The 115,343-nt window shown below is 71.6% G+C and carries 98 protein-coding genes and 1 pseudogene (2 of these 99 only partly in view); 37 read left to right on the top strand and 62 right to left on the bottom strand.

Annotated features, from left to right (window positions below; all coding sequences use genetic code 11):
* Together ACFC79_RS02030 and ACFC79_RS02025 are read right to left on the bottom strand one after the other, a co-directional pair.
* Window positions 1–245 carry the 5' portion of a TerD family protein gene (locus tag ACFC79_RS02030; protein WP_376233915.1) on the bottom strand. It extends 1,441 nt beyond the left edge of the window, so 245 of the gene's 1,686 nt are visible here — the first part of the coding sequence; the start codon lies at window positions 243–245; its stop codon lies beyond the left edge, outside the window.
* 175 nt (window positions 246–420) lie between these two features.
* Window positions 421–1,002: a M48 family metallopeptidase gene (locus ACFC79_RS02025; RefSeq protein ID WP_376233912.1), complete on the bottom strand. Its 582-nt coding sequence runs from the start codon at window positions 1,000–1,002 to the stop codon at window positions 421–423.
* Between the two features lie 355 nt (window positions 1,003–1,357).
* Between ACFC79_RS02025 and ACFC79_RS02020 the strand changes: the two genes are divergently transcribed.
* Window positions 1,358–2,503 (top strand): ThiF family adenylyltransferase, encoded by a 1,146-nt coding sequence (locus tag ACFC79_RS02020; protein WP_376233910.1) that lies wholly within the window; start codon window positions 1,358–1,360, stop codon window positions 2,501–2,503.
* Window positions 2,504–2,544: 41 nt separating this feature from the next.
* A complete protein-coding gene (locus ACFC79_RS02015; RefSeq protein ID WP_376233907.1) occupies window positions 2,545–4,029 on the top strand; it encodes an ABC1 kinase family protein in 1,485 nt (494 codons plus the stop codon).
* 265 nt (window positions 4,030–4,294) lie between these two features.
* Here ACFC79_RS02015 and ACFC79_RS02010 read toward each other — a convergent pair whose 3' ends face one another.
* The 4 genes from ACFC79_RS02010 to ACFC79_RS01995 form a co-directional block, all read right to left on the bottom strand.
* Window positions 4,295–4,618, bottom strand: coding sequence for a hypothetical protein (locus ACFC79_RS02010; protein ID WP_376233904.1), 324 nt, complete (start codon window positions 4,616–4,618; stop codon window positions 4,295–4,297).
* A 32-nt stretch (window positions 4,619–4,650) separates the two neighbouring features.
* On the bottom strand, window positions 4,651–5,019 hold the full coding sequence (locus tag ACFC79_RS02005; RefSeq protein WP_376233901.1) for a WhiB family transcriptional regulator: 369 nt from the start codon (window positions 5,017–5,019) through the stop codon (window positions 4,651–4,653).
* A gap of 172 nt (window positions 5,020–5,191) precedes the next feature.
* Window positions 5,192–5,527: a hypothetical protein gene (locus ACFC79_RS02000; RefSeq protein ID WP_376233899.1), complete on the bottom strand. Its 336-nt coding sequence runs from the start codon at window positions 5,525–5,527 to the stop codon at window positions 5,192–5,194.
* A gap of 164 nt (window positions 5,528–5,691) precedes the next feature.
* The gene (locus ACFC79_RS01995; RefSeq protein WP_376233896.1) at window positions 5,692–7,890 is read right to left on the bottom strand and encodes an ATP-dependent DNA helicase UvrD2; all 2,199 of its coding nucleotides are present in this window, start codon (window positions 7,888–7,890) and stop codon (window positions 5,692–5,694) included.
* Between the two features lie 325 nt (window positions 7,891–8,215).
* Here ACFC79_RS01995 and ACFC79_RS01990 point away from each other — a divergent pair, with 325 nt between their 5' ends.
* Window positions 8,216–8,470, top strand: a complete 255-nt coding sequence (locus ACFC79_RS01990) for a mycoredoxin (protein ID WP_073781832.1) — start codon at window positions 8,216–8,218, stop codon at window positions 8,468–8,470.
* A gap of 138 nt (window positions 8,471–8,608) precedes the next feature.
* Here ACFC79_RS01990 and nudC read toward each other — a convergent pair whose 3' ends face one another.
* The 5 genes from nudC to ACFC79_RS01965 all read right to left on the bottom strand — a co-directional run bounded on the left by nudC (window position 8,609) and on the right by ACFC79_RS01965 (window position 19,439).
* Window positions 8,609–9,556, bottom strand: a complete 948-nt coding sequence (gene nudC, locus ACFC79_RS01985; RefSeq protein WP_376233893.1) for an NAD(+) diphosphatase — start codon at window positions 9,554–9,556, stop codon at window positions 8,609–8,611.
* Between the two features lie 43 nt (window positions 9,557–9,599).
* Window positions 9,600–10,994 (bottom strand): dipeptidase, encoded by a 1,395-nt coding sequence (locus ACFC79_RS01980; protein WP_376233890.1) that lies wholly within the window; start codon window positions 10,992–10,994, stop codon window positions 9,600–9,602.
* A 10-nt stretch (window positions 10,995–11,004) separates the two neighbouring features.
* Entirely contained in the window at window positions 11,005–14,838 is a 3,834-nt protein-coding gene (locus ACFC79_RS01975; protein WP_376233887.1) for a UvrD-helicase domain-containing protein, read from the bottom strand.
* A gap of 90 nt (window positions 14,839–14,928) precedes the next feature.
* Window positions 14,929–18,366, bottom strand: coding sequence for an ATP-dependent helicase (locus ACFC79_RS01970; RefSeq protein ID WP_376233884.1), 3,438 nt, complete (start codon window positions 18,364–18,366; stop codon window positions 14,929–14,931).
* 524 nt (window positions 18,367–18,890) lie between these two features.
* Window positions 18,891–19,439, bottom strand: a complete 549-nt coding sequence (locus ACFC79_RS01965; RefSeq protein ID WP_376233881.1) for an MGMT family protein — start codon at window positions 19,437–19,439, stop codon at window positions 18,891–18,893.
* A gap of 221 nt (window positions 19,440–19,660) precedes the next feature.
* On the opposite strand from ACFC79_RS01965, the gene ACFC79_RS01960 reads away from it, so the two are divergent.
* The 3 genes from ACFC79_RS01960 (at window position 19,661) to ACFC79_RS01950 (ending at window position 26,288) form a co-directional block, all read left to right on the top strand.
* Window positions 19,661–22,513, top strand: a complete 2,853-nt coding sequence (locus ACFC79_RS01960; protein WP_376233878.1) for a lysylphosphatidylglycerol synthase domain-containing protein — start codon at window positions 19,661–19,663, stop codon at window positions 22,511–22,513.
* A gap of 334 nt (window positions 22,514–22,847) precedes the next feature.
* Window positions 22,848–24,455 (top strand): alpha/beta hydrolase, encoded by a 1,608-nt coding sequence (locus ACFC79_RS01955; protein ID WP_376233875.1) that lies wholly within the window; start codon window positions 22,848–22,850, stop codon window positions 24,453–24,455.
* 246 nt (window positions 24,456–24,701) lie between these two features.
* Window positions 24,702–26,288, top strand: coding sequence for an alpha/beta hydrolase (locus tag ACFC79_RS01950; RefSeq protein ID WP_376233872.1), 1,587 nt, complete (start codon window positions 24,702–24,704; stop codon window positions 26,286–26,288).
* A gap of 138 nt (window positions 26,289–26,426) precedes the next feature.
* On the opposite strand, the gene moeZ is transcribed toward ACFC79_RS01950, so the two are convergent.
* The 12 genes from moeZ to ACFC79_RS01890 all read right to left on the bottom strand — a co-directional run bounded on the left by moeZ (window position 26,427) and on the right by ACFC79_RS01890 (window position 41,607).
* The gene (gene moeZ, locus ACFC79_RS01945) at window positions 26,427–27,605 is read right to left on the bottom strand and encodes an adenylyltransferase/sulfurtransferase MoeZ (RefSeq protein ID WP_376233869.1); all 1,179 of its coding nucleotides are present in this window, start codon (window positions 27,603–27,605) and stop codon (window positions 26,427–26,429) included.
* An 85-nt stretch (window positions 27,606–27,690) separates the two neighbouring features.
* Window positions 27,691–28,587, bottom strand: coding sequence for a spherulation-specific family 4 protein (locus ACFC79_RS01940; protein ID WP_376233866.1), 897 nt, complete (start codon window positions 28,585–28,587; stop codon window positions 27,691–27,693).
* A complete protein-coding gene (locus tag ACFC79_RS01935; RefSeq protein WP_376233863.1) occupies window positions 28,575–29,540 on the bottom strand; it encodes an NAD-dependent epimerase/dehydratase family protein in 966 nt (321 codons plus the stop codon). Before ACFC79_RS01935 ends, ACFC79_RS01940 begins: the two co-directional genes overlap by 13 nt.
* Before the next feature lie 196 nt (window positions 29,541–29,736).
* Window positions 29,737–31,203 carry a hypothetical protein gene (locus ACFC79_RS01930; protein ID WP_376233860.1) on the bottom strand — a complete coding sequence of 489 codons (1,467 nt, stop codon included), beginning with the start codon at window positions 31,201–31,203 and terminating at the stop codon, window positions 29,737–29,739.
* A gap of 79 nt (window positions 31,204–31,282) precedes the next feature.
* Window positions 31,283–33,202: a glycosyltransferase gene (locus tag ACFC79_RS01925; RefSeq protein ID WP_376233857.1), complete on the bottom strand. Its 1,920-nt coding sequence runs from the start codon at window positions 33,200–33,202 to the stop codon at window positions 31,283–31,285.
* A 189-nt stretch (window positions 33,203–33,391) separates the two neighbouring features.
* On the bottom strand, window positions 33,392–35,035 hold the full coding sequence (locus ACFC79_RS01920; protein WP_376233854.1) for a dipeptide ABC transporter ATP-binding protein: 1,644 nt from the start codon (window positions 35,033–35,035) through the stop codon (window positions 33,392–33,394).
* Entirely contained in the window at window positions 35,032–36,021 is a 990-nt protein-coding gene (locus ACFC79_RS01915; RefSeq protein WP_376233851.1) for an ABC transporter permease, read from the bottom strand. Before ACFC79_RS01915 ends, ACFC79_RS01920 begins: the two co-directional genes overlap by 4 nt.
* Window positions 36,018–37,001: an ABC transporter permease gene (locus ACFC79_RS01910; protein ID WP_376233849.1), complete on the bottom strand. Its 984-nt coding sequence runs from the start codon at window positions 36,999–37,001 to the stop codon at window positions 36,018–36,020. Before ACFC79_RS01910 ends, ACFC79_RS01915 begins: the two co-directional genes overlap by 4 nt.
* A gap of 2 nt (window positions 37,002–37,003) precedes the next feature.
* Complete coding sequence (locus ACFC79_RS01905; RefSeq protein WP_376233846.1) at window positions 37,004–38,728, bottom strand: ABC transporter substrate-binding protein; 1,725 nt, start codon at window positions 38,726–38,728, stop codon at window positions 37,004–37,006.
* Window positions 38,729–39,041: 313 nt separating this feature from the next.
* Window positions 39,042–39,137, bottom strand: a complete 96-nt coding sequence (locus ACFC79_RS01900; RefSeq protein WP_376233843.1) for an Ms4533A family Cys-rich leader peptide — start codon at window positions 39,135–39,137, stop codon at window positions 39,042–39,044.
* Window positions 39,138–39,304: 167 nt separating this feature from the next.
* Window positions 39,305–40,636: a DUF3152 domain-containing protein gene (locus tag ACFC79_RS01895; RefSeq protein WP_376233840.1), complete on the bottom strand. Its 1,332-nt coding sequence runs from the start codon at window positions 40,634–40,636 to the stop codon at window positions 39,305–39,307.
* A gap of 8 nt (window positions 40,637–40,644) precedes the next feature.
* Window positions 40,645–41,607 (bottom strand): alpha/beta fold hydrolase, encoded by a 963-nt coding sequence (locus tag ACFC79_RS01890; protein ID WP_376233837.1) that lies wholly within the window; start codon window positions 41,605–41,607, stop codon window positions 40,645–40,647.
* Between the two features lie 109 nt (window positions 41,608–41,716).
* Between ACFC79_RS01890 and ACFC79_RS01885 the strand changes: the two genes are divergently transcribed.
* The 4 genes from ACFC79_RS01885 (at window position 41,717) to ACFC79_RS01870 (ending at window position 43,626) form a co-directional block, all read left to right on the top strand.
* Window positions 41,717–41,932 (top strand): hypothetical protein, encoded by a 216-nt coding sequence (locus ACFC79_RS01885; protein WP_376233834.1) that lies wholly within the window; start codon window positions 41,717–41,719, stop codon window positions 41,930–41,932.
* Between the two features lie 168 nt (window positions 41,933–42,100).
* Window positions 42,101–42,742 (top strand): TetR/AcrR family transcriptional regulator, encoded by a 642-nt coding sequence (locus ACFC79_RS01880; RefSeq protein ID WP_376233831.1) that lies wholly within the window; start codon window positions 42,101–42,103, stop codon window positions 42,740–42,742.
* Window positions 42,743–42,884: 142 nt separating this feature from the next.
* Window positions 42,885–43,112 (top strand): DUF3107 domain-containing protein, encoded by a 228-nt coding sequence (locus ACFC79_RS01875; RefSeq protein WP_218105578.1) that lies wholly within the window; start codon window positions 42,885–42,887, stop codon window positions 43,110–43,112.
* Between the two features lie 241 nt (window positions 43,113–43,353).
* Window positions 43,354–43,626, top strand: a complete 273-nt coding sequence (locus tag ACFC79_RS01870; RefSeq protein WP_376233828.1) for a hypothetical protein — start codon at window positions 43,354–43,356, stop codon at window positions 43,624–43,626.
* Between the two features lie 155 nt (window positions 43,627–43,781).
* Here the strand turns inward: ACFC79_RS01870 and ACFC79_RS01865 are convergent, their stop codons facing one another.
* Window positions 43,782–44,516, bottom strand: coding sequence for a ferritin-like fold-containing protein (locus tag ACFC79_RS01865; RefSeq protein WP_376233825.1), 735 nt, complete (start codon window positions 44,514–44,516; stop codon window positions 43,782–43,784).
* A 497-nt stretch (window positions 44,517–45,013) separates the two neighbouring features.
* Here ACFC79_RS01865 and ACFC79_RS01860 point away from each other — a divergent pair, with 497 nt between their 5' ends.
* Together ACFC79_RS01860 and ACFC79_RS01855 are read left to right on the top strand one after the other, a co-directional pair.
* A complete protein-coding gene (locus ACFC79_RS01860) occupies window positions 45,014–46,810 on the top strand; it encodes a DEAD/DEAH box helicase (RefSeq protein ID WP_376234879.1) in 1,797 nt (598 codons plus the stop codon).
* 277 nt (window positions 46,811–47,087) lie between these two features.
* Window positions 47,088–47,954: an alpha/beta fold hydrolase gene (locus tag ACFC79_RS01855; protein ID WP_376233822.1), complete on the top strand. Its 867-nt coding sequence runs from the start codon at window positions 47,088–47,090 to the stop codon at window positions 47,952–47,954.
* 61 nt (window positions 47,955–48,015) lie between these two features.
* On the opposite strand, the gene ACFC79_RS01850 is transcribed toward ACFC79_RS01855, so the two are convergent.
* Window positions 48,016–48,903, bottom strand: coding sequence for an NYN domain-containing protein (locus ACFC79_RS01850; protein WP_376233819.1), 888 nt, complete (start codon window positions 48,901–48,903; stop codon window positions 48,016–48,018).
* 244 nt (window positions 48,904–49,147) lie between these two features.
* On the opposite strand from ACFC79_RS01850, the gene ACFC79_RS01845 reads away from it, so the two are divergent.
* Window positions 49,148–49,300 carry a hypothetical protein gene (locus ACFC79_RS01845; protein ID WP_376233816.1) on the top strand — a complete coding sequence of 51 codons (153 nt, stop codon included), beginning with the start codon at window positions 49,148–49,150 and terminating at the stop codon, window positions 49,298–49,300.
* 76 nt (window positions 49,301–49,376) lie between these two features.
* Here the strand turns inward: ACFC79_RS01845 and ACFC79_RS01840 are convergent, their stop codons facing one another.
* The 3 genes from ACFC79_RS01840 to ACFC79_RS01830 form a co-directional block, all read right to left on the bottom strand.
* Complete coding sequence (locus ACFC79_RS01840) at window positions 49,377–49,982, bottom strand: MarC family protein (RefSeq protein WP_376233813.1); 606 nt, start codon at window positions 49,980–49,982, stop codon at window positions 49,377–49,379.
* Window positions 49,983–50,166: 184 nt separating this feature from the next.
* Window positions 50,167–51,033: a PHP domain-containing protein gene (locus ACFC79_RS01835; RefSeq protein ID WP_376233810.1), complete on the bottom strand. Its 867-nt coding sequence runs from the start codon at window positions 51,031–51,033 to the stop codon at window positions 50,167–50,169.
* A gap of 155 nt (window positions 51,034–51,188) precedes the next feature.
* A complete protein-coding gene (locus ACFC79_RS01830) occupies window positions 51,189–51,827 on the bottom strand; it encodes a DUF6758 family protein (protein ID WP_376233807.1) in 639 nt (212 codons plus the stop codon).
* A 157-nt stretch (window positions 51,828–51,984) separates the two neighbouring features.
* On the opposite strand from ACFC79_RS01830, the gene ACFC79_RS01825 reads away from it, so the two are divergent.
* On the top strand, window positions 51,985–53,217 hold the full coding sequence (locus tag ACFC79_RS01825) for an MFS transporter (RefSeq protein ID WP_376233804.1): 1,233 nt from the start codon (window positions 51,985–51,987) through the stop codon (window positions 53,215–53,217).
* Window positions 53,218–53,329: 112 nt separating this feature from the next.
* Here the strand turns inward: ACFC79_RS01825 and ACFC79_RS01820 are convergent, their stop codons facing one another.
* Window positions 53,330–53,947 carry a suppressor of fused domain protein gene (locus ACFC79_RS01820; RefSeq protein WP_376233801.1) on the bottom strand — a complete coding sequence of 206 codons (618 nt, stop codon included), beginning with the start codon at window positions 53,945–53,947 and terminating at the stop codon, window positions 53,330–53,332.
* Window positions 53,948–54,358: 411 nt separating this feature from the next.
* Between ACFC79_RS01820 and ACFC79_RS01815 the strand changes: the two genes are divergently transcribed.
* Complete coding sequence (locus ACFC79_RS01815) at window positions 54,359–55,474, top strand: magnesium and cobalt transport protein CorA (protein ID WP_376233798.1); 1,116 nt, start codon at window positions 54,359–54,361, stop codon at window positions 55,472–55,474.
* Between the two features lie 45 nt (window positions 55,475–55,519).
* A complete protein-coding gene (locus tag ACFC79_RS01810) occupies window positions 55,520–56,041 on the top strand; it encodes a hypothetical protein (protein ID WP_376233795.1) in 522 nt (173 codons plus the stop codon).
* A 209-nt stretch (window positions 56,042–56,250) separates the two neighbouring features.
* On the opposite strand, the gene ACFC79_RS01805 is transcribed toward ACFC79_RS01810, so the two are convergent.
* Window positions 56,251–57,015, bottom strand: a complete 765-nt coding sequence (locus ACFC79_RS01805; RefSeq protein WP_376233792.1) for a hypothetical protein — start codon at window positions 57,013–57,015, stop codon at window positions 56,251–56,253.
* Between the two features lie 310 nt (window positions 57,016–57,325).
* On the opposite strand from ACFC79_RS01805, the gene ACFC79_RS01800 reads away from it, so the two are divergent.
* The 3 genes from ACFC79_RS01800 to ACFC79_RS01790 all read left to right on the top strand — a co-directional run bounded on the left by ACFC79_RS01800 (window position 57,326) and on the right by ACFC79_RS01790 (window position 60,376).
* Window positions 57,326–58,600 (top strand): magnesium transporter MgtE N-terminal domain-containing protein, encoded by a 1,275-nt coding sequence (locus ACFC79_RS01800; protein ID WP_376233789.1) that lies wholly within the window; start codon window positions 57,326–57,328, stop codon window positions 58,598–58,600.
* Complete coding sequence (locus tag ACFC79_RS01795; RefSeq protein WP_376233786.1) at window positions 58,590–59,147, top strand: DUF1003 domain-containing protein; 558 nt, start codon at window positions 58,590–58,592, stop codon at window positions 59,145–59,147. Before ACFC79_RS01800 ends, ACFC79_RS01795 begins: the two co-directional genes overlap by 11 nt.
* Window positions 59,148–59,242: 95 nt before the next feature.
* Window positions 59,243–60,376, top strand: a complete 1,134-nt coding sequence (locus ACFC79_RS01790) for an Mrp/NBP35 family ATP-binding protein (RefSeq protein WP_376233783.1) — start codon at window positions 59,243–59,245, stop codon at window positions 60,374–60,376.
* Between the two features lie 67 nt (window positions 60,377–60,443).
* On the opposite strand, the gene ACFC79_RS01785 is transcribed toward ACFC79_RS01790, so the two are convergent.
* The 5 genes from ACFC79_RS01785 to sigE all read right to left on the bottom strand — a co-directional run bounded on the left by ACFC79_RS01785 (window position 60,444) and on the right by sigE (window position 65,544).
* Window positions 60,444–61,106, bottom strand: a complete 663-nt coding sequence (locus ACFC79_RS01785) for a hypothetical protein (protein WP_376233780.1) — start codon at window positions 61,104–61,106, stop codon at window positions 60,444–60,446.
* A 118-nt stretch (window positions 61,107–61,224) separates the two neighbouring features.
* The gene (locus ACFC79_RS01780; protein ID WP_376233777.1) at window positions 61,225–61,710 is read right to left on the bottom strand and encodes a sec-independent translocase; all 486 of its coding nucleotides are present in this window, start codon (window positions 61,708–61,710) and stop codon (window positions 61,225–61,227) included.
* 98 nt (window positions 61,711–61,808) lie between these two features.
* The gene (locus tag ACFC79_RS01775) at window positions 61,809–63,629 is read right to left on the bottom strand and encodes a trypsin-like peptidase domain-containing protein (protein WP_376233774.1); all 1,821 of its coding nucleotides are present in this window, start codon (window positions 63,627–63,629) and stop codon (window positions 61,809–61,811) included.
* A gap of 110 nt (window positions 63,630–63,739) precedes the next feature.
* Window positions 63,740–64,783: a zf-HC2 domain-containing protein gene (locus ACFC79_RS01770; RefSeq protein WP_376233771.1), complete on the bottom strand. Its 1,044-nt coding sequence runs from the start codon at window positions 64,781–64,783 to the stop codon at window positions 63,740–63,742.
* Window positions 64,780–65,544 (bottom strand): RNA polymerase sigma factor SigE, encoded by a 765-nt coding sequence (gene sigE / locus ACFC79_RS01765; protein WP_376233768.1) that lies wholly within the window; start codon window positions 65,542–65,544, stop codon window positions 64,780–64,782. The genes ACFC79_RS01770 and sigE overlap by 4 nt, the downstream gene beginning before the upstream one ends.
* A 178-nt stretch (window positions 65,545–65,722) precedes the next feature.
* On the opposite strand from sigE, the gene ACFC79_RS01760 reads away from it, so the two are divergent.
* Window positions 65,723–66,388, top strand: coding sequence for an O-methyltransferase (locus tag ACFC79_RS01760; RefSeq protein WP_376233765.1), 666 nt, complete (start codon window positions 65,723–65,725; stop codon window positions 66,386–66,388).
* Window positions 66,389–66,648: 260 nt separating this feature from the next.
* Here the strand turns inward: ACFC79_RS01760 and ACFC79_RS01755 are convergent, their stop codons facing one another.
* Window positions 66,649–66,816, bottom strand: coding sequence for a DUF3117 domain-containing protein (locus tag ACFC79_RS01755; protein ID WP_003966491.1), 168 nt, complete (start codon window positions 66,814–66,816; stop codon window positions 66,649–66,651).
* Between the two features lie 325 nt (window positions 66,817–67,141).
* On the opposite strand from ACFC79_RS01755, the gene ACFC79_RS01750 reads away from it, so the two are divergent.
* Window positions 67,142–67,954, top strand: coding sequence for an enoyl-CoA hydratase/isomerase family protein (locus tag ACFC79_RS01750; RefSeq protein ID WP_376233762.1), 813 nt, complete (start codon window positions 67,142–67,144; stop codon window positions 67,952–67,954).
* Window positions 67,955–68,036: 82 nt separating this feature from the next.
* On the opposite strand, the gene ACFC79_RS01745 is transcribed toward ACFC79_RS01750, so the two are convergent.
* On the bottom strand, window positions 68,037–68,624 hold the full coding sequence (locus ACFC79_RS01745; RefSeq protein WP_376233759.1) for a DNA-3-methyladenine glycosylase I: 588 nt from the start codon (window positions 68,622–68,624) through the stop codon (window positions 68,037–68,039).
* Between the two features lie 182 nt (window positions 68,625–68,806).
* Window positions 68,807–69,184 (bottom strand): annotated as a pseudogene (locus ACFC79_RS01740) (hypothetical protein); the annotation flags it as partial.
* A 144-nt stretch (window positions 69,185–69,328) separates the two neighbouring features.
* Between ACFC79_RS01740 and folP the strand changes: the two are divergent.
* Window positions 69,329–70,201: a dihydropteroate synthase gene (gene folP, locus ACFC79_RS01735; protein WP_376233756.1), complete on the top strand. Its 873-nt coding sequence runs from the start codon at window positions 69,329–69,331 to the stop codon at window positions 70,199–70,201.
* A gap of 103 nt (window positions 70,202–70,304) precedes the next feature.
* Here the strand turns inward: folP and ACFC79_RS01730 are convergent, their stop codons facing one another.
* Together ACFC79_RS01730 and dapE are read right to left on the bottom strand one after the other, a co-directional pair.
* Window positions 70,305–71,054, bottom strand: a complete 750-nt coding sequence (locus ACFC79_RS01730) for a TIGR00730 family Rossman fold protein (protein WP_376233754.1) — start codon at window positions 71,052–71,054, stop codon at window positions 70,305–70,307.
* Window positions 71,055–71,154: 100 nt separating this feature from the next.
* A complete protein-coding gene (dapE, locus tag ACFC79_RS01725; protein ID WP_376233751.1) occupies window positions 71,155–72,234 on the bottom strand; it encodes a succinyl-diaminopimelate desuccinylase in 1,080 nt (359 codons plus the stop codon).
* A 148-nt stretch (window positions 72,235–72,382) separates the two neighbouring features.
* On the opposite strand from dapE, the gene ACFC79_RS01720 reads away from it, so the two are divergent.
* Together ACFC79_RS01720 and ACFC79_RS01715 are read left to right on the top strand one after the other, a co-directional pair.
* The gene (locus tag ACFC79_RS01720; RefSeq protein WP_376233749.1) at window positions 72,383–73,330 is read left to right on the top strand and encodes a hypothetical protein; all 948 of its coding nucleotides are present in this window, start codon (window positions 72,383–72,385) and stop codon (window positions 73,328–73,330) included.
* 284 nt (window positions 73,331–73,614) lie between these two features.
* Window positions 73,615–74,004: an ATP-binding protein gene (locus ACFC79_RS01715; protein WP_376233748.1), complete on the top strand. Its 390-nt coding sequence runs from the start codon at window positions 73,615–73,617 to the stop codon at window positions 74,002–74,004.
* A gap of 91 nt (window positions 74,005–74,095) precedes the next feature.
* Here the strand turns inward: ACFC79_RS01715 and dapC are convergent, their stop codons facing one another.
* Window positions 74,096–75,196: a succinyldiaminopimelate transaminase gene (dapC, locus tag ACFC79_RS01710; RefSeq protein ID WP_376233745.1), complete on the bottom strand. Its 1,101-nt coding sequence runs from the start codon at window positions 75,194–75,196 to the stop codon at window positions 74,096–74,098.
* 226 nt (window positions 75,197–75,422) lie between these two features.
* A complete protein-coding gene (gene fdxA / locus ACFC79_RS01705; RefSeq protein ID WP_018956287.1) occupies window positions 75,423–75,743 on the bottom strand; it encodes a ferredoxin in 321 nt (106 codons plus the stop codon).
* A gap of 117 nt (window positions 75,744–75,860) precedes the next feature.
* On the opposite strand from fdxA, the gene ACFC79_RS01700 reads away from it, so the two are divergent.
* From ACFC79_RS01700 to ACFC79_RS01670, 7 genes are all read left to right on the top strand, one after another.
* Window positions 75,861–76,961 (top strand): GNAT family N-acetyltransferase, encoded by a 1,101-nt coding sequence (locus tag ACFC79_RS01700; protein ID WP_376233742.1) that lies wholly within the window; start codon window positions 75,861–75,863, stop codon window positions 76,959–76,961.
* Between the two features lie 19 nt (window positions 76,962–76,980).
* Window positions 76,981–77,856 (top strand): transglutaminase-like domain-containing protein, encoded by an 876-nt coding sequence (locus tag ACFC79_RS01695; RefSeq protein WP_376233740.1) that lies wholly within the window; start codon window positions 76,981–76,983, stop codon window positions 77,854–77,856.
* Between the two features lie 586 nt (window positions 77,857–78,442).
* A complete protein-coding gene (locus ACFC79_RS01690; RefSeq protein ID WP_376233737.1) occupies window positions 78,443–79,246 on the top strand; it encodes a hypothetical protein in 804 nt (267 codons plus the stop codon).
* 258 nt (window positions 79,247–79,504) lie between these two features.
* Window positions 79,505–80,233: a class F sortase gene (locus ACFC79_RS01685; protein WP_376233735.1), complete on the top strand. Its 729-nt coding sequence runs from the start codon at window positions 79,505–79,507 to the stop codon at window positions 80,231–80,233.
* Window positions 80,234–80,685: 452 nt separating this feature from the next.
* Window positions 80,686–81,030 (top strand): hypothetical protein, encoded by a 345-nt coding sequence (locus ACFC79_RS01680; protein ID WP_376233732.1) that lies wholly within the window; start codon window positions 80,686–80,688, stop codon window positions 81,028–81,030.
* A 120-nt stretch (window positions 81,031–81,150) separates the two neighbouring features.
* Complete coding sequence (locus ACFC79_RS01675) at window positions 81,151–81,846, top strand: ABC transporter ATP-binding protein (RefSeq protein ID WP_376233730.1); 696 nt, start codon at window positions 81,151–81,153, stop codon at window positions 81,844–81,846.
* Window positions 81,843–84,059: a permease gene (locus ACFC79_RS01670; RefSeq protein WP_376233727.1), complete on the top strand. Its 2,217-nt coding sequence runs from the start codon at window positions 81,843–81,845 to the stop codon at window positions 84,057–84,059. Before ACFC79_RS01675 ends, ACFC79_RS01670 begins: the two co-directional genes overlap by 4 nt.
* Before the next feature lie 184 nt (window positions 84,060–84,243).
* On the opposite strand, the gene ACFC79_RS01665 is transcribed toward ACFC79_RS01670, so the two are convergent.
* The 8 genes from ACFC79_RS01665 to ACFC79_RS01630 form a co-directional block, all read right to left on the bottom strand.
* Window positions 84,244–84,855, bottom strand: a complete 612-nt coding sequence (locus tag ACFC79_RS01665; protein WP_376233725.1) for a response regulator transcription factor — start codon at window positions 84,853–84,855, stop codon at window positions 84,244–84,246.
* A 160-nt stretch (window positions 84,856–85,015) separates the two neighbouring features.
* Window positions 85,016–86,209: a sensor histidine kinase gene (locus ACFC79_RS01660; protein WP_376233723.1), complete on the bottom strand. Its 1,194-nt coding sequence runs from the start codon at window positions 86,207–86,209 to the stop codon at window positions 85,016–85,018.
* A complete protein-coding gene (locus ACFC79_RS01655; RefSeq protein WP_376233721.1) occupies window positions 86,206–86,961 on the bottom strand; it encodes an ABC transporter permease in 756 nt (251 codons plus the stop codon). Before ACFC79_RS01655 ends, ACFC79_RS01660 begins: the two co-directional genes overlap by 4 nt.
* Window positions 86,955–87,893 (bottom strand): ABC transporter ATP-binding protein, encoded by a 939-nt coding sequence (locus tag ACFC79_RS01650; RefSeq protein WP_376233718.1) that lies wholly within the window; start codon window positions 87,891–87,893, stop codon window positions 86,955–86,957. The genes ACFC79_RS01655 and ACFC79_RS01650 overlap by 7 nt, the downstream gene beginning before the upstream one ends.
* A gap of 380 nt (window positions 87,894–88,273) precedes the next feature.
* Complete coding sequence (locus ACFC79_RS01645) at window positions 88,274–90,343, bottom strand: hypothetical protein (RefSeq protein ID WP_376233715.1); 2,070 nt, start codon at window positions 90,341–90,343, stop codon at window positions 88,274–88,276.
* A 174-nt stretch (window positions 90,344–90,517) separates the two neighbouring features.
* Complete coding sequence (locus ACFC79_RS01640; RefSeq protein ID WP_376233713.1) at window positions 90,518–90,961, bottom strand: DUF6113 family protein; 444 nt, start codon at window positions 90,959–90,961, stop codon at window positions 90,518–90,520.
* Complete coding sequence (gene mshB, locus ACFC79_RS01635; protein WP_376233711.1) at window positions 90,958–91,857, bottom strand: N-acetyl-1-D-myo-inositol-2-amino-2-deoxy-alpha-D-glucopyranoside deacetylase; 900 nt, start codon at window positions 91,855–91,857, stop codon at window positions 90,958–90,960. Before mshB ends, ACFC79_RS01640 begins: the two co-directional genes overlap by 4 nt.
* A 142-nt stretch (window positions 91,858–91,999) precedes the next feature.
* A complete protein-coding gene (locus ACFC79_RS01630) occupies window positions 92,000–92,194 on the bottom strand; it encodes a hypothetical protein (protein ID WP_376233709.1) in 195 nt (64 codons plus the stop codon).
* A 165-nt stretch (window positions 92,195–92,359) separates the two neighbouring features.
* Between ACFC79_RS01630 and ACFC79_RS01625 the strand changes: the two genes are divergently transcribed.
* Window positions 92,360–94,492 (top strand): prolyl oligopeptidase family serine peptidase, encoded by a 2,133-nt coding sequence (locus ACFC79_RS01625; protein ID WP_376233707.1) that lies wholly within the window; start codon window positions 92,360–92,362, stop codon window positions 94,490–94,492.
* A gap of 121 nt (window positions 94,493–94,613) precedes the next feature.
* Here ACFC79_RS01625 and ACFC79_RS01620 read toward each other — a convergent pair whose 3' ends face one another.
* The 6 genes from ACFC79_RS01620 to ACFC79_RS01595 all read right to left on the bottom strand — a co-directional run bounded on the left by ACFC79_RS01620 (window position 94,614) and on the right by ACFC79_RS01595 (window position 101,847).
* Window positions 94,614–95,699, bottom strand: coding sequence for a hypothetical protein (locus ACFC79_RS01620; RefSeq protein ID WP_376233704.1), 1,086 nt, complete (start codon window positions 95,697–95,699; stop codon window positions 94,614–94,616).
* A gap of 195 nt (window positions 95,700–95,894) precedes the next feature.
* Entirely contained in the window at window positions 95,895–97,187 is a 1,293-nt protein-coding gene (locus tag ACFC79_RS01615; protein WP_376233702.1) for an ABC transporter ATP-binding protein, read from the bottom strand.
* Complete coding sequence (locus tag ACFC79_RS01610; RefSeq protein ID WP_376233699.1) at window positions 97,177–98,154, bottom strand: ABC transporter ATP-binding protein; 978 nt, start codon at window positions 98,152–98,154, stop codon at window positions 97,177–97,179. Before ACFC79_RS01610 ends, ACFC79_RS01615 begins: the two co-directional genes overlap by 11 nt.
* A gap of 13 nt (window positions 98,155–98,167) precedes the next feature.
* Window positions 98,168–99,142 carry an ABC transporter permease gene (locus ACFC79_RS01605; RefSeq protein WP_376233697.1) on the bottom strand — a complete coding sequence of 325 codons (975 nt, stop codon included), beginning with the start codon at window positions 99,140–99,142 and terminating at the stop codon, window positions 98,168–98,170.
* A complete protein-coding gene (locus ACFC79_RS01600) occupies window positions 99,135–100,058 on the bottom strand; it encodes an ABC transporter permease (RefSeq protein WP_376233694.1) in 924 nt (307 codons plus the stop codon). The genes ACFC79_RS01605 and ACFC79_RS01600 overlap by 8 nt, the downstream gene beginning before the upstream one ends.
* Before the next feature lie 166 nt (window positions 100,059–100,224).
* Window positions 100,225–101,847, bottom strand: coding sequence for an ABC transporter substrate-binding protein (locus tag ACFC79_RS01595; protein WP_376233692.1), 1,623 nt, complete (start codon window positions 101,845–101,847; stop codon window positions 100,225–100,227).
* Window positions 101,848–102,424: 577 nt separating this feature from the next.
* On the opposite strand from ACFC79_RS01595, the gene ACFC79_RS01590 reads away from it, so the two are divergent.
* The 5 genes from ACFC79_RS01590 (at window position 102,425) to ACFC79_RS01570 (ending at window position 108,539) form a co-directional block, all read left to right on the top strand.
* Window positions 102,425–103,453 carry an ABC transporter permease gene (locus ACFC79_RS01590; RefSeq protein WP_376233690.1) on the top strand — a complete coding sequence of 343 codons (1,029 nt, stop codon included), beginning with the start codon at window positions 102,425–102,427 and terminating at the stop codon, window positions 103,451–103,453.
* Window positions 103,454–103,528: 75 nt separating this feature from the next.
* Window positions 103,529–105,316: an ABC transporter substrate-binding protein gene (locus ACFC79_RS01585; protein WP_376233687.1), complete on the top strand. Its 1,788-nt coding sequence runs from the start codon at window positions 103,529–103,531 to the stop codon at window positions 105,314–105,316.
* Window positions 105,317–105,409: 93 nt separating this feature from the next.
* Window positions 105,410–106,390, top strand: a complete 981-nt coding sequence (locus ACFC79_RS01580) for an ABC transporter permease (RefSeq protein ID WP_376233686.1) — start codon at window positions 105,410–105,412, stop codon at window positions 106,388–106,390.
* Between the two features lie 71 nt (window positions 106,391–106,461).
* A complete protein-coding gene (locus ACFC79_RS01575) occupies window positions 106,462–107,427 on the top strand; it encodes an ABC transporter ATP-binding protein (protein WP_376234877.1) in 966 nt (321 codons plus the stop codon).
* A 26-nt stretch (window positions 107,428–107,453) separates the two neighbouring features.
* Complete coding sequence (locus ACFC79_RS01570; RefSeq protein WP_376233683.1) at window positions 107,454–108,539, top strand: ABC transporter ATP-binding protein; 1,086 nt, start codon at window positions 107,454–107,456, stop codon at window positions 108,537–108,539.
* Window positions 108,540–108,701: 162 nt separating this feature from the next.
* Here ACFC79_RS01570 and ACFC79_RS01565 read toward each other — a convergent pair whose 3' ends face one another.
* The 6 genes from ACFC79_RS01565 to ACFC79_RS01540 all read right to left on the bottom strand — a co-directional run.
* A complete protein-coding gene (locus tag ACFC79_RS01565; protein WP_376233682.1) occupies window positions 108,702–109,865 on the bottom strand; it encodes an ABC transporter ATP-binding protein in 1,164 nt (387 codons plus the stop codon).
* On the bottom strand, window positions 109,858–110,907 hold the full coding sequence (locus tag ACFC79_RS01560) for an ABC transporter ATP-binding protein (protein WP_376233679.1): 1,050 nt from the start codon (window positions 110,905–110,907) through the stop codon (window positions 109,858–109,860). Before ACFC79_RS01560 ends, ACFC79_RS01565 begins: the two co-directional genes overlap by 8 nt.
* A gap of 17 nt (window positions 110,908–110,924) precedes the next feature.
* Window positions 110,925–111,848 (bottom strand): ABC transporter permease, encoded by a 924-nt coding sequence (locus ACFC79_RS01555; RefSeq protein WP_376233676.1) that lies wholly within the window; start codon window positions 111,846–111,848, stop codon window positions 110,925–110,927.
* Window positions 111,849–111,879: 31 nt separating this feature from the next.
* Window positions 111,880–112,803: an ABC transporter permease gene (locus ACFC79_RS01550; RefSeq protein WP_376233674.1), complete on the bottom strand. Its 924-nt coding sequence runs from the start codon at window positions 112,801–112,803 to the stop codon at window positions 111,880–111,882.
* A gap of 165 nt (window positions 112,804–112,968) precedes the next feature.
* Entirely contained in the window at window positions 112,969–114,618 is a 1,650-nt protein-coding gene (locus ACFC79_RS01545; RefSeq protein WP_376233672.1) for an ABC transporter substrate-binding protein, read from the bottom strand.
* 501 nt (window positions 114,619–115,119) lie between these two features.
* Window positions 115,120–115,343: the final stretch of a hypothetical protein gene (locus ACFC79_RS01540; RefSeq protein WP_376233671.1), read on the bottom strand. The gene runs 373 nt beyond the window's last position; 224 of the gene's 597 nt are visible here — the last part of the coding sequence; its start codon lies beyond the right edge, outside the window; its stop codon occupies window positions 115,120–115,122.

Here is a 115,343-nt window from a genome sequence, read left to right as displayed (position 1 = left end):
ACGCGGAACGACTCGGTGTCACCGGCCTGGGCACCAAGAAGCTGAATGGACTCCTCGGGCGATTTGGGCTGATTGAAGAAGACGAAATACCGGTCGTCGGAGAGCTGTTCGTCGGCATCGAGACCGAAGCAGCTGATGTCGAAGGTCAGCCCCGGACCACCGATCTGCACCCCTACGTACAGGTCCGTCCCCGGTGTGAGATCGCCGATCCTGGCCTTGTGGCCGCGTTGGAATTCCCTGGCCATGCGTAACGACCGTCCCCCATCCCGAATGTGAATGCGTCGCGTCAGGCTAACCGCAATCTCCGACATTGGGCCAAGCCGGTACACATCCGGTACAGAATCACCGATCGCCGCTCACCACAGGCAACGGACGGGTCCCGACCAGCACTCAACGCGGGCGGCGGGCAGGTCCCGACGGTCACTCACCGCGGGCGGCGGGCAGGTGCGGCAGCCGATCCGCCGCCACCACGCCCTCCAGGTAACCGCGGGCCCGCTCGGTACGGGAATACGACTCCAGCAACTGCCAGAACCGCGGTCCGTGACCGGGGACGAGCAAGTGGGCCAGCTCGTGCAGCAGCACATAGTCGACGACGTACTCGGGCATGCCCTGCAACCGGTGCGAGAGCCGGATGCTCCCCTCCGCAGGGGTGCAGGAACCCCACCGGGTGTTCTGGTTGGTCACCCATCGCACCGACACGGGCCTGGCCCGACCGCCGAGGAACTGGGCGGACAGCCGTTGCGCCCGCTCGGCGAGTTCGCTGTCGCCGAGAACGTGTCTGTTCTCCTGGGCCGCGAGCTTGTCGAGCATCACGTTCACCCAGCGCTGCTCCTCGGCCTTCGACATCCGGGCCGGGATGAGCACGATCGTGCGATCCCCCTCCCGGTACGCGGAAACCGTTCTGCTGCGGCGGTTGCTCCTGCGGACCTCGACGGCGCTCGTCGCCGACGCGCGGGGCGGACGATCCGTCGCGGTGCGCCGACCGGTTCGGGCGCTGCGCACAGGGGTCTCCCCGGCGATTTCGGGTGGCGGGTCGACGGGCACGCCCCGACGTTACCCGGTAGCCGTGGGAGAAGTCCCGCCTCCGAACGGTTCGCGCTTGATCCACTTCGCGACGTGCGCCCATTTGAACGACTAATACACCGCACCTGTGGATAACTTTCCGCAAGATTTGGCGCTCTCCCGCATTCTGGCAAAACGCCTCACGGGGATCCGGGACGTCACCGACGAACGCGACCACTGCCAGCACCGCGTTCGCCCGAAACAGCCTCCAATGCCCGGGGCAGGAGATCACCGAACAGAGACCACCATCAGAGATCGCCTCACAGAGCTCAAGGAACACAGACCGGGGGAAATCGTGTATCCAATGTTGAAACCCGCACTGCGCCGCGCCTGGCGTGGCCGAGGCACCGTGCAGTTCGGGGTGACTTCCGCCCACGCGGTCATGCTCGGGCCGGTGGACATCGCCACGGGCAGTTTCCTGGAGTTGCTCGACGGCACGCGTGGCCTGTCGTTGCTGCGCGAGGAAGCGCGGGCTCTCGACCTGTCCAACCATCAAGTGGACACCTTGATCCGACGGTTGACCGACGCCGGTCTCGTCGACGACGTGCGGTCCATCGGAGCGGAGGCCGATGCGCTGCACAACCGTCCCCATGCCCTGGAGAGACATCGTCCTGATCTGGCATCGCTTTCGGTCGTCCATCCCGAGCCGGGCGGCAGTATGCGCCGGTTGGCCGCCCGTCGGGCGATGCGGGTCCAGGTGCGAGGGGCGGGCCGGGTGGGCGCCGCGATCGCGGCCGTGCTGTCCGGGTCCGGGGTGGGTCACGTGGAGGTGCTGGACGGCGGGCACACCGAGCCCTGGGACGTCTCGCCCGCCGGGCTGCCGCCGACAGCGGTCGGCGAGCGCAGGGACACCGCGGCACGGCAGTTGGTGCGCAGGTCCGCGGCGGGGGCGGCGCCCAGGGCGGCGGAGACGTCCGGCTCCTCGGAGAGCGGGGCTCCGGGGCTCTCGCTGATCGTGGTGGCCCCTCGTGACGGCCTCACCGTGCACGCCCCGGACCCGCGGTCGGCGGAGCCATGGATCACCTCCGGCACTCCTCATCTCTATGCCGGAGTGGTGGAGGCCACGGGGGTCGTAGGGCCTCTGGTGCTGCCCGGGGGGACTGCCTGTGCGGGGTGTCTGGCGCTCAACCGCGAGGAGGGGGACGAGGAGTGGACCAGGCTGCTGTCCCAGTGGCGGTCCGGTCGGCGGAACGCCGTGCAGGCCTGCGACCTGGGGTTGGCGACGGCAGTGGCCGGACTCGCGGCGGCACATGCTCTGTCCTTCCTGGACGGTGACCTGCCCGCCAGTACGGGTACCCGCTGGGAGACCGCGCTGCCGCTGTTGGACTGGCGCTCCGAACGGATCACGGCGCATCAAGACTGCTACTGCGGGGCTTCTGGGCACACTGTCAGGGAGCGCGCCTCCGGAGCCGACACGGCACACGACACAATGGCCGGGTAGCCGCCGCGCGCGGTACGCCAGTCTGGGATTTGGAGGGGCTCATGTCTGATCTACCCCGGAAAGCGGTCACGCGTACCGCCAAATTGGCCGCCCTGCCCTTGGGCTTCGCCGGCCGCGCCACCTGGGGGCTGGGCAAGCGGATCGGCGGGAAGCCCGCGGAACTGGTCGCCCGGGAGGTTCAGCAACGCACAGCCGATCAGCTCTTCAAGGTTCTGGGGGAATTGAAGGGCGGGGCGATGAAGCTGGGCCAGGCCCTGTCCGTCTTCGAATCGGCGCTGCCCGACGAGATCGCGGGACCGTACCGGGCCGCACTCACCAAACTGCAGGATGCCGCGCCGCCCATGCCCAGCAGCACGGTGCACGACGTGCTGGCCCAGCGACTCGGTGAGGACTGGCGGGAGTTGTTCCGCGAATTCGAGGACAAGCCGTCGGCCGCCGCGTCGATCGGCCAAGTGCACCGAGCGGTGTGGCACGACGGGCGGGACGTCGCCGTGAAGGTGCAGTACCCGGGCGCCGGAGAGGCATTGCTCTCGGATCTGACCCAGCTCAGCAGGTTCGCCAGGCTTCTCGGCCCGCTGATTCCCGGCATGGACATCAAGCCGCTCATCACGGAGCTGCGAGATCGGGTCTCGGAGGAGTTGGACTACGAGCAGGAGGCGCGATCGCAGCAGGATCACGCCGAGGAGTTCGCGGCCGATCCGGATGTCGTGATCCCGGGCGTGGTACATCAGTCCGACCAGGTTCTGGTGACGGAGTGGATGGACGGTGTCCCCCTGGCCGACGTGATCGCGCACGGCACCACCGAGCAGCGTGATCGTGCCGGTCAGCTGCTGGCTCGGTTCCTCTTCTCGGGGCCGGCGCGGACGGGGCTGTTGCACGCGGACCCGCATCCGGGCAACTTCCGGCTGCTGCCGCCGCCCGGAACGGCCGACGAGGCAGACGAGGCAGACGAGGAGGGGAACGGTACGGCCGGTCAGTGGCGGCTCGGAGTGCTGGACTTCGGAACGGTGGACCGGCTGCCGGGCGGTCTGCCGCAGACGATCGGGGACTCCTTGCGGCTGGCGCTTGCCGACGATGCGCGGTCGGTGTACGAGCACCTGTGCGAGGAGGGGTTCGTCAAGGATTCGATCGATCTCGACCCGGACGCGGTGCTCGACTATCTCCTGCCGATCATCGAACCCGCACAGGTGGAGGAATTCACCTTCACCCGCGGCTGGATGCGCAATCAGGCAGCACGGCTCGCAGACCCCCGCTCCCCCGCCCATCAGCTGGGCAAGCAACTGAATCTGCCGCCTTCCTATCTGCTGATACATCGGGTGACCCTGAGCACGATCGGGGTGCTGTGCCAGCTGGGGGCGACGGTGCGACTGCGCGACGAGCTCGAATCCTGGTTGCCGGGTTTCCTGGCGGAGTACGAGGAGGATTCCCGTATCCAGGAGACGCCGGCGAAGGAGAAGGAGTTGACGGAGGAGAAGGAGTTGACGGGCGAGGAGGAGCCGATGGGCGAGCCCGTCGTCGGGGGATAGCCGGCAGTCGTGTCCGGGCACGAGGTTCTCCCCGGTCCGTTCGCGGCGCTGGGCCCTCTCCCGGCCGCCGCCCATGGCGCTGGGCGCTGCCCGCCGAGCCGATTTCGGGCTGGGCGAGCGCGGGTGGGGCATGGTGGGGCGGCGTCGAACGACCGCGGGGCCGGTCCGTTCGGACCGGCCCCGCGGAAGGGGTACTGAACTGGCTGTGAGTGTCGCCGACGGGCGGAGCGGGTGCCCGTCGGCGGGAGTGTGCACGGGGGAAGTGCTAGTGCATGACCGCCATGGCCAGCGCACGGCGGGCACGCATCGATACGCGCTCTGCCCTGCGCTGCATCCGGCGCGCATTGACCAGGCGCACGGCCCGGCGTTGCGTGTCGGCCTCCCTCAGGCGGTCGTGCATATGAGCACGCGCCAGGGCTTCTGGGATGAGTTGCATCTCGCGGGTCCTGTTCTGGCGCGAATCGTTCGCACCGATGATCGTGACGTTCGGTGTTGCGGAGCCGACGGGCTCGTGGGTGGGGACGGACATTGGTGCCTGATTTCGGGGATCGTGGGTGTGGGGACGGTCGATGGTGCCGATGCGCTTCATGGGTTTGAGGGCCGTGCCCCCGAGTCCGGCGGTCACGCCGCGACCGGGTTCTTGCGCGGGCGGCCCCGAGGCCGCTTGCGGGCGACGACAACGCCCTGGATGAAGAGCTCACCGCCCCAGACGCCCCACGGCTCGCGACGCTCCTTGGCGCCCGCGAGGCATGCCTCGACGAGCGGGCAGGTGCGGCAGAGGGACTTGGCGTACTCGACGTCGGCCGGCGACTCGGCGAAGAAGACCTCCGGGTCGTAGGAGCGGCAGGGAACGGGTACGCCGAGGTTCTCGATGGCGTCGTCGAGCGCGGTGAGCGCAGTGAGGGGGGTCAAGGCGGGGTCCTCCGTGAGGCCGGGCGGCGGGATCGTGTCGGAAGGCGGTACGGACGGGGCGTGCGCTTCGAGTTGCACGGTGGGTGGTGTCCTCGTCTGGTCGTTCCGGCCTGTTGGCCGGGGGCGGCTGGTACCGGATGCTGCTTGTCCCGAGGCCCCTTCGCGGTGTCCTGCCCGTTTGGGCAAAACAAAAGGGCCGCGGATCCCGAGTGGGGTTCCGCGGCCCTGAAGGCGCCGACCTGATGCTGAATCAGGCTGGATCACTCCAGGGTTCAGGCCCACGGAAGGCCCACATCGTGTGGTGGTGCGTCGTCTGCTTCTTGGCGCCGGCTTCCACTCCTGCACCGACGGCGGCAAAGGCATAGGCCTGGGCCTGTCCCTTCACTACTGCTGCTGCCGGTGCCTGAGCCGGTCGCTCATTGCGCTCCCGCACGGGGAAGCTCGCCGGGGACAGCGGGCTGACGACAGAAATGCCGGACAGACCGGTGCCACGGAGCGAGGACTCGGAGGAGCACGCGAGGCCGAGCGAGCAGGCGGAGACGACCGAGAGATCGGTCATTTTCTTGGTCTCGATGATGCTGATCACTTCAATCGCCTCCTCTCGGCGTCTCGGGGGACCGGCGGGCCGGTCCTGCGTATTCGGATAAGTACAGCACAGAACCCGGGCTTCGGAGAAGCCGCTGTTCCTGTGGTTAAGAACCTATGGTGATGACTGGGGCGGGCGCAAACTATTTTTCCGACGAGTTTTTCTCACGCCTCGTCGGCACCGCCTCCGCCCTCTTCCTCCCCCGCCCCACCTGCACAAATGGCGAGAACCGCGGTCCCGAACCGGTCCAGCTTCCGCGCGCCGACGCCAGAGATCACCGCGAGCTCACCCGCGCTGCCCGGTACCGCCTCGGCGATCGCCATCAGCGTCCGGTCCGTGAACACGCAGTAGGCGGGCTGGCCGATCTCCTGGGCGCGGACCGCCCGCCAGTCGCGCAACCGCTCGTAGAGCCCCTCGTCCATGTCGGACGGGCAGTCGTCGCAGCGCATCAACTTCATTTCACCCGGGTCGGTGAGGGTCTTGCCGCAGACCCGGCATCGCGCCGGCCCGCGGCGGCCGCGCCTGGTGACCGCGGCGGGGCGCCGTTCGGCACCGTCTCCCCGGACGCTGACCGAGCCGCGAGCGCCGTGCGCCGCCGTTCCCGGACGCAGTCCGGTCAGGAACCGGCTCGGCCGCCGTCCGGCGCGTCCGCCCGGAGACCGGGAGAGCGACCACGACAGCGAGAGATGGACGCGCGCCCGGGTGATGCCGACGTACAGCAGTCGGCGCTCCTCCTCGATCTGCTCGTCGGTCTTGGCGTAGGTGATGGGCATCATGCCTTCGGTCAGCCCGACCAGGAACACCGCGTCCCACTCCAGGCCCTTCGCCGAGTGCAGCGAGGCGAGCGTGACGCCCTGGACCGTGGGGGCGTGCTGGGCGGCGGCCCGTTCGTCGAGCTCCGCCACCAGGTCGGCGAGTGTCGCCCCCGGCCTGGCCAGCTCGAAGTCCTCGGCGAGCCGGGCGAGCGCGGCGAGGGACTCCCAGCGGTCGCGCACCGCTCCGGAGCCCGCGGGGGGCTCCGGGGTCCAGCCCTTGGTGGAGAGCACCGCACGCACCTGTGCGGGGAGCCCCTCCGCGTCGTCGAGCAGGGAATCGTTGCCCCCGGCGCGGGCCGCACCGCGCAGGGCCACACCCGCCTCACGCACCTCCGCCCGTTCGAAGAAACGCTCCGCGCCGCGCAGCTGGTAGGGCACGCCCGCGTCGGCCAGGGCCTGTTCGTAGACCTCGGACTGCGAGTTGACCCGGTAGAGCACGGCGATCTCGCCCGCCGGAACACCCGCGGCGATCAGTTCGCGGAGGCGGCGGGCGGTGCCCTCCGCCTCCGCGGGTTCGTCCGCGTACTCGGTGTGGACGGGCTCGGGGCCCGGATCGCGCTGCGAGACCAGTTCGAGGCGGTGCTCGGCGGCGCGACCGCGGGCCTGGCCGAGCAGTCCGTTGGCCAGGTGGACGACCTGAGGGGTGGAGCGGTAGTCCCGGACCAGCTTGACCACGGTCGCGCCGGGGTGACGGGTACGGAAGTTCAGCAGGTGGTCGGGGGTGGCCCCGGTGAAGGAGTAGATCGTCTGGCCGGCGTCGCCGACGACGCACAGGTTGTCCCGCTCGCCGAGCCAGAGGTCGAGCAGTCGCTGCTGGAGCGGGCTCACGTCCTGGTACTCGTCGACCACGAAGTGCTGGTACTGGCGGCGGACGTGGTCGGCGATGTCGTGGCGGTCCTGGAGGATGGCGACGGTCAGCAGCAGCACGTCCTCGAAGTCGATCACCGAGCGGTCGCGCTTCAGCTGCTCGTACGTGGCGTAGATCTGGGAGATCTCGGCAGGGTCGCGCGGGGCGTCCCGATGGGTCTTGGCGACCACGGCCGGGTAGTCGGCGGGCACCGTCTGGGTGACCTTGGACCACTCGATCTCGCTGGTGACGTCGCGCAGCTCGTTGCGGTCCAGCCGGATGCGGCAGCGGGCCGCGGCCTCCGCGACCAGCTGGACCTTGCGTTCCAACAGCCTCGGCAGCTCGCCGCCGACCGCCTTCGGCCAGAAGTACTGGAGCTGGCGCAGGGCGGCGGAGTGGAACGTGCGCGCCTGGACCCCGCCGGCGCCGAGCTGGCGCAGCCGTCCGCGCATCTCGCCCGCGGCCCGGTTGGTGAAGGTGACGGCGAGCACGCTCGTCGGCTGGAGTATCCCGGCACGCACTCCGTAGGCGATGCGATGGGTGATCGCACGCGTCTTGCCCGTACCGGCTCCGGCCAGCACACACACCGGGCCGTGCAGGGCCGTGGCGACCGCACGCTGCTCGGGGTCGAGCCCGTCGAGCACCGCGTCGGCCGACTCGGGGACCTGCGGGAAGAGGGAGGAATGCGTTGCTGCTGTCACCCCGCCATGCTGCCAGGTCGCCCGGGGCCGGTGCAGAGGTTGTCCACAGGGGTGCCCTGTCCGTCGTATTAATGCGCGCCGCCCACGACGGCGCGACCGCGGGACGGCCCGGTGGCACGGGACGGGGACGGGACGAGGGCGGGGCGGGGGCGGGGGCGGGGCGGGGAATGGTGCTCGGCTCGCGTACGTTGCCTATCCGTGCGGCGACGCACCTTTCCGTGCGGCGACGCACCTTCCGGGTTCTGCGTGTGGCACACGTGACGGACGCGAGAGGGACGGGACCGACCGGACCGATGAGACGAACGAAGCAGAGGAGAGGGAAGAAATGCCGGGCACTGTGACGATGTACAGCACCACCTGGTGCGGCTACTGCCGTCGGCTCAAGAGCCAGATGGACCGCGAGGGCATCGCGTACAACGAGATCAACATCGAGCAGGACCCGGAGTCCGCGGCGTTCGTCGAGAAGGCCAACGGGGGCAACCAGACCGTTCCCACGGTCCTGGTGGTCGGCTCCACGGGTGTCGAGGCCGTCATGACGAACCCGTCCCTGGCCCAGGTGAAGCAGGCGCTGGCCGCCTGATCCGCCGCTCCCGCGGTCTCGGCGCGACGGATCGCCCCTCGCCTGCACCGGTGAGGGGCGGTTCCTCGTCCGCCGACGACTCCGGCGGCGGTTGGCGGGGCTGCCGGACCGTGCCGGGCGCGGTCCGGCGCACGGTGGTCAGCCGATGCTGCCCGGCTTCGGGAGCGGCTTGCCGTACCAGAGCTCGATCAGACGGGCCGCGATCGAGATGCCGTACGGGGGCATGACCTCGCCCGATTCGAAGGCCGCGGTAAGTTCCTCGCGGGAGAACCAGCGGGCCTCCTCGATCTCCTCGCCGTCGACGTTGATCTCGGAGGAGGCCGCCCGCGCCATGAAGCCGAGCATCAGGCTGGACGGGAACGGCCAGGGCTGGCTGGCGACGTACTCGACCTCGTCGATCGTGACGCCCGCCTCCTCGAAGACCTCGCGGGCCACGGACTGCTCGATGGACTCCCCCGGCTCGACGAAGCCCGCGAGCGTCGAGAAGCGGCCCTCGGGCCAGTGCACCTGGCGCCCCAGCAGGGCGCGGTCCTGGTCGTCCGTCACCAGCATGATGACCGCGGGGTCGGTACGCGGGTAGTGCTCGGCGCCGCACGCCGGGCAGCGCCGGATGTGGCCGGCGGCCGCGATGACGGTGCGCTCCCCGCAGCGCGAGCAGAAGCGGTGCAGACGCTGCCAGTTCTCCAGGGCCACCGCGTGCACCAGCAGACCCGCGTCGCGGGGGCCGAGCAGCAATCCGGCCTCGCGCAGCCCGGCCGGGCGGGCCGGCTGGTCCATGCGGCCGGGCAGGGAATCCTTCTGCAGCGCGAAGTAGCGGACGCCGTCCGCGTCGGTGCCCAGGAAGTAGCGGTGGGTTTCGGTGACCGGGGCCTCGAAGGCCGGTGTCATGACGATCTCCGTGCCGCCGTCGGCCGTGTCGTCGATCAGCACCTGTCCGCCGGAGACGACGAACACACGCGTGGTCGGGTGGCTCCACGCGGCGGCCAGCCATGCCTCGTCGAGGCGGTGGTGTGCCGCGCGATCGATGCCGCTGGGCGCCGTGAGACCGATGGGCCGGTCCGTGATGACGTTGTCGAAGGTGCTCACAGGTGCTTCCTACTCCCCCGGATGGTTCGGGTGTTCTGAGGATTCAGCGGAGTGCGGCGGCCAGCTCGCCCCAGAGGTGGGCGGTCGTCTCCACGCCCTTGAACAGCAGGTCCAGTTCGACCTTCTCGTCGGGGGCGTGCCAGCCGTCGGAGGGTACGGAGATGCCCAGGAAGAGAACGGGGGCGCCGAGCACGTCCTGCAGGTCGGCGGCGGGCCCCGAGCCTCCCTCGCGGGTGAAGAGGATCTTCTTGCCGAAGGCGCGACCCATGGCCCGGGCGACGGCCCGGAGCGCGGGGTGGTCCAGTGGGGTGAGGCAGGGGCGGGTGGCCGGCGAGAAGGTGATCCGGTGTCGGATTCCGGCCGGGACCTGCTCCTCGGCCCAGGCCCGGACGGTCTGCTGAATGTGGTCGGGGTCCTGGCCGGCGACCAGCCGGAAGCTGATCTTCACCAGCGCGGAGGACGGGATGATCGTCTTGCTTCCGGCGCCCTGGTAGCCGCCGCCGATGCCGTTGACCTCGGCGGTGGGGCGGGCCCAGACGCGTTCCAGCGTGGAGTAGCCGGTCTCGCCGGACGCGGCCCGGGACTTGGCGGTGCGCAGCCAGGTCGCCTCGTCGAAGGGCAGCTCGGCGAAGAGGGCGCGCTCGGCATCGGTGAGTTCGGTCACGCCGTCGTAGAACCCGGGGATCGCGATCCGGCCGTCCGCGTCGTGCAGCGCGGCGACGAGCCGGGCGACGGCGGTCGCGGGGTTGGGGACCGCGCCGCCGAAGGACCCGGAGTGGATGTCCTGCTCGGGGCCGTGCAGCTCGATCTCGCACTCGGCGAGGCCGCGCATGCCGGTGCAGACCGTGGGGGTCGTCTCGCTCCACATGCCGGTGTCGGAGACGATCACGGCGTCGGCGGCGAGCCGGTCGGCTCGCTCCTCGACCAGCGCGCGGAAGTGCGGCGAACCGGATTCCTCCTCGCCCTCGATCAGCAGCTTGAGGTTGACGGCGGGGGCGGTGCGGCCGGTGAGGGCGAGGTGGGCCCGGACGCCGAGGGTGTGGAAGAAGACCTGCCCCTTGTCGTCGGCGGCGCCCCGTCCGTACAGGCGGCCGTCCCGGATCACGGGCTCGAAGGGTTCGGTGTCCCAGCCGTCCTCGCGGGCGGCGGGCTGCACGTCGTGGTGTCCGTAGACGAGGACGGTCGGAGCGTCCGGCTCGCCGGACGGCCATTCGGCGAACACCGCGGGGGCACCCGGGGTGTCCCAGATCTCGGTGACCGGGAAGCCGGTCCTCCCGAGCTCGGCGGACAGCCACTCGGCACTGCGCCGTACGTCCCCGGCGTGCTCCGGCTGGGCGGACACGGACGGGATGCGCAGCCAGGCGGCGAGGTCGTCGAGGAAGGCTGTGCGGTGCTGCTCGATGTACGTACGGACGGCGCTGTCCGGGGTGTCGCTCATGCCGTCGAGCCTATCGGCCCGCGGGAGGTGGCTCGTCCAGCAGGATCCGCTCCAGCTCCGCCCGGCCCGGGAGGCGGGTGGGGCGGACGGTCTCCCCGCTGCGCACGTACAGGAACGTGGCGGTGACGGCGGTGAGCGGCAGGCCGTGCAGTTCTGCCCAGGCCAGGCGGTAGACCGCGAGCTGGAGCGGGTCGGCGGTGTGCGTGCGGGCGGTCTTCCAGTCGACGATCTCGTAGCCGTCCTCGGTGCGGTACACCGCGTCGATACGGCCTCGGATCACCCGGCCGGCGAGGGTGATCTGGAACGGCGTCTCCACCCGGTACGGGGTACGGCGGGCGTACGGGGTGCGCTCGAACGCCTCCTTGAGCGCGGCGAGGTCCCGCTCGTCGGCGATCTCGGCGTCGCTCGCGTCGCCGCCGGGCAGCTCGTCCGGGCCGAGCATGGGCAGCGGGATCTCCTCGAAGCGGGACTCCACCCAGGCGTGGAAGCGGGTGCCCCGGCGGGCGGCGGGCTGCGGCGGTTGCGGCATCGGACGGGCCAGCTCCCGGGCGAAACCGTCGGGGTCGTCGGCGAGCTTCAGCAGTTGGGTGGCGGAGAGCGCCGGAGGGACGAGGACGTCGCGCACGGTGGCGCGGGCGCGGCGCAGTTCACCGGTGAGGGCGTCGAGGTCACGGTCCCAGGAGGCGAGGGTGCGGGCGTCCTCGGGGGTCAACGGGGCAAGGCCGTGTCGCCCGGCGTGCTCCGACGTCCGGGCCGCCGGAACGTGAGGCGCCGCCGGGTGGGGGGCGGAAGGGGGCCGGGGCCCGGGGGGGTGCGGGGCCGGGGTTGCTGCGGACCGGGGCCGGGTCGGTGGCGCCTCCCGGCCGATGGTGGACTTCTCGGCCTCGCGGTCGCCCCGCTCGCCGGCCCCGTCCTCGAACAGGTCCTCGTGCCGGTGCTCGATCAGGCTCTCGCGCCGGTTCTCGGCCCGGTCCCGGTTCTCGGCCCGGTCCTCGTGCTCGGTCCGGTCCTCGGCATCGTCGGGGTACGCGTCGTCGGGGAAGGGGTCCTGGTCGGCGCACTCGGCGCCCTCGGGGAACAGGTCGTCGTACGCGGTGTCGTCGTACGCGGTGTCGTCGTACGCGGTGTCGTCGTACGCGGTGTCGTCGGGGCCGTCGTGCGGGCCGGGGCTGTCGTACGGCTCCGGGGGGACGGGCGGTGCCTCGTACGCGTCCGGCACGCCTCCCGCCGCGGCCAGGGCCTCCAGATGCGCCATCACCGTGTCCGCGGCGGCCCTGCGGCGGGTCAGCGCGGTGTCGTCGAGGGGAAGCGGCCACGCCTGGTCGGCCTGCCGCTCCGCGAGCGCCGGGTTCTCCTCGTCCTCGGCCGGTTCGGCAGCCCATGCCTCGATCTCGCCGTGTCCGGCGGCGCAGTGCTCGTACAACGCGTGCAGGAAGGCGGACGGGCCGCGCGGCCTCTTCTGCGTCGGGCCCCACCAGTGGCCGGAGCCGAGCAGCAGACTGCGCGGTCTGGTGAAGGTGACGTATCCCAGGCGCAGTTCCTCGGTGTGCTGGTGCTCCTTCATCGCCTCCTTGAACGCCTTGAGTCCCTTGGCGTCCCAGGAGTCGGGGTCGGGGAGGGTGACCGCGTCCCCGCGCAGGGCGTGCGGGAGGACCTGCGGCTGGGACGTCCAGGCATCGCGGGACTGGGTACTGGGGAACTGGCCGGTGATCAGGCCAGGTACCGCGACGACGTCCCATTCCAGGCCCTTCGACTTGTGGGCGGTGAGGACCTTGACGGTGTTCTCGCCGCCGGGGAGGGCGTTGTCCAGGCCCTTCTCGTACTGAACGGCGGTGCGCAGGAAGCCCAGGAAGGCGAGGAGGGTGGCCTCGCCGTCGACACCGGCGAAGCGGGCCGCCACATCGAGGAAGTTGGCGAGGGTCTCGCGGCGGCGCGCCGCCAGCGCGTGGGGTGACGCGGAGAGCTCGACCTCCAGGCCGGTGGTGGCGAGGACGCGGTGCAGCACGTCCATCAGGGGGTCGGCCAACGAGCGGCGCAGGTCGCGCAACTCGGCCGCCAGACGGGCGAAGCGGACGCGGGCCTCGGTGGAGAACGGCAGTCCGTCGTCCGCTCCACCGCCCGATTCGAGGAAGGTGTCCAGCGCGTCGGCGAGCGAGACCACCTCGGCCGGGTCGGTGCCTTCGACTGCCTCGGCCAGACGCCGGTCGGGGTCCTGGCCGTCCTCGTCGGCGTGGGTCGCACGGTGCACGAGGAGGCGGGCGCGGCGGCCGAGGAGGGCCAGGTCCCGGGGGCCGATCCGCCAGCGGGGGCCGGTGAGCAGCCGGACCAGGGAGGCGTTGGCCCCGGGGTCCTGGAGCACCGAGCAGACCGCGACCAGGTCGGCGACCTCGGGCAGGTGCAGCAGCCCGGACAGGCCGACGACCTCGACGGGGATGTCGCGGGCCACCAGCGCGGCCTGGATCTCCGGGAAGTCACCCGCGGTGCGGCACAGGACGGCGATCTCGCGGGGTTCCTTGTCGGTCCGCAGCACCAGGTGGGCGATCGAGTCGGCGAGCCAGTCGATCTCCTCGGCATGGGTGCGGAGCAGGGCGCATCGGACGGTGCCGTCCCGCTCGGCGCCCGGGGCGGGACGCAGGGCCTCGACGCCCTCGTGCATGGCCCGCAGGGGCGCGGCGAGACCGTTGGCGAGGTGGAGGAGCCGGCCGCCGCTGCGCCGGTTCTCGCTGAGCGAGTATCGGGTGGCGGGGGTGCCGTCGGCGTGCGGGAAGTGGAGCGGGAAGTCGTCGAGGTTGGCCACGGAGGCTCCGCGCCAGCCGTAGATCGCCTGGCACGGGTCGCCGACGGCGGTGACCGCGTGTCCGGTCGGCGCCGCCGCCCGCGCCTCCGATTCCAGGCCCTGCCCGGTCGTCGCCCCGTCGTCCGGTCCGTTCGGATCCTGTCCCCGCCCGGTCGGCGCCCCGGCGTCGTCGGGGCCGCGGCCGAAGAGGGCGGACAGCAGGAGGCGCTGGGCGACCGAGGTGTCCTGGTACTCGTCGAGCAGCACGACCCGGAATTCGTCGCGCAGGATCGCGCCGACCTCCGGCCGGGTGAGCGCCAGCTCGGCGGAGAGGGCGATCTGGTCGCCGAAGTCGAGGAGGTCGCGGTTCCTCTTGGCCTCGCGGTAGCGCCGGGTCAGGTCCAGCAGTTCGCGTCGGGCTCCGGAAGTCTCGGGGATCTTGCGCAGTTCGGCGTTGCTGAGCCGGGCCGATTCGAGCGTGCGGAGCAGGTCGGTGTCGTACTCCGCAAGCGCCTCAGGGCGTACGAGGTGCTCGGCCAGCTCCGCGTCGAGAGCCAGAAGATCGCTGACCAATGTGGGAAACGACCTGGTCAGGGCCGGGTACGGGCCGGGTGCCTCGCGCAGCACACGAGCGGCGAGCTGGTAGCGGGTGGCGTCGGCGAGGAGCCGGGTGGTGGGTTCCAGGCCGATGCGCAGCCCGTGTTCGGTGAGGAGCCGGCCGGCAAACGCGTGGTACGTCGAGATGCTGGGCTCGCCCGGCGGATTGTCCTGGTCGATGGCGTCCGGGTCGGTGACCCCGGCCGCGATCAGGGCCTTGCGGACGCGCTCCGCGAGTTCACCCGCCGCCTTGTTGGTGAAGGTGAGTCCGAGGACCTGCTCGGGGGCCACCTGTCCCGTCCCCACCAGCCACACCACGCGCGCCGCCATCACCGTGGTCTTTCCCGACCCGGCTCCGGCGACGATCACCTGCGGAGCGGGCGGGGCCGTGATGCAGGCCATCTGCTCCGGGGTGAACGGGATCCCGAGGAGTTCCTTCAGCTGCTCGGGATCGGTGATTCGTGAGGACACCCGATCGAGGCTAACCGCCCGGACCGACAGGGGCGCGGTTGCCGGGGTCCGCACCTCGGCCGTAACCGGAGGTCGCTCCGGCCTCGGAGGTCACTCCAGGATGTGGCGGCCCTCCGGCCGGGCGCTGCACGAGGCGTGGAAGGCGCAGTGCGTGCAGTGCCCGCCCGTGGTGGGGGTGAAGCGTTCGTCCAGGACGCGGCCGGCGGCCGTGGCCAGCAGGTCGGACACCCACGCGCCGGAGAGCGGTTCCTGTGCCTGCACCTTGGGAAGGGCGTCACCGCCCTCCTTCTTGGGGGCGGGCTGGCGCAGCTGGACGAGTTCGGCGCCACCGGGCTCGGGGCGCCGTCCGTCGAAGACCTCGTCGACCGCTCCTTCGCGCACGGCCAGCTGGTACACGGCGAGCTGGGCGTGGTGGGCGACCTCGTCCCTGGTGGGGGACTGCTTGCCGGTCTTGAAGTCGACGACGTATGCCCGGCCCCCGGCGTCCTGCTCGACCCGGTCCATGGATCCCCGGATGCGGACCCGGTACTCCCCCGCCTCCAACGTCACGTCGAATTCGTGCTCGGTCGCGGTGGCCGCGCGGCCGGTGCGGTCCATGACGTGCCAGCGCAGGAAGCGTTCGAGAGCGATCCGTGCCTGTTCCTTCTCCTGCCGGGACTTCCAGGGGGCGTCGAAGGCGAGTCCGTCCCAGACCGAGTCCAACCGCTCCATCAGGACGGCGAGGTCGGCAGGGGTGCGGCCGGAGGCCACCTCGTCGGCGAGTACGTGGACGACGTTGCCGAAGCCCTGCGCGGCGGTCGCCGGGGCGTCCGCCTTGACCTCGCGGCCGAGGAACCACTGGAGCGCGCAGGTGTTGGCGAGCTGGTCCAGGGCACTTCCCGAGAGGACCACGGGCCGGTCCCGGTCGCGGAGCGGGACGGCGGAACGGGTCGGTTCGTGCAGGCCCCACCAGCGGTGCGGATGGGCCGACGGCACGAGCGGCTGGCCCTCGTCGTCGGTGAGCGCGGCGAGGCGGGCGAGGCGGTGGGCGGCCTCCTCGCGCAGGGCGTCGGAGGCGTCGGGGTCGACGGTGGTGGCACGGAGCTCGGCGACGAGGGCCGCAACGGCGAGCGGGCGGCGCGGGCGGCCGGTGACGTCGTGCGGTTCGACGCCGAGTTCGGTGAGGAAGCGGGACGGCTGGTCGCCGTCGTCGGCGGGTGCCTTGACCGCGGTGACGACCAGACGCTCGCGGGCACGGGTCGCCGCGACGTAGAAGAGGCGGCGCTCCTCGGCGAGCAGCGCGCCGGGGCTGAGGGGTTCGGCGAGTCCGTCGCGGCCGATCCGGTCCGCCTCCAGCAGCGAACCGCGACGGCGCAGGTCCGGCCAGAGCCCCTCCTGCACACCCGCGACGACGACGAGGCGCCACTCCAGTCCCTTCGACCGGTGCGCGGTCATCAGCCGTACGGCGTCGGGGCGCAGCGCGCGCCGGGAGAGGGTGTCGGCGGCGATGTCCTGGGCGTCGACCTCCTCCAGGAAGTTGAGCGCGCCGCGCCCGCCGGTGCGTTCCTCGGCGCGGGCCGCGGTGTCGAAGAGGGCGCAGACGGCGTCGAGGTCGCGGTCGGCGTTGCGACCGGCCGCTCCCCCGCGCAGCGCGGCACGCTCCAGCCGTCCCGGCCAGGAGGTGCCGGCCCACAGCTCCCACAGGGCCTCCTCCGCGGTGCCGCCCCCTTCGAGGAGCTCGCGCGCCTTGCGCAGCAGCGCGCCGAGACGCTGGGCGCCGCGGGCGTACGCCGGATCGTGCGTGACGAGCCGCTCCGGCTCGGCGAGTGCGCGGGCCAGCAGGTCGCCGGAGGGGGGAGGTACGCGATTCCCCGCAGCCCGCTCCTCGTCGCGCAGGGCGCGGCCGAGCCTGCGCAGGTCCGCGGCGTCCATGGAGCCGAGGGGGGAGGCGAGCAGGGCCAGGGCGGTCTCGGTGTCCATCCAGGAGGTGACTGCCGCCGCTTCGGCCTCCGATACCACAGGATCCGACTCCGGAACCTCTGGTACCTCTGGGATCTCCAGGGCTTGCGGGGCTTGCGGGGCTTGCGGGGCTTGCGGGGAAGGCGATTCCGCTCCCGGCGTGCCCCGGCGCAGGGCCGCCATGGCGACCGCGCGGAGCGCCGTCAGGAGTGGTGCCACCGCCGGCTCGTGGCGCAGCGGGAGGTCGTCGCCGTCGATCTCCAGAGGGACACCCGCCGAGGTCAGGGCCCGGCGCACGGAAGGGATCGTCCGCCCACCGGCGCGTACCAGCACCGCCATCTCGTTCCACGGGACGCCGTCCTCCAGATGCGCCCGGCGCAGCAGGTCGGCGATGTTCTCGAGTTCGGCGGAGGCGGTCGGATAGGTGTACGCCTCCACGCTGCCGCCCTCGTGGACCGCGGCGAGCTCCCGGTGGGCGCGGACCTTCGCCCCGGGCAGCCGGTTCAGGGGCATGCGGCGGGTGAGCAGCCGGGTGGCGTCGAGCAGCAGCCCGGCGGAACGGCGTGAGGTGGTGAGGACGCCGACCGGGGCCGGGGCGCCGTCGGCCCGGCGGAACGTCTCCGGGAAGTCGAGGATGCCGTTCACGTCGGCGCCCCGGAACGCGTAGATCGACTGGTCGGGGTCGCCGAAGGCGATCAGGTCCCGGCCGCCCCCGGCGCCCGGGGCGGATCCCCGGTTGCCGGCCAGGGCGCGCAGCAGCCGCACCTGAGCCGGGTCGGTGTCCTGGTACTCGTCCACGAACACCGCGTCGTACTGCCCGGCAAGCTGTGCCGACACCTCCGGGCGCTCCGCGAGCAGCACCGCCCGGTGGACCAGCTCCGCGTAGTCCAGCACCCCCTGCGCGTCCAGCACGTCCAGGTACTCGGCGAGGAACCCGGCCGCGGCGCCCCAGTCCGGCCGGCCGGTGCGGCGGGCGAAGGCGGCAAGGGCGTCCGCGCCGAGGCCCAGCTCGCGACTGCGGGCGAGCACCGCCCGCACCTCGTCCGCGAAGCCGCGCGTGGTCAGGCAGGCCCGCAGCTCGTCGGGCCAGCGGATGTGGGGGAAGCCGTCCCGTTCCAGTTCGAGCTGGCCGGCGAGCAGCTCGCGGACCGTGACGTCCTGCTCCGGTCCGGAGAGCAGCCGCATCGGCTCGGCGAAGAGGTCGGCGTCCTGGTGGGCGCGGACCAGTGCGTAACAGAAGGAGTGGAAGGTGGTGGCCTGCGGCCCGCGGGCGGCGCCGAGCCGGACCGCCATCCGATCGCGCAGCTCCACGGCGGCCTTGCGGCTGAAGGTGAGAACCAGGATGCGGGCCGGGTCGGCGCCGCGTGCCACCCGCGCCGCCACCGCCTCGACGAGCGTGGTCGTCTTGCCGGTGCCGGGCCCGGCGAGCACCAGGAGCGGACCGCCGGGGTGCTCAACCACGGCACGCTGCGCCGCGTCCAGAAGAGGGGGTTCCACGGAGCCCGGCGGCGTGCGTACCAGCCGGTACGCGCCCGCGGTCCGCGACCGTGGCTGACGGTGCGGACTATGCCGGGTGGTGGTGGAGCTCACGTGGATCGCCGGTCCTGGTGGGTGTACGGGTGAGGCTGGATGTGCGGCCGTGTGGGTGTACGGGTGAGGTTGGATGTAGAGGTTGGTGAATGTACGGGTTTGTGGGTGTACGGGTGAGAGGGGTGCGGTGCGTGCCGCGAACTGACGACGCTACGCCAGTGGGAGCACTGCGCGGGGCGAGTCCGCTGCGTGACGCGTCACGTTCGGTGCCCGGCTTCCCGTCGTGCTCCGGGCCCCGGGCCGTATGCCCCGTGTGCCGGGTGGCATCGCGTACCGCGCCGGGCGCTCCGGCGCACCCGCATCCGGCCTCGCCGTCGGATCCAACGCCCGAGACGACCTCGCCCGCCACGCCGCCCGCCGACCCGCCCGTTCCTCCGTGTCGTACATCACGCGCAGCGTCGTACACGGGGGCGCATCCCGTGCGTCCCGGGTTCCCCCGGGCCTCGGCACGGGTCCCCTACCGGATTCCGAGCACGTCGTACGGGCCCGGCGCCGCCCGCCGCGCCCCCGGATGGCGGAAGCTGTCAGGTGTGAGCACCTCCGTCCGCGTCCCGGTCCGCATCGGCGTCGCCATCGGCATCGCCGACGGCGCCGTTCCACCGTGCCCGCTTCATGTCGAGGCGCGGCAGATGGCCCGCCGCGCCCCGCGACGCCTCGCGCAACGGGGTGCTCTCGGCCCGGTAGTGGTCCAGCGCCCGCAGTTCGTGGCCGGGCAGCAGCGTGCCGTCGGCACGCACCACGCGCCACCACGGAACGGCGGCCCCGTACAGCGCCATGACCCGGCCCACCTGGCGCGGGCCGCCGTCGCCCAGCCACTCCGCGACGTCGCCGTACGTCATGACACGGCCGGGCGGAATCAGTTCGGCGACGTCGAGGACCCGCTCCGCGTATTCCGGCAGCGCGTCGGCCTCCCCGCCGCCGTCGTACGTTCCGGCACCGTCCGTCACGTCACCGTTCCCGTCGTCGTCATGCGCTCCGGCGCCGTCCGTCCCGCCGTCGTGCGTCCCGCTCGTCGCGTCGTCACGGATCGCCCCCGTGCCCGCGTCCTCGGCACCCGTCCGGTATTGGCTCATCCCGCCCATCCTGCCGTACGCCACCGACAGCCCGGCCCGATCCACGAGCACCGCTCAGTGAGGCGTGCGTGCGGGGGCAAAGGAGCGTATGTTGCGCTTCGCGTATCCGCGCGGTACGTCCTCATGCCCTTCCCCGTCGCCGGACCGTGCCACCATCGTGCAGGCGGTGACCGGTGATACGAGAACACGAAGACCATTCCGAGGCGACGAAGGAGCAGGGCGTGCAGCCACCGAAGGCGGCGGACGCCCCTGATGCCGAGTCGTCCCCGGAGACGTCGGACGGCCCCGTCGATCCGGCACCTGCCGACCCGCCTCCCGTCGGTCCGTCCCCCGACGACCGGACGACGCCCGGCCGCGAACCCGCGGAGGCAGCCGGACGCCCCGAGCCCGCCGGACATCCCGAGCACCCGGAGCCGCTCGGCCACCCGGGAGGGGCGACGCTGTCGACCGCGGCGGCGGAACGGGCCGAACGCGTCTCCGGCGACGAGCCGCTGCTCCCCGCCCGGGTACACCGCCCCTCCGACCTCATGCGACTGCTCATCGGTGTGCTGGCGGTCGCCGTCCTGTTCGCGATCGCGGCGTTCGCCCACGGCATGACCGCCGGTCTCGAACAGGACATCAACAAGGGCACCGGCCAGGCGCCCGACGTCCTGATCAAGCTCGCCGGTCTGGTCTCCAGCATCGCCGTACTCCTCGTACCGGTCGTCTTCGCCATCGAGCGGCTGATCAAACGCGACGGGTTGAGGATCGCGGACGGCGTGCTCGCCGCCGTCCTGGCGCACGGCGTCTCGCTCGCCGCCGACCTCTGGGTCGCCGAATCGGCACCCGGCACCATCAAGGACGCGCTGACCCAGCCGCAGCCCGGGGACGCGCTCACCGACCCCGTGCACGGCTACCTCGCCCCCGTGATCGCCTATATGACGGCGGTCGGGATGGCGAGACGGCCGCGCTGGCGCGTCGTGCTGTGGGTGGTGCTGCTGCTCGACGCGTTCGCCATGCTGGTCGGCGGCTTCACCACACCGTTCTCGATCATCCTCACCGTGCTGATCGGCTGGTCCGTGGCGTACGGCACGCTGTACGCGGTCGGCTCGCCCAACGTACGGCCGACCGGGCAGCACCTGATGGCCGGTCTGCGCCGGGTCGGCTTCCGGCCCGTCACCGCGATGCGCGCCGAGGACGCCCCCGACTCCGGCGACCAGGGCGACCGGGGACGCCGCTATGTGGTCACCCTGGAGAACGGGCCGCCGCTGGACGTGACGGTCGTCGACCGCGAGCAGCAGGCCCAGGGCTTCTTCTATCGGGTGTGGCGCAGGCTCACCCTGCGCGGCATCACCGAGCGCCGCTCGATCCAGTCGCTGCGCCAGGCACTGGAACAGGAAGCACTGCTCGCGTACGCGGCCATCGCCGCCGGGGCCAACGCGCCCAAGCTGATCGCCACCTCCGAGCTCGGGCCGGACGCCGTGATGCTGGTCTACGAGCGGATCGGCGGGCGTTCCCTCGACTCGCTGGAGGACGCGGAGATCACCGACGAGCTGTTGCACGACGCCTGGCGTCAGGTGAGGGCACTCCAGTCCCGACGGATCGCGCACCGCAGGCTCACCGGCGACGCCATCCTGGTGGATCATTCGGGCACGGTGTTCGTCACCGATCTGCGCGGCGGCGAGATCGCGGCCGGTGATCTGGTGCTGCGGATGGATGTGGCACAGCTGCTGACCACCGCGGGGCTGCGGGTGGGTGCCGAGCGGGCCGTCGCCGGTGCGCTGGAGGTGCTCGGCCCGGACGCCGTCGCGGACTGCCTGCCACTGCTCCAGCCGATCGCGCTGAGCCGCTCGACCCGGGCCGCGCTGCGGCGCCTCGCCCGTGAGCGTTCGCAGCGCGAGCGCGAGGCGGTGCTGGCGGCGTCGGACGCGGCCAAACGGGCCAGGGCGTCGGAACACGGCGCGGACCGGGGTGCGGCCTCCGACACCGCCGCCGACCGCAAGGCCGCCCGGAAGTCGCTGCGAGTCCAGAAACAGGCCGAGAAGCGGGCCATGGACGAGGCCCTGGAAGGGGCCCGCGAGGAGGACCTGCTCTCGCAGATGCGCCAACAGGTGCTGCGCATCCGGCCACAGGCACCGGTCGAACCGGTCCGGCTGGAACGCATCAAGCCACGCACCCTGGTCAGCTGCATCGCCGGTGCGATCGCCGCGTACTTCCTCATCTCGCAGGTGACCCAGCCCGATTTCGGCGCGGTCGCCGAGCAGGCGGAATGGGGCTGGGTGGCGGCCGCGGTCGGCTTCTCGGCCCTCAGCTACGTCGCGGCGGCGATGAGCCTGCTGGGCTTCGTGCCGGAACGGGTGCCGTTCGGGAAGACCGTGCTGGCGCAGGTCGCCGGATCCTTCGTGAAGATCGTCGCCCCGGCGGCGGTCGGCGGTGTGGCGCTGAACACCCGCTTCCTGCAACGGGCCGGGGTGCGTCCGGGACTCGCCGTGGCGAGTGTCGGTGCCTCCCAGCTGTTCGGTCTCGGCTGCCACATCCTGCTGCTCGCCGCGTTCGGCTATCTGACCGGCACGGAGAAGACTCCGTCCTCGCTCACCCCGTCCCGGACCGTGATCGCCGGGCTGCTGACGGTCGCCGTGCTGGTGCTGGTGGTGACGGCGGTCCCGTTCCTGCGGAAGTTCGTGGTGACGCGGGTGCGGTCCCTGTTCGCCGGGGTCGTTCCGCGCATGCTCGACGTGGTGCAGCGCCCGCAGAAGCTGCTCACCGGCATCGGCGGGATGCTGCTGCTGACCGGCCTGTTCGTGATGTGCCTGGACGCGTCGATCCGGGCGTTCAGCGGACCGGACGTGCCGCACCTCAGCTACGCCAGTGTCGCGGTGGTCTTCCTCGCGGGCAACGCGCTGGGGTCGGCGGCGCCCACCCCGGGCGGGATGGGCGCGGTCGAGGGCGCACTGACGCTGGGACTGATCGCGGTCGGGCTGCCGAAGGAGGTCGCGGCACCGGCCGTGCTGCTGTACCGGCTGCTGACGCTGTGGCTGCCGGTGCTGCCGGGCTGGATCTGCTTCAACCATCTGACGCGCAAGGGCGAACTCTGACCCACGCGAACTCTGACCCACGCGAACTCTGACCCACGCGAACCCCGACCCACGCGGGCGCGATCCCGAATCGCAGGAACAATCTCCGCGCGGACGCAAGCCCGCCCACGCGGACACGCCCCGAATCACCGGGGCGACGGCTCCGAACCGCAGGACCGAAAGCCCCGAGCCGCGAGGCCGGCGCCGACGGGCACCGGCGCCGACGGCCCCTCATGTTCCCGTACGTTCCCGTCGCCGCGTCCACGCGTCCGGTCGGGCGACCGGTGCCGCTCCCGCCACCCGCTTGGACCGGTGCCCCGTGCACGGGCCCGGTCCGCCCCGCACGATGGGCACCATGAGGACCTCCCCCGCCCTGCGTGCCGCCGCTCTCGCCGCCACCGCCACCGTGCTCCTTCCCCTCACCGCCTGCTCGGGGAGCGGCGACGACACCGGCCCGGAGGGTCCCCGCAGTTCCCCGCTCGCGGCGAATGCCGCCGAGGCGAGCAGCGGCCCCGGCGGCCTCGCGTCCCAGAAGCTGACGTGGAAACCCTGTCCCGCGCCGACCCCGGCCCAGGGCGGCGGAAAGGCCCCCACGCCCCTGCCCGGCGGCGCCCGGTGGGAATGCTCGTTCATGAAGGCCCCGCTCGACTACGCGAGGCCCAACAGCGGCACGATCGACCTGGCGCTCATCCGGGCCAGGGCCAAGGACCCGGCCCGGCGGATCGGTTCCCTGATCTTCAACTTCGGCGGTCCCGGCGCCTCCGGCGTCGCCACCCTGCCCGCGTTCGGCACCGACTACGACAAGCTCCGCGCCCGCTACGACCTGGTCAGCTTCGACCCGCGCGGAGTCGGCAGCAGCGCCGGCGTGAAGTGCGAGTCGGACCGGCAGCTCGACGCCCGTTACGAAACCGACGGCACCCCGGACACCGCCGCCGAGGTGAACGCCGTCGTCGAGGACGCCAAGGCGTTCGCCGCGGCCTGCGAGAGGAACTCCGGTCGGGTGCTCCCCTACGTCGGCACCACCGAGGCCGCCCGCGACATGGACCTGATGCGCCAGGTGCTCGGCGACCGGAAGCTGTACTACTTCGGCATCTCGTACGGCACCGCACTGGGCGGCGTCTACGCCCACCTCTTCCCGCGGAACGTCGGCAGGTCGGTGCTGGACGCGGTGATCGACCCGACCCTGAACTCCGAACAGGCATCGCTCGGCCAGGCCAAGGGGTTCCAGCTCGCACTGGACAGCTTCACCAAGGACTGCGCGGAACGCGGCGAGGCATGCAAGCTGCCCGGCTCCACCGGCAAGGAGGTCGAGCAGGGGATCTCCGATCTGCTCACCCGGCTGGAGAAGAAGCCCGTCGCGGGGCTCGGCGACCGGCAGCTGACCCAGACCCTCGCCACCACCGGCATCGCGGCGGCCCTCTACTCCAAGGAGACCTGGCCCCTGCTGGAGGAAGGGGTGGACGAGGCCGACGGCGGCAGCGGCGCGCTGCTCCTCGCCCTGGCCGATTCCCTCAACGGCCGTTCCCAGGACGGCCGTTACAACAACTCGATGGCCGCCAACACCGCCATCAACTGCGCGGACTCCAAGGAGCGGTTCACCGCGGAGCAGACCGAGGCGAAGCTCCCCCAGTTCCGGTCCGCCTCGCCGGTCTTCGGCGACTACCTGGGCTGGGGCCTGATGTCCTGCACCGGCTGGCCGGTGGCGGGCGCCTGGGAGACCCCGGACGTCAGCGCCCCGGGCTCGGCCCCGATCCTGGTCGTCGGCAACACCGGCGACCCGGCCACCCCGTACGCGGGCGCGAGGGCGATGGCCGATGCGCTGGGCAAGGGCGTCGGCGTGCAGATGACGTACCGGGGCCAGGGGCACGGCGCGTACAACAGCGGCAACGCCTGCGTGCAGAAGGCCGTGGGCGACTACCTGATGGACGGAAAGGTCCCGGCGGCCGGGACGGTCTGCGCATGACCCCGGTCGGCACCGTCCGCCCATAGCCCCGGCCGGTCGGCACCGTCCGCCCACAACCCCGGCCGGGGCGGTCCGCGCGTGGCCCCGGACCGTCACTGCTCGTCGGCGGCCGGTATCCGTCTCGTTAGCATGGGCGCACCTTCCGTACGTACCCGGCGCTTCGGGGCGTACGTCGCACGGAGGGCGTGCCCGCGCACGGGCCGGGCGGACATGGACGGGCGGGGCCCGTCGGGGAGGACGTACAACGTGGCCGGACACGCACGCGCCGGAGCACTTACGGGTGCCGCGCTGCTGCTGACGGGACTGCTCGCCGGATGTGGCGGGGGCGAGGACGACAAGCCGGCCGATCGGGCGGACCGCGTCGCGGCATCCGCGCCCGGGGCGCCGGGCGCCACCCCGGCCGAGCCGTCGGGGCCCCCTCCGCTGCCCGCCGCCCTCACCTCCCAGCGGCCGGACTGGAAGCGCTGCAAGGCCCCCGAGGGCGGCAGCGCACCCGGCGGCGCCTGGCGGTGTGCGACCGTCGACGTACCCCTGGACTACGCGAAGCCGGACGGCGACACGATCGGGATCGCGCTGATCCGCAAGGAGGCCCGGGACAAGGGCCGACGCCTCGGCTCGATGCTCTTCAACTTCGGCGGCCCCGGCGGTTCCGGGGTCTCGACGCTGCCGCGCGCCGCCGAGGCGCTGTCCTACGAGAAGCTCAACACCCGCTACGACCTGGTGAGTTTCGACCCGCGCGGGGTCGCGCTCAGCGAAGGCGTCAACTGCCGCACCGACGAGGAGCAGGAGGAGGCCGTCCGGAAGGTCGACATGACCCCGGACACGGCGGCGGAGGAGGCGGTGTTCATGAAGGACGCCGCGGACTTCGGCGCCGGCTGCGCACGCCGCTCCGGCACGATCCTGCCGCACGTCGGCACGAGCAACGCCGCCCGCGACATGGACCTGATCCGCGAGGTGCTCGGCGACGAGAAGCTCACCTACTTCGGCATCTCGTACGGCACCGAGCTGGGCGGCACCTATGCCCACCTCTTCCCCACGAAGGTCGGACGCACCGTGCTGGACGCCGTCGTCGACCCGACCGCCGACGCCATCGGACACGCCCGCAATCAGACGGCCGGGTTCCAGCGGGCGCTGGAGAACTACCTCAAGGACCGCGGCCAGGACCCGAAGGCCGGTACCCGGCGCATCGCCCGGCTGCTGGAGCGGATCGACAAGAAGCCGCTGCCGACCGCCTCCGGCCGGAAGCTCAACGAGTCGATGGCCGTCACCGGCATCGTCATGCCGCTGTACTCGAAGAGCAGCTGGCCCTACCTGACGCAGGCGCTGGACGAGGCGGAGAACCGCGGCACCGGCACCATGCTGCTCCAGCTGGCCGACTCGTACAACGGCCGTGACGAGAAGGGGCACTACGACAACCAGAGCCATGCGCAGCGCGCCATCTCCTGCGCGGACAGCAGGCTCCGGCCGACGGCGGCCGAGGCGAGGGCGCTGGTGCCCGAATTCCGGAAGCTGTCCCCGGTGTTCGGCCCGTTCCTGGCCTGGGACACGGCAGGCTGGTGCGCCCAGTGGCCGGTGGCGGGCGAGCGCGACCACCCGGAGGCGAGCGCTCCCGGCGCCGGTCCGGTCCTGGTCGTCGGCACGACCGGCGACCCGGCCACGCCCTACGAAGGGGCGCGGAGGATGGCGGACGCGCTCGGCAAGGGCGTCGGCGTCCTGCTCACCAACAAGGGCGAGGGACACGGCTCGTACGGCGAGAGCGCGTGCGTGACGTCGACCGTGGACGCGTACTTCCTCGACGGCAAGGTCCCGGCGGACGGAAAGACCTGCTCCTGACGGAACGGAGCGCACGGCGAGGGGGCCGGTCCGCAACGCGCGGACCGGCCCCCTCGAAGCTCTCCCACTCGCACTCGGCGCGTGCGCAGCACACGGCTGCCCGGTGCGTACGCACCACACCGGCTGCCCGGTGCGTACTCAGTACACCGGCTTCTCGGGCTCGATCTGGTTGACCCAGCCGATCACGCCGCCCCCCACGTGCACCGCATCGGCGAAGCCCGCCGACTTGAGGACCGCGAGGACCTCGGCGCTGCGGACACCGGTCTTGCAGTGCAGGACGATGCGCCTGTCCTGCGGGAGGTCCTGGAGAGCGTTGCCCATCAGGAACTCGTTCTTCGGGATCAGCTTGGCGCCCGGGATGGACACGATCTCGAACTCGTTCGGCTCGCGGACATCGATGATCTCGATCTTCTCGTCCGCGTCGATCCACTCCTTGAGCTGCTTGGGAGTGATCGTGGAGCCGGCCGCCGCCTCCTGGGCCTCCTCGGACACGACGCCGCAGAATGCCTCGTAGTCGATGAGCTCGGTGACGGTCGGGTTCTGGCCGCAGACCGCGCAGTCGGGGTCCTTGCGGACCTTGACCTGACGGTACTGCATCTCCAGGGCGTCGTAGATCATCAGTCGGCCGACCAGCGGGTCACCGATACCGGCGATCAGCTTGATGGCCTCGTTGACCTGGATGGAACCGATCGAGGCGCAGAGCACCCCGAGCACGCCGCCCTCGGCGCACGACGGAACCATGCCCGGCGGGGGCGGCTCCGGGTAGAGGCAGCGGTAGCAGGGGCCGTGCTCGGACCAGAAGACGGACGCCTGCCCGTCGAACCGGTAGATCGAGCCCCAGATGTACGGCTTGTTCAGCAGGACCGCCGCGTCGTTGACCAGGTAGCGAGTGGCGAAGTTGTCCGTGCCGTCCACGATCAGGTCGTACTGCGCGAAGATGTCCATCACGTTGTCGGCCTCGAGCCGGCCCTCGTGAAGGACCACGTTCACGTACGGGTTGATGCCCAGCACCGAATCCTTGGCGGACTCGGCCTTGGAGCGGCCGATGTCGGCCTGGCTGTGGATGATCTGGCGCTGCAGGTTCGACTCGTCGACCTCGTCGAACTCCACGATGCCGAGCGTGCCGACACCGGCGGCGGCCAGGTACATCAGGGCCGGCGAGCCGAGACCGCCTGCGCCGACACAGAGCACCTTCGCGTTCTTCAGCCGCTTCTGTCCGTCCATCCCGACATCCGGGATGATCAGGTGGCGGGAGTACCTGCGGACCTCGTCGACGGTGAGCTCAGCAGCTGGCTCGACCAGGGGTGGCAGCGACACAGGAACCTCAACAATGCAGGTGGTCGGTTTTTACGTACTTCATCTGCGTACGGTTGTTCTTCCCGTAACACTGCCACGCCCCTTCTCATTCCGAGATACCAGGTCCGATCCGCGAGACGATTTCGTCCCAGTAGCTGGGCAGCGCCGCGAATGGGTCGGTCTGCCCGTGTTGGCCGTCCCGGTCCGTGAAGAAGATGGTGCCCGCGCCCTGCCAACGGGCGATGCGCATGGCCTCGTCGAGGTGGGTGCGCGGCACGCCGTGCACGAAGTGCGCGAACCGTTCCGGCGGATAACCGGCGGTCCACTCCGCCACCTGCGACCAGCGGTAGTCCGTCCACGGGCCGCAGAACGTGACCAGTTGGTCGGCGGCCTCGGCGTAGCCGGGGTGCGGGTGCTTGCCCAGCCCCAGCACCAACGGCCCGATCGCTTCACCCCGACCGGCCCGGCCGTCGTGACCGCCCTGACCGTCGTGGCTGTCGTAACCGGCGTGGCCGCCGTGCCGACCGTGCTCGCCGTGTTCGAGGACGGTGGCGAGGGTGCTGGTGAGGCGCCGGACCGCCGGGAGGTGGGCCCGTTCGGAGGGGCACCGGCCGAGGTAGAAGCCGTCGACGCGGTACCAGTCCAGGAAGGACTGCGCGTCGGCCATCAGCTCCCCGAAGGGGCGGCTGCCGAAGGCCAGGTCGAGGTGGCCGAGCAGTCGGCCGCCCGCCGCGCGGACCGTGTCGTACGGGGCGTCGCCGTGCAGCGCCCGCTCCCGCGCGTTGCGGAGCCGGCCCGCGGCCTCCAGGCAGTGCGGGTCGGGACGTGCGCCGGGACCGTCGTCGATGTTGAGAACGGCCCAGTGCAGCGGCGTGCCGGGGCGGGTGAGCTCGGCCCACTCCGTGGGCGCGAGCAGGGGGTGCGCGTACCCGGGGACCCCGAAGCCGAACTGTCCGGCGCCGTCGGTCCGGCGGGTGGTGCCGGTGGAGGTCAGATACGGCACGCCGCCTCCATCCAGATGTCGGCGAGGGATTCCTCCAGATTGATCCGGGGGCGCCAGCCGAGCCGGTCCCTCGCCGTGCGCACATCGGCCTGCTGCCAGGCACCGCAGCCGTCCGGGTACGGGGACGGGGTGGCCGAGAGGTGCTCGATGACCGATTCGTTCGAGGTGCGCGGGGCGCCGATGGGCAGCCGGGGCGGGGGCGCGTCCAGCTCGTGGAGCGCGCCCGCGTATCCGGCGACCCTGGCGAGGACCGAGGCGGCGTCCCGGAGGCGCACGGCGCGGCCGGTACCGATGTTGACGACGCCCTGCGCCGCGGAGAGCGAGGCGGCGTGCACGGCGCGCGCGACATCGCGCACGTCGACGAAGTCGCGCTGCACGCCGAGGCCGCTGAGCTTCAGCTCGCCGTCGCCGGACTGCATGGCCCGGCGCATCGCCTCCGCGAGCCTGCCGAGCGGTGAACCGGCCGGGGTGCCGGGGCCGACCGGGGAGAAGACCCGCAGCACGACCGCGTCGAGGCCGGAGCCGAGGACGAGCTCGGTGGCGGCGAGTTTGCTGACGCCGTACGGACCCCCGGGGCGCGGCAGCGCGTCCTCGGCGGTCGACGAACCGGGCTGCGAGGGCCCGTACTCCGATGCACAGCCGACCTGGACGAGCCGGGCCGTGCAGCCGCTGCGCCGCATCGCCTCGCAGACGGTGGCGACGGCGACGGTGTTGTGCCGGGTGAGGTCACGGGCCCCGCCGCGGGTGGCGCCCGCGCAGTTGACGACGACTCCGGGGTGGACGGCGTCGAGGAATCGGGTCAGCGCACCGGGGCTGCCGGTGGCGAGGTCGAACCGTACGTCGGCGTCGTCGCCGCGGCCGAGCGCCGTGAGGTGCACGGCCGGGTCGGCGAGCAACCGGTCGGCGACGAATCGGCCGAGGAATCCATTGGCTCCGAGCAGCAGCACCCTCATCGCGCGCCCCCTCGGTGCCGACGGCCGGCTGCCGGTGCGGGGGATTGGGGGGTCATGTCCGATGTCTCCTTCGGGAAGTGGAATGTGATGGGCGCAGGACCCGCGGCGTCGGCTCCGCGGGGCATGCGGTGGTTCGTGTGGGGGATGGTTCGGTGGCCCGGCTCCCCGTGGGGGCCGGGAGTCTCGGTCGCGTGGGTCACGCGGTGGGATGGGCCTCGTCTCCCGGTCGGCCCGGGGCGTGGGCGGACGCCCGGGAGAGGGTGTGATGGGCGTTGATCAGCAACCCGAACGCGGAGGCTCCGCAGGCGAGGACGGGTACGGCCCCGGTGCCCGCCGCCGCGACCAGGAGGTCGACGGGGCGGGCGAGGGCGTGCAGGCCGGGCAGCCGACCGGCCAGGACGAGGGCAGGTGCCAGCGCCTCGACGGCGCAGGCGGCGGCCAGCGCGACGGTGGCGGGTCCGGGGAATCCGCGCACCGTCGACAGCCTGGCCAGCAGGAGCAGCACGCCGAGCACGGCGGCCCCCGCGAGGCTCCCGCCACCGCCGTGGACCAGGCGCGCGAGGTACAACAGCGCGGCGAGGGCGCCGAGGTGGACGGCGACGGCTCCGAACAGCAGGGGGCGCACGCGCGCGGTGAACTCCTCCAGCGTGCGGCTGCCGATGAGCGCGCGGTGCGCCCGCAGGGAGACGAGGTGCACGCACCAGGCGGCGGGGGCGACGGAGAGCGCCAGCCCCAGCAGAGGTGCGGGGGTGAGGGCCCAGGGGCCCTCGGGCCCGCCGCTGAGCACCTGGTCGAGCAGGGCGTCACCGTACAGGACGTAACCCAGCAGCCAGCAGCCGTACACGTGGGCAGCAGCCGTGGGGCCGCCGACCGCGTGCAGGGGCCCGCTGCGCAGGCAGAGGGCGAGGCCGAGCAGCCCGAGCAGCGTTCCGGCGAGGCCGATCGCAAGTCTCGTCTGCCCGCCGAGCGACCCTTCGGTGAGCCTCAGCACGCCGAGGGTGGCGAGGCAGGCGGCTCCCGGTGCGAGCGCGCGGAGCGACCAGGCGGCGCGTGTCGTCGTGTCACGCTCCGGCGTGCGGTGTGCGGCTGCGGAATCCTCCGCGGCGGGCACCCGGGCGAAGAGTTCCTCCGCGAGCGAGAAGACGTCGCGGTGCCGGTAGCGGGCGGCCGCACGGTCGGTCATGCCGTGGTTCTCCAGTCCGGCGGCGATCTCCAGCGGGTCCACGGCCCGTCGGCACAGCTCGCGGTGCCGGGCCATCAGTGATGTCACCGGGTCCGCGGGGCCGCGGCGCGCGAGCGTACGTGTGCACGCCGGGACGGGGTGGGCGATCTCGGGGGCACGGAGTGCGGCGGCATCGCGCCCCGCGGTGTCCCCGGCGGCAGCGCCCGGTGCGGTGGCGTTCGCGGGCTGCGAGGCTGCGGGCGCACCGTCTCGCGGACCCCCACCACGTACCCCCTCGGCGGCGCCCCGGTGGGCGGAGCCCTCCGCCACGGAACCCTTTGCCACGGCATTCTCCGTCGCGGAGCCCTCCGCCACGGAGCCTTCCGTCGCGGCGGCCGGTCGCCCGCCGGGGCCGGAGGCCGGGGCGGGCGGGTGCGGGTCCCGGCCGCCGCCCGGGGTGGGCGTGGCGGGTGCGCCGGACACCTCGTTCGGGCGTCCCATCGTCTCTCCTCCCTGTTCGTCGCCCACCGCGTCGGTCCGTCCGGTCCGGCCGCCGCGGGCCCGCCGGTCCGTCTCCCGGTCACACATCGCCGCCACCCGCTCCCCCAGCTCCGGCGCGGACGGGCCCGGCCCCGACGGCCCAGCTCGGGGTGCGCCCGGCCGGTCCCGGCGAGGTGTCCCCGAAGGCCGTCCACAGGCCCGGGACATGGGCCTCGGGCGGGGTGGCGAACGGGCGCGGTCCACCGTCGGCGTCCACCGTGCCGGCCTCCCTGCGCACCGGAACCCGTGAGATCAGCTCCAGGTAGATGCCGCGGAAGGCCGCGACGTTCTGTTCCACGGTGAAGAGTTCGAGTGCGCGGGCGCGCGCTGCGGCACCGAGCCGTGCGCGGCGCTCGGGGTCGCGCAACAGCGCGAGGCAGGCATCGGCGAGCGCCTCGGGATTGCGCGGGGGGACGACGAGCCCGGTGCCGCCGATGACGTCGACCACCGCGCCGACATCCGCCGACACCGTGGCGCGTCCGCAGAACATCGCCTCGACGAGACCGGCGGGGAAGTGCTCGCCGGTGCCGGGCGGGACGACGACCCCGGCCGCGGCGTACGCCTCCACGACGTCCGCCGCCCCGGTTCCGCCGATGCCCTCGAAAGAGACCGGGCTGCCGCCGCCGTCGTGCGGGGCGTCGGCGGCTTCGGGGAACAACCGGGCGGCCAGTGCCCGGCAGCGCGCGAGGTGTCCGGCGCCCTCCGGCCCCGGCTCGGCCGTGCCGATGATCCGCAGCCGGACGGCCGGTTCGGCCCGGTGCACCTGCGCGAAGGCGTGCAGCAGTGTGATCAGGCCCTTGGCCGGCTCGATCCGGCCGACCCAGACGACCGTGTCGTCGGGACCGCTGTCACCGCTCTCCCCGAGCACCACGAACCGACCCGCGTCCAGACCGGGGTGAACGGTGCGCAGCTTCTCCCGTCCGGCACCGCACCGTTCCTGCCACCGGCGGGCGTCGGCGTCGCCGGGCGTGATGAGCGCGGCCTGCCGGTACACCTCGGCGGCGAGCCGTCGGTGGAATGCGGCGAGCACGGCGCGCACCGGCGCGCGCAGGGGCGTGCCGGCCGTGTCGAGATAGTGGGTCCGCACGTGTGCGCTGTGCTCGGTGACCAGCAGCGGCACTCCGAAGAAGCGTTTGGCCAGCAGTCCCGGTACCGCCACCGCTCCGCCGGACGCGGCATGGCAGAGGTCGACGGCGCCGAGGCTCCGTTCGTCGTACCAGTCGAACGAGAGGGGGCGCAGCAACTCCTCGATCCCGTGGGCGAGATGGAGGAGATCGGCGACACCGGCGGTCCGGGCCGCGCCGGTACTGCCCGGCGCGCGGCAGGCGGCTTCCAGTACGCGCACCGCGGTTTCCGAGCGGAGTGCCGCGCTCAGTCCTCCGCACTCCCGGGCGAGGTCGGCGAGTCCGTACAGCCCCTCGGCGAACCGCGCGTCGGCGGTCCCGACAACGGTGTGCCCCGCGCCGGCCCCTCCGGCGCCGCCGGTGTACTCCCGCTCGTCCATCCCGGTCACGCCGTTCGTTCCGGCCGCGTCGTTCACTCCGTTCACACCGTTCACACCGGTCACGCTCCCGCGCGTGCGCCCGGCGGCCGCGCCGTCATCCGGCGTGCCCGCCGCGCAGATCGACGTCGCGAGCGCCGTGAAGTGCGCCATGAAGCGCTGCCGTTCGCGCCGTCCGTACGCGCGTGGGCGCCGGCCCGTCGCCCTTCGGACGCGCGGCCTCCCGGGAGCCCGGGTGCCCGGGACGTGCCCGTCGGCCGTCCACAGCGGTGCCGTCCGTACCCGGCCGACGTGCGCCGGGAGCGGGACCGAGCCGCGTTCCTCCTGATCTGCGGAGCGGCTGAGCACGAAGAGATCGAACTCGTGCCGGTCGAGGCCGCGCACCAGGCGGTCGCACCAGAGCCCGGACTCACCGGACGCATAGGGATAGTCACCATCGGTGACGAATCCGATCCGCACGAGTGCACCCCCGATCTCCTCATGGACGGCCGCCGTCGATCCGGCGGCTCACAGCGGCACGACCGTAAGCGGATACGCCGGTGGTGCGACGGACGGTTGTCCGTCGCACCACCGAAAGGGGTGAACCGTCGTAACTTTCCCTTTACGACAGCGCTCTGTCGCGCTAAGGGAGGAGTCGGCTACTCGGAGTCAAGAAGCGGCCAGCTCCTTGCGGGCCGCGCGCCGCACCGCGGCGAGCGCCGGATCGAGGGCCGGGACGGCCGCCAGGAGCTGCTTGGTGTACGGGGCGCGCGGGTCGGTGTACACCCGGTCCGCGTCCCCCTCCTCGACGATCCGGCCCCGCCGCATGACGGCGACCCGGTCGCTGACCTGCCGCACGACGGCGAGATCGTGCGCGATGAAGACCAGCGCCAGTCCCAGTTCGCGCTGGAGCCGCGCCAGCAGGTCGGTCACCTGGGCCCGGGTCGTCACGTCGAGGGCGGAGACCGCCTCGTCGCAGACGATCAGCTCCGGTTCGGCGGCGAGCGCCCGCGCGATCCCGACGCGCTGCCGCTGCCCGCCGCTGAACTCGTGCGGGTAGCGGTCGTACTGCTCGGGGTCGAGCCCGACCCGCTCCAGCAGGTCCCGGACCCGTGCCCGGATCGCCGCCTCGTCGCGCACGCCCGAGGCACGCAGCGGGTCGGCGACCGATTCGCCCACCGAACGGCGCGGGTTGAGGGAGGAGACGGGGTCCTGGAACACCATCTGCACCCGGGCCCGGCGGTCGATCCGCCCGGAGGTGGGGTCCAGCAGCCCGACGAGCATCCGTCCGAGGGTGGTCTTGCCGCTGCCGCTCTCGCCGACGATGCCGAGGGTCTCGCCGCGGCGGACGGCGAGTGAGACACCGTCGACGGCGGCGAGCGCGGCAGCACCCCTGCCGAAGACCTGCCGGACGTCGGCGGCCTCGACGAGCGGCGGCCCGTCGGATGCCGCCGCGGTCCGGGCCGCCGCCGCGGGCCGGGCATCGGCAGCGCCGCCCCGCCCGGCCTCCCGGACCACGCCCGCCATGCCCGCCGCGCCGGCCGGAATGCGCGGCACCGCCGCCAGCAGAGCCCGGGTGTACGGCTCGCGCGGCGCGACCAGCACCTCGCCCACCGGTCCCCGTTCGACCGCCCGTCCCGCCCGCATCACCAGCACCTCGTCGACCGATTCGGCCGCCACCCCCACATCGTGGGTGACCAGCAGCAGCCCCATGCCCGTCTCCCGCCGCAGGTCGTGCAGCAGGTCCAGGATCTGGGCCTGGACGGTGACGTCCAGCGCGGTCGTCGGCTCGTCGGCGATCAGCAGCTGGGGTTCGCAGGCCAGGGCCATCGCGATCAGCGCCCGCTGCCGCATTCCGCCGGAGAACTCGTGCGGCCTCGACCGGGAGCGCCGCACCGCGTCCGGGATTCCGACCCGGTCCAGCACCTGGGCGGCCCGGTCCCGCGCCGCCCGCCGGGAGACCCGGTGGTGCGCCCGGTACACCTCGGCGATCTGGTCGCCCACCGCGTAGTACGGGTCCAGCGAGGAGAGCGGGTCCTGGAAGACCATGGCGGCCTTCGCGCCGCGCAGCGCCCGCAGTTCCGCGTCGTCCGCCGCGTTCACGTCCACCCCGGCGACCCGGACCGAGCCGCCGACCCGGGCCCCGGTCCCCCGGTGCAGCCCGAGCAGGGCGTACGCCGAGGCGCTCTTGCCGGAGCCGGACTCGCCGACCACGCCGAGCGCGCCGCCCGGCTCCAGCGAGAACGACAGGTCCTCCACCGCGCGCACCTCGCCGAACGCGATCGACAGTCCGGAGACTTCCACCAGGCTCATGCCGGCACCACCCGTCGGTCGGCCATCGCCTGGAGAACGTCCGCGACGGCGTTGGCGAGGACGACGAAGAATCCGGTGACGAGGACCAGCCCCACGACCACCGGTAGGTCAACGTGTTTGACGGCGTCGACGAGTTCGCGTCCGACGCCCGGAATTCCGAAGAGCGACTCGGTGAGCACGGCGCCGCCGAACATCGAGCCGATGTCCAGTGCGCCGAGCGCGATCACCGGCGCCAGCGCGCCGCGCAGCGCGTGCCGGCCGACGAGCGCCCGCTCGCCGACCCCGTACGCCCGGAAGGTCCGGATGTGGTCCTCGGCCAGCGTCTCCAGCATCGACGCCCGGGTCATCCGGGCGTACGGGGCCGCGGACACCAGCGCCAGCGAGACCCACGGCAGCAGCAGGTTCCACGCCCACTGCTCCGGGTCCTCGGTGAGCGGCACGTAATCCGGGAAGGGCAGGATCTGGAGCGCCGTGACCAGGATGATGATCAGCAGCAGTCCGATGACGAACACCGGGGTGGCCATGCCGGCCAGGGTGATCCCGGTGAGCACGCGCTCGGTGAACCGGCCGCGCCGCCACACCGAGAGCAGCCCGGTGCCGACGCCGAGCAGCATCCACAGCACGAAGGCCCCGACGGCGAGCGAGACGGTGGCCGGGAGCTTGGCCAGGATCAGCTCGGTGACCTGCTGGTCGCTCTGGTACGAGAGCCCGAGGCAGGGCGCCTGGCAGTGCAGCACCCCGGTCCCGGTCGAGTAGTCGCGGCCGACGAAGATGCCCTGGAGAAAGTGCGCGTACTGCGTGGTCAACGGGTCCCCCAGGTGCAGTTGCTCGCTGACCTGTGCCACCTGCGCGGGCGAGCAGCGCGGGCCGCAGGCGATCTGCGCGACATCGCCGGGGGCGACATAGAAGGCCGCGTAGACGACGACGCTGAGCGCGAACAGCACGAAGACCGCCCCGCCGAGGCGTCTGAGCAGGAACGATGTCATGCCCCGGCCTCCCTCTTCCGGCCGGTGCCGATCCGCAGCCGGGACGCGGCGCGCGGGTCCAGCGCGGTGCGCACGCCCTCGCCGAGGACGGTCAGCGCCAGCACGGTGACGAACAGCAGCAGGGCGGGGATCAGCAGATACGTGGGCGCCGCCTGGTACCAGGTGTCGGCGTCGCTGAGCATCTGTCCCCAGGACGGGGTGGGCGGCTTGATGCCGACGCCGAGGAAGGACAGGGCAGCCTCGACGACGATGTTGCCGGGGAACAGCAGTACGGCGTAGGTGATGACGGGCGCGGCGAGCGCGGGCAGCAGTTCGCGCCGGGCGATCTGCCAGGAACCCCAGCCGCTCAGCCGGGCGGCGGCGACGTGGTCGAGCGACTTCAGCGCGAGCGTCCGGGCGCGCACGATCTTCGAGATGCCGGACCAGCCGACCAGGCCGATGATCACGGCGATCAGGACCGGGCGCGGGAAGCCCGCGGGCACGACGGCGAGCGCGCCGAGCGCGATCACCATGACGGGCAGCGCGACCACGACGTCGGTGACCCGGCTGAGCGCCTGGTCGACGAAGCGGTTGCCGAGCCCCGCCGCGAGGCCGACGACGACCCCGATGGCGACCTGGAGCAGGGTCGCGGCGAGCGCGACGCCGAGGGAGACCCGGGCGCCGTACACGACGCGGGCGAACAGGTCGCGGCCGGTGAGGGGCTCCACGCCGAGCCAGTGCTCGGCGCCGATCCCGCCCAAGGAGCCGATCGGCACGCCGCCGGTGGCGGAGTCGACGAGGTCCGGGTGGTAGGTGGTGGGGTCCTGGCCCTCGATGCCCGCGAGCAGCGGTGCGGCGAGCGCGACGAGGACCAGCAGGGCGACAACGGCGCCCGCCACCAGGGCGGCGCGCCGCTCGCGCAGCCGCCGCCAGAACGGATGGGCCCCGGGGGCGCGGACCGTGACGGTCCCCGCCCCCTCGGCCGGAAGTGCTTCGGCCATGGCTACTTGACCGCGACCTGGGACACGTCGAGCACGCCGGTCCAGTCGCTGATCACGACGTTCTTGACGGCCTCGCCGTACAGGCGCTTGTAGACGGGGTGGAACAGCGGCACGGTCAGCGCCTGCTCGCCGACCTTCTTGTCGAGCGCGCCCCAGCGCTCGGCGGCGGCCTCCAGGTCGGTCAGCTTGTTGATCTCGTCGATCTCCTTGTTGACCGCAGGGTCGTTCAGTTGGCCGGAGTTGAAGTTGTAGCCGGCGGTGACGATCTGGCGCCCGTCGAAGATCGGCGCGAAGAACGGGCCGCCGGACGGCCAGTCGGCGCCCCAGCCGCCGAGGAAGAAGCCGGGCTCGCTCTTCACGTCGTAGACGGTGTCGGAGTAGTCGTTGCTCTCCAGGCCCTTGAGCCGGACGGTGATGCCCGCCTTCCGCAGCGCCTCCTGGAGCGCGGTGGCGATCTCCGGGCCGGTCGCGAAGTCCTTGTCGTTGGAGTGCGTCAGGGTGACGGTCAGCCCGTCGGCGTAGCCGGCCTCCTTGAGCAGTTCCCTGGCCTTGGCCGGGTTGCCGGACTTCCCGGCCGGGAAGTGGTCGTACGGCGTGTGCCCGAAGGCCGCCTGCTCGGGCAGGAAGGTGGTGGCGGGCTCGGCGAGCGAGGAGCCGCCGGCCGCGTTGACCACGGAGGAGCGGTCGACGGCGTAGGCGATCGCCCGGCGCACCTTCGGGTTGTCGAACGGCTTCGCCTTCGGGTTGAAGGCGATGTAGTTGGTGTAGCCGAAGTGGCCGGTGCCGACGCGGGCGGCGAGCTTCTTGTCGCCCGTGACCTTGGCGAGTTCGGCCGGGCCGAGGTTGGTGTCGGTGGTGACGGCGGCGGCATCGGCGCCCCGCGAGGCGGACAGGCGCTGGTTGATGACCGCGGGGTCGAGCCCGGACCGCACGTCGATCCGGTCGGGGTACGCCTTGCGCTGCTCGTCGGTGTCGGCCGACCAGTGCGGGTTTCGCTCCAGGACGAGGCGTTCGCCGTCGCCCTCGTTCTTCACGACCTTGTACGGCCCCGAGGAGACCGGGTGCTCCTCGTACTTCGTGCCGGTGTCCTTGGCCTTCGGGACCGGGGTGGTCTGGGTCTGGGTGGCCAGGAAGGGGAATTCGCCCTCCGGCTTGTTGAGGTGGAAGACGATGGTCCTCGCGTCGGGCGTCTCGATCGAGTCGAGCCCCTTCTCGTCCTTGTACGGGCCCTGGTAGTCGGCTCCGCCGATGAGCCAGTCGCGCAGGTACGGGGCGCCGCCGGAGAGTTCGGCGGCGAAGGAGCGCTCGATGCCGTACTTGATGTCGGCGCTCGTGATCGCGGTGCCGTCCTCGTACTTCACGCCGTCCTTGAGCGTGTACGTCCACACGGTGGCGTTCTTGCTCGGCGTGCCGAGGTCGGTCGCCAGGTCGGGGACGACCTTCGCGCCCGCCGCACCGTCCGCGCGGTTGCGGGTGGTCAGGGTGCGGAAGACGAGGGACGGGACGTTGCCGCCGCCGGAGGTGTAGAGCCGGGCGGGGTCGAAGTCCGACTGCGGCTTGCTGTTGAGGACGGTGAGCGTGCCGCCCTTCATGGGCTTCCCCGACGCGCCGGAGCCGCCGTCACCGGCCTCCTTCTTCTCGGGCCCGCAGGCCGCGGCACCCGCGACCACGACGAGTACTGCGGTGGCCGCTGCCGCGCGGCGCGATATGACGGACGGTTGACGCATCGGAAGGTGACCTCTCGGTGTGCTGCCTGGAGCAGGGGACGGGGAGACGTCCGCGCGATCGGCAACGGGGAGCGGGTGCACACAACCGGTCCGCACGAGGAAATCCGCACAGACGTACGGGTCGTACGGGTCGTACGGGTCGTACGGGAAATCCGTACGGGAGATCCATTCGGGAGAAATGACCGGAGAAATGACCGGAGCACACTGCCACCGCCGCGTCCGCGGACGGAATGCGCCCGGGTGCGGCGGTCGAAGAGGCGGAACGAGCCGGTTCGGGGCTCGGACGGCGGGCGGACGCGCACTCGGGCAGGCGTCAGCAACAGTGGATGTCGGCGACGCTGTGCCCGGTCACGCCGATGAGCGCCAGCTCGATGGCGGCGCGCTCGACGGTGACGGGGCTGCGTGACATGTCGAGAAATATGGATCACTGCCCAGGGGATGTCAACGCGATTCGAGACGCCGATCTCACCATGCGGACGAACATGGGGCGCGAATGTGACGGCCGGTCGGCGACCGGCGAACCCCGCCACGCACGAGGTAGCGGCCCGGCACCCCGCCGGTCGCCACCTTCACGTCTCAACTGCTGGGATACATCCAGGGGTTGGGGCGGCAACTGATGTCGTCGATGTCCAGGGACTTGGTCTGCTGCTGCATCACCGGTGCGAGCTCCCCCGGCGTGCGGCAACTCACATGGTTGTGTCCCAGCCGGTGACCGACCTCATGGTTGATCAGCATCTGGCGGTAGGCGAAGAGTTTGTCCGGTCCGAACGTCGACGACCCCTGCGCCCAACGGTAGGCATTGATCATCACGCGCTCGGTCGCGGCGGAGTCGCACGAGACGTTGTCCTCGGTCGTGTCCAGGCCCGACTTGCGGCACCAGACGGCGGTGGTCCCGGGGCTGGCGAGGGTGATCACGAAATCGGCATCACCGGAGGAGACCCGCTCGAAGGTCATCGCCCCGTCGTGCGCCCAGCTGCGGTCGTCGTTGAGCGTCTCCTGGACGGCCCGGGCGAACAGCTCCGCGTCGAGCCCGAGGCCCTGCTCGACATCGATCCGGTAGCGGTACTTGTGCCCGCGTCCCGGCGCCTTCGCCGTTCCCGGAACGGCGTCGAACTTCCCCGAGCCGCGCAGTTTCGCGGCGAGCGGATATGCCTTGGCCATCTTCTGCTCGTACGAAAGGGGCCTGACCGGGGCCGCCTTCGGGGTCGCCCGGTCGTCCGAACGGGAGGCGTCGCGGCTCCGGTCCCGGTCGACACCCGCCGCCCGCGTGGTGCCGTTCGCACCACCGTCGTCCTGGGCGACCTGCCCGGCGACGATCACCGCGAGCACGGTGGTCACCGCGACGGCCGCGATACCGGTGAAGGTACGGCCCTTGTTCCCCCCGGCGTCGCCGCCCCCGGCCTCCGTGCCGGGGGCCGGTTCGCCGCCGGTCCGCCCCTCGTCGGGACCCTTCGCCCCCTTCGGGTCGCTCGCCGCGGCCGGCGGACCCGCCGGGGCTACGGGTCCCCGTGGGGCGGGAGGGGCGGAAGGAACGTCGAATGCCTCGACGAACTCGCGCCGCGGGCCCGGTATCAGCGGCCCGGACAGTGTGGCCTGCCCGCCGCGTCGCGCCGTCCGCACCCCGTCCGCCGACTGCCGCGGGGCGGGGCGTCCGCCGTCGGCGGGAGGTCCGGCCTGCGGCCCCGCCCCCCAGCCGCCGCCGGGTTCCCGCTGTTCGGGGTGACCGCTGCGGACGTGTCCGGCCGGTTCGAACGCGGCGTGTCCGTCCGCACCGGCCGGGGCCTCGGCCGACCTGCGACGGCGCCCGCTGCCGGGCCCGGGACGAACGTCCTCCCCGGCGATTCCCGCGCCGACGGACTCGGTTCCGGGCTCCGCCGGTTTGGGGCCCTTTCGGCTGTGTCGTCCCACGCCCCGGATCAGCTCCCGCCGAGTTCGTCGAGCAGATCCCGGAACGCCTGGGCGACCGCCTCCGGGTATTCCATCATCGCCACGTGCCCGGCGTCGGGCAGCGTCAACAAGCGCGAATCGCGGAAGGCCGCGGACGCCCTGCGGGCCATTCGGTACGAGACGAGCTGGTCCCGTCCGCCGTACACGAGCTGGGTCGGGGCGAGCACCCGCTCGGCCTGGCGCCACAGTCCGTGCTGCCCGCCGAGCGTGTACGCGTCGACGATGCCGCGCGCCGAGCGAGCCATCGCGTCCCAGAAGTACGGCAGCTCCTGCCGGTGCTCCATTTCGGCCACCGCGGCACGGAAACCCGCCTCGGAGACCCGCGACGGATCGCCGTAGCAGAGCGCCATGACGCCCCGGGTGCGGTCCTCCGCACTCCAGTCCCTGGTCATCCGGGCGAACAGCGTCACCACGCCGGGCACGGCGAGCAGTCCGGTGGGCACGGCCGTGCGCTGCACCCGGATCTCGGGCAGCGCGGGCGAGACGAGGGTCAGGGTGCGCACCAGATCGGGGCGGACCGCGGCGACCCGGGTGGCGATGGCACCGCCCAGCGAGTTCCCGAAGAGGTGGACCGGTCCGCGCTCCGCCGCGTCCAGGAAGCGGATCACGGCGCGGGCGTGCCCGGTGACCGAGTAGTTGCCGTCGTCCGGCGGCGACGAGTCGCCGAAGCCCGGCAGGTCGAGCGCCTCGCCGTCCACCACGTCCTGGAGCAGCGGCATCAGCGCCGACCAGTTCTGCGAGGAACCGCCGAGCCCGTGCACGAACAGCGCGGGCGGCAACCCGGTCCGCTCCGGCGGCCGGGATCTGACGGTCAGCGTCAGTCCGGGCAGCGCGACGGAGCGCAGCTCCTCCCCCTCCGCGGCCCTGACGGCGCTCACCGCGGGGGCCGCCGCGGCGGCGGTACGGACTCCCGGCAGCTCGGTCGAAGACATGCGGCAATGTTACGAGACGATCACACCCCGATTCATGTGTTCGCGGTCACAGACCGTGTAGCGGCTTCGGGGGTCGGCTCCTAGGCTTTGAGCGAGGAAGGGAGTCACCATGACGGTCGACCCCAGCGACCCCGAGACCTTCGAGGACATCCAGCCGGACGAGCCGGGTCAGGAGACGCCCCGCGCGGACGCCGCCGAGCAACGGGCCGATCTCCAGCAGCGGCGCGACGCACCGCTCACGGACATCGACCGGGAGAAGGTCAACGAGGCGGACGCGGCCGAGCAGGCCCGTGTTGTGACACAGGATGAGGAAGATTACCGCTAGTACGCCCGGTTTTGCCCGGACCGCCGGGGAACCTGCGGCTACCGCAGCCGTCCGGTACGTGAAATTCTGCGTCCGCGCCGCGCATGCCCGCGTTACCCAAAAGTACGATGGCCGTGTGGCGCGACGTGCACGGAAGGGCCGTGTCCGAACACGATTTTGGGAGGCGGCGTGACAGCCATCGAGCAGACCGAGGCGGCGCGTCCACGAGGCACCCGACTGCCTCGCCGCGCCCGACGCAACCAGCTGCTGGGCGCCGCGCAGGAGGTGTTCGTGGCGCAGGGGTACCACTCCGCCGCCATGGACGACATCGCGGAACGCGCCGGGGTCAGCAAGCCGGTGCTCTACCAGCACTTCCCGGGCAAGCTGGAGCTCTATCTGGCCTTGCTCGACCAGCACTGCGAGTCGCTGCTCCAGGCGGTCCGCACGGCGCTGGCGTCGACGACCGACAACAAACAGCGCGTCGCCGCCACGATGGACGCGTACTTCGCGTACGTCGAGGACGAGGGCGGCGCCTTCCGGCTGGTCTTCGAGTCGGACCTGACCAACGAGCCCGCCGTGCGCGAGCGCGTGGACCGGGTCTCGTTGCAGTGCGCGGAGGCGATCTCCGACGTCATCGCGGGTGACACCGGGCTGTCCAAGGACGAGTCCATGCTGCTCGCGGTCGGTCTGGGCGGGGTCTCCCAGGTGGTCGCCCGCTACTGGCTCTCCAGCCAGTCGTCCATCCCGCGGGACACGGCGGTGCAGTTGCTGACGTCGCTGGCCTGGCGGGGCATCGCGGGCTTCCCGCTGCACGGCATCGAACAGCACTGAGCGCGGTGCCGGGGCTCTCCCGGCGCCCGTGTTCGCTGCGGGCGTGGCCCATCGGCCGCTGAAGGTTCCCCTCACCGGGCTAATGTGTGGTGCGTACGGCGCGGCTGACCGCGCAGGGACTGACCGTCGGAGGGACATAGCCGTGGAGGTCAAGATCGGGGTGCAGCACACGCCCCGGGAGATCGTTCTGGAGAGCGGGCTTTCCGCCGAAGAGGTCGAGAGCACGGTCGCCGAGGCTCTCACCGGTAAGGCGCAGCTGCTCAGCCTCACGGACGAGAAGGGCCGCAAGGTCCTGGTGCCGGCCGACCGGATCGCGTACGTGGAGATCGGCGAGCCCAGCACGCGCCGCGTGGGCTTCGGCGCGCTGTAGACACCCCGCCCGGTGCGGATGTGACGGCGGCCCGGTGGGTTCTTCCCACCGGGCCGCCGTCCGTTCTCTTCTTCGGATGTGCGGCGGAGGTGTGCCCATCGGCGCATGCGTGCCCACCGGCGGGTTCCGGTCGCGGCCCCGCCGAGGAGGGTGCGGCCGGGGAGGGTTGTGATCACTTTGCTTCGGGTAGTACGGCCCATGACCGTTCTACCCGCCCCGCAACTCCGCGAGGTGATCAGTTGTGATCCTGGAACCCCTCGGCTCCGTCGTGCTCGGACTCGCCCTTGCCTGGGCGGCACTCCGCGCGTTTCCGGCCCGGCTCCCGTCCCGCCGCACCGTGTTCACCACTGGTGCGCTGGGGGCCCTGTTCGGTGTGTTCCTCATGCAGTCGGTGCTGGGTCCGGGACATGCCGCCGCCGCGTTGATCGGTGCGGCGCTGATCGGGACCGTCACGCTCTCGTTGCTGGTCCGTCCGCGGAGCCACCGCGGGCTGAGCCGCTCGGCGGCGGTCTGAGGGCCGCCCGGCCCCCGCGGACGGGAACCGGACGGCAATGGTGGACCGACCCGGGCCTGCTGCGGCACCCCGGCCGCGTCGCCGGAACGCCCGCATGCGTCCGGCATGCGGGCACCCCTCCGCCCCGCGATCCGCCACGGATCACGGGACAGCCCTCAGGCGGCGAGCCCCAGCGCGGCCATCCGCTTGGTGTGCGCCTCGGTGATCCGGGAGAACATCCGCCCGACCTCGGCGAGGTCGAAGCCGTCCGCCACACCGCCCACCAGCATCGTCGACAGTGCGTCGCGGTCGGCCACGACCCGCTGCGCCTGCGAGAGGGCCTCCCCCATCAGGCGGCGCGCCCACAGCGCGAGCCGACCGCCGACCCGGGGGTCGGCCTCGATCGCGGCGCGGACCTTCTCCACGGCGAAGTTGCCGTGGCCCGTGTCGTCGAGGACGGCCAGGACGAGGGAGCGGGTGTCCGAGTCGAGCCGGGCGGCGACCTCGCGGTAGAAGTCACTGGCGATCGAATCGCCGACGTACGCCTTGACCAGGCCCTCCAGCCAGTCGGACGGGGCGGTCTGGCGGTGGAATTCGTCGAGCGCCCTGGCGAACGGCTCCATCGCGCCCGTGGGCTCCACCTCGATCGCGGTCAGCCGCTCCGTCAGGCGCTCGAAGTGCTGGAATTCCGCGGAGGCCATCTTCGCCAGCTCCGCCTTGTCGGCGAGTGTCGGCGCGAGTTTGGCGTCCTCGGCGAGCCGCTCGAAGGCCGCCAGCTCCCCGTACGCCAGTGCTCCCAGCAGATCCACGACCGCCGCTCGGTACTGCGGCTCCGCGGACGCGGTGGCCCAGTCCTGGGCGGCGATTTTGGTGGGAACGGGGGCTTCGTTGGCGTTGTCAGGCGTCTCCATGAAGCGCAGAATAGCCCGCCCGGCGGAGTGCGGAAGGGCCTGGCCGACCGGTGACATCCCACCGTTCCGACGAATTCGCCCAACACACATGCGCGAATCCGGGGTACAGTGGTATTGCGCCTAGTGAGTATTTTGGACGTACTTACGGTGCAGACCTCGGTGAAAGCCTTGGTGAAATTGAATGAGGATGCCCGGTCGGTGGCCCGATCGGCTCCGACCCGACAGCCCTCCGCGCGAGGCGTACGACACGTACGACCGCAGATGAGGGGCCCCCTCAGCGGCACGAGCGCTCGAGCGACGGCAGTGGTCCCGCGCCACCCGGCCCATCCGCGGCCGGATGACCAACCCCGGCACGGTACGACCCCCATCGTTCGCCTCGGGCCGCGTCTCACAGAAGAGGCAGCACCCTGACTACGTTCCGAGAACTCGGGATTCTTCCCGAGACCGCCGAGGCCCTTGAGTCCGTCGGCATCGTGTCCCCGTTCCCCATCCAGGAGATGACGCTCCCCGTCGCGCTCTCCGGTTCCGACGTCATCGGCCAGGCCAAGACCGGCACCGGCAAGACCCTCGGTTTCGGCCTTCCGCTGCTGGAGCGCGTCACCGTCCCCGCGGACGTCGAGGCCGGCCGTGCCGCGCCCGAGCAGCTGACCGACACGCCGCAGGCGCTGGTCGTCGTCCCCACCCGTGAGCTCTGCCAGCAGGTCACCAACGATCTGCTCACCGCCGGCAAGGTGCGCAACGTCCGCGTGCTCGCGATCTACGGCGGCCGCGCCTACGAGCCGCAGGTCGAGGCACTGAAGAAGGGCGTCGACGTGATCGTCGGCACCCCGGGCCGCCTGCTCGACCTGGCCGGCCAGCGCAAGCTCGACCTCTCGCACGTCCGCGCCCTGGTGCTCGACGAGGCCGACGAGATGCTCGACCTGGGCTTCCTGCCCGACGTCGAGAAGATCATCACCATGCTTCCGCAGAAGCGGCAGACGATGCTGTTCTCGGCGACCATGCCGGGCGCCGTCATCGGTCTGGCGCGGCGCTACATGTCGCAGCCGACGCACATCCGCGCCACCTCGCCGGACGGCGAGGGCGCGACCGTCGCGAACATCTCGCAGCACGTCTTCCGGGCCCACTCGATGGACAAGCCGGAGATGGTCGCCCGCATCCTGCAGGCCAATGGCCGCGGGCTGGCGATGATCTTCTGCCGGACCAAGCGCACGGCCGCCGACATCGCCGAGCAGCTGGAGCGGCGCGGTTTCGCCTCCGGCGCGGTCCACGGCGACCTCGGCCAGGGCGCCCGCGAGCAGGCGCTGCGCGCGTTCCGCAACGGCAAGGTGGACGTGCTCGTCTGCACCGACGTGGCGGCCCGCGGTATCGATGTCGAGGGTGTGACCCACGTCATCAACTACCAGTCGCCGGAGGACGAGAAGACCTACCTGCACCGCATCGGACGGACGGGGCGCGCCGGTGCCAAGGGCATCGCGATCACGCTGGTCGACTGGGACGACATCCCGCGCTGGCAGTTGATCAACAAGGCGCTCGAACTGGACTTCAACGACCCCGTCGAGACGTACTCCACCTCGCCGCACCTCTACGAGGAGCTCGACATCCCGGTCGGCACCAAGGGTGTCCTGCCGCGCGCCGAGCGGACCCGCGCGGGCCTCGGCGCCGAGGAGATCGAGGACCTCGGCGAGACGGGCGGCCGCGGTCGCCGCGCGCCCGCCGCGCGTGAGGAGCGTGCGCCGCGCACGCCGCGTCAGCGTCGTCGCACCCGGGGCGGTGCCGCCGTCCGCGACACGCAGGACGCCGCGGCCGCGGTGCCGACGCCGACCGGTGAGTCCGGCGGGACGGAGGCCGCCGAGACCCCCGCGCAGCCGCGCACCCCGCGCCGCCGTCGCCGGACCCGTGTCGGTGCCCCGGACACGGCGGTCGACGCCTCGGTGAACACGACCCCGGCCCCGGCCGTCGAGGCCCCGGCCGCGCCGCGCCGCCGTACCCGGGCCGCGCGCCCGGTGACGGAGGAGGTGGACTTCCAGATCGCCCCGATCTCCGAGCCGGTGCCCGCGCAGACGGTGACCAAGCCGCGCCGCCGTGTCCGCGTCGCCAAGCCTGCCGAGGACGAGGTCGACTTCCAGATCGCCCCGATCTCCGAGCCCGTTCCGGAGAGCAGGCCCCGCCGCCGCACCCGTGCCGCCGCGAAGCCGAAGGCGGAGGCCGTGGCGGAGACGCCGGCCGCCGAGGGCGAGGCGAAGCCGCGCAGGCGGCGGGCCTCGCGTGCCGCCGCCACCGGCACCGAGGGCTGAGCCCCACGATGTCGCCCGGTCCGGGGCACTCCCCCGGACCGGGCCCCGACCACCGCGGGACGTCCCGGACGGGTGCGGGGCCGATTAGGCCCGGCACCCGCGCGGGGCGTCCCGCGTCCGTTGTCCGGCCGGTGAGGACGCCGGGGCCGGGAGGACGTCCGGACCGGTGAGAGCGTCGGAACCGGGAGACGTCAGGACCGGCGAAAGCACCGGGGCCGGGAGGGCGTTCGCGCCGGTCCTTCTGCCCGTTCGGCACCCCAGGACATAACCTCGTCCCATGAGTCGGCCGCCCACGTTCACCCCGCCCCCCTGCGCCCGTGCCCATCGGCTCGGCACCGCCCGCGGCGACTTCGCCGTCCTGGACGCCTCGCCGCACGGTGCGACGCGCGGCACCGCCCTTCTGCTGCCAGGTTTCACCGGCAGCAAGGAGGACTTCATCGCGCTCCTCGAACCGCTCACCGACGCCGGGTACCGGATCGTCGCCGTGGACGGCCGGGGGCAGTACGAGACCGACGGGACGGACCGTCCGGAGACGTACGCGCAGCACGAGCTGGCCCGTGACGTGCTGGCCCAGGCGGCCGCGCTCGATGCCGGTGACGAGGGCGGGGTGCATCTGGTCGGTCACTCGCTGGGCGGGCAGATCGCCCGCGCCGCCGTTCTGCTCGACGCCTCGCCGTTCCGTTCGCTGACCCTGATGTCGTCGGGGCCGGCGCAGGTCACCGAGGCCCAGCAGGCCAAGGTGAAGCTGCTCGGCGACGCGCTCGCGAAGCTGACCATGGCCGAGGTGTGGGAGGCGATGCGCGCCCTCGACCCGCCCGAGGACGCCACCACGGACGGCGAGGCCCTGCGTCGCCGCTGGCTGCGCCACCGGCCGGCCCAGCTGATCGCCACCGGACGCCAGCTGACCGTCGAGCCGGACCGGGTGGCCGAACTCGCGGCCACGGCGTTGCCGGTCCATGTGCTCTCCGGTGTGCGGGACGACACCTGGCCGGTGCCTCTGCTCGACGACATGGCCCGGCGGCTGGGCGCGCACCGCACCCGGATCGACGGCGCCGAGCACTCGCCCAACACGGACCGTCCGGAGCCGACGGCCCGCGCGCTCGCCTCCTTCTGGGAGGACCTCCGGACGGCACCGCGTCCCTGAGGCGCGGCGGAGCCCATGGGGCCGTACGGACGCAGGGCGCCGCGCAGCCCGTCCGCTCCGCTCAGTACTGCGCCTGGATGTGCTGCCAGAAGCCGTCGCGCAGCGCCCGCCGCAGCTGGGCGTGGCCGCGCAGCGAGTGCTGAAGCAGCCGTTCGGCCTCGACCAGCAGGTCCTGGTCGACGGAGCCCGGGAGATACGGGTGACCGGGCAGCAGGTCGGCGAGGGACTCGCGGCCCCGGGCGGCCAGCCAGGCCGCCGCGATCTGCGCGCCGACGAAGCGGACGTCCTCCCGCGAGGGCGCGGGGGCGTCGTCCTCGTAGGTCGTGACGGGGCGTCTGGTGACGTACGGGCGACAGAAGTCCAGGTCGAAGGTGCGCTGGCTGTCGACTTCCCAGAGCAGCGGTTCGGCCTGGTTGCGTCCCTCCCCGGCCTCGATGCCCCACAGGTGCACCCGGGCCCCGTACCCCTGGGCCGCCTCGACCGCGGAGACCAGGTCCTCGTCGCCGCCGACCAGGGCCGCGTCGCTGATGGCGCGGTGCCGGGCCAGCGATTCGAGGTCGCTGCGGATGAGGGAGTCGACGCCCTTCTGCTGGTTGTTGGCGTTGAGGTTGCCGAGTCTCACCTTGACGTCGGGGAGTTCGGCGATGGACTGCTGTTCCGCGGTGTGGATGCGGCGCCTCGCGCCGTCGTACCAGTACACGCGCAACAGGCGGCTGTCCGCGAAGATCGTGCGTGCCTTGTCGATGAACGCCTCGATCAGCCCTTCCGCGTCGAGGTCGAAGGAGCGACGGTCCTCGGTCCCGGTGACGAGCAGTCCGGCCGCGGCGTAGACGTAACCCGCGTCGACGAAGATCGCGTGGGTCGAGGGGGTCTTCGACACCTCGGCGAGAACGCGCTGGAGCAACTCGTTGGTCCGGTCCAGCCGGTCGCACATCTCTGCCTCGTTCATGCGGTCCTCGTCACAGCCCTCGTCATGCGTCGCGTCGCGGGCTCCGGTACCCGTGCACACCCGATGACCTGTCGATGCTTAGACATCCAAAAAATTTCCTTAGCGTAGGGAATGTTTGTAGTGGGCAATTCGTTGTTCCTGTGGTGGAGCGCAGGACACCGATGCCCGGCGCTCCCATCCTTGCGGACGGGTCCCCGTCCTCCCAGCAGTTCTCCATCAGGAGGATCAGACGAAGGGAAGCCTCATGCGCTTCGAGATCATGCGCCTCGACGATGTCGACGGTACCGCCGTGGACAGCACCGTCGTGGACGCCGCCTCCGTCAAACGGATCGTGCAGCAGGCCGCGGCAACGGGCCAGCGCATCTACATCCGCCCGGCAGAATCCTCGGCTTCGTAACGCACGACGCCGCACAAAGACGAAGCGCCCCCGTACGGACGGTCCGTACGGGGGCGCCGTGGTGTCCGCACCGCGGTCAGGCGTTCTGGACGACCTGGGTGACACCGTTGATGATCTGCTGCACGGCAATGGCCGAGAGCATCATTCCGGCGAGCCTGGTCACCAGTACGACGCCGCCGTCCTTGATGACGCGGATGATCAGCAGCGAGTAGCGCATGGTCAGCCAGAGCACGACGTGCATGGCGACGATGGCCGACCATACCGAGATCTGGCCCCCCACGGTGTCGGCGTGCTGCACCGCGAGGATCACCGACACGATCGCGCCGGGACCGGCGAGCAGCGGCATGCCCAGGGGCACGAGCGCGACGTTGACGTCCTTGGTCTGTGTCGGCTCGTCGGTCTTGCCGGTCAGCAGGTCGAGCGCGATGAGCAGCAGGAGCAGTCCGCCCGCGATCATCAGGGCGGGGACGGAGACGTGCAGGTAGTCGAGGATCTGCTGGCCCAGCACGCCGAAGACGGCGATCACGCCGAAGGCGACGGTCACCGCCTGGAGGGCCATCCTGCGCTGCGTCTTGGCGGGGCGGCCCGCGGTGAGGGCCAGGAAGATCGGGGTGATGCCCGGGGGATCCATAATCACAAAAAGGGTGAGAAAAAGGGATCCGAAGACAGCTATGTCGAACACGGTGAGCCTTGCGCGAGAAGAGAGGGGGTGGGGACGGGGGGGAACGGACCGGTGGCGCACACCCGGTGGGCGTGCGGCGGTCCGGCGGCCGGGAGGGCGCAGCGGAACGGGACGGGGCTTGGCGGGAGCGGCGCGGTATCGGCGCCGGTGGCGGGGCTTCGGGCCCCGGATGTCGTGCGTACCGTCAGGCGGAGCGAAGTCCACCGGCGCCGGGCACCGGGAAGGCCCCGGTGGCGCGCCGGGTGATCTCGCCGTAGATCTCGGGGTCGGTGGCGCACTCGCCGAGCCGGACGGTCTTGCGGCTGCCGTGGTAGTCGCTGGAGCCGGTCGTCAGCAGTCCCAGCTCCCGGGCGAGCCCGCGCAGCCTGGCCCTGGTCGGCTCGTCGTGGTCGGTGTGATCGACTTCCACGCCGTCGAGACCGGCGGCGGCGAGCCGCGCGATCGACGATTCGGGCACCACCTCACCGCGTTTGACGGCGAGCGGGTGCGCGAAGACGATGACACCACCGGCGGCCTTGACCAGCCGGATCGCGTCGAAGGGGTCGAGTTCGTGCTTCTCGGCGTACGCGCGGCCGCCGTTGGCGAGCCAGTCCGGGGTGAAGGCGTCGGAGACGGTCTCGACGACGCCGAGTTCGACGAGTGCGGTGGCGATGTGCGGACGGCCGACCGATCCGTCTCCGGCGATCGCCGCGACGCGCTCCCACTCGATCGGGACCCCGAGCGCCCGGAGCTTGGCCACCATGGTCCGCGCACGCGGCACCCGGTCGTCGCGCACCAGCTCGCGCTCGCGCGCCAGCTCGGGCTCGTCGGGGTCGAAGAGGTACGCCAGCATGTGCAGGCTCACCCCGTCGAGCCGGCAGGAGAGCTCGGCGCCGGTGACGAGGGTGAGCCCCTCGGGGAGGGCGGCGATCGCCTCGGCGTGACCGCGCACGGTGTCGTGGTCGGTGAGCGCGACGACGTCGAGACCCGCGGCGGCGGCGTTGCGCACCAGCTCGGCGGGGCTGTCCGTACCGTCCGACGCGGTGGAGTGGGTGTGCAGGTCGATGCGCACGACGCGTACTCCAGTGCTCGGGGCCGGACGGTGGGGACGCTCAAGGATAACCGGCATTCGAACAGGCTTCGGCCGCTCCGGGACAATCCGGACCATCCGGCACCCGGGCCGCACGAACCGCCGACCGCACCCCGGGAGCACCCCGGAACGGGCCCTCAGTCGAGCAGTCGGGGCGTGAGCGCCCCGCAGGGCACGAGGTCCATCTCGCCGCCGGCCTCGCGCAGATCGGCGAGCACCAGCTCGTCGTACATCAGCAGTCCGGACTGCTCGGGCCAGACGATCGCCCAGAGCCAGAGCCCGCGCGCCTCGCCCGCGAAGACCGCACGGTCCTCGGGGGCGCCCTTGACGTGCCAGAGCGGGGTGGGGCGGCCGGCGGCGAGCATCTTGACGTCGGGCGGGCCGTCGACGTCGAGATACGGACCCGGGTCGGGGCCGTCGATTCCGGCGTACCGCGCCCCGAGACCCACGCCGAGTTCCTCGGTGACGAGCAGCAGCTCGCCGATGCCGCCGACGGGGCCGGGGCCGGAGCAGGCGACGGCGGTGGCCCGGCCCCCGCTGCGTTCGTCGCCCGCGCTCGCCACCCCGGTGAACAGCCAGCCCACGGGCAGCGGCCACGGCATCCACACCGGCACCCGGGCCCGGCGCACGACCGCGCCCAGAGCCTCGACGCCGGGCGGGACGACCGGCTGCAGCGGCTGCACGGCGCCGTGCACGGAACACTGCCAGGTATCGGCGAAAAGACCGGGCGCCCTGACCCGGCCTCCGCACTTCGGGCAACTGGGTTCGCCCCTCATAGCGACCAACGGTCCTCCAGGACCGGCGCTGCGTCAAGGATGATCACCCGTCCGCAGCGTGGCCCTCACCTGCGGATTTAGATGTAGCTTGCACTTATTAGACTCTCTAACTTATTCTGTGCATGCCGCACCGACCTAGTGGAGAGCGAGAGGGCCCATGCAGGAAGAGGATCCGTTCGATCAGGGTGCGGGCAGCATCCTGCGTCAGCCGAAGGCCGTCTGGGCCACGGCGGGGGCGTCCGTCGTGGCGTTCATGGGGATCGGCCTGGTGGACCCGATCCTGCCGTCCATCGCCAAGGGCCTGGAGGCGACGCCGAGCCAGGTGTCCCTCCTGTTCACCTCGTACTTCCTGATCACCGCCGTGGCCATGCTCGTCACCGGTTTCGTCTCCAGCCGGATCGGCGGTCGCAAGACGCTGCTGGCCGGTCTGGCGCTCGTCGTCGTCTTCGCCGCGCTCTCCGGCACCTCCACGTCGGTCGGTGAGCTCGTCGGCTTCCGGGCAGGCTGGGGCCTGGGCAACGCCCTCTTCGTGTCGACCTCGCTCGCCGTGATCGTCGGGGCCGCGGCCGGCGGCAGCGCGGCGGCGATCCTGCTGTACGAGTCGGCGCTCGGCCTCGGCATGGCGTGCGGGCCGCTGCTCGGCGCGCTGCTCGGCGACGCCAGCTGGCGTTACCCGTTCTTCGGCACGGCGGCGCTGATGGCGATCGGCTTCGTCTGCATCACGGCGTTCCTGAGGGAACAGCCCCGCCCCGCCCGGAAGACCTCGTTGCTCGACCCGGTCAAGGCGCTCGGCCACGGCGGCCTGGCCTCCGTCGCGACCTCGGCGTTCTTCTACAACTACGCGTTCTTCACGATCCTGGCCTTCACGCCGTTCGTGCTGGACATGACGCCGTACAAGTCGGGCGCGGTCTTCTTCGCCTGGGGTCTGCTGCTCGCGGTCTTCTCGGTGCTCGTCGCCCCGCGGCTCCAGGAACGCTTCGGCTCGCTGAGGGTGCTCGGCGCCTCGCTGGTGCTGCTCGCCGTCGACCTGCTGGTCCTGGGGTACGGGAACCACACCGCGGCCATCGTCTGCACCATCGCCTCCGGCGCCTTCATCGGCATGAACAACACCGTCTACACGGAGCTGGCGCTCGGCGTCTCGGACGCACCGCGCCCGGTGGCGAGCGCCGGTTACAACTTCGTCCGCTGGTTCGCCGCGGCCGCCGCCCCGTATCTGGCTCCGAAGATCGAGGAGTGGAGCGACGTCCACATGCCGTTCGTGGTCGCCGCGGTCACGGCCGTGATCGGCGCGGTCGTCGTCGGGGTCCGGCGCTCGGCGCTGACCCGGGAGGCGGCGGAGCTGAGGGCCGAGCACGCCGCCGAGGACGGCGTCACCATCTTCGCGGAGTGAACCGGACGCCCCTGTTCCGCCCCGCCCGCGGCTCCCCCCTCCGGCCGCGCGGCGGGGCCCCGCGCACGGGCGGCCCCGGGGCCGCCCGCTCCCCCGGCCGTCCCGTACCGGCTCAGTCCAGCGGCACGGCAGCACGCAGCGGATCCCGCAGGTCCGTACCGTGCGAGAGCCACCGCTCCTGGAGCTCCTGCGCGCCGTGGACCCGCTTCCACGCCGCCTCGTTGGGCGTCATCGGCAGCAGCGGGAGGAAGCGCACCGGATCCGGTGCCGCGCCCGCGGGCCCGTCGCCGTGCGGCGCGGGCCCGTCGAGCTCCAGGTCCTCGACCAGCCCTCCCGGCTCGGCGACCAGCACCGAGCTGAACGGCGCCCCGGGCCAGAGCGGCCCGCCCACGTCCAGCGAGGCACCGGGCGCCACGATCACCCCCTCGACCTGCGGGGACGCCGCCAGCACCGCCAGCGGGCGCAACACCTTGTCGGTGTCGGCGAGCCCGGCACGCACCGAGAGCAGCAGCTCGGCGCGAGGGCCCTTCGAGGGGTCCACGACGGAGGCGGTCGGGTCGGTCATCGGCTGCGCGGACATGCCGAGCGTGACGTAGCGCACCACGTCGCCGTCGATGAAGCGGAGCACTTCGATCCGGTCGGCGCCGAGGAACGTCACCGACGCGCGCGCGTCCGGTTCGCCGAGGGCCGTGAGCAACCGGGCCTCGACCAGAGCAAGAATTTCTCCCATCCCGCGAGCATAGGACGCGTATGGAATGGGCAAAGTAAGGGATTGACCCTCGGTCGGCTGATAGTCTTGGCCGCTGGTCGGGGCAGCACGCAGAAGCGTCGCTCTCGGTCCCGACGACACGTCATCCCCCACGGGGGACCGGCTGGAGGAGGTGGGGCTGCAGTGGATCGAAGTCGATCGTGCAGTACGACCGCTCTCCCGCCCCACACCACCTTCCCGGTGGTCTGACGCCGCCTTCCCGGCCAGGGTTCAAGGCATCGCGCACGACGGAAGAGCACCCCTTTTCTGCCTGTCCGTAGCGACCGCCGTCCTCGCGTCGCCCTGGTGCCGCCCGCTTTGCGGACGTGAGTCACGTCCTCGTTCCGGGCTGTTCCGCGCGCCCGACGACGGCCCTCCGTGAAGGAGCCAGCCATGTCGATGATCCGCGACCTGCGCGCCGCCGTGCGCCCGTCCCTGCGCAGGAACAACACCATCCACAACACCTACGACGCGACCCGTGACCCGTCCGCGTCCACCGCGGTCGTCGACTGCGCGGTCTACCGCGACGGGCGCCGGGTGGAGAGCAGCAGCTGCCGCACCCCGCACGAGGCGATGCTCCAGGTGCGGGAGGAGGGCGGCTTCGCCTGGATCGGGCTGCACGAGCCGACCGAGGAGGAATTCGCCGGGATCGCCCGGGAGTTCGGCCTGCACCCGCTGGCCGTCGAGGACGCGGTCCACGCCCACCAGCGACCGAAGCTGGAGCGGTACGACGACACCCTGTTCACGGTCTTCAAGACCATCCACTACGTCGAGCACGCCGAACTCACCGCCACCAGCGAGGTCGTCGAGACCGGCGAGGTGATGTGCTTCACCGGCCGGGACTTCGTCATCACGGTCCGGCACGGCGGTCACGGTTCGCTGCGCGCGCTGCGCCACCGGCTCCAGGACGACCCCGAACTGCTCGCCAAGGGCCCCTCAGCGGTCCTGCACTCCATCGCCGACCATGTCGTCGACGGCTACATCGCCGTGGCGGGTGCCGTACAGGAGGACATCGACGAGGTGGAGATCGAGGTCTTCTCGACCCCCGTGAAAGGCAGCCCGCGCGGCTCCGAAGCGGGCCGGATCTACCAGCTCAAGCGCGAGGTCCTGGAGTTCAAGCGGGCCGTCTCACCGCTGCTGCGGCCGATGCAGCTGCTGAGCGAGCGGCCGATGCGGCTGATCGACCCGGACATCCAGAACTACTTCCGTGACGTCGCCGACCACCTGGCCCGGGTGCACGAGGAGGTCATCGGCTTCGACGAACTGCTGAACTCGATCCTGCAGGCCAGCCTGGCGCAGGCGACGGTCGCGCAGAACGAGGACATGCGCAAGATCACCTCCTGGGCGGCCATCGTGGCCGTGCCGACGATGATCTGCGGCGTCTACGGCATGAACTTCAAGCACATGCCCGAGACGGACTGGAAGTACGGCTATCCGATCGTGCTGGCCGCCATCGGGCTGGTCTGTTTCTCCATCCACCGCACCCTCAAGCGCAACGGCTGGCTCTGAGTCCGGCCGTCGTACCGGGTCCGGGCGCTCGAATAGAGTGCGGGCATGACTGCTGCTGCCGCCGACGCGCCGCTGGGACGGGCCCTGGTCGAGGAGGCCACCAAGAAGTCCGGTCTCGTCTGGGTACGGGGCACCGGCCCCGCCCGGGCCCTGTGGCACGTGTGGCACGAGGGTGCCGCCCACCTGGTCGGTGACGGCCCCGGCGAGCAGCCGTTCCCGCCCGGTCTCACCGACGGATCCGTCGCCGAGGTGACCGTGCGCAGCAAGGACAAGGGCGGGCGGCTGATTTCCTGGACGGCCGCCGTGACCGAGCTTTCACCGCACTCCGAGGAGTGGGAGGCCGCGGTCGCCGAACTCAAGGGCAAGCGGCTGAACGCGCCGGACGCCGAGCGGATGCCGGAGCGATGGGCGCGCGAGTGCCGGGTGCTGCGCCTGACCCCGGGCGAGTTCAGTACCCGACTGCCGGACGGCTCCCTGGCGGCCGCGCCGCTGCCGTCGCCCGCGATCACCCGGCGCCCGGTTCCCGCCGGGCTGCCGCGGCTGCTGAAGCGCGGGCGCAAGGGCTGACCGGGGCGCCGAGGCGGCCCGCCCGGGGCCGTGCGCCGTCACGCACGCCGCACGGCGGCAGGGCCCGCACTGCGACAGGCCCGCGCGGCGCACGGCGGCGGGGCCGTCCGGCCCCTCGCACCACGGCCGGCACCGCACCACTGCCGGCAGGTCCCCCCGCCGGTGAATCCCCGTTGTCGGTGGGTTCCCGCTGCCGGTGCCGTCCCGGCTCAGGACGACGTCCTGGGCAGCTGCTTCCCGTAGTCGACGGTGTCCTCCTCGGCGGGCGGCTCCAGCGTGAAGTCCTCGCCCCACTCCGAGAACCGCACGGTCCCGCCGCCACCGCCGCGCGCGAACCGCAGCGGGAACGGCTTTCCCTCCAGCGAGACGTCGAGCGTGCCGCCCTCCCCCTCGCCGCCGGTGATCTGGACGGTCCGGGTCGGACCGACCTTCGTCCGGTCGCCCTTGTTGACGGTGCCGTGCAGGGCGAGCAGGCCGCCGAGCAGGGTCTCCTTGTCCGTGAAGCCGCGCAGCTGTTTGTACGTGGGGTCGTCCTCCGGCACCTTGACGTACTTGTCCTGGAGCTTTTCGGCGGCCGCGTCGCCCGCGTCACCGCTCTCGCCCGGCTTCTCCTCGTGGCTCCAGAACCGGGCGTCCGCCTTGAGGTAGAGCTCGTCACCGACGCGCAGCAGCTCGAAGGTGCTGTTCCGCGACGCGACGGAGCCGGTGCCGCCGTCGTCCGTGAGCCGCATGTCGAGCGTGTAGGTGCCGCCCTTGCTGACCAGTTTCCCGGCCAGGCGTACCGCGTCGGCGGTGTCCGCGGCGGCCTGGGTCTTCTTCTCGATCTGCTCGGCGGTGAGCTTGCCGACGCCGTTGGTCCCCTCGTCCGGGTCCTCGCCCGCGCATGCCGTGAGGGCGACGGCCAGCCCCGCGCAGAGCACGGCGGCGAGGGCGGTCCGGCTACGGGCACGGACGGGCGGGACGGACGAGCTCACTTGGCGCACTGCCTCTCATCTGCGTGGCGGGGGTGGCAGACCGCAGCGTACCCGTGCCGATCACGCCGTCCGGCGGGGAGTCGCACGGCCTCCCCCGCCGGGGCGGGCGGGAGCGGTACGGGCTAGCCTGATCACGTCATAACGGTTCATTGGCGACCAAACGACCCGAACGGCGAAGTCGTACACGGACGAGTCCATGCGCGAGGACGCCCGCGCGCAGCGACCGCAGGGGCGCAGGAGATGCGCGGGGCGGTCCGTGTGCGGGGCGGTCCGCGCTTGGCGGCATCCGCGCGGAGGAGGAGGTGCACCCATGGCGGCAGGCGCTCCCCGGGTCTTCGTCTCGCACCTCGCGGGCGTGCCGGTCTTCGACCCGAACGGCGACCAGGTGGGCCGGGTCCGCGACCTCGTCGCGATGCTTCGGCTCGGCGGTCGCCCACCCCGGCTGCTCGGTCTCGTCGTCGAAGTGCTCACCCGCCGCCGGATCTTCCTTCCGATGACCCGGGTCACCGGCATCGAGTCGGGCCAGGTCATCACCACCGGCGTGGTCAACATGCGGCGCTTCGAACGCCGTCCGACCGAACGCCTGGTGCTCGGCGAGTTCCTGGACCGGCGCGTCCGGCTCGTGGAGACCGGCGAGGAGGTCACCGTCCTGGACGTCGCCATCCAGCAGCTGCCGGCCCGTCGCGACTGGGAGATCGACAAGTACTTCGTACGCAAGGGAAAGGGCGGGGCGCTGCGTCGCAAGGGCGAGACGCTGACAGTGGAGTGGTCGGCCGTCAGCGGGTTCTCGCTGGAGGAGGACGACCAGGGCGCCGAGTCCCTGGTCGCCACGTTCGAGCGGCTGCGCCCCACCGACGTGGCCAACGCCCTGCACCACCTGTCGCCGAAACGGCGGGCCGAGGTGGCCGCCGCGCTCGACGACGACCGGCTCGCCGACGTCCTGGAGGAACTGCCCGGGGACGACCAGGTGGAGATCATCGGCAAGCTGGCGGAGGAACGCGCCGCCGACGTCCTGGAGGCCATGGACCCGGACGACGCCGCCGACCTGCTGTCCGAACTGCCCGAGGAGGACAAGGAACGGCTGCTGACCCTGATGCGTCCGGGCGACGCCGCCGACATGCGGCGGCTGATGTCGTACGAGGAACGGACCGCGGGCGGTCTGATGACCACCGAGCCGATCATCCTGCGGCCGGACGCGACGGTAGCCGACGCGCTCGCGCGGGTCCGGCAGGCCGATCTGTCGCCGGCGCTCGCGGCCCAGGTGTACGTGTGCCGCTCGCCGGACGAGACCCCCACCGGCAAGTACCTCGGCACCGTCCACTTCCAGCGGCTGTTGCGGGACCCGCCGTACGCGCTGGTCAGTTCGATCGTCGACAGCGACCTCGTCCCGCTGACGCCGAACACCCCGCTGCCGGCCGTGACGAGCTATCTGGCCGCGTACAACCTGGTCTCGGCGCCGGTCGTGGACGAGAGCGGATCGCTGCTCGGCGCGGTGACCGTCGACGACGTGCTCGACCACCTGCTGCCAGAGGACTGGCGGGAGACCGACTTCCGCGGCGAGGAGGAGGCCGCCCATGGCCAATGAGGATCGGGCGAGGGCGGCGTCGACGGGCGCCTCGGGCATCGTGCGCCCGCCCCGCTTCCGACTGGACCAGCCGAAGCCCCCCAGACGGCGGCTGGTTCCGGACTACGATCCCGAGGCGTTCGGCCGACTGTCCGAGCGGATCGCCCGCTTCCTGGGCACCGGACGGTTCATCGTCTGGATGACGCTGGTCATCATCGTCTGGCTGGTGTGGAACGTCTTCGCGCCCGCGGCCTGGCGGTTCGACCCGTACCCGTTCATCTTCCTGACCCTGATGCTCTCCCTCCAGGCCTCGTACGCGGCCCCGCTGATCCTGCTCGCGCAGAACCGCCAGGACGACCGCGACCGCGTCACCCACGAGCAGGACCGCAAGCAGAACGAGCGGTCCATCGCGGACACCGAGTTCCTCACCCGGGAGATCGCGGCCCTGCGGATGGGCCTCGGCGAGGTCGCCACCCGCGACTGGATCCGCTCCGAACTGGAGGACCTCGTCCGGGACCTGGACGACCGCCGCACGCTCCTCCCGGCCGAGAGCGAAGAAGACCGCTGACGGAGGCTACTCGCGCGTAGCACCGGGCGCCGTACACCCTCCCGTCGCCCACCACCACCCCGAAGGAGCGCTGCGCGCACCCGTACTATCGATGTATGGCTACGGAAGACGCGGTGCGCGAGGCACTGGCGACAGTGAACGACCCGGAGATCCACCGTCCGATCACCGAACTCGGCATGGTGAAGTCGGTCGAGATCGACGCTGACGGTGCGGTCGCTGTCACGGTGTATCTCACGGTCTCGGGATGCCCGATGCGCGAGACGATCACCAGGAGCGTGACCGAGGCGGTCTCCCGCGTCGAGGGCGTCTCGCGGGTCGACGTCACGCTCGACGTGATGAGCGACGAGCAGCGCAAGGAACTCACGGCCTCGCTGCGCGGCGGCACGGCGGAGCGCGAGGTGCCGTTCGCCAGGCCGGGCTCGCTGACCCGGGTCTACGCGGTCGCCTCCGGCAAGGGCGGCGTCGGCAAGTCGTCGGTCACGGTGAACCTGGCCGCCGCGATGGCGGCCGACGGCCTCAAGGTCGGCGTGGTGGACGCGGACATCTACGGGCACAGCGTGCCCCGGATGCTCGGTGCGGACGGAAAGCCGACCCAGGTCGAGAACATGATCATGCCGCCGTCGTCGCACGGCGTGAAGGTCATCTCCATCGGCATGTTCACCCCGGGCAACGCGCCGGTGGTGTGGCGGGGGCCGATGCTGCACCGCGCGCTCCAGCAGTTCCTCGCCGACGTGTACTGGGGCGACCTGGACGTCCTCCTGCTCGACCTGCCGCCGGGGACCGGTGACATCGCGATCTCGGTGGCCCAGCTCGTGCCGAACGCCGAGATCCTGGTCGTGACGACACCGCAGCAGGCGGCGGCCGAGGTGGCCGAGCGGGCCGGGTCGATCGCCGTGCAGACGCACCAGAAGATCGTCGGCGTCGTGGAGAACATGTCCGGACTGCCGTGCCCGCACTGCGACGAGATGGTCGACGTCTTCGGCACCGGCGGCGGCCGGAAGGTCGCCGAGGGCCTGACCCGGACGGTCGGCGCGGAGGTGCCGGTGCTCGGCTCCATCCCGATCGACGTGCGGCTGCGCGAGGGCGGCGACGAGGGCAAGCCCGTCGTCCTGTCCGACCCCGACTCCCCGGCCGGCAAGGCGCTGCGCACCATCGCGGACAAGCTGGGCAACCGCCGACGCGGTCTGTCCGGCATGTCGCTGGGCATCACCCCGCGCAACAAGTTCTGACGGCGCGGGCCGTTTCCCGGACCGCCGGACGTGCTCGACGAACGACCACGTCCGGCGTCCTGGAGGGCTACCCGTACGCCGTGATGTCGCCGGCCTCCGAGAAGCCCAGTCCGTACGCGCTCATGCCCCGCCCGTAGGCGCCGATGTGGACCCCGCCCGGCGCGGACCCCGCCAGCACCCAGCCGTACTCGGACTCGCGGTAGTGGAAGGGCACCGGGACACCGTCCACCGGCAGGGACAGCTCCGACCACGCCGAGCCGTCCAGATCGTCGGCGAGTTCGAACGCCGTCTCCGTCTGCTGGTTCAGCCAGTCGTCACGCAGTGCGTGGTCCAGCTGGGCGGGCCAGGTGCAGGCGAGCAGCCCCGAACCGGCAAGCCAGGCCGCCGAGGAGACCGTGGTCGCGTCCAGCACCCCGGTGCCGTCACCGCTGTGCCGCACCGGGCTGCTGGCCACCGTCACGACGACGGCGAACCGCAGCTTCTCCGCATCGCCCGCGTCGACCTTGACCGACGGCTCGTCGCCGTGGCCGATGGAACCGTGCTGCACCAGACCGTCCGCGGCGGTTCCCAGGTGCAGCAGCCGACGCGGCCCGGTGAACGCCTCGTCCAGCCCGTACCAGGGAAACGGGGCGGCCAGAAAGCCGTCGACCAGGCGCCGGGCCGCCGACGTTCCCTCTGCGGTGACAGTGTCCGGCGCGTCCTCCGCGTCCACCCGACTGGTCGTCTCCATCTGCCCGGCCGCCTCCTCGATCCTCGGGTCCGGAGCGGCCCGCCCCCCGACGGGCGTCCTCACAACCGGACAGATGGAGAATAGCCATACCGTCCGGACGACTCGGGATTGACTGCCGTCAGGTGGCGTCGGCGTCGAACGGCGGGTGGTCCTGCTTCGCGGGCCGGTCCCGCTTCTTGAGCAGGTCCGGCGTACCGGCGGAGCCGTTGGCGACGGGGACCGCCGAACCGTTCGACGCGGCGCTCGGGGAATCCGCCGACTCCAGGGCCGCGCTCTCCCGCCCGTTCACCGCGTCGGTGACCTCGGACAGGTCCTTGCGCAGGTCGAAGCTCTCGCGGATCTCCTTCAGCCCCAGGTCGTCGCTGCCCTCCATGAGCTGCTTGCGGACGAACGTCTTGGGGTTGAGGTCCTCGAACTCGAAGTCCTTGAACTCCGGGCCCAGCTCTGTACGGATGTCCTGCTTGGCGTTCTCCGAGAACTCACGGACCTTGCGGATGAAACGCGAAGCATCCTGGATGACCTTGGGCAGCTTGTCCGGGCCGAAGATCAGCATGCCCAGGATCGCGAGCGTCAGCAGCTCCAGTGCGCCTATGTCATTGAACACCTAGTTGCTCCTCGTGTTCTCCGAGACCAGGTCGGTTGCGGTCCGGACCCGCCCACGGTACCCGCCGAAACTGCCCGCGCGGTAGCGGCCCGCGGCCGTCAGCCGCCCGTCGCGGACCCGAGCGTCAAAGAGATGGACAGGTCTTTACCACCACGGGTCAGGCCGAGGTCCAGCCGGTCGCCGGGCCGGTGCGCCCGGATCTTCACGATGAGTTCCTCACCACTGTGCACCCGTCGGCCGTCGACCTCGGTGATGACGTCCCCCGGCCTGATCCCGGCCTCGGCCCCGGGCCCGCCGGGCGTCACCGCAGGCTTTCCGTCCGCGCCCTTGGCCCCGACCTTGGCGCCGTCGCCCGTGTACTTCATGTCCAGGGTGACGCCGATCACCGGATGGGTGGCCTTCCCGGTGTTGATCAATTCCTCGGCGACGCGCTTGCCCTGGTTGATCGGGATGGCGAAGCCGAGGCCGATGGACCCCGACTGCCCGCCCTCGCTGCTCGAACCGCTGTCGGCGGCGCGGATGGCGCTGTTGATGCCTATGACGTGGGCGTCGGTGTCGACGAGCGGACCGCCGGAGTTCCCGGGGTTGATCGGGGCATCGGTCTGCAGCGCGTCGACGTAACTGATGTCGCTGCCGTCGCCCTTCTCGCCGCCCGCGGTGATCGGCCGGTCCTTGGCACTGATGATGCCCGAGGTCACGGTGTTGGAAAGGTCGAAGGGAGCACCGATGGCCACCACCGGGTCGCCGACCTGCACGTTGTCGGAGTTGCCCAGCGGCAGCGGCTTGAGGCCCGACACCCCGGTGACCTTGACCACGGCAAGGTCGTAGCCGCTGTCCTTGCCGACGATCTCGCCGCTCGCGGTCTCGCCGCCGCTGAACGTCACGGTGATCCGGCCGGAGGGCCCGGCCGGCGCCACCACGTGGTTGTTGGTGAGGATGTGGCCGGCCCGGTCGAGCACGAAGCCGGTGCCGGTGCCGCCCTCGGTGGCACCGCTGACGTGGAGCGTGACCACGCTGGGCAGGGCGCTGGCGGCGATTCCCGCGACGCTGTCGGGGGCACGGCCGCCGCCGCTGCGCCCGGCCTGCGGGAGCTCGACCCGGGTGAGACCGCCGTTGCGCTCGATGTACGAGCCGATCCCGCCACCGATACCGCCCGCCACCAGGGCGAGGAGCACCGCGCCGACGAGGAGGGAGCCGCGCCGGTTCTTCCTTCGGCCGGTCTCGGCACCGAGCGGTGGGCCCGGGTGGGTCAGCGGCCGGTGGGGGGCGCCCCAGGGGTCGTACTGGACCCACTGGGCGGGCGGGGCCGGCTCGATCGGCCCGGGGACGGGCCGGGCGTCGAGCGGGGGCTGCGGCGGGAGCGCGGGCCCGCCCGGGGGCGTGAAGCGGCCCCCTGGTGCGGCGTGGATGCCCGCACCGTCCGTCCCCGCGTACTGCGGCGGTACGACGGTGCCGTGTGCCGGGGTCGGGACCGGTCGCTGCACGGGGGGTGCGGGTGCCCAGGGACCGGGTTCGCCGTACGGCGGGGTGCTGTACGGGTCGGGCTCGTGCAGCGGCGTCATGGGCCTCGTTGCCGCGGCGGGCGACGGGACCGGCTCGGCCTGCGGTGACGACGGCGTGGACGGGGCCGGCTCGGCGGGCACGGACGTGGGCGGGAGGGCAACCGGCTCGGGTGTCGCCGACCGGAGCTGCGGGCCCGCCTCGCCGGTCCCTCCCGCCACGCCCGTCCCGTCGCCCGCCGCGCTCGCCGCGTCTGCCGTGCGCGCCTCGTCCGGCACGCCCCGCACCTCGGGCGCGGGGGGCGTGTCCGCCGGGTCCGCCGCGTGAACCGGCCCGTCCGGCGTCGTGCGGGCGGTACGTCCCGGCGTGGGCCGACTCCACCACTTCGCCTTCGGCCCGGTGGACATCCCGTCTTCCATGCTCTCCCCGCAACTGCCGCAACTGGCCCGTGCGCGCCCCGGCCGGGGCGCCCCTCCCGGAACTGCTCCCGGAATTCAACCAGGTTTGCGAATGTCCGCGCAGACCTCGTTCAGCGCCGGGAGGGTACCGGCAGGCGGTCGTCGGCCGGGGTCGGCAGCGCCGAGGGCGGCGGGGACGTCCAGGAGGACGGTACGGAGGGTGCCGCGGGCGACGGGGTGAGTCGCCCGAGCACCTGGGCGAGGAGAGGAGTGGTGCCGGTGGGACGTATCAGCGGTGCCTCGGACGCGTCGGTGAGAAGCCGGACGTCGAGAGTGTTTCCCGAGAGGTCCGAGAGACCCGAGAGTCCCGACAGGCTTCCGGTGGCGACCGCGGGAGCCGTGTAGGACACCACCGGGGTGGTGTCCGTCACGGACGGCGGGGTGGTGGCGGCGCCCGAGCTCTCGTGCGTCTCCGCCGCAGCGGGTGTGTTCCGGCCGCCTCCGTTGCGGCGGCCGACCGAACCGGGGCTCTCGCCGCGGCCCTCGTCGAGCGGGGTCACGGTGTTCCCGGTGCCCGCGGCCCGTGCCGAGACCTGAGGACCGGCCGCCGTCTGCAGCGCACCGCCCAGGGCGATGGCCGCCAGCGACACCGCGCCGGCGGCGGCGAAGGCGAATCTCCGGCCGCGCCAGGCCGACCGGTCCTGCTCGCGGCCCACCTCGTGGATCCGGAAACCCGGACGGGTGGATCCGCCGGGGAGGACGGCGGAACCGTGCGGGGCCGGAAGGTAACCGAAATCGCCGAGGCCGGGATCGCCGAGGCCCGAGCCGCCCCGGCCGTCCGTGCGGCTGCCGGGCGGCTGGATCACGGGGAAGAATCCGTCGGCGAATCGCCCGGAGCCGCCGAATGGTCCCCCGCGACTGTCGTCACCGTCTCCCGGCCCCCCGGGCAGGCCCTGCAGCCGGGCGAGGAAGCCCTCGGACGGCGACGGCGGGGCGGACTGCGCGAAAACACTCTTCAGGCGGCGTTGGGCGGCCGCCTCGGCCTTGCACTTGGCGCAGGTCGCAAGGTGGGCGAGCACGCGCTCGCGGGCATCGTGTTTCAGCTCGCCGTCGACAAGTGCGGCGAGCCGGTCCCCCAGGTGCTGTTCCGCGGGGGTCGGACCTGTGCCACTCACGCCGTTCCGCCCTCCCCCGCCAGTACCGCCCCCGCCAGCGAGGGCTGCTCCACCCGCCGCGCCCCGGGCGAGCGGTGCTGCAACGCCTTGCGCAGGTGCGAACGGCCGCGGTGGATGCGGCTGCGCACGGTACCGAGCTTCACGCCCAGCGTCGCGGCGATCTCCTCGTACGAGAGGCCCTCGATGTCGCAGAGCACGACGGCGGCACGGAACTCGGGCGCGAGGGTGTCCAGCGCCTGCTGCACGTCCGCGTCGAAATGGGCGTCGTTGAAGACCTGCTGCGGGGACGGCTCACGGCTCGGCAGCCGCTCGGCGGCGTCGTCGCCCAGCGAATCGAAACGGATCCGCTGCTTGCGGCGGACCATGTCCAGGAACAGATTGGTGGTGATGCGGTGCAGCCAGCCCTCGAAGGTGCCGGGTGTGTAGGTCGACAGCGACCGGAACACGCGGACGAAGACCTCCTGGGTGAGATCCTCCGCGTCGTGCTGGTTGCCGGTCAGACGGTAGGCGAGGCGGTAGACCCGACCGCTGTGCGTGCTGACGATCTCTTCCCAGGAGGGCGGTGTCCACGCCTGGCAATCCGCATCTGAGGCGAAGGTCGCGGTCGTCGCGGATTCGGCGGAAGAACGGTCAGCAATGTTGGTCACGGATTTCGGCTCACCCGCCGACCTGAGCAAGCGCCGCAGCGCTCCTCTCCGATCCGCAGGCGCAGCCGCACCTCCCCTATCGGCTCTGGTGGTGTCCAGCGGAGTCCCTACCATAGCCACCTCGCCCGTTAGCTCCGGATAAGCCTTTTTCCTGCTGGGGCCGGGAATGCCCCGAAGACCTGGCCCCACGGACCCGGCCCGTCCCGCGGGCCGATTTCCGGGGGCTCTCCCCGCTCCTGCACAACGTCCGGTCCCATCTGCGGGTTCCCGGGCACAGCGGATACAGTCACCGTTGCGCCAACTACGGGGACAGGAGAGGGTCATTACCGCCAACCGGCAGACGAGCTGGGCGTTCGCCGACGCCTTTGTCGCCGAGGACGAAGCGTTGCGCTGGGCCCGGGACCGGGCCCGGGACGCAGGGCTCCGCCCGGTGTCCCCCGGCACGGGCGCCGTGCTGCGCCTGCTCGCTGCCACGACGGACGCCAAGGCCGTGGCCGAGATCGGCACCGGGACGGGCGTGTCCGGACTCTATCTGCTGTACGGAATGCGGCCCGACGGGGTGCTCACCACGGTCGATCCGGAACCCGACCGCCAGCAGTTCGCCCGTGAGGCGTTCCGGGCCGCGGGCTTCGCCGCCAACCGTGCCCGTTTCATTCCGGGACGCGCCCTGGACGTGCTGCCGCGCCTCGCGGACGGTGGTTACGACCTGGTGTTCTGCGACGGCGACCGGCTGGAGAGCCTCGACTGTCTCGCCGAATCGTTGCGTCTGCTGCGCCCCGGTGGCCTGGTGTGTTTCGAGGGCGTCTTCGCGGACGGCCGCACGGTCGACTCCGCGGCGCAGCCGGCGGAGGTGCTGCGGTTGCGGGAGCTGTTGCGGACGGTGCGCGAGAGCACGGAACTGCTGGAGACGCTGGTGCCGGTGGGTGACGGGCTGCTGTGCGCGGTCCGACGGGGCTGACCCACGACGGCGGCCCGGCCGGGAAAACGGAACGGCCGGAAGCGGCCCGGTGAAACGGGACGGCAGGGGATCGGGCCGGTGCGGGGAACGGGACGGCCGGGAAGCGGTCCGGGGCGACGCGACCGGAGCGACCTGCGGTACCGGGGCCCCGGCCGGGCCGGACGGCCCCGGGGGATCGCCCGCGCACCCCTTCACCGAACGCATCGCTGCCCCGGCACGGTGTCCGTGCCGGGGCAGCGAGAAGATGGGAGCGCGTCTGCTCAGCCGACGACCTTCTTGAGGGCATCGCCGAGTGCGTCGGCCTCGTCCGGCGTCAGCTCCACGACGAGCCGACCGCCGCCTTCGAGCGGAACGCGCATGACGATGCCCCGCCCCTCCTTGGTCACCTCGAGCGGGCCGTCGCCCGTCCGCGGCTTCATGGCCGCCATGCTCGTTCCCCTTCCTGAAACCAGCTCTTCGCAACCGGCGGCCCCATGACAGGCGCTGTGTCACCGGCATCGAACACATTGCTTCCAGGCCATTATCCCGCATCACAGACCCCAATGACCAACATCGGTCGGCATCGCTTGCGCAACGCGCGCGCCCAAAACCACCCAATTCGGCGATCGGGCTGCGATACTCCGCCCTCTGGGACCCCTCACCGGAGCGCATCCGAGCGCGATTGTTAGACGCAGGTCACATGTTCGTCCGTGCCCGGGTCGGACATGCTTGCCTGGACAGGCACATCGTCCGAGGCGCAGAGGGGACAGCGAAATGGCCGACGAGACGGCGGACAGCGTGCTCCACGAGGTGAGCGACGGGCTCGCAACGATCACGATCAACCGCCCCGGCGCGATGAACGCCATGGACACCGCGGCCAAGGTGGCGCTGCGCGAGGCCCTGCGGTCCGCAGCGGCCGACCCCGCCGTCCGGGCCGTTCTGCTCACCGCCACGGGGCGCGCCTTCTGCGTGGGCCAGGACCTCAGGGAACACGTCGGGAAGCTCGAAGAGGCCCGTGCGTCGGGCAGCGGCAACGCGCTGAGCACCGTGCGCGAGCACTACAACCCGATCGTGCGGGCCATCACGGAGATGCCCAAGCCGGTCGTCGCCGGCGTGAACGGCGTCGCCGCCGGAGCGGGTTTCGGATTCGCGCTCGCCTGCGACTACCGGGTGGTCGCCGACACCGCGTCGTTCAACACCTCGTTCGCCGGGGTCGCGCTCACCGCCGACTCGGGCGTCTCCTGGACGCTGCCCCGGCTGATCGGGCAGAGCCGCGCCGCCGACCTGCTGCTCTTCCCGCGCTCGATCTCCGCGCGGGAGGCCCATGAGCTGGGCATCGCGAACAAACTGGTGCCCGCCGACGAACTGGCCGCCGAGGCCGCCGCCGTCGCCCGGACCCTGGCCCACGGCCCCACCGTGGCGTACGCCGCGCTCAAGGAGTCCCTCGCGTACGGCGCCGCCCACAGCCTGGACGAGGCACTGGAGAAGGAGGACGAACTCCAGACGAAGGCGGGCGTGTCCGAGGACCATGCGATCGCGGTGCGGGCGTTCCTGGACAAGGAGAGGCCGAAGTACCTCGGCCGGTAGTCGGCGGGCGGGTCCGGGTCCCGCCCCGTCGCGGTCGTTCGGCGGGCGGGTCCGGCCCGGGTGGACCCGCCCCGGGCACGGCCTACGCCCCGGTGCCGCGCGCCACGCAGTCGGCGAGGTGGTCGTCGACGAGGCCGCACGCCTGCATCAGGGCGTAGGCCGTGGTGGGGCCGACGAAGCGGATGCCGCGCTTCTTGAGGTCCTTGGCCAGGGCCGTGGACTCCGGGGTGACGGCGGGAACGTCCCCGAGGGTGCGCGGCACCGGACGGCCGACCGGGTCGGGGGCGTGGGACCAGATGAGTTCGTCCAGTTCGCCGTCGCGCCAGTCGGCCAGCACCTTGGCGTTGGCGAGGGTCGCCTCGATCTTCGCCCGGTTGCGGATGATGCCGGTGTCGGCGAGGAGACGTTCCTCGTCGGCATCGGTGAACTCGGCAACGGCCGGGATCTTGAAGCCCGCGAAGGCGGAGCGGAAGCCCTCCCGGCGGCGCAGGATCGTCAGCCAGGACAGGCCCGACTGGAACGCCTCCAGGCAGAGCCGTTCGAAGAGGGCGTCGTCGCCGTGGACCGGGCGGCCCCATTCGGTGTCGTGGTAGGTCAGGTAGTCCTCCGTGGAGAGCCCCCAGGGGCAGCGCAGGCCGCCGTCCGGTGCTGCTTCCGCGCCGTCGCTCATCGCCCGGACTCCTCTCCCGGTCGGTCCTCCGGCCGGTCCTCGTGCTGTTGGGGATCGTGCTGCCGGGGGTCGTGCGGCCGGGGCTCGCGCCCGGTGTCCTGCGGGCCGTCGTCGTTCCCGGTGGCCCGCCAGGATTTGTCCCACGGTGCCCGGGAGCGCTCCTCGGGCCGCTCGCGCTCCCGCGGCGGCTCCTCCGGGCGCTCCGGGGACCGGTGCGGATCCCCCTCCGGCGGCTCCAGGAGGTCGGGGCCGCCGACGGCGGTCGCCTGGGCTCCGGCAAGGGCCGATTCCAGCTCCGCGATCCGCGCGTCCCGCTCGGCGAGCTCGGCACCGAGCCGTCCGAGCGCCTCGTCGACGTCCGTCATGCGATAGCCGCGGACGGCCACCGGCAGCCGCAGCGCCTCGACGTCGGCCCGGCCGACCGGGCGTATGGCGGGCAGCGGGTCCGTCAGCTGCTCGGGCGCCACGTCCTGGAGGACGGCGGTCCGTCCCCCGCCGACCACCGCCAGGGTGACCGCGGCCACGACGACCACCATCGTCAGCAGCAAGAACCAGAACACGCGCATCTCCCCGGGTGCGGAAACCTGTCCGTGTCCGATCGTGCCACGCGGCACCGACAGCCGGTGCCTCGCCCGGCGGCCGGTGCCGGACAGGCCGTAGGGTCGCAGGCGACCACGGGCGATCTACCAGAGGAGAAACGCGGGATGCGAAGCGGTGCGCTCAGGCTGGGGCGGCGTGAATTCGGTACGCACGAGCCGGTGATCATGGCGATCGTGAACCGTACCCCGGACTCCTTCTACGACCAGGGCGCGACGTTCCGGGACGAGCCCGCGCTCGCCCGGGTCGAGCAGGCGATCGCGGACGGTGCGGCGATCATCGACATCGGCGGGGTGAAGGCCGGGCCCGGTGCGGAGGTGACCGCCGAGGAGGAGGCCCGCCGCACGGTGGGGTTCGTCGCCGAGGTGCGGCGCCGTCACCCGGACGTGGTGATCAGCGTCGACACCTGGCGCCACGACGTCGGCGAGGCGGTGTGCGAGGCCGGTGCCGACGTGCTGAACGATGCCTGGGGCGGCGTCGACCCGAAGCTCGCCGAGGTCGCCGCGCGCTACGGCGCCGGTCTGGTGTGCACGCACACGGGCGGCGCCGAGCCCCGGACCCGGCCGCACCGGGTGGCGTACGACGACGTCATGGCCGACATCCTGCGGGTGACGGTGGGGCTGGCGGAGCGGGCCGCGGGGCTCGGGGTGCGGCCGGACGGGATCATGATCGACCCCGGTCACGACTTCGGGAAGAACACCCGGCACTCGCTGGAGGCGACGCGCAGGCTCACCGAGATGACGGAGACCGGCTGGCCGGTCCTGGTGTCGCTGTCCAATAAGGACTTCGTGGGCGAGACCCTGGACCGCCCGGTCAAGGAGCGCGTGATCGGGACGCTGGCGACGACTGCCGTGTCGGCGTGGCTCGGCGCCCGCGTGTACCGGGTGCACGAGGTGGCGGAAACCCGTCAGGTGCTGGACATGGTCGCCTCGATCGCGGGGCACCGGGAACCCGCGGTGGCGAGGCGCGGACTGGCCTGACGGCCCGGCGGGCCGGGCCGGGCACGCGGGACGGCGCACGCACCACCGGGCGGGGCACGGCGTCGGCCCCGCCCGTGCGCGTCCGCCGTCCCGCGGTCACGGCCTACCGGCCGACCTCCTTGGTCACCAGGTCGACCGCCTCGTCCACGTCGTCCGTCACGTGGAACAGCAGCAGGTCGTGCTCGGACGCCTTGCCCTGGGCCACCACCGTGTCCCGCAGCCAGTCCACGAGCCCGCTCCAGTACGCGGTGCCGAACAGCACGATCGGGAAGCGGGTGACCTTGCGGGTCTGGACGAGGGTGAGGGCCTCGAAGAGTTCGTCGAGCGTGCCGAGGCCGCCCGGCAGGACGACGAAGCCCTGCGCGTACTTCACGAACATCGTCTTGCGGACGAAGAAGTAGCGGAAGTTCACGCCGATGTCGACGTGCGGGTTGAGCCCGGACTCGAAGGGCAGCTCGATGCCGAGGCCGACGGAGATGCCCTTGGCCTCCCGCGCCCCCTTGTTCGCCGCCTCCATGGCACCGGGACCGCCTCCGGTGATCACCGCGAAACCGGCCTCGACCAGGGCCTTGCCGATCCGTACGCCCGCCTCGTAGTCCGGGCCGCCGGGACGGCTGCGGGCCGAGCCGAAGACGCTGATGGCGCTCGGCAGTTCGGCGAGCGCGCCGAAGCCCTCGACGAACTCCGACTGGATGCGCATCACCCGCCACGGGTCGGTGTGCACCCACTCGGAGTCGCCCTCGGTGTCCAGCAGCCGCTGATCCGTGGTGCCGGGCTGCACCTGTTCCCTGCGGCGCAGTACCGGTCCGAGCCGCTGCTCCTCGGGGACCTGCGTTCCCTCGGGGTTGCCCATGACCTGCTCCCTCCGACGACGGCCGACGGTCGTCACGGACGACCGTCCCTTTCCGGCCAGCCTAGATCCACGGAGGTTACCGGCGGAGGAATACCGGGGGTCAGGCGGTGAGCCAGGAGCGGAGCCGCTCCTCGCAGTGGGTGATCCGCTCGGTCCGCACGTGCTCGTCGCGCTTGTGCGCGAGCAGCGGGTCGCCGGGGCCGTAGTTCACCGCCGGCACCCCGAGGGAGCCGAAACGGGAGACGTCCGTCCAACCGAACTTGGGCCGGGCGGTGCCGCCGACCGCCGCCATGAACGCCTTGGCCGCCGGGTGCGAGAGACCGGGCATGGCCGCGCCGGAGTGGTCGTCGACGACGAACTCGGCGACGCCGCAGTCCGCGAAGACCTCGTGGACGTGGGCCAGGGCCTCCTCGGCGGAGCGGTCGGGGGCATAGCGGTAGTTGACGACGACGGTGCACGCGTCGGGGATGACGTTGTTGGCGACGCCGCCCTCGATCCGCACCGCGTTGAGGCCCTCGTGGTAGGCGAGCCCGTCGATGACCGGGCGGCGCGGCTCGTACGCGGCGAGCCTGGCCAGGATCGGGGCCGCGGCGTGGACGGCGTTGGATCCCATCCAGCTGCGCGCGGAGTGGGACCGCTCGCCCGCGGTGCGCAGGAAGACCCTCAGCGTGCCCTGGCAGCCGCCCTCGACCTCGGCGTCGGAGCCCTCCAGCAGGACGGCGAAGTCGCCCGCCAGCCAGTCGGGGTGGGCCTCGGCCACGTGCCCGAGCCCGTTCAGGTGCGCGGCGACCTCCTCGTTGTCGTAGAAGACGAAGGTGAGGTCGCGGTTGGGCTCGGGCACGGTCGCGGCGATCCGCAGCTGGACGGCGACGCCCGACTTCATGTCGGAGGTGCCGCAGCCCCAGAGCACGCCGTCGTCGTCGAGCCGGGAGGGCACGTTGTCGGCGATCGGCACGGTGTCGATGTGTCCGGCGAGCACGACCCGCTCGGCACGGCCCAGGTTCGTCCGGGCCACGACGTTGTTGCCGTGCCGGTCGACGGTCAGGTGCGGCAGGGTGCGCAGCGCCGCCTCGATGGCGTCGGCGAGCTCCTTCTCCTGGCCGCTGACCGACGGGAAGTCGACGAGCCGTGCCGTGAGTGCGGGGCCGTCCAGTGTGAGGTCAAGCGTGCTTTCGGTCATGGCACCGACCCTACGGCCTCGTCCGCGACCGGCGGCGGGGCCCGTGCGCGAGGCGCGACGAACCGGTCCGTCCGGTCCCGTCCGATCCGTCCCGCGCGGGGGTCCCTGGGCCCTCGGCGCCGGACGGACACTCAAGTACGGTGGCCCCGTGCCCCGGATCGACTCCCCCACCCGCAGACACACCGCCCGCAGCCGTCTCTTCCGTATCGCGGCCGCCTTCGTCGTGCTCGCCGCTCTGGGCGGCTACCTGCTCCTTCAATACATCACCGGCAAAACGGTCGTCCAAGGGTGCGTCGTGGAGTCCGCCGACGGCTCGACGGGCAAGGGCCGCACGTACCGGATGAGCCCGGAACAGGCGTCGAACGCCGCGACGATCTCGGCCGTCGGCGCCGCCCGCGGCATGCCCGAGCGCGCGGTGACGATCGCGCTGGCGACCGCGTTGCAGGAGTCGGGGCTGCGCAACATCGAGCACGGCGACCGGGATTCACTGGGGCTGTTCCAGCAGCGGCCCTCGCAGGGCTGGGGCACCGAGGAGCAGATCATGGACCCGGTCTACTCGGCCGGCGAGTTCTACCGGCACCTGGCCGAGGTCCCCGGCTATTCGCGGCTGCCGCTGACGGTCGCCGCACAGCGGGTCCAGCGCAGCGGCTTCCCGCAGGCGTACGCGAAGCACGAGCCGGACGCGGCGCTGCTGGCGGCCGCGCTGACCGGGCGCACGCCCGCCACGCTGAACTGCAATCCGCCGCGGACGACGGCCGTGACGGCCGACGCGGCGACGGTGCGGACGGAACTGGTCCGCGCCTTCGGCAAGGAGGTGCTGCCCGCGACGCGGCCGTCGGTGGCGGACGGTACGGGCGCGGCCGGTTCGCCCGCGGCGAGCACGGTCGCGGTACCGGTGCCGACGGCCCTCGACCCCGAGGACGACGACGCGCCCCGGCGCGGTTGGGAACTGGCGCACTGGGCGGTCGCACGGTCCGAGTCGCTGGGGCTGAAGGAGGTCGCCTACGCGGACCGGGTATGGAAGGCCGGGTCCGGCTGGCACACGGACCGCAAGGAATCGGACGCCGACAGGGTCCGGATCAAGCTCGTACAGTAGTGCGGATCACCGCCCGGCGGGGTTAATCGCCCCGCGCGGCGGCTCCGTGCATCTCCCCCTCCGCCACCGCCCCATGTCCCTCGATCCCCTTGCGGCGAAGGCCAAGTGACGGTTCACCCGACCGACCGGGAAGGCGATGTCGGTCCGGTTCTCGCCGCGACGGACCGGTCGGCACGTTACCGACTCTTTACCTCGGCCCACCGCAACCTCTCCGGCCCCCACGACGGTTGTCATTGCGTCCGATCAACGGACAGACAGATTCCTCATCCCGTCGAAGGAGCATCATGTCCCTCCCCCTGACCCGCCGGATCACCCGTGCCGCGCTGCTGCTCGCCGCGTGTGCCGCCCCCGTGGTCGGCGCGGCCGGAGCCGCGGGTGCCGCGCCGCTCCCGCAGACGCCGGAGCTCGGCGGCCTGACCACGGTCGACGGCGACGGCCTCGGCAGGACGGTCGACGGCGTGTCCCGGCAGGGCACCGAGACGGCGAACGGGACCGGCGGCAAGGTCGTCGGAACCGCCCTTCCGGCGGCGGGCAAGACCGTCGGCAAGGCGGGCGCCGAGGCCGCCCCGACCTTGCGGAAGGCCACCGGCGGCGGCGCGGGCAAGGTGCTCGGCGACACGGCGGGCGCCGTGACCGAGGGCGGTCTGCCCACCCAGGGCCTGCCGATCGGCTGATCCGGCCGACGCCGCCTCACGCACGAGGGGCCGCAGGGGTGCATGTGCCCCTGCGGCCCCTCGCGTGTGCGGCGCCGACGGCGTCGGCCGGTCAGCCGCGGGACAGGCGCTCGACCGCGGCGGCCACCCGCTCGTCCGTCGCCGTGAACGCCACCCGCACGAAGCGGTCCCCGGCCGGCCCGTAGAAGTCGCCCGGCGCCACCAGGATGCCGAGGTCCGCCAGGTACGCCACGGTGTCCCAGCAGGGTTCGTCGCGCGTCGCCCACAGGTAGAGGCTCGCCTCGCTGTGCTCGATCCGGAAGCCGTGGGCCTCCAGCGCGGCGCGCAGGGCGGCACGCCGCTTCGCGTACCGCTCCCGCTGCTCGGCGACGTGCGCGTCGTCGCCGAGGGCCGCGGCCTCCGCCGCCTGAACCGGGGCCGGGGTCATCATTCCGCCGTGCTTGCGGATCAGCAGCAGCTCGCCGAGCACGGACGCGTCGCCCGCGACGAAGGCCGCGCGGTACCCGGCAAGGTTCGAACGCTTGGACAGCGAGTGGACGGCGACGATCCCCTCGTACGTGCCGCCGCAGACCTCCGGGTGCAGCACGGAGACGGGCTCGGCCTCCCAGCCCAGCTCCAGGTAGCACTCGTCGCTGAAGACCAGGACGCCGTGCTCGCGCGCCCAGGCGACGATCCGGATCAGCTCGTCCTCGGGCAGGACGCGACCGGTCGGGTTGGACGGCGAATTGAGCCAGAGCAGCTTCAGGCCGGCCGGGTCCAGCTCGGTGGGGTCGTCGTAGACGACGGGCTCGGCACCGCAGAGGCGCGCGCCGACCTCGTACGTCGGGTAGGCCAGGCGCGGGTAGGCGACCTTGTCGCCCGCGCCGAGGCCGAGCTGGGTGGGCAGCCAGGCCACCAGCTCCTTGGAGCCGACGACCGGCAGGACGTTCTCGTGCGCCACCCCGACCGCGCCGAGCCGCCGCCGCACCCAGTCGGTGATCGCATCGCGCAGCTCGGCGGTTCCCCACACGGTCGGATAGCCGGGGCTGTCCGCGGCGGCGACGAGCGCCTGCCGGACCAGCTCCGGCACCGGGTCGACCGGTGTGCCGACGGACAGGTCCACGATGCCGTCCGGGTGGGCGGCGGCCGTCGACTTGTGGGGGGCGAGCTTGTCCCAGGGGAAATCCGGGAGACGGGAGGAGACTGCGGACACGGATCTCTGCTTTCTCGTACGGGATTGCGCGCGGCTCCGGCGCCGTCGGCGCACCGGGTGCGCCGCTCGGGCCCTGCTGCCGCCGGGAGCGCCGCTTCGTCGGCCGGCCCGGCCGACCGGACGGGGCCCGGGTGGTTCCGGCCGCCCGGGCCGCTCCGTGGAAACGCCTCGGTCCCGCACGGTGACGAGCCGTACGGGACCGGGGCGACGCACGTGCCTGCCGCGCCTACTGGTTCTGCGGCGGCAGTGCTGCGATGAACGCGTGGTCGCGCTCGATCAGGCCCAGCTTGGAGGCACCACCGGGCGACCCGAGGTCGTCGAAGAACTCGACGTTCGCCTTGTAGTAGTCCTTCCACTCCTCCGGGGTGTCGTCCTCGTAGAAGATCGCCTCGACCGGGCACACCGGCTCGCAGGCTCCGCAGTCGACGCATTCGTCCGGGTGGATGTACAAGGACCGCTGGCCCTCGTAGATGCAGTCGACGGGGCACTCCTCGATGCAGGCCTTGTCCTTCACGTCGACACAAGGCTGCGCGATGACGTAGGTCACGCTGTCGTTCCTCCTCGGTAGGGCGTTGGCTCTCGCGCGGGAGCGCGGCGTCGTCGATGCCCACCCCTAGTATCTCCGTTCCCGGGCACGAACCGAACAGGAGGGGCGGACAGAGCTGTGGAATTCACCGTCGGCGGACGCCTGGACGTCCGAATTGCACCGACTGACGTGGGCAAACGGGTATCACTCCGGCGCACTTGTGCGCATGGCCCACAGGGGGCGAAGTTCACCGACACGGTCGGCATTCTCACATCGTGGGAACATGGTGTGCTGTCGATCACAACACGGAGCGGTGAATCGGTCCGGGTCGCGGAATCGGATCTCGTCGCGGGCAAGGTCGTCCCCGCCGCCCCGGCCCGACGGCGCGGTCTGCCCGCCACCTCCTTCGAGGAACTCGCGCACGTCTGCGCCCGGGCCTGGCAGCCGGTGGAGAGCGAGGCGCTCGGCGACTGGCGGCTGCGCGCCGCACGGGGCTTCACCCGGCGCGCCAACTCCGTGCTGCCGCTCGGCGATCCCGGCATGCCGCTCGACGAGGCGCTCCGGTACGCCGAGCGGTGGTACGGGGAGCGCGGGCTGCCCGCGTACGTCCAGGCCGCGACGGGCGCCGAGGGCACCCAGGAGCAGCTGTGCGCGGAACTGGAGGAGCGCGGGTGGCGGCGCGAGGTGACGACCGAGGTGCGGATCGCCGCGCTCGCCCCGATCGCCGATCTGGACGCGGATGTGTCACGGGTCCGGCTGAGCCGCGATCTCGACGAGTCCTGGCTCTCCCGCTACCAGCGCTTCGAGACCCCCGGGCCGCATGTCCTGGAGGTGCTGCGCGGCGGACCCTCGGTGTGGTTCGCCTCCGTGCCCGGGGACGAGGAGCCCGGGGGCGAGAAGCCCGGGGACGGCGAGCCCGCGACCGACGGGCCCGGGAACAGCTCCTCCGGGCGCGACGAGCCCGGTGGTGCCGGGCGGACGGAGGCGGCCCCCGCGGCGATCGGGCGGTGCGTGGTGGACGGGCGGTGGGCCGGGTTCATGGCCGTCGAGGTGGCCCCCGCCCACCGGCGCCGGGGGCTCGCCACCGCCGTGATGACCGCACTCGCCCGCCGGGCCCTGGAGGAGGGCGCCTCGGCGGCGTGGCTCCAGGTGGAATCGGACAACGAAGGGGCGCGGGCTCTGTACGGGGCCCTGGATTTCTCGGTCCATCACCGGTATCACCACTTCCGGCCGGCGTGACGGGAGGGCGGGAAGTCCGATGAGTCCTCATCGACCGGAGGAACCGGGGAAGCCGGAGCGGTCCGGGCGCCCGGACCGGGACGAGCTGCTGCGCCGGTTCGCCGCCGAGGCGCGCGCCGAGCGGCCGGACCTGGCGCTGCTCTGCCTGTTGCTGGCGGCGGTGGCCGATCCCGACCTGGACGAGAACGGGATCGACTCTGCGCAGATCGAGCTGGACGAGCTGGCGGGCCGGCTCCCGTACGGGGTACGGGGCAGCCGTTCCTGGGCCTCGGCGGTGGCCGAACTGCTCGGCAGGCGGTGCGGTTTCGCGGGCTCGGCCGCGGACTACCGGCGGCTGGAGTCGTCGCTGCTGCATCAGGTCCTGCGACGGCGCCACGGGCTGCCGATCCTGTTGTCGGTGGTGTGGATCGAGGTGGCCCGGCGGGCGGGCGCCCCGGTGTACGGGGTGGCACTGCCGGGTCATTTCGTCGTCGGATTCGGCGATCCGTCGGAACGGGTGCTGGTGGACCCCTTCCACGGCGGACGTCCGTTGACCGGACGGGACGCGGAACTGCTGGTGGCGGGGGCGACGGGGGCGCCGCTGGAGGAGTCGATGCTGGAACCCGCCCGGCCGCTGGAGATCGTGCTGCGGATCCTGAACAACATCAGGGCATGGGCGGCGACCCGCCCTGAGCACACGGACGTGGCGCTGTGGTCGGTGGACCTCTCCCTGCTGCTGCCCTCGCATCCGGCCCGGCTGCGCTTCGAGCGTGCCCAGCTGCTCGTGCAGAGCGGGCAGTTCCTGCGCGGGGCGGCGGAGATGGACGCGTACGCGGACGTGGTGGCCGGGGTCGAACCGGAGGCGGCCGAGGCCATCCGGCAACGGGCTCGGGCGGCAAGGGCGTTGCTGAACTGAGGCCGCCCCGCCGGACGCGACCGCCGGGGGCCGCGCGACCCCGGGCACCCGGGGCCCGGACGTCCCGATGCGGCACGTCCGGGGCATCGAGGCGTCGGGGCACCGGGGCCTCTCGCCCCGTGCCCCGGTCGGTCGGCGCGGGCCCGTTTCGCCTCGTCCGCCGGGTTACGCCGCCAGGTGGAATCCTGGGGCGAACCGGTGCCGGACAGCGGCGGGAGCGCCGCGGGCGGCATCCGGTCGCGGCGGACCCGGCGAGTGCCGATATCCACTCAACCCACCCGATTCATCGAGGAGTTCACCCTCCCCGACGGTTTGTCGAGCCGGAATCCGCGGTGGACGGGCCGTCACGCCGGGACCTCGGCAAACGGGTGGCCGCCGTCGCTCAAACCTCACGTGTCGCCGCGTGCCGTCCAACGGGTGATTATCCGCTCCACGCCACCCGAAGAGCCCACGGCATCGCTCGAATGCGGCACTCCCCGTTGGCGCGGGACCACATTCCGACTGACGGTGGATCACGTCGCTGCTGCTCCACACCGAGTCGACACCCCGTCACTCCTCGCAGTCGCGGCGGAAGGAATGTGTTCAGATGCGCTCTGCCCGCACACTGTTCGCTTCGGCCGCTGTCACAGCGGTTCTCGCCATCACCGGTCCCTCCGCCTACGCCGCAGTCGCGGCAGGAGACGCGGCACCGGCGGCCAACGGCTCCTCGTCCTCGCGCGGCGACGAGCACGGGGGATACGGCTCCGACCACGGCGACCGCGGCGGCGACCGCGACGAGGGCGGCGACCGCGGCGGCGACCGCGGTGACCGCGACGAGGGCGGCGACCGCGGCGGCGACCGTGGCGGCCGCGACGAGGGCCGCGGACCCCGCGGCGGCGTCCACACCGGCGGCGGCTTCATGGCCAAGGTGGTCGTCGGCGACCGCGACGAGGGCGGTCGCGGCGGCGACCGCGACGAGGGCGGCCGGGGCGGCGACCGCGGCCGGGACGAAGGCGGTCGCGGCGGCGACGAAGGCGGTCACGGCGGCGACGAGGGCGGTGACCACGGTGACCGCGACGAGGGCCGTGGGCCCCGCGGCGGTATGCACACCGGCGGCGGCTTCATGGCCAAGGTGGTCGTCGGCGACCGCGACGAGGGCGGTCGCGGCGGCGACCGCGGCCGGGACGAAGGCGGTCGCGGCGGCGACGAAGGCGGCGACCGTGGCGGCCGCGGCGGCGACGAGGGCGGCCGCGACGGCGGCAAGCCCCGCGGTGGCATGCACACCGGTGGCGGCGGCACGGCGATGACCGGCAGCAGCCTGGCCGCCGGTTCGGCGCTGCTGCTCGGCGGCCTCGGCGTCGGCGCGTACAAGCTGCGCCGTCGTCGGTCGGCGGGTGGCGCGGCCGCCTGACCGGGGCCTCCCGTCAACCGTCCACCGTCGGCCGGTCGTCATCACACTGTCGCGGCCGTCGTCCCTCGGGGGCGACGGCCGCGGCGGCTTCGTTTCCGCTCCGGTGATCCGGCACCGGAGCGGCACGACCACCGGGCCCGGCGCGATCCCCGGCCCCGTCCGGGATCGGCTCCGACGGCCGCGCGCCCCGGCTCCCGGCGTCCCCCGCATCCCCGACATCGCGCAAGCCGGCATCGCACGAGCGAAAGGCACTCTCCCATGGCCGCCCCGCAGCCACCCGGATCCACCCCCTCCCGGACCGCCCCCGCAGCCACCCTGCGCCGCGCCCTCATGTGGCCCGCCGTCGCGGCCGGGCTGGGCATGCTCCTGATCTACAACTCCTTCGGCAACGCGGCCGACGACAAGGCACCACCCCCGCCCGTCGCCGCCCTCGCACCGGCCATGCCCGTGCCCGAGGTGCTCGGCTCGCACGCTCCGCCCCGCCCCGTCACGCCCTCGGGCAAGGCCGTCGGCCCGGCGATGCTGCGCTCCGTCCCGACGCGGCTGCGGATTCCGACCCTCGGCGTCAACGCTCCGTTCACCGGTCTGGCCATCGGCGACGACGGCCGACTGAACCCGCCGCCCGCCAACGACAGCAACCTCGTGGGCTGGTTCGAGGACGGTGCCACGCCCGGCGAGCACGGCACGGCGATCGTCGCGGGCCATGTCGACACGACGACCGGGCCCGCCGTCTTCCTCCAGCTCCAGTTCCTCAAGCCGGGCGCCACGGTCGACATCACGCGCGCCGACGGCTCGGTGGCCACGTTCAAGGTCGACTCGGTGGAGACGTTCAGCAAGGCGAAGTTCCCGGACAAGCGGGTCTACGCCGACACCCCGGACGCCGAACTCCGTCTGATCACCTGCGGCGGCCCGTACAACAAAACCGCCAAGGACTACGAGAACAACGTGGTGGCGTTCGCCCACCTCGACTCGTCCAAGCAGGGCTGACGCGCGCCGCGTCGGCGGCGTCGGAGGAGGCGATGTGCGGGGGCGGCAGTACGCGAGACGGCGCCCGAGTATGCCGGGGTACGCCCGGGTGCGCTGGTGATCATTCCGGCCATTTTTCGGCCCCTGCCCGCGAGCGCGGCCGCCCTCGCGGGCCAACGGCACGGCACGTTCCGTTTCGACTTCGGCGGAACAGTTGCCCATGCACAGGACAGTGTCAACGGCATGTTCCGTTTGCCTGCCGCGAACCACGTCACCGGTGGTTCGGGGCACCGATCCGGCCCCTCGTCCCGACATACCGATTCCGGCCACGAGGGCGTAATCGGCTTGTTACCACCTGGTCACCGTGTGAGGCTCGGCGACGACCGGCGGCCGGGGGGCACGCCTGATTCAGGCCACGTTCGTGATCGGCCCGTCGGTCGTCCATGGGTCTCATGACACAGGAGGGGAACACCATGTCCAGACTCAAGATTGTCGCCGGAACGGTTCTCGCCGTCAGCCTCGCATTCCCGGCTGCCGGTGCGTTCGCGCTCGACGCCAAGGGGGGCGGCGTCACGGCAACGGCACCTTACGGTGGCAAGGCCGGCGTGATATCCGTGTACGACGGCAGCGACGACGGCGACTCGGGCAAGGCGGAGTACTACCGCCAGACCAGCGCCGGCACCAAGCGGACCCTCTGGAACCACAGCGGCTACAAGACGCGGGCCACCTCCGCGGACGGCTCGAAGATCATCAAGTTCCAGGCCTGCGACGACAACGACTGGGCACCGGACGACTGCTCGGGCTGGAAGGCCCCCTGAGGTCTGCCACAGATCCCGCCGGGGCCGGGCGGTCGACCGCCCGGCCCCGGCGGGTCGTCTTCCCGTCCTCGGTGCCGCGTGCGCCGAGGCGGCCCGAAGCGTCGACGAGGGAGCGAACACATGGTGACGGCCGGAGGATCGATGGGCCTGCACGTGAGGGGCCTGAGCCATCGGCTGGGCGAACGGGTACTGCTGGACGGCGTCGACCTGGACATCGAACCGGGCGAATCCGTGGCCGTCACCGGTCCCAGCGGCTCCGGGAAGTCGACGCTGCTGATGTGCATCCTCGGCCTGGTCGCGCCGGACGGCGGCACGGTGGACGTGGGCACGCACCGGCTCACCGGGCTGCGTCCCAAGCAGTTGGCGCGGATACGCCGCGCGCACCTGGGCGTGGTCTTCCAGTTCGGTGAGCTGCTTCCCGAACTGTCCCCGGTGGAAAACGTGGCGCTGCCCGTTCTCCTCGACGGCGGCGAGCACCGCGACGCGTACCGGCGAGCGGCGGAACTGCTGTCCGAACTCGGGGTACCGCAGGACGGGACGCCGACCGGAATGCTCTCCGGCGGTGAGCGCCAGCGCGCCGCCGTGGCCCGCGCGCTGATCACCGACCCCGACGTGCTCCTGGCCGACGAACCGACCGGGGCTCTCGACCCGCGGGCCCGGGAGGCGGTGGCCGATCTCCTGTTCACCGTGTCCCGGGAGCGCGGTTGCGCCCTGCTGGTCGTCACCCACGACCCGTCGGTGGCCGCACGGGCACAGCGGACCCTCCGTCTCGAAGCCGGTGCGCTGACGGACGCCCTGGACGGGGTGGACGCGTGAGCACGGACACCGCGGAGAGCCGGCGCACGGACGGCTCCGCCGGGCCGAAGCCCCGGGGCGGACGCCTGTGGTGGCAGTTGCTCCGCATCGGTGCCGCGGCCGGCCGCGGCACCCCCGGCGACCGGCTGCGCTTCTGGTCCCTGCTCGCCGCTGCGGCCGCACTCGCCGTCGTCGTGCTGGGAGCCGCGGCCGCGCTCGCCACCTACGACGGGCGCGAGGCCCGGAACCAGGCGCGGGGCCCGCTGATCACCGACCGGAAGGGCGATGCCGTCGCGCTGTGGCGCGAGGCGTTCGACACGACCGGCGAGATCCAGCACACCGTGATCTACCTGTATCCGCTGAAACCGGATGCTCCCCTTCCGCCAGGGCTGAGCCACTGGCCGGCCCCCGGGGAAGCCGTGCTGTCCCCGGAACTGGTCCGTGCGGGGCAGCCTGAGCGGATCACCGACCGGTACGGCCACTTCGCCGGCACGATCGCCGAGGAGGGCCTCGTCTCGCCCTCGGAGCGCCTCGCCTACGTCAGACCCGCGCGCACGCCCGACCCCGGGTCGAACGATTCCTGGTGGTACGTCACGGGGTTCGGCCAGAGCTACCCGATGGGCGAGACGCTCAACTCCCGCCCGGTCAGCCATGTACTGCTCGCCCTGGGCGCCCTGGCGGGCGTACCCGCGCTCGCCCTGCTGGTGGTCGCCTCCCGGGTCGGCTCCCGCACACGTGACCGCCGCGGCAGTCTCCTCCAGGCCCTCGGCGGGACGTGGCGTCACCGTGCGATCGTCAATGTGGGCGAAGCGGCGCCGGCCCTCGCTGCCGGAACGGCGCTCGCCGTCCTACCGGCGCTCGCGGCGATGACGACGGACGTCCGGCTCCCGCCCACCGGATATCTCCTGGACAGCGACGACATGCGCGCGGCCGGGGGCCCGATGGCCGCCGCGCTGGTCCTGTCCTTCGTGATCGCCCTCGGCGTGGTGGTCCTTCTCCACCGCGTCGAACGCGACGGTGCCGCCACCCGGCCCCGCTCGTTCTCCACACGGATTCCCCGGTGGCGGCCGATCGGGTGCGTGGCGGGAGTCGTCCTCGTCGCGTTCAGCCAGTACCTCAGCGGGACGCCGGGCCTCATCGCCTTCGTCGTCGGTACCGTCGCCATGTGGGCCCTGCTCCCCTCGGTGGCGGCCGTGGCCGGCCGACGGCTGGGGAACGGCATCGCGGCACGCGGTCTGCGCACCGGCAGTCCCGGCCAGTTGATCGGCGGGCGGTGGACGGCCGCGCACCCCGGCGTCGTGGTCCGGCTGTCCCTGGCCATGGTGATCGGACTCGGGCTGATCGGCCAGCTCCAGGTGTGGAACAGCCGACTCGGCGACAAGGCGGCCGCGGCACGTGCCTCGGAGGCGCGCGTCGGTGACACCGTGCTCGATGTCCGCGGTGCGGATCTCACGGCATCCGTGGTCGGACAGTTGTCCCGGACGCTGCCGGCCGGCTCCCACCTGCTCGTGGTGAGGGCCGAACCCGAACAGCGGTCGGTGCTCCTCCAGGGCTCGTGCGGAGCGCTGAAGTCGCTGGGACTCGCGTGCCCCGCGAAACCGGCGGACCTCACGGGCCCGGCGAGCCACGACGCACGCGTGACGGAGATCCGTGCCTGGTACGGGCCGGGGACGCGCTTCCAGGCGGTGCCGGCAGTGCCGCGTTTCGACGCGGCACGGGACACGCTCATCGTGACCTCGCCCGCCCCGGGTGTGCGTTCCCAGGTGAAGCGGGCGGCCCATGCGCTGGTACCGGCGGTGACCGTGGAGACGCCGGGAGAGACGTGGCTGGTGGGCGCCGCGAACAAGGAGCGGCTGACCAACTGGGTTCTGCTCTTCGGGCTCCTGGGACTCGGCCTGTTGCTGCTGGCGGGAAGCCTGAGCGCGGCCGCCGAGTTCGGTACCGTCCGGCAGGCCCTGGCACCGCTCAGCGTGCTGACCGGGGGCCACGCCGTCTTCCGGTCGGTGGCGACCTGGCATCTGACCGTCCCGTTGCTCATCTCGGCCTGCATTGCCACCGTCGTCACGGCCTGGCACTCGTTGTTCTTCATCTCCGTGGTGCAGGAGGGCTACGTGTCCTGGGGAGCGCTCGCCGTCGGGGCATGCGGCTGCATCGTGCTGGCGGTCGTGGTCGGTGCCCTGGCGGGCCGGTCGGCGATCCGTACCGCCCGGCGGTGGCGGCCGGCCGCGGACTGACGCCCCGGGAAGCGATACGGGAGCCCGCTCCCTGGTGCCCCCGGGTCGTGACACCCCGGCAGGCTCCGGCACGGGCGCCCGGACGTGCGAACCGGGGGCCGTCGGCGTCGACGCCCACACCCTGTGCGTACCGGGGGCCGTCGGCGTCGACACCCACAACTCGTACGGCCCGGGACTGTCCCGCCTACAGCCAGCCCTTCTCCCGGGCGATCCGGACCGCCTCCGCCCGGTTGCGGGCCGCCAGCTTCTGGATCGCCGTGGAGAGGTAGTTGCGGACCGTCCCCTGCGAGAGGTGGAGGGCCGCCGCGATCTCCGCGTTGGTGGAGCCGTCCGCCGCCGTGCGCAGGACATCGCGTTCGCGGTCGGTGAGCGGGTTCGCCCCGTCGGCGAGCGCGGCGGCCGCGAGGGTGGGGTCGATGACCCGCTCCCCCGCCAGCACCTTGCGTACCGCCGAGGCGAGTTGGGCGGCCGGCGCGTCCTTCACCAGGAAGGCGTCGGCGCCCGACTCCATGGCCCGGCGCAGGTAGCCGGGGCGGCCGAAGGTGGTGACGACGACGATCTTCACCTCGGGCAGTTCGCGCCGCAGGACCGCTGCCGCGTCGATCCCCGTCAGGCCCGGCATCTCGATGTCCAGCAGCGCCACGTCCGCCCGGTGCTCGCGGGCGGCGGCGAGCACCTCGTCACCGCGGGCGACCTGGGCCACCACCTCGATGTCGGGCTCCAGGCCGAGGAGCGTCGCGAGCGCCTCGCGCACCATGTGCTGGTCCTCGGCGAGGAGAAGTCTGATCATGCTCATTCCGTGGATCCTAAGGGCTGTCCCGGCACCCCCGGTGGTTCGGTGTGCGGCGTCGGACGCGGGGCGCCGCAAGGCGGAGGGACGTCCGGACACCGAATGTATTCGGACGTTCCGACAGCGCGGGGAGGTGCCGTGGCTGTCGTCGCACACCCGTCGGGGACTACGGGACAGCCCTGGGGCCGGGACCCAGCGGAACGCTCAGGGTCAGCACGAAGCCTTTGCCGGAAGCGGAGCTGCCGGAACGGGAGTTGCCGGTGCTGGTGGTCAGGGTGCCGTCGACCGCGGCGAGGCGCTCGGCGAGGCCGGTGAGGCCGTTGCCCGGTCTGCTGCCCGCCGCCCCGACGCCGTCGTCCGCGACGGTGAGTTCGAGGATCTCGCCGTCGAGGGTCCGGCGGGCGACGAGGCCCACCGCGCAGTTCCGGGCACCGCTGTGGCGCACGACATTGGTGACCGCCTCCCGCAACGCCCAGGCAAGCACCTCCTCCGGCTTCTCGGGCAGGTCCGCCGGGGCCTCGGACGGGACGTCCGCGACGATGCCCGCCGCGGCGAGCGCGGTACGGGCCCCGGCCAGTTCGCCGGGGAGGGTCGGCCTGCGGTATCCGGTGACGGCGTTGCGCACGTCCGCCAGCGCCTGGCGGCTGACGTGTTCGATGTCCGCGACCTGGGCGGCCGCCTGCCCCGGGTGGTCCGGCAGCATCCGCCCGGCCAGCTCGCTCTTGAGCGTGATGAGCGAGAGCGAGTGGCCGAGCAGATCGTGCAGATCACGGGCGAGCCGCAGCCGCTCCTCGTTGGCGGCGAGCTGCGCGACGGTCGCGCGGGCCTCGCGCAGTTCGATCGTGGTACGGATCAGCTGCTGCACACCGGTCATCGAGAACCCGCCGAGCAGCGCCGGGAAGACCAGCGCGGTGACGGTGTCGCGCGGGTGGCCGCCGACGAGCCCGAAGCCGACCATGGCCGCGGTGACGGCGGGGATGAGCCACCGCGACGTCCGCGGGGGCAGGGTGGCGCCGACGGAGACCGCCACGTACACGAAGAGGACCAGCCAGGACGTGCCGAGCGTCAGGGTGAGGACGGCGGCGAGGGCGCCGAGGAGAGCGAGCACGGCCCGGACGAGACGGAGGTCCGACGGCCTGGCGGTGTTGCGGAACACGAGCACCAGGTACGCCGCGGCGAACACCACGAGGCCCAGCGCGCCGCACGCCGTCGCCCACGCGGTGTGCCGGCCGTCGGCGAGGTCCCGGACCGGGGCGGTCATGAAGGCGAGCCAGACACCGATCCAGAACAGCTTGATCCAGCCCTGCCTGCGCGTCGTGGGCGGGCGCCCGATGCCGACGGTCGTCTCGTCGTCGTTCACGCCTTCAGGGTGTCCTTCCGGTAGAGCCAGGCCGCACCGCCCGCGAAGACCAGGAAGTAGCCGCAGAGGATGGCGACGTCCTCGGCCTGCGGTGAGCCGCCCATCTCGATCGCCCGGCCGAGAGAAGCGTACGCGTGTGTGGGCAGCCACTCGGAAACGTTCTGGAGCCACTGCGGGAAGGTCGCGCTGGGCATCCACAGGCCGCCGAGGATGGAGAGGCCGAAGTAGACGATCATCGTGAGCGGGCGGACCGCGTCACCGCTGGCGAGGTAGCCGATGGCGACCCCGAGCGCGGCGAACACCAGGGAGCCGGCCCAGATGACCCCGGCCAGCGCGAACCACTGCCAGGTCTCCACCCGTACCTGCTTGACGACGGCGGCGACCAGGAAGACGACCACGATGCAGGGCAGGGTGACCATCGCCGCACTGGCGATCTTCGCCAGCACGTAGCCGCGGCCGGGCAGCGCGGTGAGGCGCAGTTGGCGGACCCAGCCCTTCTCGCGTTCCTTCGCGATGCGTTCGCTGTTGCCCATGAGGACGGCGGTCAGCGCACCGAACGAGGCCATCGAGACCATGAAGAACGCCTGGAAGGTGAGGTCGGTGTGCGGGATGCGGTCGGTGGTGTTCTGGGTGCCGGAGATCAACAGGTAGATCACCGACGGGTAGATGATCGAGAAGAACATGAACTTCTTGTTCCGCAGGGTGCGGGTCACTTCGAGCCGGATGAGCGCCCACGAGAAGAACTTCAGCATGCGGTCCTGGCCTCCTCGGCCTCGGTGATGGCGACGAATGCCTGTTCCAGGCCGAGTCCCGCGACTTCGAGGGCGCGCGGGCGGAGGCCGAGTGCGTACACGGCGTGGACGGTCGCGTCGGCGTCGTGCGACTGGATGCGGACCCGGCCGCCGGAGACGTCGAGCGCGGACAGGTGCGGCAGGGCGCGCAGGGCCACCTCGTCGACCGGGCCGTCCAGTTCGAAGGAGATGCGCCGGGCACCGGCCCTCGCCTTGATCTCTGCGGCGGTGCCGTCGGCGAGGAGGCGGCCCTTGTGGAGGACGAGGACGCGGTCGGCGATCGCGTCGGCCTCTTCGAGGTAGTGGGTGGCGAACAGCACCGTGCGGCCCTGCTCGGCCTGGTCGCGCATGGTGGCCCAGAACGCCTGGCGGGCGGTGACGTCCATGCCGGTGGTCGGCTCGTCGAGGACGATCAGGTCGTTGGCCCCGGCGGTGGCGAGCGCGAACCGCACGCGCTGCTCCTGGCCTCCGGAGAGCTTGTTGACCACGCGGTCGGCGATCTGCGTGATGCCGGCCCGGGACATGACCTCGTTCACCGGGTGCGGCCTGGGGTGCAGGTCGCAGGCGAGGCGGACCAGTTCCTCGACCTTGACGTCCTCCATCAGACCGCCGGACTGGAGCATCGCGCCGACCCGGCCCGCGGCGATGGCGTCCTGCGGTGTGGTGCCGAAGACCCGGACCGAACCGGAGTCGGCGGTACGCAGGCCGAGCAGCAGGTCCAGGGTGGAGGACTTCCCGGCGCCGTTGGGCCCGAGGAGCGCCACGGTCTCACCGGGGTGCAGTTCGAGGGTGAGTCCGTCGACGGCGCGTACCTCGCCGTACACCTTGCTGACCTGGGCGAAGCTGACCGCGGCGGTCCTCGCCGCGGTGGCTTCGGTGGTTGTCGTCGTCATGGGCCCAGCCTGGCCGGACCGGGGGTCCGCCCGGCAGGGCCGCCGGTCGTGGAAACGGCATGACAGATGTCATGCCGGACGGGTGACACAGCCCTCGCGGCACCCCGGCGGGCGACGCCGCGCGCGGCCGTGGCGTCCCCGCGGGAGGGCGGTGCCGCGCCGCCGACCGCACGGCACCGCCCCCGCCCGGAACATCCGGACGGGGGCGGGCGAGGTGCGAACGGTGCCGTCCGCCGGGGCGGGCGTCGCACGCCCGTCAGGGCCGACGGTTCAGCCCCCGGTGCCGCGGCCGGAGCGGTTCACGGCGCGCGACGCGGCACGCGTTGCCCGTTGCGGCACTGGTACCGGGAGCGACACCGCGCGCCGCGGCGGGGCGGACCCTAGCCGTTGCCGCCGAGGTCGATCGTGACGGTCCGCTCGGCGGGCGTCTTGCCGAGCACCGCGGTCTGCATGGCCGCCGCCACGTCGTCGGAGCTGAGCTGGTGCTTCTTGCCGTCGCCCTTGGTGATCATGATGCCGTCGAAGACGCCCTCGGACAGGGTGTCGATGGCCTTCTTGTCGTAGTGCGGCACCAGCTTGCCCTCGATCGGAACCATCGAGAGGATCTGCGGCAGCGACTTGGCGGGGCCGAACTGGATTTCCTTGGGACCGGCCTTGATGGTGACCCGGTCGGACATCGCCGGCTCGGCGAACTCCTTCATCGCCCGGTCGAGTTCGGCCTTGTCGATGGTGGGTTCGCGGGTGGCGACGGGCAGTTGGACGACGGGTGCCTTGCCGGTCTGCACCTGGGCCCGGTACGCGTCGCGCACCGAGAGCATCGACCGGTTGACGTCCAGCGCCTTGCCCGCCTTGCCGGGCACGGCGACGACCTTGTTGATCTCGAACTTGATCGTGCCCTCGTTGGCCGTGCCGGAGACGCCCGCCAGGTCCGTCAGGGCGACGCCGAGCTTCTCCTCGTCGACCGGGATCACCGGGTCGACGACGCGCTTCTGACCGAAGAGGGAGCCGATGACGGAGACCGGGTTGTAGTCGCTGCCGGCGGCCGCACGCACGGTTTCCTGGCTGTCCAGGGCGAGTCCGGCCTTGTCCGGGACGAGTTCGGTCTTCTTGCCGTCCACGGACAGCTGGAGGGGAGCCACGGCGCGCTTGCCGAGGGCGGCGTCCAGCTTCGCGACGGCCTCCTCCTTCGTGCCGCCGCCGATGTCGACGCCGAGCACCGTGGTGCCCTTCGGGACGTCGGAGTGGTTCATCAGCAGTCCGGCCCCGTAGGCCACGGCGGCCAGACCGACGACCGCCGCGCCGAGGAGCACCAGCTTGGAACGGCCCTTCTTCTTCGCGTTCTTCGCGGGGGCCGGGGCGGAGTCCGCGGCGGGGCCGGGCGACGGTGCCGCGGGACCGCCCGCTCCCACCGGGCCGGTGCCCATCGCCTCGTCCTCGACCCGGGGCGCCGCGTCGGCGCGCCGGGCACCGAGGCCGCCCGCGCCCGGGAACGCCGAACGCGGCTCCGACGGAACGACCGGGATGCCGCTGGTGAGCGTGTCACCGGAGACATTGCCGTCGGGACCGCCGGGGGCCGGGGCGGCGAACTGGGGCGTCAGGACCGCCGTGTCGTCGGACATCCGCGGCACGGCACCGGACGTGCCGGTGCCCTGCGGGCCCGCCGGGCCGTCGGAGGAGAGCGGGCCGGCCGAACCCTGGACCCCCGCGTCGCCGACGTTCGGGGTCAGGGACGAAGTGCCGGTGGCGGGTCCCGTGGTGGGCCCGGAGGGGCCGCCCGCGCGCACGTCCGCCGCGGGCCGGCCGGGGGCCCCGGAACCGAACGCGTCGAGGGCGCTGCCGCCCGGACGGGCGGTGTCCGGGGCGCCGGTGTGCTGCGGGCCGTCCGGGAAGTACGGCAGACCGCCGCCGGACGGGGCGGGCTCACCACCGACGGCCGGGGTGCCCGCGGCCGGGGTGCTCGGGCCCGCGGCCGGAATTCCCGCGGCCGGGGTGCTCGTGGGGGGCTTGCGCGGGGCGAACCAGTCGCTGCCGCTCTTCTCCCGTGCCGGCTTCTCGGGGGCCGGCTCCGCCGACTCCGGAGCGGTCGGCGCCTCGGTGCCCGGTGCGGCCCGCTCCGTGTCCGTCGCTGCGGCATCGGCGGACGGGCGCGGAATGCTGCCGGTGCGCTCGGCGTCGGCGGCTTCCCCCTCGTTCACGGGCGTACGCATGACGACGGGCGGGATGGGGCGCGAGCCCGGAATGTTGATCCGGATACGCGTCGTCAGCGTCGTCTCGGTCCTCGGCTCCTCGGGCCGTTGCCGGTCCGCAGGCTCGGGGGCCCCGTCCGGGGCGTCCTGCGAGGGGTGCAGCGACGGATACTGGCGGGATCCGTACGGCGGCGTCCCCGAGGGGTACGCGGCTCCTCCGCGCCCCTGGGTCCCGGAGGACGAACTGTCAGTTTCACGACTCAAAGCAGGTTCTCCCGATTGGCTCCGCCGCCCGTACTTCCCCCATGCCGCAGGCCAGGGGACGGCTCGGCGCGCGAACCACCATACTGGCCAGCGCCGACAGACACCTCGCGACCGGGGGAAACGACCACACGGCACCCTGACGGGCACAGGGCATTACGGGATCGGCCGTGGCTCCTACTTGCCAGGTCGGCCGCTGTCGGCGCCCGGCAGGGGCGACCGCGACATGGTGGCACACATCACAGCGATGACCATCCCGCCCAGCATGAAGAGGATGAGACCGACTTCGTCGCCGAAGACATAGTCGCCTTCCGGGCGCCCGCCGAGCAGAATCACGATCGAAATCAGCCAACCTGCGGCGGGTGCCAGGGCGCCGAGCTGGGTGCCGAGGAAACGGCCCCCGCCGCGGAACAGTCCGGCGCAGGCCGCCAGTGCCAGCAGCAATCCGCCCGGGAACCAGGCCGCTTGGACGAGGGAGCCGGCGAATCCGACGAGCGCGCCGAGGACGGCCAGGAGTACGTGGGCGGCGATCCGCCCGGCGTCGAGGGGGGCGGCGAGGCCGGTGGCCGGGACCTCCCGGGAAGACCCGGAGCGCGCCGCACGCTGCCTGCCGTCGCTCATCGCCGCGCCCCCGGCAGTCCGGCGAACAGATCGTCCTCGCGCTCGCCCGCGGCGGCTCCGGGGACGCCGCGCACCAACTCGTAGTACTCGGTGGTGAGGACGGGCTGGCCGAGGTCGTTGGAAAGGGCGAAAAAGTCGCCGTCCACGACGACCTGCGTGGCATGGGCGCGCATCGCCGCACGCTTGGCCTCCGCCCGGTCCGTGCCATCGATCGCGGTGGTGATCCTGCTGTCGTCCACCACGCCCGGTACGTCGTCGAGCGCGGCGATCCCCCCGAAGGCGTCCGGCGACGTCTCCCGCAGCCGTGCGAAGCCCTTCTCGGCGACCGAGCGCGGCACCCGGTTCCAGTAGATCTTCGCGACGGTGTGCGGGCCGTCCGGCACGGCGTCGTAGCCCGGATCGGCGGCCAGTTCCGCCGCGCGCATCGCGACGCGGTGCGCCTGGATGTGGTCGGGGTGCCCGTAGCCGCCGTCGGGGTCGTACGTGACGAGGACCTGCGGCCGCACCGAGCGGATCACCGCCACCAGGTGCCCGGCGGCCTCGTCCACGTCCGCGGCCCAGAAGGCGCCGGGGCGGTGGTTCTGCTCGGCACCCACCATCCCGGAGTCGCGGTAGCGGCCGGGGCCGCCGAGGAACCGGTGGTCGGTGACCCCGAGTTCCTTCATCGCGGCGGAGAGTTCGCCCCGGCGGTGGGGGCCGAGGCGGTCGTCACGATCCGCCGCGAGGTGGGCGAGAGCGGGCGGAATGACCTCGCCCTCCTCGCCGAGCGTGCAGGTCACCAGGGTGACCTGGGCGCCCTCGGCCGCGTACCTGGCCATGGTGGCGCCGTTGTTGATCGACTCGTCGTCGGGGTGCGCGTGCACCAGAAGCAGGCGCCGGGCGGGGTGGTCCGTCATGGAGACCACCCTACGATCCGAGCGCCTCGGGAGCCGCCTGCGCACCGGCCGCCGACACACCGCGCCATGTCGTCGGACCGGTTCGCCGGGCCGGGCCGTCGAGCCGCACCCCCGAGGAGCCGCGTCCCAAAGGAGCCGTGGCTCAGAACTTGAGGTTGCCGATCATGCCTGCCACGTTGGTGGTCAGGTTCGAGATGCTGGGCGCGATGGACGAGCTGGCGAGATAGAAACCGAGCAGCGCGCAGACCACCGCATGTCCGGCCTTCAATCCGGATTTCCGGATCAGCAGGAAGACGACGATCGCCAGCAGCACCACCGCCGAAATCGAGAGTGCCACGGCGGTTCACCTCCATCAGTACGGTCGGGACGGGCAGCACACAGGAGCCAGCAGGTTCATACCCACAACGCGCTACGGATCATAACTATCCGTGCGACCGCATTGATCGGGGCACGGCAGCACGAGGGGCGCACGACCGGGTGGTCGGGGGCTAGGTTCGGGCCCATGACTTCGCAGAAGATCTCATTTCCCCGCCGGCACGCACGAACGATGCGATTCACTCTCGGCGCTCCCCGCGCGTTCACCGTCTCACCGGACGGGGAGCGGGTGATCTTCCTGCGGTCGGCCTCCGGCACCGACCGGTCGGGGCGGCTGTGGGTGCTGGACCTGCCGGAGGGCGGCTCCCCGAAGGAACGCGTCGTCGCCGACCCCGAGACGTTGCTGGGCGGTTCGGCGGAGCGGCTGTCGCCCCAGGAGCGGGCCCGGCGCGAGCGCAGCCGTGAGGGTTCCTCGGGGATCGTCGGCTACGCGGTGGACGCGGCGGCCGAGTTGGCCGCGTTCGCGCTCTCCGGGAAGGTGTACGTCGCCGAGCTGCGGGCGGGCACGGCACGGGCGCTGCCGGTGCCGGGTCCGGTGATCGACCCGCGGCCCTCGCCGGACGGGCGCCACGTCGCGTACGTCGCCAAGGGCGCGCTGCGCGTCGTGGACGTCGGGGGCGAGGGCGACCGGGCGCTCGCCGAGCCGGAGGCGGAGAACGTCTCGTACGGCCTCGCGGAGTTCGTCGCCGCCGAGGAGATGCAGCGCTCGCGGGGCTTCTGGTGGTCGCCGGAGTCCGACCGGCTGCTGGTCGCCCGGGTCGACGACAGCCCCGTGCGGCGGTGGTGGATCGCCGATCCCGCGAACCCGGACCGTCGGCCCACCGAGGTCGCCTACCCGGCCGCGGGGACGCCCAACGCCGAGGTGCGGCTCTTCGTGATGGGGCTGGACGGCACCCGCACCGAGGTGGTCTGGGACCGCGTGCGGCACCCGTATCTGGCCCAGGTGCACTGGTCGTCGGCGGGTGCGCCGCTGCTTCTGGTGCAGGCCCGCGACCAGCGCAGCCAGCTCCATCTCGCGGTGGACCCCGAAACCGGTGCGACGCGGACGGTGCACGCCGACGAGGATCCGATCTGGCTGGAAATCTTCCCCGGGGCGCCCGCCTGGGCCCCGGACGGGAGGCTGGTGCGGATCGCCGACGAGGGCGGGGCGCGGGTGCTCGCGGTCGGCGACCGGCCGCTCACCGGGGCCCGGTTGCAGGTGCGGGCGGTCCTGGACATCGGTGAGTCGGACGTCCTGGTGGCGGCGTCGGCGGGCGAGGAGGCCGCGGAACCGGAGATCGGCGAGACCCATGTGTACCGGGTCAACGAGCTGGGCGTCGAACGGATCTCGGAGGAGGCGGGGGTGCATTCGGCGGTCCGCGCGGGCGGGGTGACGGTGCTGGTCTCCCAGTCGCTCCAGTGGCCGGGGACCCGCGCCGAGGTGCTGCGGGACGGCCGGCGGGTCGCCACCGTCGCGAGCTTCGCCGAACAGCCGACGCTGACGGCACGGGTACGCCTCACCGAGGGGGGCGCACGGCGCATTCCGTGCGCCGTGCTGCTCCCGGAGGGCTACCAGGATTCGGACGGCCCGCTTCCTGTCCTGATGGATCCGTACGGCGGACCGCACGGACGGCGGGTGCTCGCCGCCCACAACCCCCATCTGACGTCGCAGTGGTTCGCCGATCAGGGCTTCGCGGTGGTCGTCGCGGACGGCCGGGGCACTCCGGGGCGTTCACCGGCCTGGGAGAAGGCGGTCAAGGACAACCTCGTTCTCACCGTGGACGATCAGGTCGAGGCGCTGCACGCACTGGCCGAAACTTTCCCCCTGGACCTCGGCAAGGTGGCGATCCGGGGCTGGTCGTTCGGCGGGTATCTGTCGGCCCTGGCGGTGCTGCGGCGGCCGGACGTCTTCCACGCGGCCGTGGTGGGCGCACCGGTGACCGACCAGCGGCTCTACGACACCCACTACACCGAGCGCTACCTCGGCGACCCCGCCGAGCAGCCGGAGGTGTACGCACGCAACTCGGTGCTGACGGACGACGGACTCTCCGGGGCGGCGGAACAGGTCCGGCCGATGATGATCATCCACGGCCTGGCCGACGACAACGTGGTGGTCGCGCATTCGCTCAGGCTGTCGTCGGCACTGCTGGCGGCGGGGCGTCCGCACGAGGTGCTGCCGCTCAGCGGGGTGACGCACATGACGCCGCAGGAGCAGGTGGCGGAGAACCTGCTCCTGCTCCAGGTGGACTTCCTGAAGCGGTCGTTGGGGCTGCGGAACTGAACCGGGCGGGGCGCCCGGCGGCCGCTTTCGGCCATCGGGCGCCCGTGCCGGGTCCGTGGCCGCCCGTCGAATTCCGGCCATCGACGCACGGCATCGGACCGGTGCGCCCCGGCCGTGTCCGTCACCAGCCCGGCGGCGGCTGCGCGGGCGGCGGCTGGTGCGGGGGCGGCGGCGCGAAGCGCGGCGGCTGATGCGGGGGCGGTGGCCCGAAGCGCGGCGGCTGGTGCGGGGGCGGCGGCGCGTCCGAGGGGCCCTGCCCGGGGTAGCCGTACCCCGGCTCGTACCCCTGATGGGGCGGGATGGGGACTTCGGCCGTGCCCCGCCGGGCCAGCACGATGAGCACGACCACCGCGAGGAGGGTTTCGAGGAACGAGCTCAGCACCCCGAGCTGGTTCTCGAACGGCAGTTCGCCGAACTGTTCCAGCCATTTGTAGTGCACGGCCTGGAACACTCCCATCACCCCGTCCGGCAGCAGCACCGCGGCGGCGATCAGACCGAACGGCCGGGTGTGCACGGCTCCGGCGAGCGCGCTCACGGCGGCGAACGCGCAGAGCAGCACGTGCAGGACACTGCTCCACCCGGGAGGCGGGTCGATCAGCACCGGCATGCTCCGCTCCCCGCCCACGTACCACTCCGGGAAGATCTCGGGGAACCGCACCAGCAGGCGGATGCCCCAGGCGATGCCGAGTACTGCCCCGGTGCCCAGCAGCAGGAAGGCGGTCACACGCGCGCCCCGGCCCGGCCGGAGCGGTACCTGTTCGGAGAAGTCGACCGGCGGGCGGCGCCCGGCACCCGCCGTGACGATCAGCACGACCCCCGCCGCCAGGGCCGCGAAGGCACAGAGCAGGGCCCGGGTGCGCAGCTCGTCGGAAAACCTGCCGTTCATCTCGGAGGCGCCGATGTTCCAGAGGCCGGGAAGCCGTACGGCGATCGTGAGCACCCCGGTGGCGACCATCGTCGCCGCGGCCGTCGAGGACCGCAGTGCCGCACCGGCGGCGACGAGGTACACCACCAGCAGCGCCAGATCGCCGCTCGACGTGGCGGGCATCGTGCCCGGGCCTTCGTCGTAGAACCCCGCCCAGTACCGCCACATGTGCTCCGGGCCGTCGGCCGCCCCGAGGTCCCGTATCAACCAGCCCGCCACGATCGCCGCGAGCAGGGCGCAGAGAACGGCGCCGGTGACCCTTGCCCCCCGTGTGAGTATCACCCTCGCGATACTCCACGGTCGCTGCCCGCCGGACAAGGGGGCGCGCACCAGGCTTCAGATGAACGGGCAACCCGCCGGGGGGAGTTGGGGCCCCGGCCGGTTCACGGCGCCCGCACGGCCGTGCGTCGTCCGTGCTCGCGGGCGCGTGTGTCGGCGGCGGTGCGCGGAGGTTGCCGACGGGTTACGGATGCCTCGTCAGACGACCCGGCTGCTCCCGGACGGCGGCCCGTCGTCACCACCACCCGGCCCGACTCCACCACCGGGCCCGACTCCACCACCCGGCCCGTCACCACCACCCGGCCCGACTCCACCACCCCGCCCGTCGCCGCCGCCCTCCGTCCCCGGCGCGCGCTCCGGCAGTTCCCCCGGTGTCTCCAGCAGGCCCTCGGGCGGCACCACCCGCTTCTCCTCCGCGAAGTGGCAGGCCGAGTCGTGCCCGGCCGGGCCCTCGGTCTGCCGGAACACCGCCGGGACGGCCAGCAGCGGGACCTCCAGCGCGCACCGCTCCTGCGCCTTCCAGCACCGGGTGCGGAAGCGGCAGCCGGACGGCGGGTTCGCCGGGGACGGGACGTCGCCGTGCAGGATGATCCGCTCCCGGTGCTCGCGGGCGGACGGGTCCGGCACCGGCACCGCGGAGAGCAGCGCCTGGGTGTACGGGTGGGTGGGGTGGTCGTAGATCTGTTCGTCGGTGCCGATCTCGACGATCCGGCCCAGGTACATCACGCCGACCCGGTCCGAGATGTGCCGCACGATCGACAGGTCGTGCGCGATGAAGACGTAGCTCAGTGCGAACTCCGCCTGGAGCCGGTCCAGCAGGTTGATCACCTGCGCCTGGACGGAGACGTCGAGGGCGGAGACGGGCTCGTCGGCGACGATGATCTCGGGGTTCAGCGCGAGGCCGCGGGCGATTCCGATGCGCTGGCGCTGGCCGCCGGAGAACTGGTGCGGGTAGCGGTTGAGGTACTCCGGGTTGAGGCCCACCACGTCCAGCAGGTCCTGGACCCTGCGGCGGCGGTCGCCCTTCGGCGCCACCTCCGGGTGGATCTCGTACGGCTCCCCGATGATGTCGCCCACCGTCATCCGGGGGTTCAGCGAGGTGTACGGGTCCTGGAACACCATCTGGATGTTGCGGCGCACCGCCTTCAGGGCGCGGCCGGACAGCGCGGTGACGTCCTCGCCCTTGTACCGGATCGCCCCGGCCGTCGGCCGTTCCAGGTGCACCAGCATCTTGGCCACGGTCGACTTGCCGCAGCCGGACTCCCCCACGATGCCGAGCGTCTCGCCCGCCGCCAGGTCGAAGGAGACCCCGTCGACCGCCTTGACCGCGCCGATCCGCTTTCTGACCAGGATGCCCCGGGTCAGCGGGTAGTGCTTCACCAGGTCCCGGACCTCCAGGATCGGTTCGCCGGTCGGCGGCCCTCCCGGCCGGTCGCGGACCGCCGCGCCCGCTCCGCCCGTCCTCCCGTACCTCGGCCGGTCAGCGTGCATCGAGCGTCTCCTTCCAGAAGTAGCAGGCGCTCCTGCGGTGTTCGGCCACCTCGTACAGCGGCGGCACCTCGCCCCGGCAGATTTCGCGGGCCATCGGGCAGCGCGGGTGGAAGGCGCAACCGGGCGGGATGTGCAGCAGGTTGGGCGGCAGGCCCTTGATCGCGTACAGCTCCCGGCCCTTCTGGTCCAGGCGCGGGATCGACCGGAGCAGGCCCTTGGTGTACGGGTGGGCGGGCGCCCGGTAGATGTCGTGCACGGGGGCCGATTCGACGATCCGGCCCGCGTACATCACGGCGATCCGGTCGGCGACGTCCGCGACCACCCCCAGGTCGTGGGTGATCAGGATCAGCCCCATGTTCAGCTCGCGCCGCAGCTCGGCGAGCAGGTCCATCACCTGGGCCTGGACGGTCACGTCGAGGGCGGTGGTGGGTTCGTCCGCGATGATCAGCGAGGGCTCCAGCGCCAGCGCCATGGCGATCATGATGCGCTGGCGCATGCCGCCGGAGAACTGGTGCGGGTAGTCGCCGACGCGTTCCCTGGCGGCCGGGATGCGGACCCGGTCCATCAGCTCGACGGCCTTCGCCCGGGAGTCCTTGCGGGACATCCCGCGGTGCACGACGAACATCTCGCCGAGCTGCTCGCCGACGCTGAGCACGGGGTTGAGGGAGGAGAGCGCGTCCTGGAAGATCATGGCCATCTCCCGGCCGCGGATCCTGCGGCGTTCGTCCTTCTTCATCCTCAGCAGGTCGCGCCCCTTGAAGAGGATCTCGCCGCCGCCGATCCTGCCGGGCGGCATGTCGAGGATGCCCATGATCGCCTGGGCGGTCACGGACTTGCCGGAGCCGGACTCGCCGAGGACGGCCAGCGTCTCGCCCTCGGCCACCGCGTAGGTGACCCCGTTGACGGCCTTGGCCACGCCGTCACGGGTGTGGAACTCCACGTGCAGATCGCGCACTTCGAGCAACATGGCAGCGGGCTCCTCAGCGCAGCTTGGGGTCGAGGGCGTCGCGCACCGCGTCGCCGAGCATGATGAAGGCGAGCACCGTGATCGCCAGGGCCCCGGCGGGCCAGAGCAGCATGTGCGGGGCGTTGCGGATGTACGGGGAGGCGGCGGAGATGTCGATGCCCCAGGAGACGGCGGGCGGTTTGAGCCCGACGCCGAGGAACGAGAGGGTCGCCTCCAGCGCGATGTACGTGCCGAGCGCGATGGTCGCGACGACGATCACCGGGGCGATGGCGTTCGGGGCGATGTGGCGCAGCATCATCCGGGTGTTCGAGGCGCCGAGCGCGCGGGCCGCCTGGACGTAGTCGTTCTGTTTGGCGGTGATCACGGAGCCGCGGGCGATGCGGGCGATCTGCGGCCAGCCGAGCAGCACGATGAAGCCGATCACCGGCCAGACGGTGGAGCTGGTGACGACGGAGAGGAAGACCAGACCGCCGAGGACCACCGGGATGCCGAAGAAGATGTCGGTGACGCGGGAGAGGAGGGCGTCCCACCAGCCGCCGAAGAATCCGGCCAGCCCGCCGAGGACGCCGCCGAGCAGGGCGACGCCGATGGTGGCGCAGACGCCCACGGTCACCGAGTTCCTGGCCCCGTGGACCGTGCGGGTGTAGACGTCGCAGCCCTGTCCGTCGAAGCCGAAGGGGTGGCCGGGCTGCGAGCCCTGCTGGGCCTTGGCGAGGTCGCAGTCGAGCGGGTCCTGGTCGGTGATCAGCGATGGCCAGATCGAGATGACCACCAGGAAGAGGATGATCAGCGCGGAGATCAGGAAGACCGGGTTGCGGCGCAGGTCGCGCCAGGCGTCGGACCACAGGCTGCGCGGTTTCTCGGCGGGGCCGGTGCCCTCGGGCCCGCCGGGGGTCTTTTCGAGGGTCGCGCCCTCCTCCAGTGCGAGGTCCATCGCTCCTCCTGCCCCGGCTGGGGAGATCGCCTCGTCCGGTGTCGGCTCAGGCATAGCGGATCCTCGGGTCGAGTACGGCGTAGAGCAGGTCGACGATCAGGTTCGCCGTCAGGAACACGAGGACCAGGATGGTGACGAAGCCGACGACCGTCTGGGAGTTCTGGCGCAGGATTCCCTGATAGAGCTGGTAGCCGACGCCGTGGATGTTGAAGATCCGTTCGGTGACGATCGCCCCGCCCATCAGCGCGCCCACGTCGGTGCCGATGAAGGTGACGACGGGGATCAGCGAATTGCGCAGCAGGTGCCGGATGACGACGCGGCGTCCGGGGAGTCCCTTGGCGACCGCGGTGCGGACGTAGTCGGCGCGGGCGTTCTCGGCGATCGATGTCCGGGTGAGACGGGTGACGTACGCCAGGGAGACCGAGGCGAGGACGAGTCCGGGGACGATGAGTTCGTCGATGGGCGCCTCGGAGGAGACGGCCGGTTTGATGACGCCCCACTGGACTCCGAGGAGGAGTTGCAGCAGCAGGCCGGTGACGAAGGTCGGGACGGAGATGACGACAAGGGTCAGGACGAGGACGGCGGTGTCGACGGGGCGGCCGCGGCGCAGGCCGGTGACGACACCGAGGCTGATGCCGATGACGATCTCGAAGACGATCGCGACGACGGTGAGCCGGATCGTGACGGGGAAGGCGGCGCCCATCAGTGCGGTGACCTTCTGCCCGTTGAACGCGGTGCCGAAGTCGCCGGTGAAGACGTTGCCCATGTAGGTCGCGTACTGCTGCCAGAGGGGCTTGTCGAGGCCGAATTCCGACCGGAGACGGGCGGCGGTCGCCGGGTCGCAGCGGCGTTCGCCGCAGAGGCCCGCGATGGGGTCGCCCATCACATTCACCATGAGGAAGATCAACAGCGTGGTGCCGAAGAAGACCGGGATCATCTGCAGCAGCCGCCGGATCACATAACGTCCCATCAGGAGCTCCGGGGGTCGCGGGGATCGTAGGCGGGGCCGGCGGCCCGGGGCCGGGAGGGCGGTGTTCGCGCCGTGTCGGCCCGGACGCCGTCGGCGGGACGCCGTGGGGACGCGAGGGCCGGGCGGCCCGGTGCGTCGCCGCCACCGGACCGTCCGGCCCCGTCGGTCACTTGACCTTGATCTGCTCGTACACCGGGACGCTGAAGGGGTTCAGCGACACGTTGCTGATCCGGTCCGCGTAGCCGGCGCTGCCGTTCTGGTACCAGAGCGGGATGACGGGCATCTGCTCGGCCAGGACCCGCTCCGCGTCCTGGAAGGTCGAGACGGCTTTGGCCTTGTCGGGCTCGGCGTTGGCCCGGTCGACGAGGCCGTCGAACTTCTTGCTGCTCCACTTGCCGTCGTTGGACGAGGCGTCGGTGTAGTACACCGGCTGGAGGAAGTTCTGGATCAGTGGGTAGTCCATCTGCCAGCCGGCCCGCCAGGCGCCGGTCAGTTTCTGCTGGGACACCTGGCTGCGGAAGTCGGCGAAGGTGCCGATGGGGCCGCCGACGCACGCCTTGTTGTCGCCCATCACCCGGTTGATGCTGTTGCAGACGGCGTCGACCCATTCCTTGTGGGATCCGGTGTCCGCGTTGTACGAGATCTTGAGCTGGCCGCCGGGGATGCCGCCGCCCTCCTGGATGAGCTTCTTGGCCTGCGCCGCGTTGAATTCGCACGGGGCCCCGCACAGCCCCTCCTTGAAGCCGCCCTCCGCGCCGAGGACCGGGGAGGTCCAGTCGGAGGCGGGGGTGCGGGTCTTCTGGAAGATCTGGTCGGTGATCTGCTCGCGGTTGATGGCCATCGACAGGCCCTGGCGGACCTTGATGCCGCCGGGGGTGTCCCATCGCTTGTCGTAGAAGGGGAAGGCGAGGGTCTGGATGATGCCGGCCGGGGTGTTGATGTACCGGCTGCCCAGGTCCGCCTTGACGTTCTTCAGCTGAGAGGCGGGCACGTCGTCGACGAGGTCGAGGTTGCCGGCCGTCAGGTCGGTGTAGGCGGTGTTGTTGTCGGTGTAGACCCTGAGGTCGATGCCGCCGTTCTGCGCCTTGTCCGGCCCGGGGTAGTCGGCCCACTTGCGCAGGCTCATCGACGAGCCCTTGGTGTACGTGTCGATGGTGTACGGGCCGTTGCCGACGGGCTTGGCCAGCCAGCCCGCGTGGTCGGTGAAGAAGGCTCGGGGCAGCGGGGCGAAGGCCACGTAGCCGAGGGTGTCCGGCCAGAGGGAGAACTTCTGCGACAGCTTGACCGTGAAGGTCCGGTCGTTGACGAGTTTGAGGCCGGAGAGCGTGTTCGCGGAGGCGCTGCCGCCGGCTGGGTGGACCTTGTCGTAGCCGTCGATGTAGCCGAAGAAATAGGCGTTCTTCTGGTTGTTCTTCAACAGGGCGCCGTAGTTCCAGGCGTCCACGAAGGATTTGGCGGTGACCTTCTCGCCGTTGCTGAAGGTCCAGCCGTCCTTCACGGTGATCGTGTAGTTCTGGCTGTCCTTGGACTCGATCTTCTCGGCGAGCATGTCCTTGGCCTCGCCCGTTCTGGGGTCGTACCGCTTGAGCCCCCGGAAGACCATGTCGAGTACCTTGCCGCCCTGCACCTCGTTGGTGTTCGCCGGTTCCAACGGGTTCTGCGGATCACCCCACGAGGAGCTCACGATTCCTTCGGCCCCACTGCCGCCGCCACCACCGCCGCACGACGTCACCGCGAGGGCGACGACCACCGCACCCGCGGCCCATCCGGCCCGTGTGGCTCCGCGCATGGAGTGCCTCCTCCTGGTGCTCCGTCTCACTTGGTGTCAAATATCGCCTCATCAGAGACATGCCGCATATCTACTCCACCCATCCGGGGCAGGGGATCGGAGCCGGAGGAACCGGGAGCCGAGGGAATCCCGAGCCGGAGGATTCCCGAGCCGGGGGAATCCGGACGCGCCGCATCCGACGGCCGTCGACACTCGCGGCGCCCCGCCCGACCCGAGCGAACAGACATGCACATGACATTGCATACCCGTCACGAACGGACACCGGCCGATAACGGCCGCGCATCGAACCCGCATCTACCACGAATGATCGCGGCGGGATGTACACATTCCGAGACAGTCCCGCCCGAATATCGGACTCGATGCCTGAATTGCCCGCATTCGTCGCACCGAGGTCACCGAACCAGGCACACTGGCGCAAAATAATTTCCAAATAAAAGTAATGAAAAAGCAAATAACCTAAAGACCGGACCAAGGGCATCGGCCATTCATTGACCCTGCATGAACGGCATTGAAATGGTCCGGGTAGCCCGTAGGTGTTGCCCTGCGGAGTCCTTCGACCCTCCGGGCCAGGAGCACCATGACGATTCCAACCCCACACGCTGCCACACCCGTTGAGGCGGAGGACGCGACGCCGACGCCCCCGCCGGACCCCTCCGCACTCAAGGGCGGCGACGGCCGGTCACCGGGCAAGCTGGCCTGGCGGCGCTTCAAACGCGACCGCACCGGCATGATTTCGGCCTACGTGGTCATCTTCTTCTTCGTGATCGCGGTCTGCGCACCGCTGATCGCGAAGCTGTACGGCAAGGACCCGTACACGACGTACGGCCAGGACCAAGAGGGCCTGCTCAACGACTTCGGCTTTCCGATCAAGCCCAACGGCGGGATCAGCGGCGACTTCTGGTTCGGCATCGAACCCCAACTCGGGCGCGACCTCTTCACGTTCCTGCTCTACGGCATCCGCAACTCGCTGTTCATCGCCGGTGTGACGACCCTTCTGGTGACCGTGCTCGGCATCGTCATCGGCGTGACCGCCGGCTACTTGGGCGGGAAGACCGACTACTTCATCGGCCGGGTCATCGACATCCTGCTGGCGTTCCCCTCCACGCTCTTCTTCATCGCGTTCTGGCCCGTGCTGATCTCGATCCTGGTCTCGCCGGAGGAGTCCACCCCGATCTGGCTGACCGTCACCAGTCTGATCCTGGTGATGACCGCGTTCGGCTGGGCCTCGATCGCGCGACTGCTGCGCGGCGAGGTACTCGCCCTGCGCGAGCGGGAGTTCGTGGAGGCGGCCAAGGTGACCGGCGCCTCGCCGGCCCGGATCATCTTCAAGGAACTGCTGCCCAACCTCTGGACGCCGATCCTCATCCAGGCGACCCTCGCTCTCCCCATGTTCGTGACCGCCGAGGCGGGGCTCGCCTTCCTCGGCGTCGGACTGACCGCGAAGACCCCCGACTGGGGCGTGATACTCCAACGCGGCGCGGACGTCTACCAGGACGACATCACCTTCATGCTCTTCCCCGGCGTGTCGATGGTGGTCTTCGTTCTTGCGTTCAACCTTCTCGGCGACTCGGTCCGCGACGCCCTCGACCCGAAGACCAAGCGCTGACAGTTCCGTCCCGGACAGGAGCGACGGGGCTCCGCCGGATCAATCGTCCCCTTTCAACGACCAGGGCAGGTTGCCATGTCTCTCTCCCGCAGAAACTTCGTCATCGCCACATCCGTGGCGGCGGGCGGCTCACTCGTTCTCTCCGCGTGCAGCAGCGGTGACGCCGGCGGGGGCGGTGACAAGGGCACGCCGCAGGCGGGGGCGACGGAGTACACCGGTGCCACCGTCAAGATCGGCAGCAAGGAGGAATCGACGGGCCCGGCTCCGGAGATTCCCGGTGCCAAGAAGGGCGGGACGATCTACGGCGTCTCCGAGGACGACTTCTCCCACCTCGACCCGCAGCGCATCTACTACGCGTTCAACTCCTCCGGGGCGCTCCTGTTCGCGCGCGGCCTCACCGGCTACAAGATCGACATGAAGGGTGCCATGACCCTCGTCGGTGACCTCGCCACCGACGTCGGCACCGCGTCCGCCGACAACAAGACCTGGACCTTCACGCTGAAGGACGGGCTCAAGTGGGAGGACGGGAGCGAGCTGACGGTCGAGGACGTCCGGCACGGCATCGAGCGCGCCTGGGCGCCGTTCGTCACCGAGGGCGCCGCCTACGTCCAGCAGGCGCTCACCGGCAAGGGCGACTGGCGCAAGGGCTACGAGGGCCCGTACGACGGCAAGCACCTGGACTCGATCGTCACCGACAAGGCGAAGAAGACGATCACCTTCAAGCTGGCGGAGCCACGTCCGGACTTCAACTTCACTCTGGCCATGACCTCCTACTCGGCCACCCCGGTGAAGCTGGACACCAAGGAGAAGTACGACAAGAAGCCCGTCTCCTGCGGCCCGTACATCGTCAAGCACCGCTCCATCGACAAGTCGATGACGCTGACGCGCAACAAGCACTGGGACCCGGCCACCGACCCGATCCGCAACGCCTACCCGGACGGCTTCGAGTTCGAGTTCGGCCCCACCTCGCTGGAGTCCGCGGACCGCTTCATCGCGGACCAGGGCAAGGACCAGCAGATGGTCTCCATCTACAAGGCCGTGCCGGCCGAGCGCATGCAGAAGGTGCTCACCGACCCGGAGCTGAAGAAGCGCACCTTCAACGGCCTGCTCACCGGCACGTACTACTACCCGATCAACTGCAAGCGCGTCACGGACGTCGAGGTGCGCAAGGCGCTCAACATCGCCTGGCCCCTGGAGCAGATCCGCAAGATCTACGGCGGCCCCTCCGCGGGCGACTACGCGACCACCATCCTCAGCCCCGACATCCTGGGCCGCAAGGAGTTCGACCTCTACGGCAAGCTGAAGGCGCCGCAGGGCGACGCCGAGGCGGCCAAGGAGGTCCTCAAGAAGGCCGGCAAGCTCGGCCAGAAGATCGTCTACGCGTACCCGCAGAGCCCGACCTACGACAAGACCGCCGTCGTCATCGAGAACGCGCTCAAGAAGGCAGGTTTCACGCCGGTCATCAAGCCCGTCGACTCGACCTCGTACTACGACCAGGCCCAGCAGATCGACAACAGCTTCGACGTCATGTGGTTCGGCTGGTCGCCCGACTGGCCGACGGCGTACACGATGATCCAGCCGCTCTTCGACAGCGCCAACATCGGCAACGGCCAGAACAACGTCTCCCAGGTGAAGGTCGACTGGATCGACGCCGCCGTCAAGGAGAACGTCGTCATCACCGACCAGAAGAAGGCGGGTGACGCCTGGGCCGCGCTGGACAAGCGCATCATGGAGGAGATCGTCCCGATCATCCCGGAGACCTTCCAGCGGCGCTTCTACCTGTACGGCTCCAAGGTCGGCGGCGCCATCATGGACCCGAACTTCTCGGCGACGCTGCTCTACAAGACGTACGTCAAGGCCTGACGAACGGCCCCCGCGGGAAGCGGGTGACTCCCCAGCGGCGAGTCACCCGCTCCCCCTCCTCCCTCTCGGCATCCGTCAGGAAAACCCACTGCCATGCTGCGCTTTCTTCTCCGCCGTGTCGTCGGCGCCGCGGTCATCCTGCTGATCATCAGCGCCCTGGTCTTCGTCCTCTTCTACACCGCCCCGCGCGACCCCGCCCGGGTGGCCTGCGGCAAGGTCTGCACGCCCGAGACCCTCGCGCTGGTACGGCACAACCTGGGGATCGCCGATCCGATACCGGTGCAGTACTGGCACTGGCTGCAAGGCATCTTCGTCGGTCGCGACTACCAGACGTACGGCAACTGCCCGGCCCCCTGCCTGGGTTACTCGTTCATCAACCGCGAGCCGGTCTTCGGCACCATCGTCGACCGGTTCCCGACCACCCTCTCGCTCTCCGTGGGCAGCGCCTTCGTCTTCGTCCTCTTCGGCGTCGGCACCGGCATGCTCGCCGCGGTCAAGCAGGGCAAGCTGCTCGACAAGGTCGCCTCCTCCGCGTCGCTCGTCGCCTCCTCGCTGCAGATCTACATCGTCGGCGTGGTCGCCATGTACTTCCTCACCGACCAGCTGCACCTGCTGGACCGGCCGAGCTACACACCGCTCACCGAGAATCCCGGCGCCTGGTTCTCCGGCCTCCTGCTGCCCTGGCTGGTCCTGTCCGTCATCTTCACGGCCAACTACACCCGTATGGCGCGCTCCCAGTTGGTGGAGACGCTGAGCGAGGACTACGTGCGCACCGCCCGCGCCAAGGGCCTGTCCCGGCGGACCGTCTTCTTCAGATTCGCCTGGCGCGGGGCCATGGGGCCGATCGTCACCATCTTCGGCCTCGACCTCGGGGTACTCCTCGGCGGCGCGATCATCACCGAGAAGACCTTCAGCCTCCAGGGCATCGGGGCGCTCTCGGTCAAGGCCGTCTCCACCAACGACCTGCCGACGCTGCTCGGCGTGATGATGGTGGCCGCCACCGCGATCGTCGTCCTCAACATCGTCGTCGACGCCGTCTACGCCCTCATCGACCCGCGCGTCCGCCTCGCCTAGGGAGAGACCCCGTGAGCACCCCCTTCCTCTCCGTGCGCGATCTGCGCGTGCACTTCTCCACCGAAGACGGCATGGTCAAGGCCGTCGACGGGCTGTCCTTCGACGTCGAGAGGGGCCGGACGCTCGGGATCGTCGGCGAGTCCGGCTCCGGCAAGTCCGTGACCAACCTGACGATCCTCGGCCTGCACCACCCCGAACACACCGAGATCGAGGGCGAGATCCTGCTCGACGGACAGGACCTGCTGACCGCGTCGGAGCGGGAGCTGGAGCAGCTGCGCGGCAACAAGATGGCCATGATCTTCCAGGACGCGCTGGCCTCCCTCTCCCCGTACCACACCATCGGCAAGCAGATCGGGGAGACGTACCGCAAGCACACCGGCGCCTCCAAGCGGGAGGCGCGGGCGCGGGCCGTGGAGATGCTCACCAAGGTCGGCATCCCGCAGCCCGACCTGCGGGTGGACGACTACCCGCACCAGTTCTCCGGCGGTATGCGCCAGCGCGCGATGATCGCCATGGCGCTGGTCTGCAACCCGGCGCTGCTGATCGCCGACGAGCCGACGACCGCGCTGGACGTCACCGTGCAGGCCCAGATCATGGACCTGCTCAAGGACCTTCAGCAGGAGACCGGCACCTCGATCATCTTCATCACCCACGACCTCGGCGTCATCGCCGACATCGCGGACGACGTGCTGGTGATGTACGGCGGGCGCTGCGTCGAGCGCGGCACGAAGAAGGAGGTGCTGCGGGCGCCGCAGCACCCCTACACCTGGGGCCTGCTGGGTTCCATGCCGAGCCTGGACGGCCCGGTCGACGTGCCGCTGTCGCCGATCCCCGGCTCCCCGCCGAGTCTCCTCAACCCGCCGTCCGGCTGCCGTTTCCATCCGCGGTGCGCGTTCACCGAACGCGTCGGCGGCACCCGCTGCGCGAGCGACCGGCCTTCGCTGGAGCTCACGGACGGGCGCGGCGCCGCCTGCCACCTGACGGCCGAGCAGCGCGCCGAGTCCTACGCGGACCTCTCCGGCACACGGCCCCACTGACGTACAAGAGACGGGACTTCCCCACCATGAGCAGCACAGATCCCCTCCTGGACGTCTCCGGACTCACCAAGCACTTCCCGATCAAGGGCGGCTTCCCGATCCGGCGGACGGTCGGCGCGGTGCAGGCTGTCGACGGCCTGGACTTCACCGTGGCCCGGGGCGAGAGCCTGGGGCTGGTCGGAGAGTCCGGCTGCGGCAAGTCGACGACCGGCCGACTGGTCACCCGGCTGCTGGAGCCGACCGCCGGCCGGATCTCCTACCGCGGCCAGGACATCACCCACGCCTCGCGCAAGCAGCTGGCCCCTGTCCGCAACGAGATCCAGATGATCTTCCAGGACCCGTACGCCTCGCTGAACCCGCGGCAGACCGTCGGCAAGATCATCACGGCTCCGATGGAGATCAACGGCATCGAACCGGCGGGCGGCCGCGAGGCACGCGTGCGGGAGCTGCTGGAGACCGTCGGCCTCAACCCGGAGCACTACAACCGCTTCCCGCACGAGTTCTCCGGCGGTCAGCGCCAGCGCATCGGGGTGGCCCGCGCACTCGCGCTGGAACCGAAGCTGATCGTGGCCGACGAGCCGGTCTCGGCGCTGGACGTGTCCATCCAGGCCCAGGTGGTGAACCTGCTCCAGCAGCTCCAGCAGGAGCTGGGCATCGCGTTCCTGTTCATCGCCCATGATCTGGCCGTGGTCCGCCACTTCTCGCAGCGCGTCGCCGTCATGTACCTCGGCCGGATCGTGGAGATCGCCGACCGCGAGGACCTGTACGGCAATCCGCGCCACCCGTACACCAGGGCGCTGCTCTCCGCGGTGCCCGAGGTGTCCGCCGACGACGCCCCGGCGCGCGAGCGCATCCGCCTGGCGGGCGACGTCCCGTCCCCGGTCAACCCGCCGTCGGGCTGCCGCTTCCGCACCCGGTGCTGGAAGGCCACGGACATCTGCACGAGCCAGGCCCCGCCGCTGGTGCGGATCGAGGGCAGCCGGGAGGGCCATCTGACGGCCTGCCACCACCCCGAGGCCGCCGAGTCCGTGTCGTCCGTCCCGAAGGCGCGTACGGCCCCGGAGGGGGCGGGGACCGGCACGGCCGCCGAGGAGCCGGAGGGCGGGGCCTGACGCCCCCCGGCCCACGAACCGATCACGTGCGACCCCTTGACCCGAGCCGCCCGCGAGGCCGGTTCGGGGAAACGGCGGGAACGGCGGAAGCGCCCGGAACCGATCGGTTCCGGGCGCTTCCCGTGTCACGCCTGTCGTACGGCGGAGGTCACACGTGTCGGGTCACGAGGCCGCGCCGACGACGTCCTTCTCCTCGGCGAAGTGGCAGGCCGACTCGTGCGCGGCCGGCGTCTTCGAGGACGCGAAGCGCTCGGGGACGGCCAGCAGCGGCATCTCCGTGGCGCACTTGTCCTGGGCCTTCCAGCACCGGGTGCGGAAGCGGCAGCCGGACGGCGGGTTCGCCGGGGACGGGACGTCGCCGGTGAGGATGATCCGCTCGCGACCCTCGCGGGCCTCCGGGTCCGGCACCGGGACCGCCGACAGCAGCGCCTGGGTGTAGGGGTGCGTCGGGTGGTCGTAGATCTGCTCGTCGGTGCCGATCTCGGCCATCTTGCCGAGGTACATCACGCCGACCCGGTCGGAGATGTGCCGGACGATCGAGAGGTCGTGCGCGATGAAGAGGTAGGAGAGGTTGAACTCGTCCTGGAGCTTCTCCATCAGGTTGATGACCTGCGCCTGCACCGACACGTCGAGCGCGGAGACCGGCTCGTCGCAGATGATGATCTCCGGGTTGAGCGCGAGGCCGCGGGCGATGCCGATGCGCTGGCGCTGGCCGCCGGAGAACTGGTGCGGGTAGCGGTTGATGTACTCCGGGTTGAGGCCCACCACGTCCAGGAGCTCCTGGACCTTGCGGCGGCGGTCGCCCTTCGGCGCCACCTCCGGGTGGATCTCGTACGTCTCGCCGATGATGTCGCCCACCGTCATGCGGGGGTTGAGCGAGGTGTACGGGTCCTGGAACACCATCTGGATGTTGCGGCGGACGGCCTTGAGGGCCTTGCCGGACAGCTTGGTGATGTCCTGGCCCTTGTAGAAGATCTCGCCGGAGGTGGCGGTCTCCAGGAGCATCAGGAGCTTGGCGACGGTGGACTTGCCACAGCCGGACTCGCCCACGATGCCGAGCGTCTCGCCCTGGTACAGGTCGAAGGAGATCCCGTCGACGGCCTTGACCGCACCGATCTGCTTCTTGAACAGGATGCCCTGGGTCAGCGGGAAGTGCTTGACCAGGTTCCGCACCTGGAGGATCGGCTCTCCCCGGTCCACCTTGGCGTCGAGGGCGGCGACGGCCTCGGCCTCGGTGGCGGCGTCGGTCGTCTCCACCGCGGTGACGTTGGGGGTGGCTTCCTCCGAGGCGGCATCCACGGCGTCGTTCTTCTTGGGCTCAGCCATGGATCTGCTCCTTCCAGAAGTGGCAGGCGCTGCTGCGGCCGACCAGCTCGGTGCCGTCCCGCTCGGTCACCGGCAGCAGGGCCGGGACGTCGGTGCGGCAGATGTCCTGCGCCTTGGGGCAGCGCGGGTTGAAGGCGCAACCCGCGGGCGCCTTCAGCAGGTTGGGCGGCAGGCCCTTGATCGCGAAGAGCTCGTGGCCCTTCTGGTCGAGCCGCGGGATCGAGTCGAGCAGGCCGCGGGTGTACGGGTGCGCGGGGCGCTTGTACAGCTCGTGGATCGGGGACTGCTCGACGATCCGGCCCGCGTACATGACCGCGATCTTGTCCGCGACGTCGGCGACCACGCCGAGGTCGTGGGTGATCAGGATCAGACCCATGTTGTACTCGCGCTGGAGCTCCGCCAGCAGGTCCATGACCTGCGCCTGGACCGTCACGTCGAGCGCCGTGGTGGGCTCGTCCGCGATGATCAGGTCGGGCTCCAGCGCCAGCGCCATGGCGATCATGATGCGCTGGCGCATACCGCCGGAGAACTGGTGCGGGTAGTCGTTGACCCGGCTGCTGGCGGCCGGGATCTTCACCCGGTCCATCAGCTCGATCGCCTTGGCCTTGGCGTCCTTCTTGGACATGCCCTGGTGGACCCGGAACATCTCGCCCAGCTGGTTGCCGACCGAGTAGACCGGGTTCAGCGCGGAGAGCGCGTCCTGGAAGATCATCGCCATCTTCGGGCCGCGCAGCTTGCGCCGCTCGCTCTCCGGGAGCTGGAGGATGTCCTGCCCCTGGAAGAGGATCTCGCCCTTGGCGACCCGCCCGGGGGGCGAGTCGAGGATGCCCATGATCGCCTGCGCGGTCACGGACTTGCCGGAGCCGGACTCACCGAGCACGGCGAGCGTCTCGCCGGCCCGGACGTCGTAGTTGACGCCGTTGACGGCCTTGACGATGCCTTCGCGGGTCTTGAACTCGACGTGCAGATCGCGCACTTCGAGCACCGGGGCGTCGCCGGAGCGCTGGTTCGGCACTTCCGCGGTGACGTGTGAAGTAGTCATGTAGTGGTGCCGCCCTCTCAGCGCAGCTTCGGGTCAAGGGCGTCGCGCAGCCCGTCGCCGACGAAAACGAAACCAAGGACGGTCAGGACGATCGCGATGGACGGGTAGACCCACAGGTAGTCCTTGACACCCAGGAAGTCCTTGGCGGCCGACAGCATGTTGCCCCACTCCGCGACCTCGGGGCTGACGCCGACGCCCAGGAAGGACAGGGCGGCCTCGGCCACGATCGCGCTGCCGACGCTGAAGGCGGCGTACGCCATCACGGCGGCGACGGAGTTCGGGATGATGTGCCGGATGATGATCCGCGCGGTGCCGGCGCCCAGAGCGCGGGCGGCGAGCACGTAGTCGGCCTCGCGGACCGACAGGATCGAGCTGCGCAGCAGTCGGGAGACCGTCGGCCAGGAGAAGACCGCCAGCGAGATGATCACCGGGGCGACGCCGCGGCCCATCGCGATGATGATGACGATGGCGCCGATCAGCAGCGGGAAGGCGAAGAAGACGTCCGCGATGCGCATCAGCACCGAGTCGGTGGCCTTGCCGAAGTAGCCGGCGAGCGAGCCGATGATGATACCGATCAGGCACGCCAGGAAGATCGAGGCGAGACCGATCACGACGGCGATGCGGGCGCCGTAGATGATGCGCGACAGCTGGTCGCGGCCGAGCGCGTCGGTCCCGAGCATGTGGTCGCCGCCCGGGGACTGCAGGGTGTTGTTGAGGTCCTGCGCCAGCGGGTCGTACGGCGCGAGCAGCGGCGCGAGCGCGGCGGTCAGGAACAGCAGGACGACCAGCACCAGGCCGACCACGGCCAGCTTGTTGGCCATGAAGCGGTGGCGGATCTCGCCCCACTGGGTGACGCGGGCGACCGCCGGCTCGGCCTCGGCCGAGGCGGCCGCCTTCTGAGCGGTCCCCGCCTCCGCTGTGCTCTTGGTGAGCTCAGTCATGGGTGTGACTCCTAGAACGGGCTGCCTGGGATCAGGCGAGACGGATGCGCGGGTCGAGGACCGCGTACAAGAGGTCGACGATCAGGTTGAGCAGAACGAACACGGCGACACCGAAGGTCACCACGCCGATGATGATCGGGTTGTTCTGCTGCTGGACCGCCTGGACCAGTGCGAGCCCGATGCCGTCCCAGTTGAAGATCGCCTCGGTGATGAGGGCACCACCGAGCAGGCTGCCGAAGGAGATACCCAGGTAGGTGACGACCGGGATGATCGAGTTGCGCATCACGTGCTTGACGAGAACCGTCCGACGGGGCAGGCCCTTGGCGACGGCCGTCTTGACGTAGTCGGCCCGCAGCACCTCCAGCATGGTGCCGCGCATGAGTCTCGCCACCAGTGCCGCGTCGAGGATCGCCAGCGTGAAGGCCGGCAGGATCAGCGAGTTGAAGGAGCCGTCGGAGATCAGCGGGAACCACTGGAGGTCCACCACGAAGAACTTCTGCAGCACCATGCCGATGATGAAGGATGGGAATCCGACGGCCAGCGTGGTCAGCAGTGTGATCAACACGTCCCAGAACGAATATCTGAACAGCGCGGCGATCAGACCGGCGAAGACGCCGATCGCGATGTCGATGAGGATGGCCGCGACAGCCAGCTCGGCGGTGTTCGCGAGCTTCGGCTTCAGGATCTCGGTCACCGGGCGGCGCTGGGTGAAGTCCTCACCGAGATCGCCCTTGGCCAGATTCTGGACGAAATGGCCGTACTGCACCGGCAGCGGGTCGTTGAGACCGTAGCGCTCCCGGAGTTCGGCGACGACGGCCGGGTCGCGGGCCTTGTCACCGCCGAGCGAGCCCACGGGGTCGCCGGGCAGGATGAACAAGCAGCAGAAGAGAACAACGGTCGCACCGAAGAGGACGACGACCATCTGCCCGAGCCGGCGGATCACATATCTGCCCACGATGCCTCCTTCACATACTGAGCGTGGGGGTGAGCGGCGTCATCCGATCGGGAGAGGGGCCGCTTCCGGGCGCCGGTAGGGGGGTGCGCCCGGGACGGGACGAAGGCCGTGGAAACCGAAGAAGTTACTCCGACTCCACGGCCTTCGCCTACCTGCTGGAGGCTCTTACTTGAGCGTGATCTCCGCGAGCGCCGGGTCCTCGAAGAAGTCCATCTTGAAGTTGCTGAACTTCTTGGTGTTCACCAGACGGTACTGGGTGCGCTGCCACAGCGGGATGACACCCTGCTCGGTGTCGATGGCCAGCTTCTCGGCCTGCTTGTAGAGGTCGGCGCGCTTGGCGGCGTCCTTCTCCGCGCGGGCCTGGTCGAGCAGCTTGTCGAACTCCTTGTTGGAGTAGCGGCCGCGGTTGTCGCCCTGCGCCTTGCCGGTCGCCGGGTCCTCACCGATACCGGCGGTGCTCAGCAGCGGGGCGAGGAAGTTGTCCGCGGTCGGGTAGTCGGCGGTCCACGCCGAACGCCACAGACCGTTGGCGCTCTTCTCCTGCTGAGCGGCCAGGGCCTCCTTGAACGGCTTGCCGTCCAGCTTGACGTTGAGGCCGAGGACGTCCTTCAGCTGCGCCGCGATGGCCTGGACCCACTCCTCGTGGCCGGCACCGGTGTTGTAGCCGAAGTTGATGGTCGTGCCCGGCTTCAGGCCGCCCTTCTCGGCGAGCTCCTTGGCCTTCGCCTTGTCCTGCTTGGCGCAGGAGGTGCAGACGCCTTCCTGGTAGACGTCGGCGAACGACGGCGGCAGGAACGCGGTGGCCGGCTTCTGCATGCCCTGGAAGACGGACTTCGCGATGGCCTCGCGGTCGATCGCGTACGAGATCGCCTTGCGCGCGTCGGGGTTGTTCAGCGGCTTGGTCTGGTTGAAGACGACCAGGTAGTTGATGCCGGAGAACTCGCCCGAGTACCACTGGCCCTGCGGCTCGTACTTGGCCTTGGCGACCGAGAGCTGCGGCGTGGGCATACGGGCGAAGTCGAACTGACCCGACTGGAAGCCCGTGTACTCGAGCTGGGCGCTGTTGGCCGGGTTGAGGATCTTGACCTCGACCTTGTCCAGCTTGGCCTTGGTCAGACCGTAGTCGTCGTTGCGGACGATGGTGATCGACTTGTTGTGCTGCCAGCTGCCCTCCATCTTGAAGGCGCCGTTGCCGATCGGGGCGTCGTTGAACTTCTTGTTGTCGCCGGCGCCGGCGACCTTCGGGACCGGGCTGAAGGCCGCGTGCGCGGTCTTCTTGTCGAACTCGGAGTCGACCTGGGTCAGCTCGACCTTCAGGGTGGTGGCGTCCGGGGCGGACAGACCGGCGAACTTGTCGCTCTTGCCGCTCTTCAGGTCGTCGTAGCCCTTGATCCCGGACATGTGGTACGAGACGTCGGAGGCCGAGGCCTTGGCGGCGACACGGGTCCAGCCGCGGATGAACGACTCGGCGTCGACGGGCTCACCGTTGGTGAACTTCGTGCCGGCCTTGATCTTGAAGGTCCAGGTCTTGCCGTCCTCGGTCGTGCCGGACTCGGCGAGCTTCGGAATGAGCTTGCCGTCCGTGGAGACGTCGTACAGCTGGGTGAAGAGCGCCCGGGCGATGAGCATGCCCTCGGACTCCTGGGCGTTCACCGGGTCGATGGAGACGGGCTCGGTGAGGCCGAGTCGGAACGTACCGCCGCTGCCCCCCTTGCCGGCGTCGTCCTTCTTGTCGTCGCCACCGCCACAGGCGGTCGCGGCCAGAGCGATGATGGCCGCTCCCGCGACCCACTTGGCGCTCTTGGCACCACGCATGGGTTTCCTCCTCATGAGTCCACTGATCTGCAAGAAGGGTCTTGGTCGTTTGCCGACACCCCTGACGGCAAGGAACACCCAAGTACCCCGAGTGTGCTCGTGAGTCGGCACTCCCCACAGTGCGTGACCCATTGACCCGAGCTCATCGAGCCAACTATTAAGGACGGCCGGGCCGTAAACCACACCTAAAGGGTCTCGTTTTGGCAACATCAATCGCCCGCGTAGACCCGAAATGCGGACAAAGCGATCCTAGACAGACACCCCCGAAACGGACCGTTAATACATGTTCCGGAGAGCGACGCTCGATAACCGGACGCCATGTTGCCCAAAACGGGTTGTGCATTCGCGCAGCCCCCGTTCCCGGTTCCCGACGGACGGACGACGGGCCCATCTCACCGCCCGTCACCGGCCCCCGCGGTCACCGCGGCCCCACGCGGGAGCCCCGCCATCCGTGTGCGCACGGACGGCGGGGCTCCCGTTCCCCTGCTTCCTCATCCGAGGTCAGCAGTACTTCTTCTGCACCAGCGCGGCGATGCTCTTCCTGCTGACCTTCTCGCCGCAGCGGGTCGCCCCGTCGACCTTCGCGCCGTAGCTCCTCGCCTGCCCGTGACCCTGCTTGACCCACTTGGTGCCGCCGTCGCACCGGTACCCCTGCCAGTACCCGGACGCCTTGAGCCGGCCCACGTAGAACCAGTAGCGGCCCTTCTTGGTGAGCGTGTCCGTGA

It is taken from the genome of Streptomyces sp. NPDC056061 (assembly GCF_042266885.1).
Taxonomy (GTDB): Bacteria; Actinomycetota; Actinomycetes; order Streptomycetales; family Streptomycetaceae; genus Streptomyces.
This window is presented reverse-complemented; position numbering and strand designations above follow the sequence as displayed.

Excerpts from the sequence above, each read along its gene's own strand:
- ACFC79_RS01800 (WP_376233789.1), top strand. The coding sequence starts at position 57,326 with ATGGCGGCAGGCGCTCCCCGGGTCTTCGTCTCGCACCTCGCGGGCGTG.
- ACFC79_RS01825 (WP_376233804.1), top strand. The coding sequence starts at position 51,985 with ATGCAGGAAGAGGATCCGTTCGATCAGGGTGCGGGCAGCATCCTGCGT.
- ACFC79_RS01785 (WP_376233780.1), bottom strand. The coding sequence starts at position 61,106 with ATGGAGACGACCAGTCGGGTGGACGCGGAGGACGCGCCGGACACTGTC.
- ACFC79_RS01955 (WP_376233875.1), top strand. The coding sequence starts at position 22,848 with ATGAGGACCTCCCCCGCCCTGCGTGCCGCCGCTCTCGCCGCCACCGCC.
- ACFC79_RS01930 (WP_376233860.1), bottom strand. The coding sequence starts at position 31,203 with ATGGGACGCCCGAACGAGGTGTCCGGCGCACCCGCCACGCCCACCCCG.
- ACFC79_RS01820 (WP_376233801.1), bottom strand. The coding sequence starts at position 53,947 with ATGGGAGAAATTCTTGCTCTGGTCGAGGCCCGGTTGCTCACGGCCCTC.
- ACFC79_RS01755 (WP_003966491.1), bottom strand. The coding sequence starts at position 66,816 with ATGGCGGCCATGAAGCCGCGGACGGGCGACGGCCCGCTCGAGGTGACC.
- ACFC79_RS01640 (WP_376233713.1), bottom strand. The coding sequence starts at position 90,961 with ATGAGCGACGGCAGGCAGCGTGCGGCGCGCTCCGGGTCTTCCCGGGAG.
- ACFC79_RS01680 (WP_376233732.1), top strand. The coding sequence starts at position 80,686 with ATGTCCAGACTCAAGATTGTCGCCGGAACGGTTCTCGCCGTCAGCCTC.
- ACFC79_RS01615 (WP_376233702.1), bottom strand. The coding sequence starts at position 97,187 with ATGCACGCTGACCGGCCGAGGTACGGGAGGACGGGCGGAGCGGGCGCG.
- ACFC79_RS01575 (WP_376234877.1), top strand. The coding sequence starts at position 106,462 with ATGGTCAAGGCCGTCGACGGGCTGTCCTTCGACGTCGAGAGGGGCCGG.
- ACFC79_RS01860 (WP_376234879.1), top strand. The coding sequence starts at position 45,014 with ATGACGCTCCCCGTCGCGCTCTCCGGTTCCGACGTCATCGGCCAGGCC.
- ACFC79_RS01560 (WP_376233679.1), bottom strand. The coding sequence starts at position 110,907 with ATGACTACTTCACACGTCACCGCGGAAGTGCCGAACCAGCGCTCCGGC.
- ACFC79_RS01775 (WP_376233774.1), bottom strand. The coding sequence starts at position 63,629 with ATGGAAGACGGGATGTCCACCGGGCCGAAGGCGAAGTGGTGGAGTCGG.
- mshB (WP_376233711.1), bottom strand. The coding sequence starts at position 91,857 with ATGACGGACCACCCCGCCCGGCGCCTGCTTCTGGTGCACGCGCACCCC.
- ACFC79_RS01580 (WP_376233686.1), top strand. The coding sequence starts at position 105,410 with ATGCTGCGCTTTCTTCTCCGCCGTGTCGTCGGCGCCGCGGTCATCCTG.
- ACFC79_RS01650 (WP_376233718.1), bottom strand. The coding sequence starts at position 87,893 with ATGACGACGACAACCACCGAAGCCACCGCGGCGAGGACCGCCGCGGTC.
- ACFC79_RS01790 (WP_376233783.1), top strand. The coding sequence starts at position 59,243 with ATGGCTACGGAAGACGCGGTGCGCGAGGCACTGGCGACAGTGAACGAC.
- ACFC79_RS01730 (WP_376233754.1), bottom strand. The coding sequence starts at position 71,054 with ATGGGCAACCCCGAGGGAACGCAGGTCCCCGAGGAGCAGCGGCTCGGA.
- dapE (WP_376233751.1), bottom strand. The coding sequence starts at position 72,234 with ATGACCGAAAGCACGCTTGACCTCACACTGGACGGCCCCGCACTCACG.
- ACFC79_RS01675 (WP_376233730.1), top strand. The coding sequence starts at position 81,151 with ATGGTGACGGCCGGAGGATCGATGGGCCTGCACGTGAGGGGCCTGAGC.
- ACFC79_RS01935 (WP_376233863.1), bottom strand. The coding sequence starts at position 29,540 with ATGAGGGTGCTGCTGCTCGGAGCCAATGGATTCCTCGGCCGATTCGTC.
- ACFC79_RS01795 (WP_376233786.1), top strand. The coding sequence starts at position 58,590 with ATGGCCAATGAGGATCGGGCGAGGGCGGCGTCGACGGGCGCCTCGGGC.
- ACFC79_RS01715 (WP_376233748.1), top strand. The coding sequence starts at position 73,615 with ATGTCCCTCCCCCTGACCCGCCGGATCACCCGTGCCGCGCTGCTGCTC.
- ACFC79_RS01605 (WP_376233697.1), bottom strand. The coding sequence starts at position 99,142 with ATGCCTGAGCCGACACCGGACGAGGCGATCTCCCCAGCCGGGGCAGGA.
- ACFC79_RS01965 (WP_376233881.1), bottom strand. The coding sequence starts at position 19,439 with ATGAGCCAATACCGGACGGGTGCCGAGGACGCGGGCACGGGGGCGATC.
- ACFC79_RS01865 (WP_376233825.1), bottom strand. The coding sequence starts at position 44,516 with ATGGAGACGCCTGACAACGCCAACGAAGCCCCCGTTCCCACCAAAATC.
- ACFC79_RS01625 (WP_376233707.1), top strand. The coding sequence starts at position 92,360 with ATGACTTCGCAGAAGATCTCATTTCCCCGCCGGCACGCACGAACGATG.
- ACFC79_RS01815 (WP_376233798.1), top strand. The coding sequence starts at position 54,359 with ATGTCGATGATCCGCGACCTGCGCGCCGCCGTGCGCCCGTCCCTGCGC.
- ACFC79_RS01910 (WP_376233849.1), bottom strand. The coding sequence starts at position 37,001 with ATGGCCGAAGCACTTCCGGCCGAGGGGGCGGGGACCGTCACGGTCCGC.
- ACFC79_RS01855 (WP_376233822.1), top strand. The coding sequence starts at position 47,088 with ATGAGTCGGCCGCCCACGTTCACCCCGCCCCCCTGCGCCCGTGCCCAT.
- ACFC79_RS01920 (WP_376233854.1), bottom strand. The coding sequence starts at position 35,035 with ATGAGCCTGGTGGAAGTCTCCGGACTGTCGATCGCGTTCGGCGAGGTG.
- ACFC79_RS01845 (WP_376233816.1), top strand. The coding sequence starts at position 49,148 with ATGCGCTTCGAGATCATGCGCCTCGACGATGTCGACGGTACCGCCGTG.
- ACFC79_RS01545 (WP_376233672.1), bottom strand. The coding sequence starts at position 114,618 with ATGCGTGGTGCCAAGAGCGCCAAGTGGGTCGCGGGAGCGGCCATCATC.
- ACFC79_RS01585 (WP_376233687.1), top strand. The coding sequence starts at position 103,529 with ATGTCTCTCTCCCGCAGAAACTTCGTCATCGCCACATCCGTGGCGGCG.
- ACFC79_RS01990 (WP_073781832.1), top strand. The coding sequence starts at position 8,216 with ATGCCGGGCACTGTGACGATGTACAGCACCACCTGGTGCGGCTACTGC.
- ACFC79_RS01745 (WP_376233759.1), bottom strand. The coding sequence starts at position 68,624 with ATGAGCGACGGCGCGGAAGCAGCACCGGACGGCGGCCTGCGCTGCCCC.
- ACFC79_RS01655 (WP_376233721.1), bottom strand. The coding sequence starts at position 86,961 with ATGCTGAAGTTCTTCTCGTGGGCGCTCATCCGGCTCGAAGTGACCCGC.
- ACFC79_RS01980 (WP_376233890.1), bottom strand. The coding sequence starts at position 10,994 with ATGAGCGACACCCCGGACAGCGCCGTCCGTACGTACATCGAGCAGCAC.
- ACFC79_RS01685 (WP_376233735.1), top strand. The coding sequence starts at position 79,505 with ATGGCCGCCCCGCAGCCACCCGGATCCACCCCCTCCCGGACCGCCCCC.
- ACFC79_RS01600 (WP_376233694.1), bottom strand. The coding sequence starts at position 100,058 with ATGGGACGTTATGTGATCCGGCGGCTGCTGCAGATGATCCCGGTCTTC.
- folP (WP_376233756.1), top strand. The coding sequence starts at position 69,329 with ATGCGAAGCGGTGCGCTCAGGCTGGGGCGGCGTGAATTCGGTACGCAC.
- ACFC79_RS01900 (WP_376233843.1), bottom strand. The coding sequence starts at position 39,137 with ATGTCACGCAGCCCCGTCACCGTCGAGCGCGCCGCCATCGAGCTGGCG.
- ACFC79_RS01665 (WP_376233725.1), bottom strand. The coding sequence starts at position 84,855 with ATGAGCATGATCAGACTTCTCCTCGCCGAGGACCAGCACATGGTGCGC.
- ACFC79_RS01830 (WP_376233807.1), bottom strand. The coding sequence starts at position 51,827 with ATGAGGGGCGAACCCAGTTGCCCGAAGTGCGGAGGCCGGGTCAGGGCG.
- sigE (WP_376233768.1), bottom strand. The coding sequence starts at position 65,544 with ATGGTAGGGACTCCGCTGGACACCACCAGAGCCGATAGGGGAGGTGCG.
- ACFC79_RS01595 (WP_376233692.1), bottom strand. The coding sequence starts at position 101,847 with ATGCGCGGAGCCACACGGGCCGGATGGGCCGCGGGTGCGGTGGTCGTC.
- ACFC79_RS01810 (WP_376233795.1), top strand. The coding sequence starts at position 55,520 with ATGACTGCTGCTGCCGCCGACGCGCCGCTGGGACGGGCCCTGGTCGAG.
- ACFC79_RS01555 (WP_376233676.1), bottom strand. The coding sequence starts at position 111,848 with ATGACTGAGCTCACCAAGAGCACAGCGGAGGCGGGGACCGCTCAGAAG.
- ACFC79_RS02015 (WP_376233907.1), top strand. The coding sequence starts at position 2,545 with ATGTCTGATCTACCCCGGAAAGCGGTCACGCGTACCGCCAAATTGGCC.
- ACFC79_RS01750 (WP_376233762.1), top strand. The coding sequence starts at position 67,142 with ATGGCCGACGAGACGGCGGACAGCGTGCTCCACGAGGTGAGCGACGGG.
- ACFC79_RS01905 (WP_376233846.1), bottom strand. The coding sequence starts at position 38,728 with ATGCGTCAACCGTCCGTCATATCGCGCCGCGCGGCAGCGGCCACCGCA.
- ACFC79_RS01570 (WP_376233683.1), top strand. The coding sequence starts at position 107,454 with ATGAGCAGCACAGATCCCCTCCTGGACGTCTCCGGACTCACCAAGCAC.
- ACFC79_RS01610 (WP_376233699.1), bottom strand. The coding sequence starts at position 98,154 with ATGTTGCTCGAAGTGCGCGATCTGCACGTGGAGTTCCACACCCGTGAC.
- ACFC79_RS01885 (WP_376233834.1), top strand. The coding sequence starts at position 41,717 with ATGACGGTCGACCCCAGCGACCCCGAGACCTTCGAGGACATCCAGCCG.
- ACFC79_RS01890 (WP_376233837.1), bottom strand. The coding sequence starts at position 41,607 with ATGTCTTCGACCGAGCTGCCGGGAGTCCGTACCGCCGCCGCGGCGGCC.
- ACFC79_RS01590 (WP_376233690.1), top strand. The coding sequence starts at position 102,425 with ATGACGATTCCAACCCCACACGCTGCCACACCCGTTGAGGCGGAGGAC.
- ACFC79_RS01565 (WP_376233682.1), bottom strand. The coding sequence starts at position 109,865 with ATGGCTGAGCCCAAGAAGAACGACGCCGTGGATGCCGCCTCGGAGGAA.
- ACFC79_RS01695 (WP_376233740.1), top strand. The coding sequence starts at position 76,981 with ATGAGTCCTCATCGACCGGAGGAACCGGGGAAGCCGGAGCGGTCCGGG.
- ACFC79_RS01690 (WP_376233737.1), top strand. The coding sequence starts at position 78,443 with ATGCGCTCTGCCCGCACACTGTTCGCTTCGGCCGCTGTCACAGCGGTT.
- ACFC79_RS01915 (WP_376233851.1), bottom strand. The coding sequence starts at position 36,021 with ATGACATCGTTCCTGCTCAGACGCCTCGGCGGGGCGGTCTTCGTGCTG.
- ACFC79_RS02010 (WP_376233904.1), bottom strand. The coding sequence starts at position 4,618 with ATGAAGCGCATCGGCACCATCGACCGTCCCCACACCCACGATCCCCGA.
- ACFC79_RS01850 (WP_376233819.1), bottom strand. The coding sequence starts at position 48,903 with ATGAACGAGGCAGAGATGTGCGACCGGCTGGACCGGACCAACGAGTTG.